Origin of the sequence: Achromobacter sp. ESBL13 (assembly GCF_036668755.1) — a bacterium.
Taxonomy (GTDB): Bacteria; Pseudomonadota; Gammaproteobacteria; order Burkholderiales; family Burkholderiaceae_B; genus Achromobacter.
Genome location: NZ_JAZEVT010000001.1, coordinates 398618 through 512487, shown reverse-complemented (window position 1 = coordinate 512487; position 113870 = coordinate 398618). Strand labels below are relative to the sequence as shown.

The window sequence follows — 113870 nt, the reverse complement described above, 5'->3', positions numbered from 1 at the left end:
GCTTGATTCTTTCGACCCTGACCGCCGCCATCCTCGGCGCCTCTGCCATCGCGTCCGCCGACAACCTGTCGATCGGTTTTGCCGACCCGCTGTCGTCCCTGGACCCGCAACTGAACAACCACGCCGGCGACCGCTCGGTGGCCCTGCACTTCTGGGACCTGCTGATCGAAAACAAGTGGAACAAGCTTCAACCCGGCCTGGCCGTTAGCTGGAAACCGCTGGACCCCACCACCTGGGAATTCAAGCTGCGTGAAGGCGTCAAGTGGCAAGACGGCACGCCCTTCACCGCCGACGACCTGATCTATTCCTACACCCGCGCGCGCGCCGTGCCGGGCAGCGTGGCAACGTACGCCGGCTACCTGCGCACCATCGACACGATGACCGCCAAGGACCCGTTGACCCTCATCGTCAAGACCAAGGCGCCCAACCCCGACCTGCCGCTGAACCTGGCATCCGTGCACGTCGTCAGCAAGCACGTCGGTGAAAAGTCCACCACCGAAGACTACAACTCGGGCAAGGCCATGGTCGGCACCGGCCCGTACAAGTTCGTGTCCTACACGCCAGGCGACCGCGTCATCATGGAACGCAACGACGGCTACTGGGGCGACAAGGCCACCTGGGACAAGGTCAACTACCGCTACATCAACAACGCCGCCTCGCGCACCGCCGCGCTGTTGGCGGGCGACGTGGACGTGATCGACAAGGTGTCGGTGTCTGACCTGGCCAAGCTGCAAAAGGCCGCCAACATCTCGGTGTACCCGTACGACGGCCTGCGCGTCATGCTGCTGCAACCCAGCTTCAACCCCGCGCCCAACCAATACATCACCGACAACAACGGCAAGCCGCTGGACAAGAACCCGCTGCTGGACCTGCGCGTGCGTCAGGCGCTGAACCTGGCCATCAACCGCAAGGCCATTTCGGACCGCATCCTGCAAGGCGCGGCCACCGAAGCCAACCAGTGGATGCCCAAGGGCACCATCGGCTACAACCCCGACGTAAAAGACATCCCCAACGATGTCGCGCAAGCCAAGAAGCTGCTGGCCGAAGCGGGCTTTCCCGACGGCTTCAAGCTGACCATGCACGTGCCGAACGACCGCTACCCGCAAGGCCCGGAAACCGCCCAAGCCGTGGCGCAGTTCTGGACCCGCGTCGGCGTGAAGACCCAAGTGGAAGTGGTGCCATGGGCCGTGTACTCGGGCCGCGCCAACAAGAACGAATTCGCCGTCAGCATGCTGGCGTGGGGCAACGGCACGGGTGAAGGCAGCTACGCGCTGGTCAACATCCTGGCCACCGTCGACCCCAAGAAGGGCCTGGGCGCCTCCAACTGGGGCCACTACTCCAACCCCAAGGTGGACGCCGCGCTGGAACAGTCCACGTCGGAATTCGATGTGGCCAAGCGTGAAGCCATCCTGCGCGACTCGGTCAAGCTGGTGTCGGACGACGTCGGCATCTTCCCGCTGTTCCACTACAAGAACATCTGGGCCACCAAGAAGGGCTTGAAGGTTACGCCGATGACCAGCGACCGCACGGCCGCCATGATGGTCACCAAAGAACCCGCCGCCGCGGCCGGTAAATAAGCCATGGCGCCGACCCTGACCATCACCCCCGCGGACGCCTTGATCGACGTGCCGCGCCAGATTCGGGTGGAAAACGTAGCCCCCGGCCAAACGGTCGAGATCAGCGCGCTAACCCGCCGCAACGGCGTGCTGTGGCAAGCCCACGCCGCCTACACGGCGGGCGAAGACGGCGTGGTCGACCTGACCCGCGACGCGCCCATCTCGGGCGACTACACCGGCTTGTCGCCCATGGGCCTGATCTGGTCGCAAGCCCCGGTGGACTCGCCCAGCCGCGAACACTTCAACCATCCGGTGACCGATGCCTTGGTTACCGACGTGGTCGCACGTGTGGCGGGTGCGCAGGCGCAGGCCACGTTCACGCAACGCTTGGCGCTGGACGGCGTCACGCGCCACGAGGTCCGCGAAGAAGGTCTGGTCGGCACGCTGTACCTGCCGGCCGGCAGCCAGCCCGGTTCGCACCCCGCCGTCATGATCCTGAACGGCTCGGGCGGCGGCATCAACGAACCGCGCGCGGCGCTGTATGCGTCCCGCGGCTACGCCGCCTTTGCGCTGGCGTACTTCAAGGCGCCGGGCCTGTCCGACTACATCTCGAACACCCCGCTGGAATACTTCCAGACCGGCCTGCGCTGGCTGCGCAAAAAGGTTCAACCCAAGCACGACTTCGTCGCCATCAGCGGCCAATCGCGCGGCGGTGAACTGGTGCTGCTGCTGGGCGCAACCTTCCCCAAGGAAGTGTCCGCCGTCGTCGCCTACGTACCCGGCGCCGTCGTCCACAGCGGCCAAAACGCCTGCGACCCCAAGATCGGCCGCGAAGGCCCGACCTGGCTGCTGGGCGGCAAGCCCATCCCCCACGTCTGGGAAAACAACCGCACCGCCACCTGGGCGCCGTTTGACGAAGGCCCATCACCGCATCGTCACGAGAAAGCCATCCTGACCGCACTGCAAGACCCCGATGCCGTCGCCCGCGCCCGCATTCGCGTGGAAGACATCGAAGGCCCGGTCATGCTGCTGTCCGGCACCGACGATGGATCATGGCCGTCCAGCCTGTATTCGAAGATGGTGCAGGACAAACTGGTCGACGTGAAACACCCCTACCCCGTCGAATGGCTCGACTACGAAAACGGCGGCCACTCGATCCTGTTCCCGTACGTGCCCACCACCCAGCTCGTTTACGCCCACCCCGTGTCGGGCAAGATCAGCACCAGCGGCGGGAATCCGAAAGACAACGCACGCGCCGACCAGGAATCGTGGGAAGGCGTGAAGAAGTTTTTGGACGCGGCGGTGAAGGCGCGGGCGGCTTCGGCTAATTCGGCTGCCGCACATTCGGCAAGCACTTCCGGCAACGCCGGCTGATCAGACACCAAGGAGAACATCCCCATGGCACAACAACCCATCGTCTATGACGCCGTCAATGATCTAGTCGACAAGCTCGTCGGCCTGACGCCCGGCAGCAAAACCTATGAGGTCCGCCACCAACGCGAAAAAGTCGCCGCCGCCACGCAAGGCAGCTACGACGCCCTGTTCGACCCGGCACTGCCCGGCTTGTCGCTGGCCGAACGCCTGCTGGTCGCGCTGTACGCCACCCGCATCAGCCCGTCGCCGCTGCTGGCGTCGCACTACCGCGCCCGCTTGGCGGAAACGGACGCAGCCCCCGCCGACATCGCCGTCGCAGAATCCGGCAAGCCGTCAGACGCCTCCACCCCGCGCCTGGCTGCCGCGTTGGAATTCACGCGCAAGCTGATTGAAAACCCCGTCGAAGGCGACGAAGCCGCGCTGAAGACCCTGCCCGCAGCAGGCGTCACCACGCCCGCAGTGGTCACCCTGTCGCAACTGATCGCGTTCCTGTCGTACCAGACCCGTCTGGTCGCGGGCTTGATCGCGATGAAAGACCTGGAAGGCCAAGCCCCCCGCGCCGCCGCCGTCCCGCCCGCGCCCTTCGAACCCAACACCGCCGCCACCGAACCCGGCGCCGTCATCAAGGCCCACGGCTTCACCAACGAAGTGCTGGAGTGGAAGGCATGGCTCGACGTCGTCAACGTCGACACCGCCACCCCGGAACAAGTCGCCGTCCTGGAAGAAAGCCACCCCAAGGCCAAGGTCTCGGACTACTACCTGTTCCTGGTCCACCAACCGGAAATCCTGCGCCAGCGCTCCACCGCCTTCAACGCCATCATGTACGCCCCAGGCGGCCTGTCGCGCGCCGAACGCGAGCTGGGCTCCACGGTCGTCTCGCGCGTGAACGGCTGCGTGTACTGCGCATCCGTCCACGCGCAGCGCTTCGAACAACTGGCCAAGCGTAATGAAGTGATCGCGCAAGTGTTCGAAGACCCCTACACCGCCGGCACCACGGCGCGTGAACTGGCGATTGCCCAGTTCTCGATCCAGATCACCGAAGCCCAGGCCGACGTCAACGCCAACAGCATCCAGGCATTGAAGGATGCAGGCTTGAGCGAAGGCGAAGTGCTGGACCTGCTGCACTCGGACGCGATCTTCGCCTGGGCAAATCGTTTGATGCTGAACCTGGGCGAACCGGTTTTTGCCACCGTAGGCTAAGACCCGCTTTACCGCCGCCCTGTGGGCGCGCCAGTTTTCGTTAAACTGACGCTTTCCGCGCCACTACGCGCCCCGCCATTAGCGGGGCGCTTTGCCTTCCCCCATGTCAGAAAAAACCCACGACATCCGCCCCGGCCAGTCCGTCGAACTGCTAAAAGCCCTGCACATCCTGACCCGCGACGGCAAGATGAACCAGGACAGCCGCCGTAAGCTCAAACAGGTCTATCACCTGTTTCAGTTCATCGAGCCGTTGCTGAAAGACGTCCAACAAGAACGCGGCGCGGTCACGCTCGCGGATCACGGGGCTGGTAAGTCGTACCTGGGGTTCATTGTGTATGACTTGTTCTTCAAGGAACAGAAGGATGCCGTCGGGAATGGGTCCCATATTTATGGGATTGAGACTCGTGAAGAGTTGGTGAAGTCGTCAGAGGAACTGGCGAAGCGGCTCGGGTTTGAGGGGATGTCGTTCTTGAATCTGTCTGTGGCGGAATCGATTACTTCGAGTCGGTTGCCGGCGACGATTGATGTGGTCACTGCGTTGCACGCTTGTAATACGGCAACGGATGACGCGATTCACTTTGCGTTGGAGAAGAAGGCTAAGTACATCGTGGTTGTGCCTTGTTGTCAGGCCGAGGTGGCTTCGGTGTTGAGGAAGAATAAGGGGAAGGCGCTGGCTGATCCGTTGGCGGAGATTTGGCGGCATCCACTGCATACGCGGGAGTTTGGAAGCCAGATTACGAATGTGCTGCGGTGTTTGCAGCTGGAAGCGCATGGGTATCAGGTTAGCGTGACGGAGCTGGTCGGGTGGGAGCATTCGATGAAGAATGAGCTGATCGTGGCGCAGTATAGGAATCTGCCGACCAGGAAGCCTGCGGAGAGGTTGACTGAGATGTTGGAGAGGATTGGGTTGCAGGAGTTGAAGGATCGGTTTTTTGTGCCGGTGGCCGGGGCGGCCGTCGCTGAATAGGTATCTGCTTGGCTGATTGGCATGAACCAGAGATAGCTTTAGCTGGTGGTGGACTGCTGATCCTTCTCTAATCAGTAGTCCGCGATTGCGCTTTCCTTAGAGAAAGCGTGATCAATTTGGCACGGAACCGCATCGCGTCCGTCGCCTAACGGGGCATACTCGCCCCGTGGTCCAAAGGATCGCCCGGGTTGACAGCCGGAAAGACAGAACAAGTGGCCGCTGCAATGGCGGCCTCCTTTCTTTCATCGCGTCAATTACACCGGAGCGCCGAAATGAGCGACCACCCTTTTACCTATGACCGATGGGCCTTGCCGGATGATCCGGAGTTTGGTGTTGTTCGGTTTGATGATTTGCGGAAGATCGAGCGGGCTTGCTTGGGGATTTGGGCTATTGCGAGGATTGTGGGGAATAGTGCGAAAAAAATGAGCCTGTGGCTACGGAACCCACGCCGCTGCATAGTTGGGTGGTATCGAATTTGATGGGCGGGTTAGAGAGCCTGTGCGATCAGATTGCTGATCTGGTGGCAAGCGCAATGGATGAACCGCCGTTAGATCCCTTATTCTCCAAGGCGAAGACTTCGACGCAATAGCGCAGTCCTGTCAGCAAGGGCAGAAACCACTGTCCGCGAGTCGGCTTACGACCCATATGGGACCTTGCGTCGTTCCTTAGGCAGCGGCTCGCCGGCGAGCTAATCTGCCCCTCGGAGGACAGCGCTCGGAAGCGACAGGTGGAAGAAATTGAAATTCACTAGCGAGGGATTGCTAGTAAAGAAATTTCTTTCCAGAGGCCATCCTCTGAAAGAGTGAGCTCAGATCGAACTCTATTCATCCTGTCTGTAAATCGCCTTACCGGCTTATAGATCCACCCATCATCACCCTTGAATCGCTCGACAACACCGTGTTTCATAAGGAGCTTCAGAATTGATTCAGCTAGTTTGGGACTGTACTTCTGCCCATATCCCCCCTTGAGTAATGCTGCTTCCTCGCGACCTGCGCCGGGTTGAAAGAAGATCTTGTGAACTATTGCCAAAAACAGCTTCTGCGCAGAGGTGAGGGGACTCTCTTTGATACGGGCGGAATTGGAGAGACGTTCGAATGTTATGACTTCTGGACTTTTTATCCAGGCGGGAAGTCCGTTTTGGGTCGATACCCCAGTAACCGAAGAAATGATACAGTCTTCAAGAATGAAATAGTCGGCGGCAGTGATAGGTGTGCGATCGAGGATCAGGACGTCAATCTCTGATTGCCGAATTGTCAAGTTGGATACCGTTCGATCATTCAGTGCCAATATCGGCAGTGTTGAAGCGCTGAGCGTCAACGATCTAAAATCGAGCGGTTCGCTGCCATGTAGGCATAGTGCCGATACGATTTCACCCAATCTCTTCGTATTTTGACTTGCCCCGAACTTATGTAGATAGGAGAAACTGAGCTGATCGAGGTCGTAACTCCGAATCATCTGCGCGGCGTGAACTGTTCCCAATAGCCTTAACGACTGAATCCATTGAATTGAGCCAGAACTTTCCGACATGGAGACAATGTCAGAAATCAACGCGTCGGCCCGCAACACATCGAGAACATTTGGATCGATGAACTGACGGTCAGGCGACTCAGGTTCAATCCGCCCGAGTGTGCACATCCGCGAGAGAAGCTGCCGGCCGCTTTGGTCCGGTACCGAGCCAACAACTGAGTGGTATGCTGAATCAATGTCAGACGGCGTAAGTCGCCCGGTGAAGGTGCTCGAATATCTCGTTTTTGCTGCCAAATATTGGAGAATGATCTGGATCGTCTGCGGAGCGATGGAGCCGCCGACACCCTTTGATTCACGACGGCAGACGGCGTAGATAAAAACTGACCAAAACTGGAACTGGCCGTACTCTCGCTGCAGAAGGGACTCGATATCCTCTTTCTCAAGTTCTACTAACATTTGAAAGACGAGAGGCTTGCGCGGCAGCCATTCAGGAAGCGCTGCCTTTATTCCCAGTGCCACCAGATACTGTCCGGCTTCAGCTTCGGAGAATGTGTCAGGCACCTGTATGCAGGCAAGATCACGTGACTGTGAAAGTCCCAGACTTTCGATCATCTCCACATTTCCATCAAAGAAATGTGAGCGTCCGGTGATCAGGACACCAGCCTGGCTCTTCTGGATCAGGTCTCTAACCCCTTGAACAGCGCGTTTTCGCAGCGCCTTTCGGTCCTCGATTCTCGTATCATGAATCTGTGTTCCTATTTCGTCGAACCCATCAAGTAGAAGGATGAGATGCCCTGAGTTGAGTAATCTCATTACGTTGTCGACGGAATTTCCTAAGCCAACATTTCCAAGGTGTCCTGCGACTATTTCTAGCGCACTAGAGCTACTCCAATGGTCTCTCAGATTTATCGCCAGTGGAAAGGCGCCAGAGACCCTGATATCCGCTCGTAACTTGTTATATACCTCTCTGACACAGCGACTCTTTCCTGTGCCGTAGTCCCCCGACAAGACGATATGCGCACCGCGTTGCAGCAGCGTGGTGATTCCGTCAATCGTGAAGGTCTTGTCTCGCTCAATATCAATATATTCGACAGGGATAAATGCTCGCGTGTCGTTGGCTCCTGTTTTTGAGTCAACGGCGCTGCCGAAAGGTAGTGCACTCCGTAACGTGTCGTAGCTCTTGAAGTCGAAGAAAGCACGCTCGAACTCTGCTGCCGAGCAGACGGTGATGTGACTATTCCGGCCGGCTTCCACCATGCTATCCGTTGGCTCCGATTCAAGAACCACAAATCCTCTGCAAATGAGGCCTTGAGTGGCGAGTCTGAGCTTGGATGGAATAATTTTGTTTAAATCATCCCTCACTTTCTGTAGTGATCTTTCCTTTGTAATCTCGATGATTATCAGTTCGTCAGCGGACACGCGGCAGACGCCGTCGAAATCGACGCCATCGATGTGTTCCGGCTTGCAAACAGCCGTCCAACGCAGATTCGCGATACCTCGAACATGATCTTCGAGCGACTTCCAAGTTTTGGTCATGAGTGGTGGTATTCCGTGGCGAAGGAGTTTGATTAGGTGTTACTCACGCGTTAAGCGGCTGCCGCAGAGGGCCGTCGATTATATTGACACTCGTGCCATCACACTTAGTCATCCGCAGCCAGTTCTCAAGAATCTAACTCTAGATGCCGGATGAACGATGTGAAGCACTTCACTTAGAAAAAAAGGTGTCAGACTCCAATACCGCAGCGGACTCAGATGAAATTGCAGCCTGGCACCTTAAATCCAGCTCCTATTTTTTCACTAGAGCTTCAAGACGGCGAATATTCTCCGGATAGTTAATTACGTAGACTCCAAACGCATGCGTCATTGAGGAACGGTGTGCCAACCACCTCTTCAAACCCCATCCCAGATCAATCAGGTCCGAAATCGCGAACACGAACTCTAGCGTATCAGTAATGAACGCGAATTCCGTAAAGTTCTCCTGATAGTCGAACGCACCCTCGGTTCCGTGTACATAGTGATTTCGACATAAAACTGCATGATGACATGGCAGAAGTAAGTTCGGAAACCTGCCGTCAGCCGCTGCGTTGACTTTATGAGCAAGGTGCATAACTTTGTCGCGAAGACTAGCTTTACCAACACGCCCTAAGGCAGAGAGAACAGATTGCTTACCAAAGCTAGCGGGTAAGTCCGTAAATATCTTACGACATTGAATCACTGCTTCCCTCAAGGGATCATCGATATCCCTAGTTCTCGGTACGTGACTTTCTGGAAGCAAGTCGAACATGTTGGCAGCGCCGACAATGCGGTCGATGCTATACCCACTGAAAAATGCGGTTGCAAACCGCTCCCTCGGATCACGCATGGTCTCCGAACTGTCGATCCAACGCATAGCGACCTGAGAAAACTCGTCGGGGCGCTGATCCGGAGCCAGAAGACTATCCCTTAGACTCGCCTTTGACTCACCATTCACGCGCTCATTGCACAAGCTCCAGTACAGCCTCGCCATCTGAGCTAAGTTGTGTTCAGTATCTTTCGGAGGGTGATCCAACTCCAATTCAATCCACTGATAGCGTTGCCGATGGCCTAGGCTCAGTTCGAACAACCCATGAAGAACTCGGAGAGCATGGAGCGCCTCATTCAACCTCTTGGGCTCTGTAAATTCTATATTTATGGTGACTTCGTTGCTGATACCGATTCCCGCTGCATCGCCACTTGTTTGGGAGGTGCGGTTCGTTAGCGCGATGTTCCCAACGCCACATTGAAACGCTATTATTTCCCACAACCCGCTGAAATAAAGTAGACGAGGGTGTTCGCCGATTTCAGGTTTGAAAGGAAATATCGACCAACCGTGCTTCTCCGCCAGCTTTTGAGAATGCCTGTGGTCCTCCTCCAGGATACGAAGCGTCTCATCTATATTGAGATCCAGCGACCGAAAAGTTTCGTATCCGCGTAATAGGCTACTGACGTTGTCGAAGTGATAGCGTACCGCTCGGATGACATGCTCATCTGAGCGAATGAAACTTTCACCCACGACAATATAGTTCGGGAAGAATGCGCTCTCGCATTGTGAATCTTCATCAAAGCGGTGCCGTGTTTTTCCTTGAATCACACAATCCAGAAGAGACGCCTTTTTTCCGTCATTTAGCGTTCCATGGATATCTGTGTATTCAACCTCGGGAGATGGCCAGAAGCTCTTTCCGATAAGCTTAACGTTGCTCTCCGCACCCGCGATCATAAGATGGCCAGCGAATTGGGGCTCAGTCGAAAGGAACACGCTATTGTATTTTTCGTGCGTCTGCATTTATATATTAAATCTTAAATACCCACTGACAAGGGCACCCCAAATCAAGCGCCATTGATTATCTAACTTTAACTATCCTTGCGCCAACGCTGAAACAGTGCCAACGGCCCAATCACACTGAAATGAAATATAGGAGTCGGACCACATTTTCAGCAGAAACTCACAGCTTGACACCTTAACCATCCAACGAGACAAAAAATCATAGCTCGGCATGCATCTGAGCCTTCATATCTTAAAGAGCGCCTCGCCGGTTAAGTGCACCCGCGAGTTAAGGTGTCAGACTGCAATTTCGCAGAATCTAGATAGCAAAATTGTGACTTGACATTAATCGTTGCGCTCATATTCTTGGGCGTGGGCGGCTTGGCTTGCTGCCTCTTTCCTCATGCTCTGCCGGCGATACAAAACGATGGAAAACATCGGCCGAGGCCCCCATTAGGTTTTGCAGAAGAAGTCTTTGGCTGTATGAAAGGTGCGCATTATTTCTTAGCACATTGACCGTCCGGATGATGTCGTCCGGCGTCAATGCTGCAAGCGTCTGCTCAGGAACTGCATAGAGCAAGACCAAAATTCCGTTGCGCAGGTCATCAACTGCAGTGACCGCTCCATGAACTCGCCCGAAGAGATCAGCAGCATTCGTTCCATGTGGACCATTCAACCAATCCAGAAGAGACTCGTGATCATTCGCACTTGGCACACGCCCCGGTAACGGCGTTGGCGTTGACCTCTTCACCAACGCTAACGTAGACCTTGCCCACGCCGGAGGCTGCGGACGCTGATGATATGGCAGAGTCTCAACCGCGTTATAGGCATACGCAAGAGGTACTCCAAGGCTCTCAAATCGCATCGCAATGTCATGCTGGCTATCATCGAATGCGGGAAAGATGCCTTGGGCAACATCAAGTTCCTTTATTTCCAGAGCGATGAGATCAGCATTGTCTAATAAGCCAAAAAGATCTCCGCAGTACTTCCGCAGATTCTCACCCTGCTGATTTGCGTAAGGTGGGAACAGCTGCAAACTTCGGTCTTGACAATAAACCTGAAGTGCACCTGCAATTGCCGATTGGATTTTGTTTTCTTTACCTTTACCCATGAGCGATCCGAATATTAGTCATGCCGCACTGTGATTAACCGAGTTTTGCATCATACGTCCTGGCAAGATTTGTCAGACTACATTCTCACCCTCGAAATTGGGGTCTGCTAAATATGGGTGTCAGACTGCAACATCGCTGATCACCAACTGCAAAATCGCGGTCTGACACCATTTTTTTCATTAATCCTCTGTGTCATCTCTATCGATTATCCGATACAGCTCAGATGCTGACATGCCCTTTAGGCGAATGGTCACCCCATTCGCTGGCTCCAAATTGACGCCGCCAGTCACCGGATCAAACAGAATAATATAATTATCCGTAGAAGCAACGTGTCGACCCTCTCCTATTAGCACTCCATCCTTCCACAAGGATAAGCATGGCGTTAATCTTGCGTCCTCAGAAGGCTTACGCCGAGACGCCACATCGCTAGCTTTTATTCTCAACCTCTCTTCGCGGCTACTTACAGGAGCGCAATACTCTGCATCCACAATCCAACCGTGAAGGTAGTCATTTGCAATGCCATACCCAATAGCAGGTATTCCGGCGAACAAAATAAGCACGAACCCCATGAAACAAATACACAACCAGGGGATTGCACTGATAATTAGCCATGGAATTAGGCACCGTTTTTCCTTAAACAGCCATCGACCAAAGCGCACCACGGCAATTGCACCGAGAATTCTTCGATTCGGTCGATAGCTTCTGTCGTCATTTTGCTTTCTTCCGTGCACAGCGACTGCCCGGTAGGGCAACCAGAGCGCGGTAATTGCGGCTCCCGCACCGCAAGCAAGTAGTGCAATCTGCGTAAAGTTCTTCGACTTCGACCAGCCGTCCAGAGACTCCAGTCCTCCCGCGATAACGTGACCACCCAAATTAAGCAGATCTAACGGCGTGTTGTAGGTCATCTCCCTTGGCACACCGAAGATGCTCTCAATGGCGAATGCGGCTCCAAATCCGAGCAAAGAGAGGATGACGGCGCCAACCAGTACAAGCACTGGCGGCACCATGATCAGGAACCTAAAAAGGACCTTTATTAATTTCATTTTCCGAGTACGCACGTCGCAACTGACGACTCCAAAGTTGGATTGGAAAGACCCGGCCTAGCTTTAGGCTGCACTAGGAAGTTCAATCAGCGTCTTCACGTCCAAAACATAATCGCCTCCTGGACTGGCGGCGACTACCGTTGCGACATCATCTTTAGCTGCTACGCCAGAAGCGTTCACAGCCGTCGTGTTCTTCAAGCTGGCCAGCTTGCTTTGCAGCCCGGCAGAGATCGCACTCGCAGGATCTTCGATGCCGTTTTCTTTGACGATGGCATTACCTTCCGACACCATGGCGGCAGCGCCAAGCATCGCGAATGCCGCCTTGCCAGCGGTAAAGGCAGTGAAGTCGGGCTGGCCATAGCGGGCGGAAACGATGGATTTTCCTTCCAGCTTGCTCAGGGAATCTTGGGAGATCGGTGCGTGCTTGACGGTCGTGCAAGCGCCGAGGGAGAGGACAACTGCTGCTGCGATAGTGATACGGAACATCAACATCTCGTTCTAAGGTTGCAGGATAGAAACTCTCTATCTCGGAAAGCGCTTGTGCGCGCGTTACTCCGAGTCCCAACCGACGATGCGGATTGTGCTGTCCCGTGCTTGGGCTGCTCTTGCGGTGTGATGCCCGCCGACCTTGCCAAAGCTGATGCACAAGCAAACCGCAAATGACGACTTGGCTTAACGAATCGATGCTGATCGCGTTGCCCTGAAGCAAGGCTTCAGGGGCCAAGGTCGGCCAAAGATTCCAAATGTTACCTTAGTTACTAACTTTGATCTACGGCAGATCTAAAGCTCCATGCAGGCGGCCATACATGAGCAGATATCGATCTGATGATTGCGCTCGTTCTTTTCTTAATGGGAATGTCCCTAAGCTAGGGCCTCAATATCCGCCGAGCTTTCCTCTCATTTCCCCTCCACCCGCCCCCATCTCCCCGCAATCCCCTCCGCCGCCGCCTTCATCCTCTCCACCACCATCCCAATTCTCTCCGCCCCCAACCTCTCCGCCATCGCCGTCACCGTAATCGCCCCCAGCGCCACCCCTCCCTCCGTCAACACCGGCACCGCCACCGCACTAGTCCCCGGCATTAACCCCATTGCCGCATGCGCAATCCCCTCCCTCCGCGCCACCTCAACCCGCGCAATCACATCCTCCACCCGCTCCCCCATCACCTCCAGCCTGGCCGCATTCCCCCGCACCAACTCCACACTCTCCTCCCTTCCCAAACTCGCCAACAACGCCACCCCCGACACGCCGACTCCCAACGGCCGTCTAACCCCCACCTCAATCGACAGCACCTGTATCGGATGCCTTCCCGTCCGCCGCCCAATACAAATCGAATCGTGCCCATGTCGAATACTCAAAAACACCGTATCCCCCACCTGATCGGCCAGCTCGCTCATATACGGGTCTGCCAGCGTCAGCAGCGGAAAGCGCCTTGTCCTTGCAAGCCCCAGCAAACTGATCTCTTGCCCGATCAAATACCGTCGCGTTTCTGAATCCTGTTCAACCGCGCCCTCTTGCACCAGCGTCTTCAGCAAGCGATGCACGGTGGGCCGATTCAAGCCGGACATGCGTTCCAGATCCACCAGCCTTACCCCGCGCTCTTGTCCGCAGGCAATCAGGCGCAGCAGCGCCAAGGCCCTGCGTACCGTCTGTGCGCCGGATGCGCTTTTGTCTTCTGATTCGCTCACGTGGCCTCCGGTTTGATAATGGATTTGGGCGTTTGCTGAATACCGCGCTTGGTGACGATGGGGCCTAGCGATGCGTAGTTCGGCCCACCGATGCGGCAGATGGGGCGTAGTAACGCGGTATCGATCTTGCCGTCTTGCAGCAGGCCATCGCGTATATGGAACATCACCACTTCGCCCACGAAGAACTCCGCGCCGGTGTCGCCAAACGGGGTGACGCTATGAAAACGGCATTCCAGGCTGATGGGCGCGGCGGCAAGTCTGGGGGTGTCGATGACGGCGCCGGGAAGCACGCTTAAACCCAGCACGTGGACTTCGCTGACTTCGGGCGGGTGTTCTTGGGCGCTGTCGTGCAGGGGATCAAGCAGGGTTTCGTCGCCGACGTTGACGACGAAGTGGCGGTTGGCCAGGATGTTATCCGCGGTGTCTTTGCGTTTGCCGGCTTTGCGGCCGATGTTGACGCCGATCATGGGCGGTTTGTTTGAGACGAAGGTGTAGCAGCTGAACGGCGCCAGGTTGACGCCGCCGTGGGCGTTGACGCTGCTGATCCAGGCGATGGGCCGTGGCACGACGATGCCGCTCATCAGGCGGTAGGTTTGTTCGGGGTTCAGGTCGCTGGCGGGAAAGTGCATGATGGGTCTGGCTCCGTAGTCCGGATATTGAACATTCAACAATGAATAAAACCGCGTGCGCAATAGGCGCCCAGGGTAATTCTGCGGCGAAACGCGATCACGCCAGAAGCCGCCCGCAAAGCAACCTGCCAAAAGAGTCCAATATCCGGAACTTTTCTTGAAATTCGGATTGTTCAGCGGCGCGGGAATTTCTAGAGTGTCGTCAAACACAAACAAACAAAACGTGATGACACGACCAGGAGACAAACCATGACTCGCAATACCCTTCGCGCCTGCGCCACGGTGGCGCTGACCGTTCTGACTTCCATGGCGCACGCCGCGTGGCCCGAGAAACCCGTAAAGATCGTGGTGCCCTATCCGCCGGGCGGCAATGTGGATGTGGCGGCGCGGCTGATTGCGCCGGGCTTGCAGGCGGCGTTTGGGCAGCCGTTTATTGTCGAGAACAAGCCGGGTGCGGGCGGCATGATTGCCGGCGAGCAGGTGGCGCGGTCAGAGCCCGATGGCTACACCTTGTTCATGGCGGCGAACGGGCCGCTGCTGTTCTCGCCGCTGATTTTTAAGCGGGATGCGTACAAGTGGGACCGGGACTTTGCGCCGATCAGTTCGGTGTCGTACACGCCGCTGGTGTTGCAGGTGAAGCCGAGCGTGCCGGCGAAAACGCTGGCTGAGTTGCTGGCGCTGGCGAAGAAGGAGCCGGGCAAGCTGAACATGGCGTCTCCGGGTGCGGGGACCACGAATCATCTGGTCAGCGAGCTGTTGCAGTCGTTGACGGGCGCGCGTTGGACGACGGCGCAGTACAAGGGCAACGCGCCGGCCACGACCGATCTGTTGGGCGGCCAGGTGGATTTCAACTTTGATCAGATTTCGGTGGCGCTCCCGTATGTGAAGGAACGCCGGTTGCGCGCGTTGGCGGTGACGACGGCCAAGCGCGTGCCGTCGATGCCAGACGTGCCGACGTTTGCGGAAGCGGGCGTGCAGGGCATGGAGGCGGCTACGTTTACCGGGCTGCTGGCGCCGAAGGGCACGCCGCCGGATGTGCTGAAACAGTTGAGCGAGGCGCTGACCAAGATCCTGGCGCAGCCGACGATTATCAAGCGATTCGATGACCTGGGTGCCGAGGCGCGCGGTAGTACGCCGGAGGAATTCACGCGCTATCTGGCAGCGGAAGACGCGCGTTGGACGCCGATCATCAAGCGTGCGGGCATCACGGCGAACTAAAGCCGGACCGCAGCCGCCGAACCACAGCCTGGCCTGAGCCGCCATCAGCCACGCCCTGACAACCGAACGCATCGCGGCCTTGCCTGGTCATGGACGCGATGCAGCCCCACCCTCTTCTTTGCAAACGGAACCCGCCATGAGCAGACGCAGCATTTACGCCGAAGGCTTCAGCCACAAGAACCCCATTCCGGCCGCGTGCCGGATTGGGCCCATGCTGTATTCGGGCAGCATCCAGGGCACCGACCCCGCTACCGGTGCATATGGCGCGACGTTGGAGCGCCAGTGCGAACTGATGTTCGACCACGTGCGGCGCATTGTGGAAGCGGGCGGCGGCACGCTGGATCACGTCGCGAAGATGACGGTGTGGATGCGCGACCGCAGCCAGCGCGCGGCGCTGAATGCGGTGTGGCTGCAAGCGTTTCCGGATGCGGATAACCGCCCGGCACGCCACACGATGCAGGCCGATCTGGATGGCGACAAGCTGATCGAATGCGATTTCGTGGCCGTGATCGGCTAAGGGAGACAGACAATGACTCAAAGCCAAATGACTCAAAGCCAAAGTTCGCAGAATCAATCCGTGCAGAATCCAGCGTCGCAGAAGCAAGCGCCGCAACATTCCCCTTCGCAGTACCAACCCTTCAATCCCCGCCCCACTGCCCCCGCTACCCGGCTGCCGCCTAAGGCCTGCGATAGCCAGTTTCACGTGTTCGGCTCGGCAGACCGATACCCGGTACGCCCCGGCGCGGCATACGAGATGCCCAGTGCCACCATCGAGACCGCGCTGGGCCTGCACCGCCTGTTGGGCATCGAACGTGGCGTGATCGTGCAGGCCACGACCTATGGCGCGGATCATCAAGTGGTGCTGGACGGCCTGGCCGCCGCCGGCCCGTCGTATCGCGGTTGCGCGAATGCGGTGGTGCTGGCCGAGCGTGACGACGCCTACATTCAGAAGCTGCACGATGCAGGCGTGCGCGGCGCGCGGTTCACGCGGCAGGGATTGGGTATCAGCATGGCGCCGGCTGTGTTTGACCGCGCCATCGCGCGCATTCGTGAACTGGGTTGGTACGCCAAGTTTCAGCCGGAGCCCGACGGCATGATGGCGCAGGCGACGCAGTTTGAACGGCTGGATATTCCCGTGCTGCTGGATCACATGGGGCGTGCCGATCCCACTGCGGGCGCGGCAGATCCGACTCGGCAGTTGTTGGAGTCGTTGCTAAGTCGCGGCAACTTCTGGGTGATGTTGTCGCTGACGGAAAAAATCTCACGCAGCGGCCCGCCTTGGGACGACGTGACGCCGCTTGCGCAAGCGCTGATCGCCGCCAACTCCGACCGCGTGGTGTGGGGCAGCGACTGGCCGCATCCCGTCTCCACCAAGCCCACGCCCGACGAGGGCCAGTTGGTGGACCAGTTGGCGCGCTATGCGGGCGACGCCGCGACGCTTAAGAAAATCCTGGTGGACAACCCCGCTCGCTTGTTTGGATTCGACGAATGAAACTGCTGACTTATACGCATGAAGGCCGCACGCACTTTGGCGCGCTGCGTGGCCAGGACCAGATCGTGGCGCTGGATGGGCATGGTTATCACAGCCTGCGCGCTGCGCTGGAAGCCGATGCCCTGCCCGCGCTGGCCAAATTGGCGGACTCGCTTCTTGCCACGCACAAGCTAAACGACGTGCGGCTGTTGCCGCCCATACCCTCGCCAGAAAAAATCATCTGCGTGGGCGTGAACTACGGCAAGCGCAACGAGGAATATAAAGACGGCAGCGCGCCGCCCGCCTACCCCAGCGTGTTCCCGCGCTTTCCCGGTTCGTTCGTGGGCCATGGTGAACCCTTGCTGCGCCCGCCGGAATCCGAACAACTGGATTACGAAGGCGAGATCGCCATCATCATCGGCAAGGCCGGACGCCGCATTGCCGCCGAGGACGCCTGGAGCCACATCGCCGGCCTGACCTGCCTGAACGAAGGCACGGTGCGCGACTGGATCAAGCACGGCAAGTTCAACGTGACGCAGGGCAAGAACTTTGACGCCAGCGGCTCGATGGGGCCGTGGATGGTGACAGCCGATGAGTTCGATCCCGCCGCGCCACTAACGGTGACCACGCGCGTGAACGGTGAACTGCGCCAGCAAGACGCCACCGACAACCTGATGTTCCCGTTCGCGGAGTTGATCCGCTACATCTCCATCTGGACCACGCTGCAACCCGGCGATGTGATCTCCACCGGCACCCCCATCGGCGCAGGCGTGCGCTTCACGCCGCCGCGCTTCTTGAAGCCGGGCGATGTGGTCGAGGTGGAAGTGGCCGGCATCGGCGTGTTGTCCAACCCCGTGGCCGACGAAGCCGCCGCGTACTGATCAGGAGCTTGCCATGCTTAACGACGACGACCGCGCCCGCGCGGCCAGCCTGCTGCTTGAAGCCGAGCGCAGCGGCGTGCCCACCACGCAGTTGGACCAGGCGTTTCCCGGCATCGAGATTGCGGATGCGTATGCCATTCAGCAACGCAATATCGACCAGAAGATTGCCGACGGCGCCAAGCTGCGCGGCCATAAGATCGGCCTGACGTCCAAGGCCATGCAGAGCACCGTCGGTATCGACGAGCCGGACTACGGCCATTTGCTGGACACGATGTTCTTTCAGGACGGGCAGACCATTCCCACCGACAAGCTGATCGTGCCGCGCGTGGAGGTCGAGCTGGCTTTCGTGCTGGGCAAGCCCTTGCGCGGCCCGGATGTGAGCCTGTTCGACGTGCTGGATGCCACGGATTATGTGGTCCCCGCGCTGGAACTGATCGACGGCCGCAGCAAATACCCGCGCCGCATCGTGGACAACATTGCCGACAACGCGGCGTGTGCCGGCATCGTGCTGGGCGGCCGGCCGGTGCGTCCGATGGATATTGATCTGCGCTGGGTCGGCGCCCTGCTGCTTAAAAATGGTGTGATCGAGGAATCCGGCGTGTCGGCGGCAGTGCTGGGGCATCCGGCGTTGGGTATTGCGTGGCTGGCGAACAAGCTTGCCCAGCACGACGCCGGGCTGGAAGCCGGGCACATCGTGCTGGCGGGGTCTTTCACACGCACCGTTGCGGTGAAGCGCGGCGACACGCTGCATGCCGACTACGGCAAGCTGGGCAGCATCTCGGTGCATTTTTCATAAGGCGGCGCGCATGGAACTTCCCATCAATACCTTTAAACGCGCGCTGCGTGAACAGCGCCATCAAACCGGGCTGTGGGTCACGCTTGGGGCTGCGAACAGTACCGAACTGGTCGCGGCCAGCGGCTTTGATTGGCTGCTGCTGGATACCGAGCACACGCCCGTGGTGCTGCCGACGGTAATGGCGCAGTTGCAGGCGGCTGGCGCGTATAAGAGCCATCCGGTGGTGCGCCCTTCTTGGAATGACAAGGTGCAGATCAAACAGTATCTGGATATCGGCGCGCAGACCTTGCTGCTGCCGTATGTGCAGAACGCGGACGAGGCGCAAAGCGCGGTGGCCGGTATGCGTTATGCGCCGCGCGGCGTGCGCGGTGTCAGCGGCACGATGCGCGCGACTCGGTATGGGCGTGTGGCGGACTATATGCGCCGGTGCGAAGAGGAATTGTGTTTGCTGGTGCAGGCCGAGACGGGCGAGGCGCTGGAGAACCTGGACGCGATGATTGCGGTGGATGGCGTCGACGGGGTGTTTATAGGCCCCGCGGATCTGGCTGCCAGCTTGGGATATCCCGGCGAGCCGCAGCATCCGAAGGTGGTGGCCGAAGTGGAACGCGCCATTCGGCGGGTACGCGCGGCAGGCAAGGCGCCGGGCGTGTTGACGGGGGATGAGGCGCTTGCGCGGCGCTATATCAAGGCTGGGAGTTTGTTTACGGCGGTGGGGGTGGACGCGGCGATCTTGGTGCGGCATTGCGATGCGTTGGCGGAGCGGTTCACGGGAATCTAAGGCCGGCGTTTATCGGCACGGCGATCCTGTCTGCCTCGTCCTGGGCGGAACAAACCCTGCTGGGCCACATTTGGCCCGATCAAGCCAAATTTGACCCGCTATAACTCATTGATAAAGCACTGCTAATTTTTTAACGGGCCATATATGGCCCGTTTTGCGTTGGAAATCCCGGCCATTCCGGGTGATTGGCGCAACGCAGCGCGGGCGGCGTCGCGCAAATAGCCCATAAGTCATTGATAGCGTTGACGGTTTTACTTTTCCCTGCCGGCATGGCACGGATATTGCATTAGTCCTCACAGCACTTCGTTTTGAAAGCGCCGGGTCGATTCATTTGCGACGCTGGGCGCTACTGAATGGCGTGACGTGCTTTACACGCCGAATGGATCGCGGAGTTGATGATGAGTTCGCATGCAAGCTCTTTCGCCCACCAGGCTCGGCTGGCGGTGTTGGAAACGATGGCGGTGCCGATGGGTACATGCCGCGCTTGCGAGCGCAGCGGAATGCCGATCCTGTTGCTGCGCGATGCGCCATTGCCGCCAAGATCCTCGCCGTCTTGGACATCTTCGTCAACGTCGTTGCCGTTCGACCCAGAACAAGACCGCGTACGTATCGATATGCAGCCGGGCAACTATCGCGTACTGCGCGAAGGGTTTGTGTATGTGCTGCTGGATCAGGAAATCTGGCATGCGTATCAAGTGACCGCCGACGGGCACATGCGCCAATATGACCCGTACCGAATGCCCGAGGGCACTCCCCGCCCGTTGTCCAAGGCTTGCACGGGTGTAGGGCACGACATGCGCGCTTCGTTCATACACGTCGACACCGCGGTCTACAAGGAAGCGTGGATCGCGTTCTCGCAAGATCGGTGGCCTGAGCCGGTGTTGGATGCCTACAAGGCGCAGACGGCGCCATCCGCGCGGTTCTTGAAAGTGGATCTGGCAACGTTGCGTGACACGCCGCAGACGGTATTGCACGGGTTGAAATTCGCCGATGGGTTTCTGACCGATCACGTGTGGGAATACCGTTACGACGGGGAAGATTTCGGCAGCCGACATGCCGTGCGTACACGTACCCCCAGGTTTGTGCCGTTGAATGATTACGTCGACGACATCGCAAAGACGCAAGGCCTGCCGCAAGGTGTGCCGGTATTGGCGTTGCCCGATCCGGTGGGCGTGGTGTTGGAATTCAATCAACAACGCCATTTGCTGATTAACGACCGGCTCGCGTGGGCGGGCAATGCCGAACGGCAGTATCTACTGTTCACATCGGCGGCGCTGGTGCAGATCAGAGAATTGGAGAAGACCTGGGCACGCACGCAAGCGGTACAGGAAGTCGAAAAAGAGATCGAATACCGCCGACAACACAATGACCATCCCGTGCTGGGCACGCGTTCCCATTTACCGCCGGTGGATGTCCCACGCGAAACGGAAATCGCGGCCAAGCGCATCACGGCCGAGTATCACGAACGCCTGGAACAACGCTACAGCGAGCCGCGTCGCAAGCAGTTTCAGGACATGCACGATAAGGAATGGCAGCGTAGGCAAGGACTGATAGATACGATGGCGGCCCGCTATGTCGCATGGCTGCAATCCCTGGCCTGGCTGCGCATCGCGCGATACGACTACTCGGCTACCGATCCGCACTCGGCAGCGGCGTACACCAAGATGGTGGCAGCCTGCCTGGACGGCGGCCCCAGCGAAGCGCCGCCGGTTGATGGCGCGGATCTTGGCCCCACGCAGCAGCTGTGGAAAGCCTTGCTCGAAAACCCCGACAGCATTCTGTATCAGGCGCTACTGGCCAAGAACGCCCGCCTGCTTGAAGGCCTGCGTCCCACTTTTACGGAAGGCTTCGAGGCGAATGATTCCGGCAAGCTGTATGCCGCAATCAAAGACGTGATGGCCTCGCAGGAAGGCGAAATGTACCTACGCAGCACCGTCAGGGACGCGGTGGGCCAACTGCAAGGCGCGATGGTCAACGCGATATTGACGATGGACGCACGGGCGCAAGAACAGCTTCTACCCGTGGCCGCCACGGTGCATCAAGCCGCCCTGCTGCTATGCGAGCGCGTCCAAATGCTGCGCGTTCAGATCGAACTGACGCTGGGCGAGTATCAGGAATTACTCACCCGGCAGATGCGCCAGGAATACGACAAGGCCGCAAAGGAAACCGGCAAGAAAGCCCGTGCGCTGATATTCAGCGGCATGCTGACCCTGCCGGGTCCGGCACAGAACCACATATTCAAAGCCACGTTCTGGGTGGCGGATAGCGCTGAAGGACTGAAAAACAAGCTAACTGCAATGTCCAACGCCACGGCGGAGACTCTGGAAGGCAGTTGGCGCAGCGTGGTGGTGGGCATTGGCGGCCTGGAACCGAAGGCACATGCGATAGCCGGGCAACTACGGACCACTGCTGCGGATGCAAAGCTACGCGCGCATACCGCCTTTGTTGGAATACGCGGGATGGCGAACTTGGATTTGGCGTTGTCCATGGGCGCGTTGTTCTTTCAGCAAGATGGGCTGGCAGGAAGCCTGCAAGACCTGGAGCGCGTGATGGGAGACAAATACCCAGAAGCCGTCGCGGGCGTGGCGGCAAGCGCAGTGGGGGTGGTGGGCGTCAGCATTGAAGCGACGGGGTTGGGAATAAGAAGCGTGGCCCGGGCGATGGAGAAAGCCTCAATCGCGGACGTACGCGCGATGAACGCGTTGGCGCTGGGCAAAGGGATGATTCGCTTTGGCGGCGTGACAAGTGCTCTGTCGGGTGTGGTTGAGGGGGTGCAGTTTGGAATTGCCGCAGTACGAGCAATGCGGTCTGGCGATGGCGAAGCACGAGACAGCTATATCTATGCTGGCATCCTGTCGGCCGCCTCCGGCTTGGCAGCAACATACGCGGCTTGGGCGAGCGCCTCCTCATTGCTAGGACCGCTTGGATGGGCTATCGCCCTGGGTATGCTGGCCTACGCAGTTTCCATTTCTGCTAAGGGAAGCGAGTCAACGGCAATCGAACAATGGGCACGCCGCTGCTACTTTGGAAACCATGACGAAACGCCTTCCATCTGGTGGAACTCGGCCAAATCGGTCCCTAGCATCCCGAGGTACGCGAGCGAAGACCTAGAAACTCAGAAAACTATCGCGGCCAATATTGACAAGGATATAGCCATTAGCGCGCTGAATGCTGCGTTGATCGGGATGCAGACAGATCTCGAATTTCGTTTTGCACGGCGATTATCTACGTTGCCAGCCATCGGCGCAGGAATGCAATGGGGAGCCACGCTCACTTATCACGTCAAGCTTCCCATGTGGGATCCGAATAAGTCGGGATACGCCATGACTTTGGCATTGAAGCGCTACTCGCCTGAGCAAATCGTAATTGCAGAGCATCACAACTCACCCAGGATTGGCGAAATATCTGACCACCCCAAGCGCCCCGGATATCGAATAGACGACCAAGCAACGCGTCGACCTACCAGAGACGCGGGTGTACTGGGCGGCTCGCTTTTGCTTGATATCGGCGAGGCTGATATCGAATTTGCAACGCTTCGAATCAAGTACTGGCCAGATATCGCTGATCCAGGAGGACACGCCGAAGTAACGGTGATCTCTACTCGGTAATGCATATTGAGCGCTGCAAAAATTGCACAAGATTCAATCTAGGAAATTAATGTCGACCAAGAATCTCCCCACGCGCAACGGACCTACGTTAGCTGCCCCACATCCAGGTTGGGTCTGCGACCTCACCTTGCCCGGAGAATCCGCACCTCGGCTAGACGGCCCGCATCCCCCGCTCCCCATCAATTCGATGAACAACATTCACTTGGAAATCAGCCGCAGAGGGCAAAAATTGCGCGGGCTGATGCTCATCCTGTCCTTGGTCGGCATTGCGTGGCTCGTATTCGCAGTGCCGAAAATCATCATAGGCAGGACAGGGTTTTCTCACTTTATAAAAGCTATACCGATTACGGTCGGAATGCTTTGGTGGACCATTTTTATGATTCGGGTCGATACCGCCATTCCCCGTGACGAACCCATCCGCTTCAATCGCTTGCGCCGCGAGGTCTACGTCTACAGCTTCCACTACATATGGTGGAACCCCTTCGCCCGCTGGTACGTCACAACCCGCGCCTACAACTGGGACGATCTTCGCGCCGAAGTCTGGCGCCAACGCGGCGCCACCGCGCAAGGCGGTTTGATCTTCACGTGGGGTGTATCCATCGCCGTCGTCAAACCCGGCACGAACCAGGTCATTGATCGCTTCCCCTTAAGCGTCGGACAAGACGAGGGTAGCTCCTGGGATTACGTCCGCGCCTACATGCAGCACGGACCCGACGCATTGCCTCCCGTGGAGACGTTCAACGATCCAGACGAAGTGCCGCCCTACAACCTTGCGCTGCGTCTTGCGCCCAAAGTCCGGTGGCCGGCGCAAATGGATGCGGAGTCGCGTAGTGCGCCTAGATAGAAAGATGGAAACCTTGATACCGGGTTCCGCGCCAGTGACCGCGCCCCAATGCGCACCTAGCTTGGCGTCCAAGTCACCTCACTTGCACAACCGCTAAAGCTGTCTGGATAACGCGGTCCGACACTTTTTTAGCTGGACATTTGTAAGCTGTCTAGCTGCCTTGTTTCCGTCGCCTCGTGCTAAAAAATACAGTCCCGTCCGGAACCTGATATCGATGACGCCACTACCGAAGCGGTATGCCGCGGTGAAACTGCCCGCCTTGTGGAGCCCGCGCCCATGAGCATCCTAGGCACCCTCGTGCCCGCCCGCAGCGCGTTGTTGGTCATGCATTATCAGACCGACATCATCAATCTGTTCCCTTCTGTCGCGCCCACCTTGCTAGCGAATACGCGCACGCTTTGCGACGCGGCACGGCGGCAAGGGATCAAGGTTTATTTCGCGCAGATTCGGTTCAGTCCGGGCTATCCCGAAGTCAGTCCGCTAAACAAGAACGGGCAAGGCATCAAGCAACTTGGCCTTTTCACGGGCGACCAGATTTCCCCTGAATTGGGCCGGCAGCCCGACGAGCCGATCATCATCGCGCATCGCGCCAGCGTGTTTTTTGGTACGGACCTTGAATTGCGGCTATCGGCACAAGGCATCGATACTTTGCTGATGGTGGGCATTGCGTCCACCGGCGTGATGCTGTCGTCGATTGCGCATGCCAGCGACGCAGACTACCGATTGTTTACCGTCAAAGACTGCTGCTACGACCCGGATTCGATTGTGCACGAGCACCTGTTTTCCACCGCGTTCGCGTCGCGCACCATCGTGCTGTCGCTGGTTGACGCGTTGGCGTTGCTGACGTAGCGCGCGGGTCCGCGAACGGCGGCACCCCATGGACGCCGCGCGACGACATTGCGGTGTAAATCACTTGGCCGGCGCAAATATCACTTTGACGGGGTTGTCCGCCTTATACGAAGCGGAACGCGGCCCGGACTTTGGATCAAATCCGGGATGCCAGGCCCGAAGCTCCGCCTCCGACAGCCATTCCAGTTGCAGTTGATCGTCGGGCGCATACGACTGGAACTGCGCCAACGCATTCACCGCAGACTGGCAGTTTTCTGATACGCCGGACTTCAGGACCGAGACCTGGGTTTGCGAAGTCGATGACATGGCGCCCGGCTCAGCGCATTTGCGAACTTCTACATGGTATTGGCCCTGTAGCGAAGGCAGATCCACAATGATTTTGTTTGGCCCGCATCCCGCCAAGAGCGCGGTCGATAAAGCGAAGAGTGCAAAACTCTTTATCATTAAGCTACCTTGAACTTTTCAATGGATTCAGACAACAAATAACACTGCGGGAAATGCTGCCTGACACCTTTATCACAAGATGGGCGATGCCACCCTGCCCGCCCTCACAAATGCCGGTGGCTGCACACCATTGCCTGCCCCGTAAGATCACCGATCAACTTTGCGATGCCTTGCGCGTCTTCTTCAGCCAGCCCTTCCATGCGTACCATCCGAAAACCCATCGCCAAGCTGTAGCGCCAGTCGAGCTCTAGAATTCGATAATCAACGCCGTTTTGTTCACAATGCCATTTCGCGCCCGGGTCCTCGTATGCTGCGCCGATAAAGTCCACGTGCGAATCAAACGGCGGCATGGCTTCCAACGGTTCGCTCGATCCGGGCAGGCAGGGTTCCGACAGGTTTTCACCGACGGCAACGCTTGGATTCGGGCCATCAAACGCCAGCAGCATCAGCGGGAAATTTCGTGGGTCCTGGTCATGGGCGGCGCGGGTGTCGGCGCTTAGGTACGAACGCGCGGCCGGGCCCAGGCAGTATTGCGGGCTGTGCCAGTCGCTGCTTTCGCAGTCTTCGAAAAGCGGATCGGGGGTAATGCCGTGTTGCGCCAGCAGGGCCAATGTTTCTTCCAAGGTGTCGTCGTACCGAATTGGCAGGTCGGCGGGCAGATGGCCTGCCTGTATGTAGCGCGCCACCAGTTCGCCGGTTGACCAAACGCCTTCCGGATTTTGATAAGAGCCTTCGTTCAAGCCGGCCAGCCCGAATCCCAGGTTGGAAATGGCGCGATACGGTATTTGCTTGCCTTGCGGTTCCAGCACATAACCGCCTTTCAGCAGTTGCGCTTGCAGCGCGTGCCAATCCGGCGGTGGCAAATGAAAGTCGCGCGGGCAAATGAATTGGTGGTGTTCAGACACTGATCGGGGCGCTTATTAGCTTGGGACTAAGGATGACGTTGCAGCGTATGCCAGGCCTCGCGGGCCACAGCCAGCCGCAAAAGTCTAAATGAAAATCCAGGATGAACGGCGCGCGTGATCGGCATAAACTTGCCACCATGCCTACATCGTCAGACCTCTTTGCCCCGCCCAAAAAGCAGCTTGCCGCGCGCCAGAATTCGCTGCTGTGGGTGCTAGAGCCTCTGGAGCGCGACGCCAATTATCAACGACGGAAGATGTTTGGCTGCGATGCCGCGTATCTGGATGGCGCGCTGTATTTGGTGGTGGCCGACCGTGATGAGCCTTGGAATGGCGTCATGGTGTGCACTTCGCGCGAGCGTCATGCGGCGCTGCGCGAAGAGATGCCTAGCCTGTTGCCGCACCCCGTGCTGGGCAAGTGGCTGTATCTGCCGCAGTCGGATGACGCGTTCGAGGCGCTGGCCTCGCATCTGGCGGCGCTGTCATTGGCGCGCGACCCGCGTTTGGGGGTGGTGCCCAAACCGCGCAAATCACGCCGGAAGTCTTGGCGGTCGGGCGAATAGGCGGCGCGGTGCGCGCACGGGCGCTGGGCCTGTCCTAAGCGGCGATGCGCGCCGGGCCAGCCTTGCCGAGCAGCGGCGCCAACCGCGTTTGGGCTTAAGCGATACCTGTCGGGCCATATTTGGCCCGATCGAGCCAATTATGGCCCGCCGTAAGTCCTTGATAAAGCGGCGCTTAGTTTTTATCGGGCCAAAACTGGCTCGGTTTTCGTTGAAAACCCGGTCAATTTCGAATCGCAGACACTGCGCCACGCTAGCCTCCACACACGATAAGTCCGTAAACCGTTGATAGCGTTGAAGGTTTCATTCCGACGCCGCGCATGGCATGGATATTGCATTAGTCCTGGCAGCACTTCTTTTTGAAAGGCGCCCTGCCCTTGTGGCCGCGCCGCGCAACCAGGACGACGCTATGCCTACGCACGCACTTTGCCGCTGTCCGGCTTCTTGCCGGATGCCGCCACGATGACATCGTTTGCGGCTTTGCTTGCCCGGTCCCGAAACGCCGACCAGGGCTTTTATCTGTTGATCGATCCCCAGGCTGATCGCGCCGACGATAGCCCCTTGCATCCCGACAAGCTGCTGGCGCGGCTTCCAGCGGAGGCTATCGCGCCCGTTTTGCGTGCGGATCTGGCACACGACACGTCCGCCTGTCCCAAGCTGATCACGTTGGCTGAAGCGGGCCAGCGGTTCGATCTGGATGCGCTGCGCCTGACGGTCAACACCGCGCTGGCCGAACCCATCGGCGGCAAACGCATGGTGTGCGGTTGGCTGAACAGCCCATCGCCTTTGGCTGTATTGGCCGAGGATCTGGCGCAGCGCTGCCTGGTGCCCGATCAGGATGCGCAGCGCGTCATACCCCTATTCGAACCGTTGCGGCTGGAGTTGTTGGCCGTTAGTTTGCGCGAGCGCATGGGCTCGTGGTTGAACCCCATCACGCAGTGGATCGTGCCGAACAGCGCGGGCCGCTTGTTGCAGCTGCGCAGCCACAACAACACGCCGACGCCGGTTTTCGACACGGCGGACATGAACGCGCAGCACCTGGCGCCGTTGGTTGGCAACGTGTTGACCGCGTGGAAGCGGCTGGCCGATCAGCCGATGCCAGCCGACGCGCGCGTGCTGGCGCCCTTGATGCAGGACAAGCCCGGCCCCGCCACGCACGCGGCTGCCAAGGTCTTGTCGCATCTGCGGCGCACCCATGTGCTGGGGCTGCGCAACGCCTCGGACCGCGTGACCTTTGCCTTGAAGCATCTGACGGTGCACCCGCATCTGGAAACGCATCCACGTATTCAGCAGTGCATTCAAGAGGCGGTGGCCGGCAAGGCTCGGCTACTGGATTCTTTTGCGGCGCTGGGTACTGCGGAATGGCGCGACGTGCTTTACACCCTGAACAGAGTGCGGAGTTAACGATGAGTTCGATTGCCGGTTGTTTCGCCCATCAGGCGCGGCTGGCGGTAGACATGGGTGGAAATTCGCGCCCGGGTTCGGGCCGTTGAATGAGTGTGTGGACGACATCGCGAAGACGCAGGCGCCGGCGCGGCACGTGCCGCTACAGCGAGCCGCGTCGCAAGCAGATTCAGGACATGCACGACAAGGAATATTTGACATCCCCCAGCACGAAAATTGCAGCAAACTCTCGGGGGAATTAATGACAAGCACAAAGCACTCCGGTCGGGGCAGACCTACTTTGGCGGCCCCATATCCGGGTTGGGTCTGCGACTTGCCCCCACCCGGGGAACCCGCCCCGCCGCTTGTCGGGCATCCCCTGCCTTGGCGCCACCACCCCAAAATAAACAAGCCCCACACGGGGGCTTGTTTCACTGTTTTCACTCAAACTCAGCAGCAGCCAATTCGCTTCTTGCCGCCGTATCGCGCGTCCTGGCGTTCGCGGAAGAAGGCTTCGTAGGTCATCGGCTTTAGGTCCGGGTGGGTGCGCCGCATGTGCTCGACATAGGTTTCGTAGTCGGGCACGCCGACCATCAACCGTAGCGTTTGGCCCAGGTAGCGGCCGGCGGCGCCGGCTGCCGAGGTCATGTTGCTGAACAGCATGCGGCGTCTCCGTTGGGGGTCAGTCGGCGCCGGCGGCGGCCGGCAGCGCTTCGTACGGCGTCTCGCGGGACGTCGGCTTGTTCTCGGCGCGGGCGCGCTGCACCGACTTCACACCGAAGACCACGATGCTGATCACCACGAACATGAAGATCGCGCACAGGCCGGCGTTGATGTAGTCGTTGACCACGACGCGCGACATTTCCTTGAGCGAATGCGCGGGCGCCAGCACTTTGCCTTCCGCGATGGCGGCGTTGTACTTGTTGGCGTGGGCCAGGAAGCTGACGCGCGGATCGGCATGGAACAGCTTCTGCCAGCCGGCGGTCAGCGTGCATGCCAGCAGCCACAGCGTGGGCAGGATCGTGACCCAGGCGTAGCGGTCGCGCTTCATCTTGAACAGCACCACGGTGCCCAGCGTCAGCGCAATGGCGGCCAGCATCTGGTTGGCGATGCCGAACAGCGGCCACAAGGTGTTGATGCCACCCAGCGGATCGACCACGCCCTGATACAGGAAGTAGCCCCAGGCCGCCACGCACAGCGCGGTGGCGATCAGGTTGGCGGGCAGCGAATCGGTGCGCTTGAGCGAAGGCGCGAAGGTGCCCAGCAGATCTTGCAGCATGAAGCGCCCGGCGCGTGTGCCGGCGTCGACGGCGGTCAGGATGAAAAGCGCTTCGAACAGGATCGCAAAGTGGTACCAAAACGCCATCATGCCGGGGCCGCCGATGGCCTGATGCAGAATGTGCGCCATGCCGACGGCCAGCGTGGGCGCGCCGCCCGCGCGCGAAATGATGGTGCTTTCGCCGACGTCCTTGGCCGTCTGGATCAGGTCTTGCGGCGTGACCACGAAGCCCCAGCTGGAGACCACTTGCGCAACCTGATCGGGCGTGGTGCCGATGACGGCGGCCGGGCTGTTCATGGCGTAGTAGATGCCGGGCTCGATCACGCAAGCCGCGACCAGCGCCATGATGGCCACGAACGATTCCATCAGCATGCCGCCGTAGCCGATGTAGCGGGCCTGCATTTCGTTTTCGATGAGCTTGGGCGTGGTGCCCGAGGCGATCAGCGCATGAAAGCCCGACACCGCGCCGCAGGCGATGGTGATGAACAGGAACGGGAACAGGTTGCCCGACCAGACCGGGCCGGTGCCGTCCACGAACTGCGTCAGCGCGGGCATCTTCAGTTCTGGCGCCACGACCACAATGCCGATCGCCAGACCAAGAATCGTGCCGATCTTCAGGAAGGTGGACAGGTAATCACGCGGGGCCAGCAGCAGCCACACCGGCAGCACGGCGGCGATGAAGCCGTAGACGATCAGGATCCAGGTCAGGCCCTTGCCGTCGAAGTCGAACATGGGGCCGATCACCGGGTGGGCAGCCACGTCCTGGCCGAAGGTGATGGCGGCCATCAGGCCGACGAAGCCGATGATGGAGACCTCGCCGATCTTGCCCGGGCGGATGTAGCGCAGGTACACCCCCATGAACAGCGCGATGGGAATGGTGGCGGCCACCGTGAACGTGCCCCACGGCGAATGCGTCAACGCCTTGACCACGATCAGCGCCAGCACGGCCAGGATGATGACCATGATCATGAACGCGCCAAACAGGGCGATGACGCCCGGGATCTTGCCGAGTTCAGACTTGACCAGGTCACCCAGCGAACGGCCGTCACGGCGGGTCGAGATGAACAGGATGGTGAAGTCCTGCACGGCGCCGGCGAACACCACGCCCGCCAGGATCCACAGCATGCCCGGCAGATAACCCATCTGCGCGGCCAACACCGGGCCCACCAAGGGGCCGGCGCCGGCGATGGCGGCAAAGTGGTGGCCGAACAGCACGTGCTTATTGGTCGGCACGTAGTCCAGGCCGTCGTTGTGTTTCCAGGCCGGCGTCATGCGCGAGGCGTCCAGCTGGAACACGTTCTTTGCGATGAAGCGGCTGTAGTAGCGGTATGCGATCAGGTAGACGCAGACGGCGGCAATTACCACCCAAAGCGCGTTGATGGTCTCTCCTCTGGCCAGCGCCACGGTGCCCAGCGCAAACGCGCCCAGTACCGCAACCGCCAGCCAGACCAGGTGCTGACCCAGTCCCTTACTGCTGGTTTGCATAAGTGCTCCTCTTGCCTCCCGCCATGCTTGTGGCGTGAAACGCTTTTTTCGTCTCGCGGAAGGCAGACTCATTGTTGTGGGGTGGCGGGTGCGCAAGCGCCCGCGCTGCGTCCTGCTGGACGCGGGCGTTAGTATTTCGTTTTGCCCCCCCGCCAACAAGCGCGGAACTACGCAATCCGGGTACGTGTTACTACGCAATGCGCCGCAACATAAAATGGCGGAATCCGGTGAATCCTCGCTTTTAATCAATACCCTCCGTCTGGCCGCCACAATGCGGCGGCGCACCAATTACCCCATAGACAGAATTCCCATGAAGCTGCGCTTGAAGATCCTGCTGCTTGCCGCGGTGCCCTTGTTGGTGGCCTTGGCCGCCATCACGGTGGCCGTCTATGTGCAGGGTTTGCAGCTGGCCCAGCGCGAAAAGCAGGTGGTGGAAAACGCCTGGCTGGCCAGCAAGGAAAGCGAACTGCGCCATTACGTCAGCCTGGCTTACAGCGCGGTGGCGCCGTTGCAAGCCACGGGCGACGACGAGGCTACCCGCCAGAAAGCGCTGGAACTGCTGGCGCAGATGGAGTTCGGCCATGACGGCTATTTCTTTGTCTACGACCTGCAAGGCAAGAACCTGATGCACCCGCGCCAGCCCGAGCTGGTCGGGCAAGACCTCTGGAACCTGCGCGACACGCGTGGGCAAGCCGTCATTCAGAACCTGCTGGCGGCCGCGCGCCAGGGCGGGCAGCAAGGCGAGGTGGTGCACTACCTGTGGGAGAAGCCGTCCACGCACCAGACCGTGGAAAAACTGGGCTATGTCGTCGTGCTGGACCGCTGGGGCTGGATGCTGGGCACCGGCATCTATCTGGACGACGTGGAGCAGGCCCTGGTGCGCATCGATGCCGCCGCGCAGGCCAACATCCGCAGCATGTTTGCCTGGGTGGCGGGCATTGCCGTGGTGTCGATCCTCTTTGTGGCGGCCTGTGGGCTGGCGCTGAACATCAGCGACCACCGGCAGTCCGACGCCAAGCTGCGCCTGATGGCCCAGCAGGTGGTGCGGTCACAGGAAGACGAGCGCGCGCGCCTGTCGCGCGAGCTGCATGACGGCATCAGCCAGGTATTGGTGTCGATCAAGCTGTCGCTGGAAGCCGCCCGGGAAAGATTGCGCCACGCGCCGCCCGCCGACCCGAAAGCCCATGCCCATATCGACAAGCCGCTGGGCGGCGCGCTGGACCGCCTGAACACGGCGGTGGGCGAAGTGCGGCGCATCTCGCACAACCTGCGCCCCACCCTGCTGGACGACCTGGGCCTGCCCGCCGCCCTGGAACACCTGGGCCGGGAGTTCGCCATCCCCAGCACGGACGGCGCGCCGCCGCTGGCCGTGCACCTGTCCACCACCGGCCAGCCCGTGAAGCTGCCGGACGCCTACGCCACCGCGCTGTTCCGCGTGACGCAGGAAGCGCTGACCAATGTGATCCGCCATGCCCACGCCACGCGCGCCGACATGACGCTGGCCTACTCCGCGAACGATCTGCGGCTGACCATCACCGACGACGGACGCGGTTTTGATTATGCGCAGGTGCAGGAAGACCCGCGACGCGGCATCGGCCTGCGCAACATGCGCGAACGCCTGAACGCACTGTCCGGCAACCTGAGTTTTCATTCCAGCCCGCACGGTACAACCTTGCAGGCCTGGCTGCCGCTGCCCCCGGCCGCCCTTCCCACTTCAACGAGCCCCGCATGAATTCCACCCCCGACGCCATCCGACTTCTGCTGGTTGACGACCACCCGCTGGTACGCGATGGCCTGCGGCTGCGGCTGGAAACCGTGCCCCGCCTTCAGGTCGTGGGCGAAGCCGGCAACGCCGCCGCCGCGCTGGCGTTCCTGGCCGCGTGCCAGGCAGAAGCGCCGCTTGGCGACACCCTGCCCCACCTGGCGCTGATGGACCTGAACATGCCGGGCGGCGGCGGGCTGGAACTGACGGCGCAGCTGCACGAACGCTATCCGCAGATTGCCGTGCTGGTGCTGACCATGCACGACAACCCGGAATACATGGTGCAGGCGGTAAAGGCCGGGGCGCGCGGCTATCTGCTCAAGGATGAGCCGGCCGAGGAAATCGTAACGGCCATCAGCGCCGTGATGGAGGGCCGCAGCTATTTCAGCGCGTCCGTCGCGGTGCGCCTGTCGCAGGCCAGTGCACCGGCCACCATGCTGACGCAGCGGGAACGCGATGTGCTTCGCCACATCGCCTCTGGCCAGGCCAACAAGCAGATCGCGCATGCGCTGGGCCTGTCGGTGCGCACGGTGGAAACGCACCGGCTGAACATCAAGCGCAAGCTGGGTATTGACGGGCAGGCCGAACTGATCAAGTACGCGGTGGAAAACCGGGGGGTATGACGGGCGTACCGAAGGCCAGGGCCGGGCGGCGCGTCAATGCGGCTTCACCCTGCCCTGACCGACGTCTGGCGCGCCTATGGCCCACCGATGACCCACCGATGACCCGCCCATGGCGTAGGGTTACCCATGATTGCAAGCGCGCGCTGCGGTAGACTTGCCAGCATTCCCGCGTCATTGACGCGGCACGTCAGCATGCCACGATGAACGTGTTGCCCCTGGAGTCCCCCATGTCATTGGAAAAGAACTACACCGCCATTCTCGAAGCGCTAGGGGAAGACCCAAGCCGCGAAGGGCTGGCCGATACGCCCGCCCGCGCGGCCAAGGCCATGCGCCACCTGTGCCGTGGCTACGCGCAGAACCTGGATGAAATCGTGAACGGCGCGCTGTTCACGTCCGATACGCGCGAAATTGTCCTGGTCAAGAACATCGAACTGTATTCGCTGTGTGAACATCACATGCTGCCCTTCATCGGCAAGGCGCACGTGGCGTATCTGCCGGCCGGCAAGGTGCTGGGGCTGTCCAAGGTGGCCCGCATCGTCGAGATGTACGCGCGCCGCTTGCAGATTCAGGAAAATCTCAGCCGCCAGGTGGCCGAAGCCGTGCAGAAGGTAACCGGCGCGGCCGGCGTGGCCGTGGTGATCGAAGCGCAGCACATGTGCATGATGATGCGCGGTGTTGAAAAGCAGAATTCGTCGATGGTCACGTCCGTGATGCTGGGCGAATTTCATGACAACCCGTCCACCCGCGCCGAATTCCTCAGCCTGATCCGCTGATCGTTCCAGCACGCAACAACGGGCGGTGCGGCCAACCTGGCCGCACCGCCCGTTTCACTTGGCTTTGAATCCGCGGAGATAGCACCCGCCGACGTCCTTGCTCGGCGGATTGCGGGGCAACGATACGCGCCCACTGCCTTGTTTTGTCCCGCCTGCGTGCGCCCGCCCGGATATCCGCCGGAATACGCGGAATCGACCGGCGTATCACCCCCAATTGAAACGCCCCAAATCCCCGCCGCAAACGTCCGTTTTCAAGCGAACGGACGGCGCCGACACGCCCTACATTGGATTCATTCGCAGCCCCCTCACAATCATTACGCTGCGAACCGCGACCTAGCAATCGGAGCCGCCACAGCGTCTGAAAGCAAACGTCGTGAGATGTCTAGTTGTTGTTTGAAGTTGCAGTCGTCGCAGCAAAAACGGTGTCGTCGCCTTCCCCCCCCCGATCTGACACACCGTTCGCAGCAGCTTTACCCCGACCGGCCTGCCGGTCGGGGCATTTTTAAGACTCTTCCAATTCACAAGCGCGTTATTAGCCGTCAGCATGACGGGTCGCCTGGCGTGCACGCTTCACCGCTGCAATCGTTGCGCCAGTCCGTTTGCACAAGACCGTCAATTTGCACGTTCGCGCCCTGGCGCGGGCCGGCAAGACAGCGGCGTCCATTCGATGCAGTAACCCATGAAAGTCCTCGTAATCGACAATGACAAGACCTCGGCGGAAGCACTGAGCCATACGCTTGCCGAGCAAGGCCAGATCGTCCACATTGCCACCGATGGAGTAAGCGGCCTACGCATCGCAAAAACGTTTCCGTATGACCTGATCCTGCTTGATGTGCAGCTGCCCGTGATGGACGGTTTTACCGTGCTGCGGGAACTGCGCAAGGAAAGCAATGTGCCGGTGCTGATCGTCTCGGCGCGTGACGAACTGCAAGCGCGCGTGCAAGGCTTGAGCGAAGGCGCGGACGACTACCTGGCCAAGCCCTACGCCACGTGCGAATTGGTCGCGCGCATGAAGGCCATCAATCGGCGATCCTCGCCCGCCGACGGTCCCAGCACGCAGCACGTCTTGCGCGTGGGGGATCTTGAACTGCAACTGTTAAGCCGCAAGGCCCTGCGCGAAGGCCAGCGCATCCGGCTGACCGCGATTGAATTCGCGCTGCTTGAACGGCTGATGCGCAAGCATGGCGAAGTGCAATCGCGCATGAACCTGGCCGCGCACGTGTGGGGTATCAACTTTGACCGTGGCACCAACGCCATCGACGTGGCCGTGCGCAGGCTGCGCATGAAGATGGACGACCCGTTCAGTTCGCGCTTGCTGCATACCGTATGGGGTCTGGGCTACGTCATGGAACAACGCGACCCGCCGTACTGATTGATGCGCGCCGCGCTGTCGCCCGGCGCGCATCGCCACACGCGATCACATCATCATCGCGCCACGCTCTTCACGGACCGTGGCGCGCGGCCGCAGGTAACGGCCCTTGCCCGGTTCGCCATGCACCCGGCTACCGTCATACACCAGTTCACCCCGGCGCCACGTGCCGAACACATGCACGGTGTAGGGCCGCCCGAACGCCTGCTCTGGCTGCGCCGCCGAACGCCCGGGCGCCAGTACGACAAAGTCCGCATCCTTGCCGATGTCGAACGAGCCCTTGCGGTCGTCCAGCAGGAAATGTTCAGCAGGCTTTTGCGACAGCAGGCGCACCACCAGCGTGGGCGACAAGCCGCGCGATTCGCAGCCGGACCACAGCGCGGGCAAGAGCAGGTCGGGCCCGTAGTCGACCGTGGGCGCCGAGTCGTCCCCGGCGTCGTCGCCGCGCGCCTGGTACCCGCTGGACACAAAGGTGCACATGTCCGTGGCCAGCCGCCGCCAAAGCGCGTCGACCTCGACGCTGGGCCGCAGCAAGGGGTAGTCGCTGGCCGAACCGCCAAATTGCTCAATGGCGTCTTCGGTGCTCATGACCAGGCTGCGCAAGCTGGTCTCGATGGTGACCCAGTGCCCCGCCTGGCGGTAGCGGGCGCACATGGCATAGCCTTCTTCGGACCACACGTCCGCCGCCTGCATGCGCACGCCGGCCGCCGCGCCAACGCGGCACAACAGGCGCGTGGTCAAGCCTTCGATCAGGGGCAGGTTGGCGCGGGCCAGCACTTCCCTGCCCGGCCGGCCGGCATCCAGCAAGCGCCGCGCGTTACGGCTGGCCGTCAGCCGCGCATGGTTGTGCATGCTGCACGCCAGGCCAAAGCGCGCAATGCCCTGGAACGCCTGCAATAAATCGCTTTCGTGATGGGCAAAGCGGTGGCGCTCGTTCTCGAACGTGGGAATGGAAAAGGCGCACACGCCGCCTCTGGCCAGCGCGTCGGCGGCATCCAGGCCGTGCTGGGTGTTGACGGTGCCGGCCACCGCCACGTCCACGTGTGCTTCACGCCCGATGCGCGAGACCATCGCATCCAGCTGCGCACGGCTGGCCACCACTTCGGCGTGTTCGTAAGGCATGTCCACCAGCGTGGTCACCCCGCCCGCGGCCGCCGCCCGCGAGGCGCGGCGGATGCCGCAACCATCGGCCCAGCCGCCGATATACGTGCGGCTGTCGACGGCGCCCGGTAGCACCCACAAGCCACGCGCGTCCACCTGATCCCGCGCGGCAGGCGGGCTGTGGCTGCCCATTGCCGCAATCTTGCCGTCCATGACCCCCAACCAACCGTCCTCCAGAATGCTATCGGCGTTGACCAGCGAACCGCGTATCACCATGTCGAAATCGCTCATTGTTTTCTTCTTGTCGTGAGGGCACGCGGCCGACCGGCTGCCCGGCTTTGCGCACGTGCGTAGCGTTGATCGACCGCTGGCCTATCCCCACGGAACCGGCCAGCGGATACTACCGGGCGGGCGCCAGATCCTCCTTCCGGCGCCGCTTCGTCAGAACACCTGCCAATCGTCTTGCACGGCCGCGCCCAGCCCCGCGGGCGCTGTCGCCGGCGCCGGCCGCTGCAATGCCACGCGGTTGCGCGGGGCAGCAGCCCGGGCCGGGGCCGTTTGCGTGGCCGTGGATGCATTCGAGACACGCGCGCCGGGCATGTCGATGACGACGCGCGGCGATACGGTGAAGACGGCGACGGTTTGCGCCAGGCCGTCGGCCTGATCGCGCAGCGCCCGCGCGGACGCGGCGGCCTGTTCAACCAGCGCCGCGTTCTGCTGCGTGGCCTCGTCCATGCTGGACACCGCCAGGTTCACCTGGTCGATGCCCTGGGCCTGCTCGCTGGATGCGGCGGCGATTTCGCCCATGATGTCGGTCACGCGGTGCACGGCGCTTTCGATTTCGCGCATGGTTTCGCCGGCCAGCGCCACCTGCTGCGCGCCCGCCTGCACCCGGCCGGCCGAATCGGCGATCAGCTGCTTGATCTCGCGTGCGGCCAGCGCGCTGCGTTGGGCCAGGGCGCGCACTTCTCCGGCCACCACGGCAAACCCCTTGCCCTGGTCCCCCGCGCGGGCCGCCTCCACGGCGGCGTTCAGCGCCAGGATGTTGGTTTGAAACGCAATGCCGTCGATGACGGACACAATGTGCGTGATCTTGGCCGAACTGGCGCTGATGTCCTGCATGGTGCCCACCACGTCGGCCACCACCGCGGCCCCCCGCCCCGCCACCTGCGAGGCGCCTTCCGCCAGCTGGTTGGCGCGCAGCGCGTTGTCGGCGTTTTCCTTGACGGTTACCGCCAGCCGGCCCATCGACAGCGCCGTTTCTTCCAGGGTAGCGGCCTGCTGTTCGGTACGCGACGACAGCAGCACATTGCCCTCGGCGATGTCGCGGGTGCCCTGGCTGATCTGGTGCACGCTTTGACGGACGGCGGCGACCGTCTTGGCCAGGCTTGCCTGCATGCGTTGCAGGCCAAGAAAAAGTTGACCCATTTCATTGTGCGATTTGATCTCGATCGGGTTGGTCAGATTGCCGTCGGCGATGCTTTGAAAATGCGCGCCGGCGCGCAGCAAGGGGCGTAACACCGAGCGGCTGACGAACAGCGCCGCGCCGATACTGAGCAGCACCGCCACGGCAAGCAAGGCGGCGATCAGCGTGTTGGCGCGCACGTGCCGGGTGGCGGCGGCTTCGACAAAGCCGTTGGTCTGGGCGTCCACATAGCGCAGGTAGCCGGCCAATTCGTGGTCGAACGCCAGGTGGGCGCCCTGCACCGCATCCATCTGCAAGGCGAACGCGCGGGCGTCCTGGCCGCGCATGGATTCGAACTGTTCGGCGGCCAGCCCGTCGTAAAGCTTGAACGCAGCGGCCACGGGCGCGGCCTTTTCCTGCAACGCGGGCGCGCGGACCTCGCTGGCGAACGCATCAAAACGCTCGCGCGAGCGTCGCCACAGGTCTTCGGCACGCGCCGCATCGGCATCGCTTTCCGTAATGCGGCCGACCTGCCGGTTGATCATCGCGGCGTCCATCGCCAGCCGCGCGCGCAGCATCAGGGTGTAGGCCTCGTAGGCGGGCACGACGCGCATCGAATAGGCTTCGTTGACCTGGCCCAGCTTGGCGTTGCTGGAGCGTGTGTCCAGCCAGGCCGCGCCGTTGGCCACCAGCATGCCGGTGAAAAACAGCGCCAGCAAAATGCCCAGACAGCTGCGGACTTTCAAGTGAGTGAACATACGACCTCGAAGGAATTCATGACCCCGGGGCAGCGAACGCGCGCCAGCGGGGACTGAAGGCCTGGACGGGGTCCACCGCGCCCGCTGGGTCGGACGAAACGAATGTATCCCAGCGCCTCGGACAAATCGTTAACAAATGAATGACATTTCCGTCACCGTGAAATCGGTGTTTTGGTGCTAACGACCAGCGCCGGCGCGGGCCTCGGGCATTTGGCCGATAGCCGGTGGACGATGCCGGGAACCACCATGGGTACACCCCGCCCGCGCGCGCCCCGGGTCGCCGCTTTGGCACCTACTGAACCGCCCATCTGGACCTAGCGTTCTGGCCCTATCCGGGCAAACTGGCACCAGGCCGCACCGGCACAAAGCCGGTCGCGTCGGGGCGCGGCCCACTCTCTTTCGGAGATCACCATGAACGCGATTTACCGCCTCATCCGCCGCTGCACCCTGGCCGGCCTTACCGCTGCGCTGGTGGCCGCGCCGGCTTACGCCCAGACCAAGCTGGTGGTGGGCTATCAACAGATCGTCGGCCCGTTTTTGTCGTCCATTGCCGATGGCAGCTTCGATGCTGCATTAAAAGCAGCCGGCTACCAGGTCGACTGGCGCCAGTTCACCTCCGGCGGGGATATTTCCACGGCGCTGGCCTCGGGCAATGTGCCGGTGGGGGTGCTGGGGTCCACCGGCATCACGTCGGCCGCCACGCGCGGCGTGGACCTGCAACTGTTCTGGATCCTGGACAACATCGGCAAGTCCGAAGCGCTAGTCGCGCGCAATGGGTCGGGCATCAACAGCACGGCTGACCTGAAGGGCAAGCGCGTGGCCACGCCGTTTGTGTCGACGTCGCACTTTCACCTATTGGTGGGCCTGGACCAGGTCTGGAAGATCAATCCGCGCGACGTGCGCATTCTGAACATGCAGCCGCCACAGATCGTGGCCGCCTGGCAGCGCGGTGACATCGACGCCGCCTACGTGTGGCCGCCCGCCCTGACCGAAATTGAAAAGACCGGCAAGGTGATTGCCGATTCCGAAGCCATCGGCCGCGCCAGCGTGCCCACGTTCGACGGCATCGTCGTAGACCGCGCCTGGGCCGCGAAGAACCCGAAGTTCATGGCCGCCTTCACCGGCGTGCTGGCCAAGTCCTACGCCGACTATCACGCAAACGGCGCCAAGTGGACGGCCGATTCGCCCCAGGTTAAAGGCATCGTGCGGCTGATCGGCGGCAAGCCGGACGACATCATCACCGCACTCAAGCTGCTGGTGTTCCCGACCGCGCAAGAGCAGGCGTCGGCGACCTGGCTGGGTGGCGGCAAGGAATCCGGCGCCGTGCGCGCGCTGGACGCCAGCGCCAAGTTCCTGAAGGACCAGAAGCAGATCGACCGGGCGCTGACCGACTACAGCCCGCACGTGACCGACCAGTACGCGAAGGCGGCGGCCAAGTAACGCCGGCGTCTTCGGGAAGGACGCCCGCCTTGACGCGGGCGTCCCGTTACAAGGGGAATCCGCATGAACCACCCGACCCTGCCCGCCGCCCAGGCGCTGCGCGCGGACCATGTCAGCGTCACCTACCCCGGGCTGCACGACAGCGGGCCCGTCATCGCGCTGCAAGACGTCAACCTGACCATCGAGCCCGGCGAGTTCGTCGTGGCGCTGGGCGCATCGGGCTGCGGCAAGACCACCTTGCTTAGCCTGCTTGCCGGCTTTCTATCGCCCACCGAAGGGCAGATCACGCTGGGCGGTCGGCCGATTGTCGGCCCGGGCGCCGACCGGGGCGTGGTGTTCCAGAAGCACGCGCTGCTGCCCTGGCTGAACGTACTGGAGAACACGGAATTCGGCCTGAAGCTGCAAGGCGTGGACAAGGAAACGCGGCGTGCCCGCGCGCGCCGCAACCTGGAACTGGTGGGCTTGCAGGACTTTCACCGCCACATGATCTACCAGCTGTCCGGCGGCATGCAGCAGCGCGTGGGCATCGCGCGCGCGCTGACGTGCGACCCCGCCATGCTGCTGATGGACGAACCCATGGCGGCGCTGGACGCGCTGACGCGTGAAACCATCCAGGAACTGCTGCTGGATATCTGGCGCCAGACCAACAAGATGTTCTTCTTCATTACCCATAGCGTGGAAGAGGCGCTGTTCCTGGGATCGCGGCTGATCGTCATGTCGCCGCGCCCGGGGCGCATCACGCACACCTTCACGCCGGACTTCAACCGGCGCTACCTGGAGACCCGCGATGGCCGCCGCATCAAATCCAGCCCCGACTTCATCGCCATGCGCGAGCAAGTCCTTGGCATCATCTACGGCGACGAGCTTGCCGCCCACGAGTCCGCCCGCGAGCCGGCCCATGCGTGAGGCCCGGGGGGGCCGCAAGCCGGCCACCCCCGGCAAGGTCTATGGCGCACCCGGCGCCGGCTACAGCGGGCACATCAGCCTGATCACCAGCATTGCGCTGGTGGCGCTGTGGTTCCTGGTGACCAGCACCGGCTGGGTCAAGCCGCTGTTCCTGCCATCGCCCTTTGCCGTGTACGACAAGTTCGTATCGGCCATGACCGACGGCGTGGCCAACTCCACCTTGGCCGAACACGCCATGGCCAGCCTGACACGCGTGTTCTCGGCATTTTTCCTGGCCTGCATCACCGCCGTGCCCGTCGGCATCCTGATGGGCGTCAACCGCTACGCGCGCGGCATTTTCGACCCGCCCATCGAGTTCTACCGCCCCTTGCCCCCGTTGGCGTACCTGCCGCTGATCATCATCTGGTTCGGCATCGGTGAATTTCCCAAGATTCTGCTGATTTACCTGGCCATCTTCGCGCCCATGGCGATCGCGGCGCGCGCCGGGGTGCGGTCGGTATCCATCGAACAGATCCATGCCGCCTACGCCATGGGCGGCACGCCGATGCAGATCGTCTGGCACGTGATCCTGAAGGCGGCCATGCCCGAGATTTTCACGGGCCTGCGCATCGGCATCGGCGTGGGCTGGACCACGCTGGTGGCGGCCGAAATGGTGGCCGCCGACCGGGGGCTGGGCTTCATGGTGTTGAACGCCGCGCAGTTCCTGGCCAGCGACATCGTCATCATGGGCATCATCGTGATCGGTGTATTCGCCTTCGCCTTCGATCTGCTGGTGCGCTATGTAGAGAAATTTGCCATCCCATGGAAGGGACGCATCTAGCCGCCTGGGCCAATGGCGCGCCCCTGTTTGCCCTGCCCGCCGGATGCACGCGGCCGGCAGGGCAATCCCCCATTCCGCCCCCGATGGGCGTCCTCTATCCTGACTACCGGATCGCGCGGCGGCCCTTGCCTTCAGGCCCCGCGCCGCCATCACAAGGAGCCGTCATGTCCAGCCAGGCCGCGATGCAAAAGCCTGTGATGTGGGAACGCCTGTTCGAACGGGAAAGCGCGCCCAACCTCAGCCTGCAAGGCCGCGTGCGCCAGATGCTGGTGTCGGCAATTCTTAGCGGGCACTTGCCGCCCGGCATGCCGGTGCCGTCCAGCCGCCAGTTGGCCGACCAGCTTTGCATCGCGCGCAACACGGTGGTCTTTGCGTACCAGCAGCTGGTCAGCGAAGGGTATCTGGTGTCGCGCGAGCGCAGCGGGCATTTCGTTTGCGATACGGTGATGCAGGGGCATTCGGGCTCGGCGCCCGATCCGACGGCCGCCACGCTGGAGGTTGACCCGCCGCAGCGCGTGCGCTGGGACGAACGGCTGCGGTTTCGGCCATCGCAACAACGCAATATCACCAAGCCGCAAGACTGGCAGAAGCAGCCCTACCCGTTTGTGTACGGCCAGTTCGACGCCGACCTGTTTCCCACCGCCGAATGGCGCGAATGCTGCATCAAGGCGCTATCCGTGCTGGACATCCGCAGCTGGGCGCCCGACCTGATCACGCACGACGACCCCGCCTTGATCGAACAGATCCGCACGCAGGTGTTGCCGCGTCGGGGCGTGTGGGCGGATGCCGAAGAAATCGTCATTACCGTGGGTGCGCAGCACGCGCTGTATCTGCTGGCGGACCTGCTGGTCAACGAAGACACCGTGGTCGGCATGGAAGACCCCGGCTACCCCGACGCCCGCAACATCTTTGCCAGCCATACGCGCCACTTGTTGCCGATGCCGGTGGACGAAGGCGGCCTGTGCACGGGCACGCACCTGCTGGGCTGCGACTATGTGTTTGTGACGCCGGGGCATCAATGCCCCACCACGGTCACGCTGTCGATGGAACGCCGCGAGACGCTGCTGGCGCTGGCGCGCCAGGCCGACAGCATGATTATCGAAGACGACTTCGAAAGCGAAAGCCGCTGGGGCGAAGGCGCGATTCCGGCGTTGAAAAGCCAGGACCGCGACGGGCGGGTGATCTATGTCGGCAGCCTGGCGAAGTCATTTGCGCCGGGCCTGCGCATCGGCTATATCGTTGCCCCGCGCGAGCTGACCCGCGAACTGCGCGCGTTGCGCCGCTTGATGCTGCGGCACCCGTCCGCCTACATCCAGCGCGCGTTTTCGTTGTTCATTTCGCTGGGTCATCACCATTCGCTGCTGCGCAAGCAGTCGCAGGCATATCAACGGCGCGGCGCGGAACTGGCGCACGCGCTGGCCCGCCACCTGCCCGACTTCACGCCCACGCCCATCACGGGGTCGTCGTCGTGCTGGCTGCAAGGCCCGCCCTGGCTGAACGCCGCCGAACTATCCGACGCGGCGTTGGCCGCGGGCGTGGTAGTGGAACCGGGCGACGTCTTCTTCATGAATGGTGCCGACGCGCCCCGCAATTTCCTGCGCGTGGGCTTCACGTCGATTCGGCCGGAATTGATCGAACCGGGCATCGAGAAATTGGCGCAGGTGGTGCGCCGGTATCGGCTGAGGGCGGCGGCGTAGGCGCGGGCCGCATCGGCACGCGGTTCAGGTTGCACGCTACGGGGGCCTGCCACCGATGCACGACACCCGTGCATGCTACAGATGCTCGTCCCGCAGGTGATACCAGCGATACAGCAGCCCCTGCCCCAACCGCCTGAACGGGGCGAACAGGTGCCCGGGCAGCGGGGAATCGTAGATCGGCAGGTTCCACGGCGCGCCGTCCTGGCCCATCATCCGCTGGGCCAGCCGCTTGCCGGCCTGGGCCGAGAACGCCACGCCGTTGCCGCCGTAGCCAAAGGCGTAGTACACGGGCTGGGACGGGTCGGGCTGCGTTACGCGCGGCATCATGTCGTGGCTGACGTCGACCCAGCCCCACCACGAATACGCCACCTCGACATCACGCAGCGACGGAAACTTGCGCGCCAGCCCTTCGCGCAGCAAGGCCAGGTGGCGCGGGTGCTGGGCGTCGGCGCCGCGCAAGGCGCTGCGGCTGCCGATCTGCATGCGGCCGTCGGGCAGCAGGCGATAGTAGAACCGCAAGGTGCGGGTGTCGGTGATGAACACGGTGCTTTTCAGGCCGGCAGCCGCGCGTTCGGCGTCGGTCAGCACCCGCGTGACCATGGAATTGGACAGCACCGGCATGATGCGGTTGTCCAGCAGCGGGTTGATGCCCTGCGCCGTGTAGCCGCCGGTGGCAAACGCCACGCGGCGCGCGCGCACCACGCCCGCCGGGGTTTGCAGCGCGATGGCGCCGTTGTCGCGGCGCCAGCCCAGCACCGGGCTGGACGGGTGCACGCGCACGCCCAGCGCGCGCGCCTGGCGCAAATAGCCATAGGCCAGCTTCAAGGGATGCACGCCCACGCCGTCGGGTTCGTGCATGGCGCCGACGGCCTCGTGATCGTGCACATAGCGTTCACGCAGTTCGCCCTGGCTGAGCATGCGGGCGTCGTAGCCGAACGCTTCGCGCATGACGCGCGCCTCGTTTGCCAGAAACGCCATTTTCTTTTGCCGATGCGCGGTGTACAGATGCCCGCCGGGCTGCGCGTCGCAATCGACCTGGGCCACCAGGCTTTTCCAATACTCGAAGCCTTCGCGGATTTCGGCGTCCAGGCGCTTGGCGGTATCCAAGCCCCAGCGCGCAATCCATTGCGACCGGTACAGGCGCCCCGAGGCATTCTGCCCCTGCCCGCCATTGCGGCTGGTGCAGCCCCACACGGCGCGGTTCGCATCCAGCACCAGCGCGCGCACGCCGAAATCGCGCGCCAGCGTCAGCGCGGCGGACAGGCCGGTAAAGCCCGAGCCCACGATCACCACATCGGCATCCACGTCGCCCTGGATGGGGCCGTCGTCTTCGGGCGGCGCGCCCGCGGTGGCGACCCAGTAGGTGGGCGCGTAGTCCTGCCCCTGGCCGGGTGGCGACACCAGCGGATCGTACGTGGGGTTGTAGGCGTTCACGCGTGGGGCGGCAGCCGTGGCCGCGCGCGTGGTGTCGAAGGACATTTGGGTATCCATGCGCGTCTCACGCCCTGGCGGGCAAGGCGGGCCGCTGCTTGCGGAATGCGTTCTTCACGCGGATCTTGCCGTCCTGAAAGGTGAAGATATCGACCATGTCGGCCTCGACGCGCGAGCCGTCGGCCGCCGTCCCCGTGAACGTGCATTCCGATACGCCACGATCGCCCGCCACCCAATGCCGGCCGTTGTTCCATTGCGCATCCGGAAAGTTCTTCCAGGCCGCCGCGAAAGCCGTGCGGACAGCTTCCGACCCCGTGTGCCGGCTGCCGCAGGCATCCGGCCCGCCGACGGTGTCGAACACGCAGTCCTGCGTCATGAAGCGCATCAGCGCATCGATATCGTGGCGGTTCCAGGCGGCCGCGAATTCGGCCAGCATGTCGGCGGTGACGGTGTTTGGCATTGCCTGCTCCCTGTGTCGAAATGCCCGTGGCCAAGCGCGCGCGGGCGTCTGGACTCAAGGTACGTGGCGGGGGTGGCAGGGTCTAGAACCAGACGGGGAAAATCGCTTGCACCAGAATTTTCCGGCTAAGCGTCGCGCGCTGCCAGCAAGGCGCGGGCGTGCAGCACCGCGATGGCGCAGCTGTTGACGCGTGCCTGTACGGAATCGGACCGGCTGGTCAGCAGCACGGGCACGCGCGTGCCCAGCACCAGCCCGGCGGTGTCCGCGCCGGCCAGCCAGGTCAGTTCCTTGTAGAGCATGTTGCCCGCTTCGATGTCGGGCGCCAGCAGGATGTCGGCGTCGCCCGCCACGCGCGACACAATGCCCTTTTCCTGCGCCGCCTGTCGCGAGATGGCGTTGTCGAACGCCAGCGGGCCATCGATGTCGCCGCCCCGTATCTGCTGGCGGTCGGCCATCTTGGACAAAGCCGCGGCGTCCAGCGTGGCCGGCATGGCGGGGTTGACGGATTCCGTGGCGCACAACACCGCCACCTTGGGCCGCCCGATGCCCAGCGCCTGTGCCAGGTCGATGGCGTTTTGCGCGATGTCCGCCTTTTCCATCAGCGTGGGCGCGATGTTGACCGCCGCGTCCGTCAGGATGAATAGCTTGGCGTAGGCGGCCACGCCCATCACGAAGGCATGGCTGACGCGCCGGTTCGTGCGCAAGCCGGATTCGCGCGACACCACGGCCGCCATGAAATGATCGGTGTGCAGGCTGCCCTTCATCAGCATCTGCACGGCGCCATCGCGCGCCAGTCCGGCCGCCGTCTGCGCGGCCAGGCATTCGTCGTCGGGCGTGTCGACGATGTCGAAGTCCCCCGGCCGCAAGCCCGCCTGCGCCAAGCGATCAAGCAGCTTGCGCGCCGGCCCCACCAGCACCGGTTCGATGTGGCCCGCGCGCTGCGCCTGCACGGCGGCCTCAAGGCTGGAGGCCGACATGGGGTATGCCACCGCCGTGCGCAGACGGCCCGCCGACAGCGCGGCATCGCGCAGCGGCGCGAACAATTGATCGCTAGCCATACGGCGGGCTCCTGGTGTCTGGCGGGGGTGGCCTCAACGCCCCACCGGGTCGATTGGCAAAGGCACCTCACCCGCCTGGAACGGTTGATTGACGTAGCGCTTGTACTTGTCCAGAAAGCGCACCGGCTGCTTCAGCGCGTCGCGCCGGAACGGATCGCCCAGCTCTTGGCTGACCATCATTTCCAGCACCGTGGTCTTGCCTTCGGACTGCGCCCGGCACGCCGCCTGCAACGCCGCGCCCACCTGGTCCGCGTGTTCAACCCGGATGCCCTCTGCCCCCATGGCGCGCGCCAGCTCGGAAAAATTCGGGTTCAGCAGGTTGCTGCCCACGAAGCGGCGGCCGTAGAAGTCCACCTGGTTTTTCTTTTCCGCGCCCCACTGGCCGTTATGGAACACCACGGCGGTGACCGGGATCTTTTCGCGTACGCAGGTCAGCAATTCCTGGAAGCTCATGCACCACGCGCCGTCGCCCACATAGGCCACGGCCGGGCGGTCCGGGCGGCCCAGCTTGGCGCCGATCAACGCCGGCAGCGCGTAGCCGCAGTTGCCGAAGCTCATGGCGGCCAGCATGGAATTGGGCTCGTCAAAGCGCAGATAGCTGTTGGACACCGAGCAGATGTTGCCGATGTCGGTGGACACCATGACATGCTTGGGCATGGCGCGTTCCAGTTCGCGCAGCATGCGCCGTGGGTGCATGCGGCCGCCGCCTTGTTCGATGATGTCCAGGCTCCAGTCGTCGCGTTCGTGCGACCAGCCATCCAGCTCGGCTTCCCAGGCGGCCTTTTGTGAAGCGATGTCGTCGCCGCGCGCGGCCTTGGTGCGCACGCAGGCGACGTCACGCGACTTCAGCTTGTCGGTCAGCGCAGCGGCGGCGGGCTTGGCGTCGCCGCAGATGCCGACCGACACGGGCCGCACCAGCCCCAGCATGCGGTGGTCGGCATCCACCTGGATGATGCGCGCGCCCAGCGGCCAGTAGTCCAGCCCGTGCTGCGGCAAGGTGCCAAACGGCCCCAGCCGCGTGCCCAGCGCCAGCACCACGTCGGCCTGCGACAGCAGCTTCATGCCGGCCTTGGCCCCTTGATAGCCCAGCGGGCCGCACCACAGCGGGTGACTGGCGGGAAAGGCGTCGTTGTGCAGATAGCTGGTGACGACGGGCGCCCCCAGCAGTTCCGCCAAGGCCACGCATTCCGCCTGGCCCTCGGAAAACAGCACGCCGCCGCCGGCCACGATCACCGGGAACTTGGCCTCGGCCAGCAGCCGGGCCGCCGCTTCCAGGTCTTCTTCGGCGCCTGGCCCACGGCGCACGCGGCGCGGCTCGGGGATGGCAACGTCGATCTCGCCGTAGAAGTAATCGCGCGGGATGTTCAGCTGCGTCGGGCCGCGTTCGGCCATCGCGTTGTCAAACGCCTTGGCGGTGAATTCCGCCATGCGATCCGGCCGGTTCACGTGCGCCTGGTACTTGGTGATGCGCGAAAAAATGGGCAGCTGCTCGGTTTCCTGAAAGCCGCCCAGGCCCATGCCGGCCGTGCCGGTTTCGGGCGTGATCGCCACGACGGGGCTGTGCGCCCAGTAGGCGGCGGCCACGCCGGTGACGAAGTTGGTGATGCCCGGCCCGTTCTGGGCGATGCACACGCCGTGGCGGCCGGTCACGCGCGAATAGCCGTCGGCCATGTGGGCGGCGCCCTGCTCGTGCACGGTGGGCACGAAGCGGATGCCGGCGGCGGGAAACAAGTCCAGCGCGTCCATGAAGGCTGAACCAACGATGCCGAATACGTCCTTGACGCCCTGCGCGACCAACGTTTCAACGAACGCTTCACTGGGGGTCATGTGTTGCTTGCTGCTCATGGTCTCTCTCCTGGCAGGCCGGCGCTGTGGGAGGTGGCACGCGGGGCGGTTGCCTGCATCGTGCTTGCATCATGGCCGGGGTGAATCGATACTGCCGGAGAAATCCCGCGTTTCCCATCCCACTGCGTTCCATTTTCTGCAAAATCCGTACGCCGAGGGCGCCCTGGCAGCTGAATCTGCAAATATTGGAAGATGAAAGACGAATCCTCCGCCGCGCTGCGCGCGCTGACCCTGTTGGAACAGGTGGCCCGGTCCGACGCGCCGGTGTCGCTGGCCGCCCTGACCGACGCCACGGGCCTGCCCAAGCCATCGGTGCTGCGCATCCTGACGCGGCTGGTCGAAGCCGGGATGCTGCTACGCGAACCGGCGGGCAAGAGCTATGTCAGCGGCCCTCGGCTTAGCGCCCTGGCGCGAGACACGTTGCTTAATTCCCCCTTGCGCGGTGAACGCCATCGCATCCTGGACAGCCTGGTCGACGAAATTGGCGAAACCTGTAACTGCACCATGCTGGACGGCGACGAAGTCATCTACCTGGATCGCGTGGAAACCGCCTGGCCGCTGCGGGTGAACCTGCAAACGGGCTCGCGCGTGCCGCTGCACTGTTCGGCCAGCGGCAAGCTGTTTCTGGCGCACATGCGGCGCGAGGCGCGCGCGCGCCTGTTGGCCGCCGCGCCCTTGCCGCGTTACACGCCCAACACGCTGTGCGAGGTGGGCGCGCTGGAGGACGAGCTGCGCGCCATCAAGAAGGAAGGCGCCAGCTTTGACCGCGAGGAATTCCTGCTGGGCATCGTCTGCATGGCCGTGCCCATCCTGCGTGGCTCGCGCGTGATCGCCGCCGTGGCGCTGCACGCGCCGGTGGCCCGCTTGTCCATCGACGGGGCGCGCGGCTGGCTGCCCCGCATGCAGGAGGCCGCCCGCGCGCTGGCCGGCACCTACGACGCTGAAGCGTAGCGGCTGGGCTGGCGGCACAGCTAGCGGCAAGGCTGGGGCTACGGGCTGCGGGCTGCCCTTGGGGCTGGGCTTGGCTGGCTGGGCTGGCCCTTGGGCTGGGGCTTGGCTGGCTGGGCTGGCCCTTGGGCTGGGCTTGGCTGGCTGGGCTGGGCTGGGGCTGGGGCTGGGGCTGGGGCTGGGGCTGGGGCTGGGCTGGGCTGGGCTGGGCTGGGCTGGGCTGGGCTGGGCTGGGCTGGGCTGGGCTGGCGCTAGGGTCCGCCCATTCCAGGGCTTACACTGTCGGTCGACTCCGTTTTTTCGCGGTTTTTGCGAACCGCCCTATTGTGACCAACACGCCCTTTTCCACCCTTCCCCTTCTGCCCGCCCTGCTTGATAACCTGCAAAGCCTGGGGTTCGAGCAGATGACGCCTATCCAGGCGCAAAGCCTGCCGCTGATTTTGGAAGGCCGCGACATCATCGCGCAAGCCAAGACCGGCAGCGGCAAGACCGCGGCATTTGGCCTAGGCGTGCTGCAAAAGCTGGACCCCACGCGCCTGGCGCCGCAAGCGTTGCTGGTGTGCCCCACCCGCGAATTGGCCGACCAGGTAGCGCAGGAACTGCGCCGCCTGGCGCGCCTGATTCCCAACGTGAAGATTTTGACGCTGTGCGGCGGCGCCCCTGCCCGCCCGCAAGCCGAATCGCTGGCGCGCGGCGCGCACCTGGTGGTGGGCACGCCCGGACGTATCCAAGACCATCTGGAACGCGGCAGCCTGGACCTGGCCGGCCTGACCACGCTGGTGCTGGACGAAGCCGACCGCATGGTCGACATGGGTTTCTACGACGACATCGTGGCCATTGCCTCGCACTGCCCCACCAAGCGCCAGACGCTGCTGTTCTCGGCCACCTACCCCGACAACATCCGCAAGCTTAGCGCGCGGTTTCTGCGCAACCCCGCCGAGGTCAAGGTCGAGGCGCAGCACGACGCCAGCCGCATCGAACAGATCTTCTTTGAAATCGACGAAAAAGACCGCCTGGACGCCGTGGCGCGCCTGTTGGCGCATTACCGCCCCGTGTCCACGCTGGCGTTCTGCAATACCAAGGTCCGCAGCCACGACCTGGTGGAACGCCTGCAAGCCGACGGCATCAGCGCGCAAGCGCTTAACGGGGACCTGGAACAGCGCGAACGCGACGAAATCCTGATCCAGTTCGCCAACCAAAGCTGCGCCGTGTTGGTGGCGACCGACGTGGCGGCCCGTGGCCTGGACATCCAGAACCTGGGCGCCGTCATCAATGTGGACGTCACCAAGGACACCGAAGTGCACGTGCACCGCATCGGCCGCAGTGGCCGGGGCGACCAGAAGGGCTTGGCGCTAAGCCTGTGTTCGCCCGACGAAATGCGCTGGGCCAATCTGGTTGAGCAATACCAGGGCTCGCCCTTGAAGTGGGGCGACATCAAATCCCTGAAACCCAAGGCCGACCGTCCCTTGCGCGCGCCCATGGTCACGCTGTGCATCCAGGGCGGCAAGAAAGACAAGCTGCGCCCGGGCGACCTGCTGGGCGCCCTGACCGGTGACGGCGGGCTGACGTTTGAACAGGTGGGCAAGATCAATATCACGGAATTCAACGCCTACGTGGCGCTGGACCGCCAGATTGCCAAACAGGCGTTTTCGCGCGTGTCCAACAGCAACATCAAAGGCCGGCGCTTCCGTATGCGCTTTCTTGAGGAATTCTGATTATTGGCAGGGTTCGATATACCCCGCGGTAATTTATCGGCAGAAGTCCCGCATGGCATTACCGCTGGCAATTACCGCCGGTACGTGACGAAAGCTTGATGATTTTGCAGGGCATTTGCCATAATGGCGCCGCTTGACGCAGCCGCCCCGTCGGATGCGCGGCGGTGTGGGCTTGGAACCAATGGTTCGCGGTGGGTTCCAACGAAGCCTTGTCCCCCTTTAACCATCACAAGAGAAACTCACCATGATCAAGTCCGACGATACCGGCAAGCTGATCCTGCGCCTGGCTTTGGGCATCCTGATTCTGCTGCACGGCTTGTCCAAACTGATGGGCAATGGCGTTACCGGCATCAGCGGCATGCTGTCTTCGCACGGCCTGCCGGGCTTTCTGGCCTATGGCGTTTACGTGGGCGAGATCATCGCGCCCGTTCTGCTCATCGTTGGCGTCTACACGCGCCTGGGTGGCCTGATCATCGCCATCAATATGGTGGTTGCCATCTTGCTGGCGCACACCGGGCAGCTCAGCAGCATGACGAACAATGGCGGCTGGGCCCTGGAACTGCAAGGCATGTTCCTGTTCGCCGCGCTGGCGCTGGCCTTCATGGGCGCCGGCCGTTTCAGCCTGGCCGGTAACGGCGGACGCTGGAACTGATCGCCGCCAACGCCGCCATCGCCGTTACGCGGCGTGACGTGGCGTGACGCAAAACGGGGTCGCCATGGCGGCCCCGTTCTTATTTCCGCAACGTTTGATACCAACGACATGCGCCGTCACGCAGGCGCAAACATCGGTCACGCGAAAGCTGTTTCGGATCGATTACAAGAGGCGAACGACTGCCATCCGGTATGGCCTAATCCTTACCAGCGCAGCAAGGGCGTATGACACGCCTGGCGCAGGTAGGGAGTCAAGAACATGAAGAAGAGCCTTTTGTTGATGATGGTGATGGCCAGCATGCTGAGCGGATGCGTCGTGGTGCCGGCCCGCCCGGCTTACTATCGCCAGGCGCCGGTGTATTACACACCGCACTATTACTACCCGGCGTATCCCGCGCCGCATTACTACCGCGGTTATTGACCGTCGCCGTCGACGCGTCCTGAAGGAACTGCCATGACGCCCCTGACCCGGATTTCCCGCCTGCGGCCTGCCGCCGCCCACATCGCTCTTGCCGTGTCCTTGCTGGCGACGGGCAGCGCCGCCGTGGCGCAAACCTACGACGCCCCGCCGCCCCCGCCGGGAGCGCCCGGCGCCCCCGACTACGATGGCGGCGACCCCGCATCCGCGAATCTTGCGCTGGTGGACCGCAGCCCCGAACCCCCGCCGCCCTTGCCCCAGTATGTGCAGCCGCCTGCCCCGGCCGACGGTTATCTGTGGGTGCCTGGCTACTGGAGCCGCAACCGCTACGGCTTTTTCTGGGTGCCCGGCGCCTGGGTGCTGGCGCCCTATAACGGCGCGTTGTGGACGCCCGGATACTGGGGGTTCTCCAATGGGCTGTACGTATGGAGCCCCGGTTACTGGGGCCCCCACGTGGGGTTCTATGGCGGCATCAACTATGGCTTCGGCTATGTCGGCCTGGGCTATGTGGGCGGTTACTGGAAGCGTGACCGCTTCTACTACAACCGTTCGGTGACGAACGTAAACGTCACGCGGGTCACCAACGTCTATAACCACACCGTGGTCGTCAACAACATCGACAACCGCCGCGTCAGCTATCACGGCGGGCCGAACGGCATCCGGCGCGCGGCGGACCCGCGCGAGCTGGCCGCCCGCAACGACCGCCATGCGCCGCCGACCGACATACAGCGCAACTACGTGCGTGAAGCGGGCAATAACCGCGCGCAGTTCTACGACCACAACAAGGGCCGCCCGCCGCAGGCGTTTGTGGATCACCCCGATAACGGTCGCGGGCCACAAGGTGGCCGACCGGGTGGTGACAACAACCGCCCCGACCCGAATCGCGGGAACCCGAATAGGCCGGACCAAGGCCGAGGCCCGGGCCAGACCGTGATCGGGACGCAGGCGCAACGGGATGTGCAGCAGCGGGATGTAGAGCGGGTCCAGCAGCAGATTCAACAGCGAAATCCGCAGCGGGATCAGCAGCAGCGGGATCAGCAGCAGCGTGATCGCCAGCAAAGAGACGTGCAGCAGCGGGACGTGGAGCGGGTCCAGCAGCAGATTCAACAGCGGGACCAACAGCGGGACCAACAGCAGCGAAGTCAGCAGCAACGCGATCAACAGCAGCGCGCGCAGCAACAGCGTGATCAACAACAAGCGCAACAACAAGCGCAACAGCAATCCCGTCAGCAACAGGCGCGGGATCAGCAGGCGCGCCAGCAGCAGCAAGATCGCGAACAACAGCAAGTGCGTCAGCAACAGGCGCGCGAACAGCAGCAGCAACAGCAACAACAGGCCCGTCAGCAACAGGCCCGCGATCAACAGCAACAGCAGGTGCGCCAGCAACAGGCCCGTGAACAGCAGCAAGGCCGTCAGCAGCAGGCGCGTGAACAACAGGCGCGTGAGCAGCAACAGCAACAAGCCCGCCAGCAACAAGGCCGCGAACAGCAACAGGCGCGGCAACAGCAGGCGCGCGAGCAGCCGCAGCGGCAACCGGGCGGTAGCGGCGATGGCGGTGGCAGAGGCGGTGGCCCCAACCGTGACTGAACTGGACCCTGCGCCGCACGCGGACTACAGTAGGCCACTTGCCGCCACCCGCCGCGCGCCCAACGATTGATTATTGGAGACTTCCATGAAGCGCCTTGTTTCTAGCCTGATGCTCTGCGGCCTGCTGGCCGCCGCATCCGCCCACGCCGCCTTGAACGTGGGCGCGCCCGCGCCCGATTTCAGCACAGACGCCTCGCTGGGCGGCAAGGTCTTCACGTTCAAGTTGAACGACGCGCTAAAGCAAGGCCCGGTCGTCCTGTATTTCTTTCCCGCCGCCTTCACGCAGGGCTGCACCATCGAGGCCCACAACTTTGCCGAAGCCACGGACGAATACAAGTCGCTGGGGGCCACCGTCATTGGCGTATCTACCGACAACATCGACACGCTGAACAAGTTCTCGGTCAGTGAATGCCGTGGCAAGTTTGCGGTGGCCGCGGATGCCGATGGCAAGATCATGAAGTCGTATGACGCCGTGCACGACAAGCGCCCGGAATACGCGCAGCGGATTTCCTACGTGATTTCACCGCAAGGCAAGATCCTGTATGAATTCACCGATATGAACCCCGAGTCGCATGTGACGAACACCATGCGCGCGCTGCGCGACTGGAAGACCAAGCAGGAAAAGGCCAAGTAAGAAGCGACTTCAGCAAGCAAGAAAAAAGGCGCCGCACGGCGCCTTCGTTTTTTCCGGCCATAAGCGCGGGACGTCCTACGTGTTAAACGGCCACACCGTCGGATGCGTGCCCGGCGGGCTGGACGGGCGAGTCCAACGAGCCGGCGTTTCGGAAAAGCGCGCGCCATGGCGCACCGCCACCAATTCGCCAAAACCCGACGCTTCCGTTTCCAGCAAGCCGTCAAAGTCCGGCATGCGGCAGTCCAGCCCGCCTTCCACCCTGCCCATCCCGCGCAACCAATGCGCCGTCTGCGCCAGCGACACCCGCACGTGCCAGCTGCCACCTTCTGTTGCTTGCCGCGCCAACGCCACCTGCGCGCCAAACGCCATCAGGTAGCCCGAGGCATGGTCAAGAATCTGCATCGGCAAGGGCTTGGGCGTTTCCTGGCCGGCTGCCTGCGCTTCGGCGTGGTTAAAGCCGGTGGCGGTCTGCACCAGCGAGTCGAAACCCCGGCGGTTGGCCCACGGGCCCACGTTGCCATAGGCCGATAGCGACACATACACGATGCCCGGGCGGATGCGCGCGGCGTCTTCCGGCCCGAAGCCCAGCGCCGCCATCCCGCCCGGCCGATAGCCCTGCACAAACACATGGGCGCTGCGCAGCAGGTTGCCCAGCGCGATACGGCCGTCGGCCGTGTCCAGGTCAGCCAGCACCGAGAGCTTGCCCCGGCTGGTGTCGATGATGTTGTCGATGTTGGGCAACTGCGGTGAGTTCACCAGCATCACGTCGGCGCCGTAAGCGGCCAGCGCGCGGCCACACACGGGGCCGGCGATGATGCGCGTCAAGTCCAGCACGCGGATGTCTTTCAGCGGCCGGGCGTCGTGCCCATACTTGGGCAAGGGACGCGGGTCGGCGTCGCCGATACGCTCGATGGTCATCAGGGGTTGCGCGGCAACGGCCTGGCCTTGCGGATGGCGATCCCATTCGTCAAAGCTGCGCATGGCGGCCACCACCAGGCCCGCGTCAGCGGCCACCTGTTCGAAGTCCAGCGCTTTCCAGCGGCTTAACGCCGCTTGCACCACGTCGCGCGTGGTGCCCTCGCCAACGGGACAGCCCAACAACGCCAGCGCGCCGTCTCGATGGTGGGCAAAGTTGGCATGGATGCGCACCCAGCCCCCGTCGCCACACTGGTACACCCCGCTGATGGGGTCCCAGATATTGGGCGTGACGCCATTGATGGTGAAGTGGCTGCGGCATTCCTGCGCCGCGTGCAGCATGTCTACGCTGACCTGCTGGCGCGCGCCGCCGCGCAGGTGCCAGAGTTCGGCTGCGGCCAGCGCCGCCGCGGCCATGCTGGTCTGCGCCGCCGTCCCCACCGCGAACGAAGACGGCAGCACCGGTTCGGCGCCTGTCAGCATCACGTGTTCAAGGGACTCGTCGGGTAAATCGAAAGAACGCCACAACCTTTGCAGAACGTCGCGCGATGTCGTGGCGGCGGATGTGCGTCCCCGTAGAAAGGACGGGCGAAGGTCCATCAGATTTCCCATAGCGTTCAACTTTTTTTCAGTCGTTGAATCGATTACATGGCGGCGGCCCGGGCGCGTCAATACAAACCTCGCGCCAGCGTGTTTCATGGTTTGACCGCTACGCGCCTGCCGAACCGTCTTGGCGCCCTTGCCGGAATGCCGTCCGGCCTCCCCCGCTGCCCGGGCGGACGGCGCATCCCGCGTGCCGCGCGCAATGCCGCTTGGACCCCGCGCATTCCGCCCCGTCGCGCCGTCACATCTACTCGTAGTTTTTACATCGTCTTCCATGCGGCTTCCGTGCCGCGGGCCAATATAGAATGCCAGCCTCGCCGCGGGTAACGCCCGCCCGCCCACTTTTGCCTGGGATTGCCTTCCATGAATACGCTGCTCTGGCTGCGCACCGACCTGCGCATGCACGACAACCCCGCGCTGGCGGCCGCCCGTGAAAATGGCACGGTGACCGCGTTGTTTCTGGCCGCGCCCAAGCAGTGGCGCCTGCATGGCGACGCGCCGGCCAAGGTGGATTTCTGGTTGCGCAACCTGCGTGAACTGTCGCGCGACCTGGGCGAACGCGGCATTCCGCTGAAACTGCTGACCGTGTCGGACTGGAGCCAGGCGCCCCAGGCCATTGCCGATTTCTGCCAGGCGCACGGCATTTCGCAGGTGCACGCCAACACCGAATGGGCGATCAACGAACGCCGCCGCGACGCCGCGGTTGCCGCCGCGCTGGACGGCATCGGCGTGGACTGGACACTGCATCACGGCGCGACCCTGCTGCGCCCGGGCACCGTGACCACCGGCAAGGGCGACTGCTATCGCGTGTACACGCCCTATGCGCGCACCTGCCGCGACCGGCTACGCACGGCGCCGATCATGGCGTTGCCTGCCCCCCGCCCACAAACCCCGCCAGACTGGGCCGCCGACCCGTTGCCCGACGCCTTCGACGGCTTTGCCGCCCCCAGCGACGCCGTGCGCGCGCTATGGCCCGCCGGCGAAACCGCCGCCGGAGACCGGCTGGACGCCTTCACCGACGGCATCATCGACGCCTATAAGGAAGAACGCGATTTTCCCTCCCTGCCCGCGACCAGTTGCCTGTCGCCCTACCTGGCGGCCGGCGTGCTGTCGCCCGGCCAGGCGCTGCGCGCGGCGCTGGCGTCCAACCATGGCGAGATCGATAGTGGCAAGGCGGGCGCGGCCACGTGGATCAACGAACTGCTGTGGCGCGAGTTCTATCTGCACCTGCTGGCCGCCTACCCTTCGCTGGCCATGCATCAGCCGATGAGGCCGGAAACCGCCGCCGTTCCGTGGCGCGATGCACCGGATGACCTGCAAGCTTGGCAGCAAGGCCGGACCGGTATTCCGATCGTGGACGCGGCCATGCGCCAGTTGCTGGCGCTGGGCTGGATGCACAACCGGCTGCGCATGGTCACCGCCATGTTCTTGTCCAAAAACCTGTTGATCGATTGGCGGCTGGGCGAAGCGTGGTTCATGGCGCAGCTGGTGGACGGCGACCTGGCGGCCAACAACGGCGGCTGGCAATGGAGCGCGTCCACGGGCGCCGACGCCGTGCCGTACTTCCGCGTCTTCAACCCGCTATCGCAATCACGCCGCTTCGATCCGCGCGGCGTGTTCCTGCGCGAATGGTTGCCTGAACTGGCCGACCTGGACGATAAGGCCATCCACGACCCCAGCCCGATGGAGCGTGCGGCGGCGAGCTACCCGATGCCTATCGTGGACCTGGCACAAAGCCGCTTGCGCGCGTTGGAAGCGTTTGGGAATTTGCCGGCGGTGGCTTGACTGAATCCAGGACGGCGCATGGCCGATCACGAACCCGGCGCCGCCTGCTTGTCCAGGCGCTTGATAAACACCTGCAATTCCTTTTCGACCTGCTTGTCGCCGCGCGCCTGGGCGGCCGCCACACCGCGTTCCCACGCCGCGCGGGCCTCGTTCGTATCGCCCCGCCCCAGGCAGGCTTTGCCCAGCCATTTCCACGCAACGGAATACGCGGGGTCGAATTCCAATGCCGCGCGCAAATGGGTTTCGGCTTTTTCAAAGCTGTCTTGTTCGGCATAGGCCTTGCCTAGCGAAAACCGCAGCAACATATTGTCGGTGCCCTTGGCCAACATCGCCTCCAGGCGTTCGATCATTCCTTCCATCGGCGCGCTCCTGCTTTTGGGTTGTGCATCGTCTTGTGCATCGTCTTGTGCATCGATTTGACGGCAAACGGCCATGATAGGACGCGGCGCGGCCAAGCGTGCCAATGGCCCCAGCGCGTGCCGGGTTGGCGGCCAACTGAAAATTGCGGTTTCCCCGCGTTTCAAGATGCCCGACGCGGGAATGTTCCGAGGATTATCCTGTCACACCGCTTATTGCCCATTAAGGGTTTTGCCTCATGATGCGATTACGAATGCGGCTGACCAAACTCGTGCCGATGCTGTGCCTGGCGCTGGCGAGCGTGGCAGCGGCCGCTGCTTTCCCTGCCGCGGCCACTGCGCCGCAAGAAGACACGCGCGGTCATGAAGCCGCCTTGGTCAACCGCATCACCTGGGGCGCCACGCCCGCCGAGCTTGCCCGCATTCACCAGATGGGCGTGCAGCCCTACCTGCAAGCCCAATTGCACCCGGACCCGCGCGCGCGCCTGCCCGCGGCCGTGCAGTCCGCCATTGACGCGCTGTCCATCAACCAGGAATCGGAACAGGACGCCCAGGCGCGGCAGCGCAAGTTGCGCCAGGATGCACGCGACCTGGATCCGCAAGCCAAGCTGCAAGCGCAGCGCGAAGCGCGCGCGATATCGCAACAGCGCGCCCAGGACGCCGCCAGCCGCGCCGTGTGGCGCGCGCTGTATTCGCCCACCCCCTTGCAGGAGCAGATGACGTGGTTCTGGATGAACCACTTCAATGTGTTCGCGGGCAAAGGCGACGTAGGCACGTATCTGCCGCAATACGAAGAACGCGCCATTCGCCCGCACGCGCTGGGCAAATTCCGCGACATGCTGCGCGCCACCGTCAGGTCGCCCGCCATGCTGGTGTACCTGGACAACACGCGCAATGTGGCGGGGCACATCAACGAAAACTACGCGCGCGAAATCATGGAGCTGCACACGCTGGGCGTGGGCGGCGGCTACACGCAGAAAGATGTGCAGGAACTGGCGCGCATCCTGACCGGCCTGGGCGTGCATAACAGCGACAAGCCGCCCAAGGTAAAACCCGGCCTTCGCGGCGAACTGGTTCAAGACGGGCTGTTCCTGTTCAACCCCGCCCGCCATGATGGCGGCGACAAGGTGTTCCTGGGCCACACCATTCGCGGCGGCGGCTGGGACGAAGTCGATCAGGCCATCGACCTGCTGGCGCGCCATCCGGCGACGGCGCGCTTTATCAGCACAAAACTGGCCGCCTACTTCGTGGGGGAATCGCCGCCGCCCGCGTTGGTGGTGCGCATGGCTAAAACCTTCCTGGCGCAAGATGGCGATATCGCGGCCACGCTGCAAACGCTGCTCGCCTCGCCGGAATTCGCCAAGTCCTTGAAGGCCGGCGTGTTCAAGGACCCGGTGCATTACGTGTTTTCTGCTTTGCGATTGACCTATGCAGACATGCCGCCCATCCGCAATCCCAAGGCGGTGTTGTCGATGCTGCAACAGATGGGCCAGGGCATGTACCGACGCCCCACGCCTGACGGCTATCCCCTGTCGCAGTCTGACTGGGCGGGCTCGGGGCAGATGACGCAACGGTTTGAAATTGCCCGCGCCATCGCCGCCGCACCGCAGCCGTTTTATCGCACGGCGGACGCGCCCGAGCCGGTGGCGCTGCCCAAGGCGACGCCCTTGCTGGACACCAACCCGGACCTGGCAACAACGCTGTCGCCCGCCACGCGAGACGCCATCGGGCGCGCCGGAAAACCCGTGGACGCCAATACCTACCTGCTGGCCTCGCCAGAATTCATGCGCCGCTAGGAGATCGCGATGGACCGCCGCCGCTTGCTTCAAATGATGGCCACCGCCCCGCTGCTGCTGGGCGGCAGCCGCTTGTATGCGGCGCCCGCCGCGTCGGGCAACCGTTTGCTGCTTGTTTTCATGCGCGGCGCATACGATGCCGCCAGCCTGCTGGTGCCCACGTCCAGCGACTTCTACTACGAGTCGCGCCCCAGCATTGCCATCGCCAGGCCCGGGTCTGGTGATGGCGCCGCCCTGCCGCTGGCCGACGGCTGGGGACTGCACCCGGCGCTGGCCGATAGCCTGCTGCCGTTCTACCGCAACAAGCAGCTGGCCTTTGTGCCGTTTGCCGGCACCGAGGACCTGACCCGCAGCCACTTCGAAACGCAGAACAGCATCGAGCTGGGCCAAGGCGCCCGCAAGGATGGCAATTACCGATCGGGGTTTTTGAACCGGTTGACATTGGCGCTGGGCGCCAAGGGTTCGCACCCGGCCGCCTTCACCGCGGACGTGCCGCAAATTTTGCGTGGCGATGCCCGCGTGCCCAATGTGGACCTGGGCGGCGCGAATCGAAAATCGCGCTTGAGCGACGCCGACCACCGCGCCATTGCCGCGATGTACCGCGACACGGATCTACACGCGGCCGTGGACGAAGGCCAGCGCGTCATGGGCGCCACCCGGCAGGAACTGGACGCCGAAATGCAGGCCGCCAACGGCAACGCGGTGTCCACCGACAAACTGGAAAAGGAAATACGCCGCATCGCCCGCTTCATGACCGACCGCTACAACGTCGGGTTTGTGGACGTGGGCGGCTGGGACACGCACGTCGGCCAAGGCGCCGCCACGGGCGCTTTGGCCGGCCGGCTGGCCCAGTTGGGCCGCGCGCTGGCCGCCTATGCCGACGCGATGGGCTCGGCCTGGGGCCAGACCACCGTCGTGGTCATCAGCGAATTTGGCCGCACGTTTCGCGAAAACGGCAACAAGGGCACGGACCACGGCCACGGCACCGTGTACTGGGTGATGGGCGGAAACGTGCGCGGTGGCCGGATTGCCGGACGCCAGGTGCCGGTCCGGCACGACACGCTGTTCCAGGACCGCGACTACCCCGTGCTGAACGAATACCGCGCCGTGTTCGCCGGCCTGTTCTCGCGCTTGTACGGGCTGGACAAGGCCCGCCTGGCGCAGGTGTTCCCCGGCGTGGCGCCCGTGGATCTCGGATTGGTCTGATACCCGGCATGCGCACGCGGCGCTACACTCCACGAGCCAATTGGCGCACCGACGCGCCCGCGTCGCAACGCCTGACACAGGAGCCCGCATGAGCACGATTTTCGATTTCACCGCCCGCGACATACATGGGGTGGATCAATCCCTGGACACGTATCGCGGCCGTGTGCTGCTGGTGGTCAACGTGGCATCCAAATGCGGCTTCACGCCGCAATACTCGGGGCTGGAAGAGCTGTACCGCTCACTGCGCGACGACGGCTTCACGGTGCTGGGCTTTCCGTGCGACCAATTCGGCCATCAGGAACCGGGCGACGAAGCCGAAATCCGCAATTTCTGCGCCACGCAGTACGACATCAGCTTTCCGCTCTTTGCCAAGATCGACGTCAACGGGGCCGACGCGCATCCGCTGTACCGCTGGCTAAAGGGCGAAAAGCCCGGCGTCTTCGGCACCGAAGGCATCAAGTGGAACTTCACCAAATTCCTGGTGGGCCGGGATGGGCAGGTCATCAAGCGCTACGCGCCCACCGACACGCCGGCGGGTTTGAAGGACGACGTGGCGCGGGCGTTGTCGGCGCCGGTGTAAGACCGAGGCTCGGCGTAAGGGCGAGGCTTGGCACGTCCCCTTAGCGCAACGGCGGCAGGCGGCGGCGCACCGTATGCGCCTTGACGATGGCGGTGTTGGTTTCGGCGAACTCGGTCACGCGTTCCAGGATGCCGTCCAGATGCGAGATCGACCGCAGCACCACGCGGGCGATAAAGCAGTCATCGCCCGTGACCTTGTCGCACTCGACGAATTCCGGAATTTCCTCGATCAGCCCTTCCACGTGACGCAATTGCCCCGGCAAGGGCCGAATGCGCACAACGGCTTGCAGCGTGTAGCCCAGCGCCACCGGGTCCACATCCAGCGTGTAGGCGCGGATGACGCCGGATTCCTCCAGGCGCCGCAGCCGGTCCGCCACGCTGGGCGCCGACATGCCCACCTGGCGAGCCAGGTCGGCTGTGGTGGTCCGCGCGTTGGCCGCCAGGGTCTGCACCAGGCGGCGATCGATACCATCCAGAACCGGATTTTCGTTTTTTAGGTCACCTTGCATAAATTTCACCTAAATGAAGGTTGGCGCCTGAAAGCGCCACGCAATCATCATATAACCGACATGATGCGCCTGGGATAATTTCTCCATCAAGAACGTGGCCGGACGGCCGATGGAGACCCTCATGACCCCCGCATCAGAACGCCTTGGCCTGGCGCAAATGGCCGCCGCGATGACCTTATCCGGCACCCTGGGCGTGTTTGTCCTGGAATCCGGTCAAAGCGCCTGGAACGTCGTTTTCTTTCGCTGCCTGTTCGGGGCCATGGCGCTGTATATCTATTGCTGGTCGCGCGGTTTGCTCAAGCCCGGCCTGTTCACCCGGAAGACGCTGGCCTTGGCGCTGGTGGCCGGCGCCGCGCTGGTCATGAACTGGGTCTTGCTATTTTCGGCCTACCGGCTGGCGTCCATTTCGCTGGCCACCGCCGTCTACAACGTGCAGCCCTTCTTTTTGATCGGGCTGGGCGTGCTGTTCCTGGGCGAACGCCCGTCGCGCGGCAAGCTGGCCTGGTCCGTGGTGGCGTTTGCCGGCCTGCTGCTGGTGCTGCGGCTGACCGACACGCACACGGGCGGGCAGGCCTATCTGTCGGGCCTGCTGCTGGGCCTGGGCGCGGCCGCGCTGTATGGCGTGACGGCGGTCATCGTCAAGCGCTTGAAGGGCGTGCCGCCGCAAGTGCTGGCGCTGGTTCAGGTGACGCTGGGCGCCGTGATGCTGCTGCCGATGGCGGACTTCAGCGCCGTGCCGACCGCGCCGCTGCAATGGGGCTATCTGGTGGCGCTGGGGCTGGTGCATACGTGCTTGATGTATATCCTGATGTATTCGGCCATCCAGAAGCTGCCGACCACATCCACCGCCGCGCTCAGCTTCATCTACCCCGCCGTGGCGATCCTGCTGGACCTGGTCGTCTACGGCCAGCGCATGGACCCCATGCAGGTGGTGGGCGTGGCGATGATCTTCGTGGCCGCCGCCGGCGTCAGCCTGAACTGGACGTGGCGGCTGCCGGGCGGGTCGCACCGGGTGGTGTAAGGCGCGGATCTGGGCCCGCCAAGAAACCCGCCCCCGGCCCCGGTTATTCGGGGTCGGCCACAATGCCTGCCGCTATCATGGCCTTCCACCCGCCGGCACGGCCGGCGGCGCCTTGATTCCCAGGACGCATTCCATGATCGATCTCTATTACTGGACCACCCCCAACGGCCACAAGATCACGCTGTTCCTTGAAGAAACCGGCCTGCCCTACAAGATCCACCCGGTGAACATCAGCCGCGGCGATCAGTTCAAACCCGAATTCCTGGCCATCGCGCCCAACAACCGCATCCCCGCCATCGTCGACCAGCAACCGGCCGACGGCGGCGCGCCCCTGTCGCTGTTCGAGTCGGGCGCCATCCTGTTGTATCTGGCCGAAAAGACCGGCCAGTTCCTGCCCGCCGACTTGCGCGGCCGCTCGGAAGTGTCGCAGTGGCTGTTCTGGCAAATGGGCGGCCTGGGCCCCATGGCCGGCCAGAATCATCATTTCTCGGGCTACGCCCAAGAGCGCATCCCCTACGCCATCGACCGTTACGTCAAGGAAACCAACCGCTTGTACGGCGTGCTGAACAAGCGTCTGGCCGACCGCGAATTCGTAGCGGGTGACTATTCCATTGCCGATATGGCGGCCTACCCGTGGATCGTGCCGCATGCCAAGCAAGGGCAGGACCTGAACGACTTTCCGCACCTGCAACGCTGGTTCAATGCCATCGCGCAACGCCCGGCCACGCAGCGCGCGTACGCGTTGGCCGACAGCGTCAACACCGCGCCTTCCATCAGCGATGAGGAATCGCGCCGCATCCTGTTCGGCCAGACCGCGCAGAACGTTGCCCGCTAGCCAGGAGCCCTGCGATGTCCGATCCGCAATTGGTCTTTCGCCGCGCGCGCCAGGAAGACTTGCCGCACATCGTGGCCCTGTTGGCCGACGATGAACTGGGCGCCCGGCGCGAAGACGCGTCGGTGCCGCTGAACCCGCGTTACACGGCTGCCTTTGCTGCGATTGCGCAAGATTCCAACCAGTTCCTTGCCGTGGTTGAGCAAGGCCCACACCTGGTCGGCTGTTTGCAGTTATCGTTCATACCCGGCTTGTCGCGGCTGGGCCTGTGGCGCGGCCAGATCGAAAGCGTGCGCATCGCCTCGTCGGCGCGCGGCCAGGGTCTGGGGCGCGCCATGTTCGAATGGGCCATCGACCAGTGCCGCGCCCAAGGCTGCGGCCTGGTCCAGCTGACGACGGACCGCGCGCGCCCCGATGCGCGCCGGTTCTACGAAAGCCTGGGCTTCACGGCCAGCCACGACGGCATGAAGCTGAACCTGTAGTTTTTGTTCATTGATTTCGCAAGGAGCGCCCATGCATGGCGAATACAAAGTCCCCGGCGGCAAATTGGTTGTCGCGGATCTGGAAGTGCGCGACGGCCGCCTGGCCAACGTACGCATCAGCGGCGACTTCTTTCTAGAGCCGCCCGAAGCGCTGGAAGCCATCAACAGCGGCTTGAACGGCATGCCCGCCGATGCCGGCGAACTGGAATTGGCGGTGGCGGTGCAATCCGCCCTGCCCGCCGACGCCGAGCTGTTCGGCTTTTCGGCCGAAGCCGTGGCCGTGGTGCTGCGGAGGGCGCTTGCATGACGCGCACCGACTGGAACGATTACGACTGGCAACTGATACACGAAGGCCCGCAGGCGCCGTCGCTGCACATGGCGCTGGATGCCGTCATTACCGACGAAGTGGGCGCCGGCCAGCGCCCGCCCACGCTGCGCATCTGGGAATGGGCCGCGCCCGCCGTCGTCATCGGCCGTTTTCAATCCCTGAAAAACGAAGTGGACCCGGAGGGCGCCCAGCGCCACGGCATTGAAGTCGTGCGCCGCGTCAGCGGTGGCGGCGCGATGTTCATCGAACCGGGCAACTCCATCACCTATTCGCTCAGCGCGCCGCAAGCCTTGGTGCACGGGATGAGCTTCCAGGAATCCTATGCGTTCCTGGACGCCTGGGTATTGACGGCGTTGCAAGGTCTGGGCATCAAGGCCTGGTATCAACCGCTGAACGACATTGCATCCGACATCGGCAAGATCGGCGGCGCGGCGCAAGCCCGCCGCGCGGGCGCGGTGCTGCACCACGTGACCATGTCGTATGACATCGACGCCGATAAAATGGTCGAAGTCTTGCGCATTGGCCGCGAGAAACTGTCCGACAAAGGCACCACCAGCGCGAAAAAGCGCGTTGACCCGCTGCGTACGCAGACGGGTCTGGCGCGCGAGGTCATCATCGACCGCATGCTGGAAACTTTTGCCGGCCTGCATCGTCTGACTCCGGGGCAAATCGGCAGCGACACCCTGGCGCGCGCCCAGCAGCAAGCCGATGAAAAGTTCTCGACGCCGGAATGGACGGGCGTGGTGCCTTGACGGCAAGGTCTTGAATTTGTGGAGGTAGTTCAATGCGTCGCACATTCACGCCGCAAGGCGGGATAAGCGGTCTGGTCCTGGGCGCCGCCCTGTTGGTGCTGGCGGGTTGCGGCAGTACGCCGCCGGCCAACATCACCTTGGCCGAGCCGGCTTCGACCACGTCCGAAAAGGTGGGCGACCTGTCCACCGAGCGCATCAAATGGGCGTCGAACAAACCGGGCTGCGAAGGCGACTGCCCACGCATTGAAATCGACAGCGTGGCGTTTCCCGGCATTCCCAAATTAAGCGCGCTGGTGGACCATGTGCTGGCCTACATGACGGGCACCGACGCCAATCGGCGTGGCCCGTACAACACGCTGTCGGAATACACGCAGTACTTCTGGTCGACGGCGCGCGCACGCGACGCCACGTATTTCAAGGCGTCGGTGAAAGACACGGTGGGCGACATCGTGGCGATCGAATTGCACACCGAGCAATTCCTGACGGGCGCCGCGCACGGCATTCCGGCCACGCAGTATCTGAACTGGGAACGGTCGCGCGGCCGTGTCATGAGTCTGGATGAAGCGTTGATCCCAGGCAGGCGCGCGGAATACGTTGCGGCCTTGCAGCGCGCGCATGCCAAATGGCTGACAGGCAACCCCGATGCCAAGCGCGATCCCGCCGCCTACAACAAGATGTGGCCTTTCCAGGAAAGCGACAACTTTGCGTTGACGCGTGACGGCATCGTCGTCAAATACGACGCCTATTCGATTGCGCCCTACTCGCACGGCGAACCGGAACTAAGCATCCCGTATGCCGACCTGCGCGGCATCCTTAAGCCGGAACTGTTGCCCCGGTCGTAGGCCAACGCCAAGACCGGCAACGGGCGCACCGCCCAATGCCGGTCAAGACTGCGTGCTCAGCGCGGCGCAAGGCCTGATGCAGGCCGAGGTTCGGGTGAGCGGACTGAGAGTGGAGCTAGGGAGGTGGCCGCTTTTTTCGCGTCTGTGGCCGGGTAAGACGCCCAGTCCGCTCAATACAACCGCGGCAAGAACGGGCCGGCGGCGCGCGCCGCGCGCGAGTCGCCGGCCTGCCGCGATGGCTTAGAAGCGGTGGCGCACGCCCACGATGCCGACGGTGCTCTTGACGCCGTCAACAAACGCGAAGTCGGTGGCGTACGAACCCAGCGCGTACAGGTTGGTGCGCTTGGACAGGTTGTACGTGTAGCCGATGCTGTAGACGTTCATCGTCGAATCGTTGCCGGCGGTCAGCGGGTTGCCGTTCGGGTCGGCACGCTGCCACGACGCCAGGATGCTGCTGGCGCCCAACGGCACGGTCAGGCCGACCAGGTACGAATTGGCCTTGAAGCCCGACACGGCAACGTTGGTGCCGAAGCTGCTGGCCGTGGGGCTGCCGCTGCCGAACGAATTGATGCTCTGCCCGGTGAACCAGCCGTCGCGCGTCTGGCCAAAGCCCAACGCCAGCTTGACGACTTCGAAGTCGTAGGCGGCGGCGACGGACCACGACTTGGGCGTGGCGTCCGTGCCCAACTGGTTGGCCGGGTTCAGTTGGTCGTACGTGGCGGCCACGTTCAGCGGGCCGTTGACGTAGCGCAGGCCGGTCGTGATGGCGCGGGTGTTGTCAGCCGTCTTGAAGCCGGTTTGCGCGGCAGTCGTGTCGGACGCGTTGAACGAGTAGCCCACGCCAAACTGGAAGCCGCTGAACGACGGGGTCGAATACTGGACCATGTTGTCGTAGCGGACGGTGTTGGCGGCGCTGAAGGCCACGCCCACGTTGGCTTGGCCGTAGCTGCCGCCAAACGGGTCGATCGAGGCCAGGTACTTGGACGCGATGTTGGTCTGACGGCCGAATTCCAGCAGGCCCCACGAATCGGCCTTCAGGCCGACGGTGGCTTGGCGACCGAACAAACGTCCGCTTTGGCCAGATTGGCCGTTACCCGAATTGAAGCCGCTTTCCAGGGTGAACACGGCAGACAGGCCATCGCCCAGGTCTTCCGCGCCACGCAGGCCCCAACGCGAGCCGCTGGACACGCCGTTTGCCATGCCGACCTTGGATTCGTGATAGCCGTCGCCCTTGATGCGCTGGTAGCCGATACCGGTGTCGATCAGGCCATACAGCGTTACCGAGGTTTCCGCTTGGGCCACGCCGGTGACGGCGGCCAGGAGCGCGGTTGCGAGCAGAGTCTTTTTCATTACATATTCCCTTTGATTGAACATACCCGGGCCGCGTGCCGGCTTGCTGGGCAAGCGGCGCATGGCGCATGGCAGGAACGAATTCTAGGGACGCTATGTGTCAGAAAATGATGCGGTACGGCTAGTGGCCCCGATTCGCGAAAAAAAAGCCCCACTGTGGTCAGCGCTCCACAACCGGGCAGGATGCCGGTGCGGCCACGAGCACGTCACGAAAGCATGTTATGAAGGCGCGACTTGCAATGCAATCACGGCATCGGCAAGTGTGGCTCGGGGCTTGTTCAAGTGTTGTTTCGGCGCAGCCCTGGTCTGAGTCCGTGCGTGGGCGCCAAGCGTCGCGTGGCCGCTTAACGGGGGCCCTTCAACGGCAACAGGCGCCGGTAGCCCGCCGGCAGCGGCTCGGCAGCGTGATCGCTTACGGCACGGGCCAGGCGCTGTTCCAACTCGGGCGGAAAAGGCGTGGCGCGACGCGTGTTCAGGTCCACATGCAGGGACAGCTGCTCCATGGTGGCGGCCAGGTAGCCGTCGCGGGTCTGGGTCAGCTCCATCAGGCAAAGCACCCGCTTGTTATCCGATTCCAGCAAGCGCACGCGCAGCATCAGCGGGTCGCCGGCCAGCACTTCGCGCAGATAAGCCACGTGCACGTTCATGGTGTAGATGCCGCAGCGCGTGGCCTCGGTGTAGTCCAGCCCCACGCCCACCTGCCCCAGCAGTTCAAAGCCCACCCGGTCGAAAATGCCGACATAGTGTGCGGCGTTCAGATGGCCATACGCGTCGATCCAGGCAGGATCCACGGTCAGCGTCGTGGACGGCAGGGCTTGAGTCATGAATGTCTCCGAGGGGGGTAAAAGGTGGACTGGCGTGGGCAGGTCCGGACGGCCGTGGCCTGGTCGGGCTCGGGCTCGGGTCCGGCACCGGGCACATTCTATTCACATTGCGCCGGCCATGCGCCAATGGAAATCGCCCCTTGCGGGGCGATTTCTGTTTTTGTCTACCTCGGCCTCCTCGGCGCCGCGTCAGAGACGCCACGCCGATTCAGTCATCACGGATACAGGCCGCGCACTTGGCGCGCTTGCAGGATGCGCGTGCAAGCCACGATGAACGCGGCGGTGCGCAGCGTGACCTTGTGTTCCTTGGCCACCTGCGACACCGCGCTGTAGGCTTCACGCATGATGCGTTCCAGGCGCTGGTTGATCTCTTCTTCGCTCCAGAAGAAGCTGGAGAAGTCCTGCACCCATTCGAAGTACGACACCGTTACGCCGCCGGCGTTGGCCAGCACGTCCGGCACCACATACACGCCGTGTTCGAACAGGATGTCGTCCGCTTCCGGGGTGGTGGGGCCGTTGGCGCCTTCCACCACGACCTTGGCGCGCACCTTGGCGGCGTTGTCGGCGGTGATCTGGCTTTCCAGCGCGGCCGGGATCAGGAATTCAGTTTCCAGCGTCCAGAATTCGTCCTTGTCCAGCGCCTGACCGCCCGAGAAACCGCCCACGCCGCCGTGTTGCGACACGTGCGACAGCAGCTTGTGGACGTCCAGGCCGGCGGGGTTATGCACCGTGCCGGTATGATCCTGCGCGGCAATGACCTTGGCGCCGGCTTCATGGAACAGGCGGGCAGCGGTGCCGCCCACGTTGCCGAAGCCCTGCACCACCACACGCGCCTTGGACACGTCGATGTTCAGGTCGCGGGCCGCTTCGCACGCCACGACGAACACGCCACGGCCCGTGGCTTCAACCCGGCCCAGGCTGCCGCCCAACGCGATCGGCTTGCCGGTGACCACGCCCGTGGCGGTGGCGCCTTCGTTCATGGAATAGGTGTCCATCATCCAGGCCATGGCCTGGGCGTTGGTGCCGACGTCGGGGGCGGGAATGTCTTTGGACGGCCCGATGATGACGCCGATTTCGCTGGTGTAGCGGCGCGTCATGCGTTCGAGTTCGGAATGCGACAGCGTGCGCGGGTCAACGCGGATGCCGCCCTTGGCGCCGCCATAAGGCAGGTTCACGGCGGCGTTCTTGACCGACATCCACGCGGCCAATGCCATCACTTCGGAGAGCGTCACGTCTTGGTGGAAACGCACACCGCCCTTGCCCGGGCCGCGCGACACGTTGTGCTGCACGCGATAGCCTTCGAAGTGCGCGATGGTGCCGTTATCGAGCTCGATCGGCACATCGACGATCAGGGCGCGCTTGGGACGCTTCAGCGTCTCGACCCACCGACCCAAGGTGCCGAGGTACGGGGTGACCCGGTCGACTTGTTGCAGGTAATTACCCCAGGGGCCGAGATCATCGGCATTCAGATAAGACGGCAAGGCATGGGTGGGAGTGTGAGACATGAGCATGATCTCCTGACAAAGTTGCGCCATTTTATCCACTAAAACTATAGCGTCCCTATTTAAAACCTAAATATTTTTAATAGGGACGCATAGATGTGGCGGATACCGTACGGGTCATGAGCCCGGCTCGAAAACTGACCTATCCTAAGCCGCCAATGCGCACGCGTCCAGCCTCGGTCAACCGCAAGCCGCAAGGCCCCGCGCCACGTTCACGGCGCCATCAACTGCCAGGCCAACCGCGCCGCCGCGCGCGCGCCATGGCCGTCCACGTCAAAGCGCGGGCTGTATTCGGCCATGTCGGCCACGCGCAGCTTGCCGCTGGCCTTCACGCGCAGCACGATTTCCTCAACCACGGCCATCGGCACCCCATAGGGGGCGGGCGCCGACACGCCCGGCATCACCGCCGCCGGCAACACATCCAGGTCGATGGTCAGGTACACGTGGCGGGCGCGGGCCAGCAACGCGTCCACATTGGCAAGACGTGCTTCCAGGTGGCGTTCCTGCATGTCGCGGTCTTCCACCCACACGGCGCCCACCTCGGCCGCGCGCGCGTACAGCGCGGGGGTGTTCGCCAGCCGCGAGACTCCCAGGCAGGCATATTGCAACGCCCGCCCCTCTGCTTCGCAGTAGCGCGCGATCTGGTCAAACGGCGTGCCCGAACTTCCCGGGCGGCCGGTACGCAGGTCGAAGTGCGCGTCCAGGTTCAGGACCAGCACCGGCTCGGTGTCGCCCCGGGCTTGCAGCCAGCGCGCCAAGCCCTGGAACGTGCCCCAGGCAATTTCATGGCCGCCGCCCAACACCAAGGGGCGGGCGCCCTGCCCCAGCAGTTCTGCGACACGCAGACCCAGGCGTTCTTGCGCGTCTTCCAGTTGATCGTCCTGGCACACCACGTCGCCGCCATCCAGCAGCCGGGCCAGCCCATGCGCCGGCAAGCCGGCCAGGAACTTGCGGATGCCCGTCGGCCCTTCGGCCGCGCCGACACGCCCCTGGTTGCGCGCCACGCCCGCGTCGCAGGCAAAGCCCAGCAAGACGGGCTCGCCCTTGTTTGCCTGGCCGGCCTCGGCCTGAACGATATGCGCCAGGCGGCGCGTGTCGCCCTGTTCGGCGCTGTCGTCGCGCGCCTTCCATACGTGCTGACCCCGCTGTGCCGCGCTCATGCCGCCGCCCCCTGACTCAACACCGCTTGCAGGAATTCGCGGGTGCGAGCCTCGCGCGGTTCAGTAAAGATCACTTCGGGCGGGCCGGATTCCAGGATCACCCCGCCATCCATCACCGCCACCACGTCGGCCACATCCCGCGCAAAACCCATTTCGTGCGTGACGACCATCATGGTCATGCCTTCACGCGCCAGCAGCTTCATCACCTGCAACACCTCGCCCACCAGTTCGGGGTCCAGCGCCGAGGTCGGCTCGTCAAACAACATGACCTTGGGCTGCATGGCCAGTGCGCGCGCAATCGCCACGCGCTGCTTCTGCCCGCCCGACAGGCTGGCGGGCATGGCCGCCATTTTCTGCACCAGCCCCACCTTTTTCAGCAGGTCCTCGGCCAGCGCATTGGCCTGGTCGCGCCCCATGCCCCGCAGCGTGCGCGGGCCCACGGTGACGTTATCCAGCACGGACAGATGCGGAAACAGGTTGAAGCCCTGGAACACCATGCCCACCTGCATGCGCAGCTGGTTCAGCGCGGCCTCGGGCAGCAGCGTGCCGTGGTCCAGCAAGGTCTGGCCGCAGATGTCCACGGTGCCCGCCTCGGCCACTTCCAGGCCGTTGCAGCAGCGCAGCAACGTGCTCTTGCCCGAACCGCTGGGGCCGATCACCACGACTACCTGCGATGGCAGCACGTCAAAGTCGATACCCTTGAGCACGGCATGATCGCCGTAGGATTTTTCCAGGCCGCGGATGCGGATCATTTCCTGCGGATTGCCTAGCGGGTTCATTGCACCATCCCTCCGGCGCGCAGGTGCTTTTCAACCCTGCGCAAAATCAACATGGCGGCGGTGGTCAGCACCAGGTAGATCAAGGCCACCACCAGATACGTCTCCAGCGACCGATACGACACGCTGATGATCTTCTGCCCTTCGTGCATCAGGTCGTGAATGGTCAGCAGCGACACCAGCGCCGAATTCTTGATCAGCGCGATGAACTCATTGCCCAGCGGCGGAATCATGCGCACTACCGCCTGCGGCAGGATGATGATGCGCATGGCCTGGCCGGACGACATGCCCAGCGAACGCGCCGCTTCGGTCTGGCCACGGTCCACCGACTGAATGGCGCCGCGCACGATTTCGGACACGTAGGCGCCCGAATACATGCCCAGGCCCAGCACGCCGCAGGCGAACGCGGGCAAGGTCACGCCAAACTGCGGCAGGCCGAAGAACCAGATGAACAACTGCACCAGCAACGGCGTACCGCGAAAGAACAGCAGATAAACGCTGCACAGGTTGTAGATGACGTAGCGCTTGGGGTTGAGCCGGCCGACGCCGACCAACAGGCCCATGACACAGCCCAGCAGCAAGGCGCCGGCGGTTACCTCCACGGTAACCACCGCGCCCCGCATCAGGCTGTCGAAGTCGGCGAAGACGGGGGCGAATTCCAGGTTCATTTCTTGGGCGCCTCGAACCACTTGTTCACGATGGCCTGGTAGCTGCCGTCCGCCTTCAGCTTTTTCAGCGCGGCGTTCAAATCACGGGTCAGCTCGGGCTTGCTCTTGGGCACGGCAATACCGTAGTCCTCGGTCGTCACCTGCTCGTCCAGCACGGTCAGGCCCGTGGTGCTTTGCGCGAACAGCTTGGCGGCGGGCTTGCCCGTCACGGCGGCGTCGGCGCGGCCGATCTGCACCAGGTTGAACATTTCCTGGTTTTTCTCGACTTCCACGCGCTGCACGGCCGGCAGGTGTTCTTTCAGGTAGTTGACCGACTTCGTACCCACCTGCACCGACACCTTGCGGCCGTCCAGGTCCTTGAGCGTTTTGATGGGGCTGTCGGTCTTGGTCAGCACGACCAGGCCACCGGCGTAGTAGGGATCGGTGAAGTCCACCACCTTGCTGCGTTCGGGCGTGATGTAGATGGCGGACACGGCGATGTCGGCGCGGCCGGCTTGCAAGGCGGGGATCAGGCCTTTGAAGTCGATGTCGATCCATTCGACCTTCTTGCCCATGGCGCCGGCCAGCGCTTCGACCAGCTCGATGTCAAAGCCGGTGCGCTTGCCGTCCTTGACGAACTCCATCGGCGGGAAGGTGGCGTCGGTAACGGCGCGGATGGTGTCCTGGGCATGCGCCGCGCCGGCGCTCCAGGCAAGGCCCAGCGTCAGGGCGGCGGTCAACAATGTGCGGCGAGTGGTCATGGTGAGTCCTATGCGAGTGGGTACGGCGATGGGTACGGCTAGGGGGATGCGTCTGAACAATGCGGCTGAACAAGGCGGCCTGGAGATGCGGCGGAACAGGCGGCCAGGGGATACCTTCAATGGACCTTCAGGCGGTCGGAAATGCGGCGCGCCGCTGCCACGGTCATGGCGATCAGCGCGTCGGGCCGTTGGGCCGCGCGCGTGGACGGCGCCATCAAGGTGATCGAGGCCACGGCCTGATTGGGCCGCTGGAATATCGGGACGCTGACGCCCCACACGCCGGCATCCACTTCGCTATCGGTGACGGCGTAGCCCTGCCCACGTATGCGTTCCAGCTCGTCTTCCAGGCGCGAGGGGGCGACCCCTGCTTCGTCGGCCAGATAGGCCAGGGCGGCTTGCAGGCGGCCCAGCGGCATGAAGGCCAACAATGACTTGGCGGATGCGCCCCGCGCCAACGGCAGGCCGCGCCCCTTGGTGAACGAACACCGCAGCGGGTGCTGACTTTCGATCATGTCCAGGCACACGGCCTGGTCCTTGACGGCGACCAGCAAGCCGATGGTCTCGCCGGATGCGGCGGCCAGCGACGCCATGTCGGGCTGCGCTTCGTGTATCAAAAAGGAAGACTGGTCAAAGCCCCACGCCAGCTGAACGCAGAGCGGGCCCGGGCCGTATTCGCCTTCGTGTTCGGCGACGAAACCCCAGCGCTTTAGCAAGGCAACCTGGCGATACAGCGTGCTTTGGGCCAGCCCGGTTTTTTCGGCCAGGGCGGCGATCGTCAACGGGCCATCGTGCCGGGCCAGCGTGGCCAACACGTACAGGACACGATCCGCGCCCGCTCCCACCGAGGGTTCCGACATCAACTCTGCTCCCAGCAATAAGGAGGCGAGATTATCAATTCATGGTGGTTCTTCGCCGGATTTTTCCCGAAGGATGAGAATAAGCAGGGAAAACCCCAGATAAGTACGAAAAAAAAGACCGCAATGCGGTCTTTTTAATGTGTCCCTTTCTCGGGGCCGGCAGCGGAGCATTGCAGCGGCTGGACGCCGCTGCGTCCTGCCCGTTTACGGTGCGGCAGGCGTGTCGTAGTTGTTCAGCTTGACGCCGGATACACCGCCCACGTTGGGCGCGGCGGCAGGAGCCGAGGCACCGCCGGCGGGCGCCGGCGCAGCGGCCGCCGGCGTGGCGCCCGGCGCAACACCCATCGACGCGCCAGAAGTTTCCCCTGCCGGCTGTGCGGCGCCTTGCGCGCTGCCCTGCGCGGCGGGGTCCGCACCCGTCGCGGCATCGGCCTCAACCGGCGCGGGGCTGGCCGCGCGGCGCGCCCGCTTGGCCTCGTCCGCCTGGGCCACCTTGGTGGTCAGGTACGTCGCCACCGCCGCCGATTTGCCGTTGCGCGCCCAGTCAGCAGCGCTTTGATTCTTCAGGTCGCGCGTGGTGACGTCCGCCCCCGCCTTGATCAGAAGATCGACCATTTCGCGGTTGCCGCCCAGCGCCGCCATCATCAGGGGCGTTTCGCCGCCCGGGGCGGGCGCGTTCACCATGGCTTTCTTACCCAGCAGCATGCGCGCCATTTCCATCTGCCCCTTGGACGCGGCGTAGTGCAGCGGCGTCCAGCCCAGACGGTTGATCTGGGCGCCCCTCGCAATCAGCTTTTTGGCGCGCTCGGTCTGGCCGGCAATGGCCAGGTACATCAGCGGGGTTTCGCCGGCCGGGTTCTCGGCGTTCACGTCCGTGCGCTTGTCGGCCGCGATCACGTCAAACACCTTCCAGGCGCCATCGACCACCGCGCGCATCAGGGCGGGCTGCCCGTTCTGGTAGCGCACGTTGGGGTCGGCCCCTTGCGCCAGCAGGTCCTTGACGTCGTCCGGGTAATCGTTGGCCACGTACACCCACCAGTCGCCCGGATTAGCGGCCTGGGCCAGCGGCGCGGCGCAAGCGCCGAAGGCAATGGCCAGCGCCAACAGCGCGCCTCGGCATTGCGACAAGACAGGGCGGAAAGTCGGTGTGTGGGCGGTCATGGCTATCCTGGATGGGAAGGAACGAGGGTTATGTGGGCGTCGGCCTGAAGGCGGGTTTCTGGCCTGGCCGATGGTGTTTATTCAAACCCTACGTCTTTGAAGGGTATGTCTTTACGCGCTGCTTGCTCTTACTTCTTGATCTTGCTGAACAGCTTGAAGAAGTTTTCCGTGGACGCGCGCGCCACCTCGGCTACCGGGATGCCTCGCAGGTCCGCGATCTTTTCGGCCACGTGAATCACCTTCGACGGGTCATTCAGCTTGCCGCGATACGGCACCGGCGCCAGGTACGGGGAATCGGTTTCGATCAGCAGGCGGTCCAGCGGCACTTTGCTGGCCACTTCGTGCACGATCTGCGCGTTCTTGAACGTGACGATGCCCGACAACGAGATATAGAAATTCTGATCCAGCGCCGCCTGGGCCACTTCCCAGGTTTCGGTGAAACAGTGCATCACGCCGCCCACCTCGGCCGCCTTTTCTTCCTTGAGCATGCGCACCGTGTCTTCGGCGGACGAACGCGTGTGCACGATCAGCGGCAGGCCGGTGTCGCGCGCGGCGCGGATATGCCGGCGAAAGCGTTCGCGCTGCCAATCCAGCGGTTCGGACAAACGGTAGTAATCCAGCCCGGTTTCGCCGATGGCCACCACCTTGGGGTGCTGCGACAAGCGCGCCAGCTCTTCGGGCGACGGATCGGGCGTGTCTTCGTAATCGGGGTGCACGCCCACCGAGGCCCACAGGTTGGGCTGGGGTTCCACCAGCGACATCAGGCCGGGCCAATCGGGCATGTTGACGCTGACGACCAGTGCGTGGCTGACCTGGTTGGCGGCCATGCGCTCAAGAATGGCCGGCAGATCGGCGGCCAGCTCAGGAAAATTCAAATGACAGTGCGAATCGACGTACATGATGTGACTACATAAAGTGATCGCGGCGCGGCCTGTGCGAAAGAAACATCGCGACAGGCAAAGCGCCGCTGAATCAGGGACTTACGCCTGGCAGGATAGCACCACGCGTTGCAGGGTGGCGTGCGCGAAAAGCTTGGCGTTCAGGGGGTGGGTGGCCAGCGCGCGCTGCCGCGTCAGCCAGCGCGCCGCCTCGGCCACGCGGGCCGTGTTCATGCGCGCGGCCACCTGGGCCACGCCCGCCCCCAACGCCGGAAAGTACCGCACGGGCGCGCCGGCGCTGGCCAGCATCAAGTCCGTATACAGGCGTTGCAGGGCGTCGATCCATTCAGTGGCCGGCACCTTTTCCAGCGTTTCGGCCATCGTGCCGACATCGGGCGCCTGCCCCTGCGCCAAGGGGTTGATCAGTTGCGACAGCCAGGGCGGACAAGGCGTATCGCCCGCCTGCGCCAGTCGCAACGCCGCCAGGGGCGCGCCGCCCGCGGCGGCCAGCCATTCCCGCGCGGGCTCGACGTTTTGCGCCCGTAGCCATTGCAGCGCGGTATCGGGGTCAGGCGCCGGCAAGGGCAGGCGCCGGCAGCGCGATACCAAGGTCGGCAGCAGGCGGTCGGGGGCGTCGGCAACCAGCAGGAAAACGGTGTGCGGCGGGGGTTCTTCCAGCACCTTGAGCAAGGCGTTGGACGACACCACGTTCAGGGCGTGCGCGGGGTACAACAGCGCCACGCGCCATCCGCCCCGGTGCGTGGCGGTATTGAACCAGGACTCCAGCGACCGGATCTGGTCGATGCGAATTTCCTTGGACGGAGCACGCTTGGCCGCGCCCGAGGTCGGTTCGGCGTCTTCGGCGGGTTCGGCGGCGTCCGCGCCCTCTTCGACTGCCACGGCTTCGGGCCGGATGCGGCGCAGGTCGGGGTGGTTGCCGCTGGCAAACCAGGCACAGGCCGCGCAATGGCCGCAGGCCAGACCGTTTTCGGGCGTTTCACACAGCAGGCTGGCGGCGGCGGCAATCGCGAAATCCAGCTTGCCGATGCCGGCCAGGCCGTGCACCAGCCACGCGTGCGCAAAGCGGTCGCGGTTGCCCAGCCAGGCGCGCGCCGTTTCCATCTGCCACGGCAGGAACTGGGGCGCGCTCATGTTGTCACGGCCAGCAGCGCCCGCAGCCCGGCTTCCAGTTCCGTACGGATCTGGGCGATGGACCGGGTGGAATCAATGATGTGAATGCGGTGGGGGTTGGCCTGGGCGCGGGCGTGATACGCCTGCCGGGTGCGCTCGAAGAAGGCGGCGCCTTCGCGTTCGAAGCGGTCGGGCTCGCGCGCATCGGCAAGGCGGGCGCGCGCCACTTCCAGGGGGACGTCAAACAGCCAGGTGCGGTCGGGTTGGCCCGCGTGCATCCATTGTTCCAGCACGGCGACCCGTTCCGCGCCCAGCTCGCGGCCACCGCCCTGGTAGGCGTAGGTGGCGTCGGTATAGCGGTCGCACACCACCCAGGCGCCACGCGCCAGCGCCGGCTCGATGACTTGGCGGACATGTTCGCAGCGGGCCGCGAACATCAGCAGGGTTTCGGTATCCAGGCCCATCTGATCGGTCAGCACCAGCGCGCGCAGCTTTTCGCCCAGGGGCGTGCCGCCCGGCTCGCGCGTGGAAACCACGTCCAGCCCCTGACCGCGCAGAAAGTCCGCGATCCAGTCGGTGTGCGTGCTTTTACCGGCGCCGTCCACGCCCTCCAGCGTAATGAAGCGTCCGCGAGAGGTCATTGGTCTTGTCCTTCAGGTGTGTCGGTTTCGGAGTCCGCCGCCGTGCCAGGGCCCTCAGGCACGGTGACGGGCGCGGTGGCCGGCGCAGTCGCGGGCGTCAACGCGGGGGTGGGCGTCGGGGTTGGGGTTGGGCGTGCGCCCTGGCCCAGGATGTAGCGCGACACGTTGCGATTGTGGCCGGACAGGTTCTCGGCGAATTCGCTGGTGCCATTGCCGCGCGACACAAAGAACAGGTACTTGTGCTGCTCGGGCTGCACCGCCGCCAGCAGCGCCGCCCTGCCCGCCGCCGCGATGGGGGTGGGCGGCAGCCCGGGTCGCGTGTAGGTGTTCCACGGCGTGTCGGTCTGCAAATCTCGCTTGCGGATCCGGCCCTGGTAAGCGTCGCCCATGCCGTAGATCACGGTGGGGTCGGTTTGCAAGAGCATGCCGATCTTCAGGCGGTTGGTGAACACGCCGGACACGCGGCGCCGGTCAGGCCCGTGCCCCGTTTCCTTTTCGATAATGGACGCCAGCACCAGGGCCTCGTAAGGCGTGGCCACGGGCAGGTCCGCCTGCCGCTTGGCCCAGGTGTCCTGCAAGATGCGCTGGCCTTCCTGATAGGAACGGCGCAGCAGGTCGTAGTCGGTGCTGCCGGGGGTAAAGATGTAGGTGTCGGGAAAGAACAGCCCCTCGGGATGCTTGATGTCGGACCCCAGGCGCGCCATCAGCTCTTCGTCGCTGACTTCGCCCAGCGTCTGCTTGACGTCGGGGTGCTCGCGCAGCGCCTGGCGGATCTGGCGGAACGTCCAGCCCTCAAGAAAGGTGATCTGGCGCTGGGTCATGTCGCCACGCGCCATGCGCTCCAGCAGTTGCCAGGGCGAGTCGCCGTTGATGGCCTGATAGCCGCCCGCCTTCAGCAGCTTGTCCTGTTCGGACAGGCGCGCCATCCAGACAAAGCCGGGCTCCCAGATGGGTACGCCCACGGCGTTCAGCGCGCGCGCGACCGTGCGCGGGCTACTGCCCGGGTCCACCACAAAGTCGATTCTGTCGGCGGGTAGATGCATGGGTCGATGCATCCAGCTCCAGGCGGCGCCAACCGCGGCGGCGGCGGCGATCACGATCAGCAGGAATGACCACAAGACGTAAAAACGGAGTCGCTTCTTCATAAGTCCCAGAAGTTTAATGGATCGCGCGGGCCTGTCGTGGCAAAACCGGGGCCGGACGTTACGGCACGGCCCTTTGCGCGGCGTGGGCAAGGGCCAATGACGCGGTGAAGGCGGCTATCATCTGCACTTTGATGACGTGATCTCAACCGCCGCCATGCACGCTTTCTATTCTTCGATCCCTGCCAGCGCCGAAGGTTGCGCGCCGGGTGCGCCGTGCGCGCCGCTGGATGATTTTCTGGTCTTCAGCGCGTCCGGCGCCGACGCGCTGCCTTTCCTGCACGGCCAACTGACGCAAGACGTTACCGGCCTGCCGCTGGACACCGCCCGCCTGGCGGGCTACTGCACGGCCAAGGGCCGCCTGCTGGCCACCCTGGTCATGTGGCGCGCCGCCCCTGGCGCCGACGACGCACCGCAACTGTATGGGCTGGTGCGCCGCGACCTTTCTGAAGCGCTGCTCAAGCGCCTGTCCATGTTCGTGCTGCGCGCCAAGGTCAAGCTGGCCGCCACCGCCTTGAACGTGGCCGGCGTGCAGGCCACCACCGAACAGGCGGCCGCCCTGGAAGCCGTGACGGGCGCCCTGCCCCGCGCACCGTGGCAACGCGTGGACCTGCCGTCGGGCACCTGGATTGCCGCGCCCTCGGCCAATACCCGCCTGCGCTGGTGGTGGATCGCGTCCGATGAACAGCTGGCCCAGTCTTCGGCTTTGGCGGGCGCGCTTAGCCTGGTTCCCGCTACGCATTGGCAGGTGGCCGATCTTGCCGCGGGCATTCCGTGGATTGCCTCGGCAACACAGGACGTATTCATCCCGCAGACTGTGAACCTGGAACTGGTTCAGGGCGTGAGCTTCACCAAGGGCTGTTACCCCGGCCAGGAAGTGGTGGCGCGCAGCCATTACCGAGGCACGGTGAAGCGGCGCATGGCGTACGGCACCATCGATCAGGCGGGCGGGCAAAGCGCGGCGCTGGCCGGCGTGGACGTGTTCGACGCCACCCAGCCGGGCGAACCCATCGGCCGGGTCGTGGATGCCGCCAGCGAAGCCGGCGTGGCTTCAGTGCTGTTCGAAACGACGCTTGCCGCGCTGCCCCAGGGGGACCTGCGCCTGGGCGCCGAAGACGGCCCGCGCATCACGGTTGGGCCGCTGCCGTATTCCATTACGCCGTGAGTTGAGGCGGACGCGGACGCCGGCCCGGGCGCGGCCGGCGGCGCGTTATTGCATTACGCCGCAGCAACCGGACGCGGGCGTGCCGTGCGCCGCCGCGCGTCCCACATCACGTCAGACCGCCACCCCAAACAGCGCGCCGACGCCGGCCGTTGCCGCCATCGCAAAAGCGCCCAACAGCGTCACGCGCAGCGCGGCCGGCCCTTTCGGGGCCCCGCCCGCCTGCGCGGCCAGCGTGCCCAGCGCGGCCAGGCACAGCACCGATGCGCCGATCACCCAGCCGATCAATTGCGGCACCGGCGCCGTCACGGCCACGACCAAGGGCAGCGCCGCACCGGCCGCGAACGACGCGGCTGACGCCACGGCGGCCTGCACGGGCCGCGCGCGGTTATGCACGGAGATGCCCAGTTCGTCGCGCGCATGCGCGTCCAGCGCGTCATGGCGGGTCAGTTGCCGCGCCACCTGCGTCGCCAGTTGCCGGGTCAGGCCCCGCTCTACATAGATATCAATCAGTTCGGCAAGCTCTTCTTCCGAATTGCCCTTCAGTGAGCGCTGTTCCATCCGCAGGTCCGCCGCCTCGGTGTCGGCCTGCGAGCGGACGGACACGTATTCACCGACCGCCATGGACAAGGCGCCGGCCACCAGCCCCGCCAGCCCCGACGTCAGAATTGCGCCATGCGAGGCCTGCGCGGCAGCCACCCCGGTGATCAGGCTGGCGGTGGACACGATGCCGTCGTTGGCGCCCAGCACGGCGGCGCGCAGCCAGTTGCTGCGGAAAATTCGGTGGTGTTCTTTGGCAGGCATTACCCGGTACCCATGCAACGCGTGACAAGCGCGTCACGCATCTGCCCCGGGAACGGGCCAGACGCGTGGCGCGCCGGAGTCATCGCGGCGTCACGCGCACCGCGGTCAGCAAGCCTATCACGCAAAGCGTGGCTTGCTCACCTTCGTAGGCGTGCACTTCGACCTGGCAGATCGACAGACGCTTGCCCGGCTTGACCACGCGGCCGCTGGCCACGTAGCGGTCACCCTTGGCCGGCGCCAGGAAGTTCATCTTGAACTCCGATGTCAGTACATCTTCGCCCGGGCCAAACAGCGTGTAGGCGGCGTAACCGCCCGCGCTGTCGGCGATTGTGGTGGAGATGCCGGCGTGCAGAAAACCGTTTTGCTGGCAAAGGTCGGCCCGGTAAGGCAGGCCGATATCCACCCTGCCCGGCTCCACCACATCCAGCTGCGCGCCCAGCAGCCGCATGACGGTCTGCTGGTCGAAGCTGGCCTTGACCCGCGCGGCGGGATCAGCCGACGCTTGTGGCGCGGCCATGTCAGTCTTGCTCGCGCTTGACCAGGTTGACGATGCTGGAGAAATCCAGCCTGCCCGAGCCGCCCGCGCTATGCAGCGAATACAGGTTGCGGGCCAGCTCGCCCAGCGGGATTGAGGCGCGCGTGGACAGCGCGGCCTCGGCGGCCAGACCCAGGTCCTTAAGCATCAGGTCCACGCCGAAACCGCCGGCGTAACCCTTGGACGCGGGCGCATGGTCCATCACGCCCGGCCAGGGGTTGTAGAGCTCGGTCGCCCAGTTGCGGCCCGAGCTCTTGGCGATGATGTCCGACAGGACCTTCGGATCCAGCCCGTTGGCCACGCCCAGCGCCAGGGCCTCGGACGTACCGGCCATCAGGATGCCCAGCAGCATGTTGTTGCAGATCTTGGCCACCTGACCGGCACCGCCGGGGCCGGCATGGAAGATGTTCTTGCCCATTTTCTCCAGCACGGGCCGGGCGCGTTCCAGCGCGGCCGCGGGGCCGCCCACAATGAACGTCAGCGTGCCCGCCGCCGCGCCCGCCGTGCCGCCGGACACCGGCGCATCGATCATGGCGATGCCGCGCACGTCGGCGGCCTGCGCCACCTTGCGGGCCGTGTCCGGGGCAATGGTGCTGCAATCGATCACCAACGCGCTGGACGAAATCTTGCCCAGCAGGTCCTGATCCAGGTACAGCCCTTCGACGTGCTTGCTGGCGGGCAGCATGGTCACGACGACGTCCGCGCCCTTGACCGCTTCGGCCGCCGACTCCGCGGCGCTGGCGCCGGCATCGGTCAGCAGCTTCACCGCTGCCGGCACCAGGTCAAAGACCTTGAGGCTATGTCCGGCCTTGATCAGATTCAATGCCATGGGCGCGCCCATGTTGCCCAAACCGATAAACGCGATACTGCTCATGATGTTTTGTCTCCTGGTGCTATGGCTATGGCTATGGCTATGGCTGTTGCTATTGCTTTAGGTATGGATTCAATGTGACCCGGATGACGGGCTTGGCTTGCCTATCGGAGCACGCGGAGCAAGCGGAGCAAGCGGAGCACGCGGAGCACGCGGGGCACGCAGCGATACGCGCCGGGGATCGCCGACCCGCGCGTGCGGGCCGGCCCCGGCTATCAGCGCCCTTCCTGCCCCAGGTCGGCCAAGGGATGCGGCTCGCCCTCGCGCCAGGGTTCCTCGAAAAACTTCTGGACCCAGGCGTCGGTTGCCACGTCGATCACCGCCGGGCTCCAGCGCGGCTTCTTGTCCTTGTCGATCAGCAAGGCGCGAATGCCCTCGGCAAAATCTCCATGGGCCGTGCACGCCAGGGCCGCGATGTACTCGGCGCGGAACACGTCGTCCAGCGACCGCAGGCGCATGCGTTGCTGCAAGGCGAAGGCCAATCGCACCGACCCAGGCGAACCGGCCAGCATGGTCGTCGCCGCGCGCGCCAGCCAGGGGTCGTCATGGTCTTTCAGCTGCGCCAGTTCTTCGTAGATCTCGTCCAGGCGGTTGCCCGTGCACAGGTTGTTGATCAGGAACGAATGCTGGCGCAGGTGCCCGGGTTCCAGCGGAGTCTGGGGCTCCAGCGCGGTGAGCGCGCGGCGCAGCAAGCCATCGTTGATGGAGCGCGGCGCCATGGCCTCGTCCGAGGCGCCGGCCGGCTTGCCCGCCCACGGCTGTTCTTCCAGCGACGCCAGCAGGCGCGGCCAGTCGGCATGGTTCAGGCGGAAGTCCGCCAGGCCCGCGAAGAACGCGTCGGCCGTATTCATCTGCGCGCCGGTCAGCGCCAGGAACAGGCCGATGCGGCCCGGCATGCGGTTCAGCAGCCAGCTGCCGCCCACGTCCGGAAACAGGCCGATCGAGACTTCCGGCATCGCCAGGCGCGAGCTTTCGCTGACAACGCGGTGGCTGGCGCCCATCATCAAGCCGATGCCGCCGCCCATGACGATGCCATGGCCCCAGCACAGCACGGGCTTCGGATACGTGTGAATGCGGTAATCCAGCCGGTATTCGTGCTCGAAAAAGCGGCGCGCGTAGGCGTTGCTCCAGCCGCTTTTACCCGCGTTTTCGCTCATGCTGCGGTAAAGGCCATGCAGGTCACCGCCTGCGCAGAAGGCCTTGTCGCCCGCGCCTTGCAAGACCACCAGGGCCACGCCCGGATCGCGCGCCCATTGGTCCAGGCGCTCGGCCAGCAAGTCCACCATTTCCAGCGACAGGCCGTTCAGGGTTTGCGGCGCGTTCAGCGTCGCTATCCCGAACCGCATGCCGTTCGCCGCGCTTCTTTCTTCGAACAACACCGGTGCATTCATCTTATGTCGGCTCCTTTTTCCAACAATTGGCGGGCAATGATCACGCGCATGATCTCGTTGGTGCCCTCCAGAATCTGATGAACGCGAGTATCGCGCACCAGACGCTCCAAGGGATAGTCCTTCAAGTATCCATAACCGCCGTGAATCTGTTGCGCGTCCAGGCAGATCTGGAAGCCCATGTCGGTGGCAAAGCGCTTGGCCATGGCGCAATAGGTGGCCGCGTCCGGCGCGCCGCCGTCCAGCTTGCAGGCGGCCAGGCGCACCATCTGGCGCGCCGCCACCAGGTGGGTGGCCATGTCCGCCAGCTTGAATTGCAGCGCCTGGAATTCCGCCAGACGGCGGTTGAACTGCCGACGTTCGTCCATGTAGCGGCGGGCGGCGTCCAGCGCGCCTTGGGCGGCGCCCACCGAGCAGGTGCCGATATTGATGCGGCCGCCGTCCAGGCCCTTCATGGCGATCTTGAAGCCTTCGCCCTCCTGGCCCAGCAGGTTTGCGGCCGGCACGCGGACGTTTTCAAAGGTGATGGGACGAGTGGACTGGCTGTTCCAGCCCATTTTTTCTTCCTTGCGGCCGTAGCTGATGCCCGGGCTGTCGGCCGGCACGGCAAACGCGCTGATACCGCCCGCGCCCTCGCCGCCCGTGCGCGCCATGACGACCAGCAGGTCCGTATCGCCCCCGCCTGAAATGAACGCCTTGGCGCCGTTCAACACGTAGTCGTCACCCTGGCGCTGCGCGCGCGTGGACAGGGACGCGGCATCCGATCCGGCGCCTGGTTCGGTCAGGCAGTAAGAAGCCAGTTTCTGGCCGCTGGCCAAGAGCGGGCCCCAGGCCTCGCGCAAGCCGGGCTGGCCCCATTGGCCGACCATCCAGGTGGCCATGTTGTGTATCGTCAGGAAAGCGGTGGTGGACGGGTCCACGGCGGCCATTTCCTCGAATACCAGCGTGGCGTCCAAGCGCGGCAGGCCCAGGCCGCCGATCTCTTCGCTGGCGTAGATGGCGCAAAAGCCCATTTCGCCGGCCCGGGCGAATGCCTCGCGCGGAAAGATGCCTTCAGCGTCCCAGCGCGCGGCGTGAGGGGCCAATTCGCCCTCGGCGTAGTCGCGGGCGGCCTGCGCAAACGCGCGCTGCTCGTCGGTCAGTTCCAAGTCCACAGCCTGTCTCCTGTTGGTGTCGGTATTGTCTGTTGGCGTTGCGGGTCGTCTCGTGAACGCCCGCCCATCGCCGTGGCAAGATGGATTCTGGCATGACGTTAACGTAAACGTAAATATGAAACCGCGTTTATGTTACGCCGGATGCTTGGGAGGTATTTGTCTTGTTGGTGACAATGTCCGGCGGCGCCGACCTGCCGTGGCGGCGCTTACGGAAGGCGGGTGGCAGAAGGCGGGCAGCAGAAGGCGGGTTGCAGACCGCGGGTGGCAGATGGCGGGTGGCAGACGGCGGCTTAACAAGGCGGCCCACACGAACCTGCCTACAGCAAGCCCGCGGGGCGCACCCGGCCGTTCTTGGCCGTCTTGGCGCGTCGGTGTTCGGCGCGGCGGCGGCGTGATTCCTGCGGGTCGAAGCTCAGGCCCCGGTAGATTTCGACGCGATCGCCGTCAAACAGCCGCGACTGCGGCTCGGCGGCGCGGCCAAACACGCCCACCCCGCGTTCCCAGGGTTGCACCACCGGAAACGCCTGACCAAAGCCGCTGGCCGCCAGCGCGTCCGCCACCGTGGCCCCCTCAGGCAGGCGCAGTTCGCGCAGCCACACGTGACCGGGCAAGGCATAGCAGACGCTGACGTTCAGCAACACCGCGTCAGATGGCTCATTCGCCATATTTGGCCTGTGCCCGCTTGGTGAAGGAATCGATGAAGCTGGTGGCGATGCGGTTGAACACCGGCCCCACCACCATTTCCAGCGCGCGGTTCGAAAACGCGTATTCCATGGTGAACAGGACTTTGCAGGCATCTTCCGCCAGCGCCTGGAATTCCCAGTGGCCGACCAGGCTGGAGAATGGGCCATCCACCAGTTCCAGGTCGATCCGGTCGGGATAGACATGGGTATTGCGCGTGGTGAAGCGCTGCTTCATGCCCGCGAAACTGATCAGGATGGAGGCCTGCATGCCATGTTCATCGCGGCTTTGCACCTCGGCCCCGCCGCACCACGGCATGAACTCGGGGTACTTCTCCACGTCGGCAACCAGGTCGAACATCTGGGCGGCGCTGTAAGGCACCAGGACGGATCGTTGTACTTTGTGCATCGACTATCGCAAATGGCTAGAATGGCAAGATTTTACCGGCACCGCGCAACATGAGCCTAATGTGGCGCTTTGCAGCCCGCAAATTGCCGTTATGAGCAAAAAAGGCGTTATGCGCAAAAAGGCGTTATGAGCATTATCGACAACCGCAAGGCCACGCACGACTATTTCATCGAAGACCGCTACGAAGCCGGCCTTGTCCTGCAAGGCTGGGAAGTCAAAGCGATTCGCGACGGCCGCGTGCAGCTCAAGGAAAGCTACGTCATCGTACGCGATGGCGAACTGTACCTGCTGGGCATGCACGTCAGCCCACTGCCCACGGCGTCCACCCACATCCACCCCGATGCCATGCGCACGCGCAAGCTGCTGCTCAAGGCCGAGGAAATCAGCAAGCTGATCGGCAAGGTCGAGCAGCGCGGCTACACGCTGGTGCCGCTGAACCTGCACTACAAGAATGGCCGCATCAAGCTGGACTTCGCGCTGGGCCGGGGCAAGAAGCTGTTCGACAAGCGCGACACCGCGCGCGAAAAAGATTGGCAGCGCGAGAAAGAACGCATCATGAAGCACGACACGCGCGCGCCCCGCAAAGACAAAGACGATTGATTCAGGCCGCGGCCGGCATGGCCAGGCGCTCTGCCTGCTCGGCCGGCCCCACGATGCGGTTGCGCCCCGCCGCCTTGGCGGCATAGAGCTTGCGGTCGGCGCGTTCGAAGAACGCTTGCAGGTTTTCGCCGGGCACCCATTCGGCCACGCCCGCGCTGAACGTGTACGAAATGGTGCTGCCGCCATGCGCGCAAGGCGTGCGCCGCACGGAATCCAGCAAGCGCGCCGCCACATCCAGCACGGCGTCGCCGCGCATATCCGGAAATAGCACGCCGAATTCCTCGCCGCCGACGCGCCCGACATGGTCGCCGGTGCGCAAGGTGGCCGTGGCCAGCAGGCCAAAATGGCGCAGCACGGCATCGCCCGCCACATGGCCGTGCGTGTCGTTGATGCGCTTGAAATGGTCGATATCCAATAGCAGCAGGGTCAGCGGACGCCGCGTGCGCAGTGCCTGGGCGCAATAGCGTTCGGCCTGCAACCACCACGCCTTGCGCGACATCAGGCCGGTCAGGAAATCGGTGTTGGCCTCTTGCTCGCGGTCGGCCAGCATGCGGTCGTGGATGATCATGATGGTGCCCAGCGTCAGGCACGGCATGATCAGCACGCCCAGCGTCAGGAAGGCGATGTTCCAGACGTTGGGCTCCATCAAGGATTCGGGCAGCGCCAGGTCCAGCGCGTAGATCGCGGCCCGCAACGCACAGACCGCGGCCGAGATCAGCGCCACGGTCCACACGAAGCGATAGCTGTAGCGCGAACGATGCACCGGCATATTGCGCTGGACGGTGACGGCCACCGCAACCAGGAAGCCCATTTGCAGCAGCGACATCGCCACGATGCGCGGGCCGATGCGCCAGTCCACATACGTATAGGCCAGCAACACCACCAGCGCCACCAGGCATGCCAGCGTCATCAGGTGCTTGGGCACGCTAAGCCCCAGCAAGCGCCGCACGCCCGAGTAGTACGAAAACAGCGCCAGGCCCACGGCCGCGTTGGGCACCACGACCGACACCAGCCAGGGCGCCGACGTGTTCTGAAGCGCAAACGTAAAAAACGCCAACAGCGTAAGCAAGTTGGCGCGTATGGTTTCGCGGATGCCGGCCATGCCGCTGCGAGCCAGCGACCCCAGCACGCAGAGCGATAGCACCCCCGCCAGTGCTGCTATCAGAAGCAAATTAACGGGAGCGATCATGGGCGGCGCGCCGCTAAGCGCGGTATCAGGTGTTGCGCGTGGACTTCACGATGGTCATGGCCGAGGCGATCATGCCGCCGACGTCGGACATGTTGGCCGGCAGGATCAGCGTATTGCCTTCCTTGGCCACGTTGGCGAACGCCTCGACGTAGCGCTCGGCCACCTTCAGGTTCACCGCTTCCATGCCGCCCGGCTGGCGCACGGCATCGGCCACTTGGGTAATGGCCTTGGCGGTGGCTTCGGCAATGGCCAGCACCGCGGCGGCCTCGCCCTGCGCCTGGTTGATCTGTGCCTGCTTCTCGCCTTCGGAGCGGGCAATGGCGGCTTCACGTTCGCCGGTGGCGATGTTGATCTGTTCCTGGCGGCGGCCTTCCGAGGCTGCGATCAGCGCACGCTTTTCACGTTCGGCGGTGATCTGCGCCTGCATCGAACGCAGGATTTCGTTGGGCGGCGTCAAATCCTTGATTTCGTAGCGCAGCACTTTCACGCCCCAGTTCAGCGCGGCCTCGTCCAGCGACGACACGATGTTGCTGTTGATGGAATCGCGTTCTTCGAACGTGCGGTCCAGTTCCATCTTGCCGATGACCGAGCGCAGGGTGGTCTGTGCCAGCTGCGTGATGGCCGAAATGTAGTTCGACGAACCATACGACGCGCGCATCGGATCGGTCACCTGGAAATACAGCACGCCGTCCACTTGCAGCTGCGTGTTGTCACGCGTGATGCAGACCTGGCTGGGCACGTCCAGCGGGATTTCCTTCAGCGAGTGCTTATAGGAAACGCGTTCGATAAAGGGGATGACAAAACCGGCACCCGGCGACAAGACACGGTCGAACTTGCCCAGGCGCTCGACCACCCAGGCGTGCTGTTGGGGCACGATGGCGATCGACTTGATGACGATCAGGATCGCCAGCGCGACGACGACGAGCAGGACGATAGTGGATGTATCGATCATGATTGAAACCTCTTCTGAGTTAATGCAATGGCGTCGGACACCAAGCCCCGGACGCCTGCTGCGGGCCGCGCGAGGCGCGAGCCGGTCTTACCGGGTTGAACCCGGCGCGCCCATGGGCTTGAGCACCAGGGTCGAGCCGCGCAGTTCGGTAATGGTGTGTTCTCCGGCGTGGGGCGCATGCCCCGGGGCCAGTTCGGCCTGCCAGTGCGCGCCGCGATACCAGACACGCGCCGTGCGCTGTTCGGACCACGATTCCACGGAAACCGTCTGGCCGATGTCCAGGTTCACGTCCGCGTTGCGCGCGGAGTTGACCTCGCGCTTTTTCAGCACGCGCGTCTTGCGCAGCGCCAACAGGCCCAGCATCAAGACCACGCCACACGCCACCAATTGCCATTCAAGCCCCGTGCCGAGCCACGCGGCAGCGCCGGCCGCCGCCAGCCCCAAGGCCACCAGCAGCAAATAGAAAGTACCCGTCGCCAATTCCCCGATTAGGGCCAGCGCGGCCAATCCCAGCCAGATCCACATAGTCTTAACGTCGCCTGAAAGGATGATTCGTGAGCGGATTGTACGTATTTCCGGGACGTAACGGGAAAGCCCGTTGGCCTCGGTCCGGGCGGCGCTGGATTATGATGTGCGCCTGACGCGCCGATCCCACCCGGATGGCCCGCGTCCGCCTTTTCAAGCACATCGATCCATGACCGCTGCAACACCTTCCGCCCTACCCGTCCTGATCCTGCATACCGGCGATCCGGACGACACGCTTAAAAGCCAGTTCGGCGGCTATGCCGAACAACTGACCCAGGCCGCCGGCCTGGCGGCCGACGCGGTTGAAATCGTTGCCGTGCACGAAGGTCAACGCCCGCAATCGCCCGCGCACTATCGCGCGGCACTCATCACCGGATCGCCCGCCATGGTCACCGATAAGGAGCCCTGGAGCGAAGACACCGCCGCCTGGCTGCGCGAGGCCGCCGCCGCCGAGCTGCCCATGTTCGGCGTGTGCTACGGCCACCAGCTACTGGCCTATGCGCTGGGCGGCAAGGTGGGCTACAACCCGGCCGGCCGCGAAGTCGGCACGCAAACCGTCGAACTGCTGCCGCCGGCCTCGGGCGACAAGTTGCTGGCCGGCCTGCCCGGCACCTTTCCCGCGCAGATGCTGCACGCCCAGACCGTGTTGCAGCCTCCGCCCGGCGCCGCCGTGCTGGCGCGCTCTGACCTGGACGAACACCAGATGATCCGCATCGGCCGCAATGTGTTCTCGACCCAATTTCACCCCGAGTTCGGACCCGATTTCATTCGCGCCCACCTGGATCGCTATGGCCGTCGTTATGCGGCGGAAAACCTGGACCTGCCGGACCTGACCGCGAACGTGCGCGCCACGCCCGTGGCGGGCGGGCTGCTGCGCCGCTTCCTGGACGCTTACGCGCCGGCCTGAACGGCGGCGCGCAACATCCGGAGTGCGGGGCTAGTCGGCGACTGAGACCATGAACCTAAAGCGCAATCCATTACGCGCATGTCAGGAGTCTTCGATGAGCCCTACCGCCGCCGCCGCAAGCAAACCGCCATCCGCCGCAGCCGTTTTAAGCAAACAGCTTTTAAGCAAACAGCATGCCGCCGCCGTCGAGCGCGCCTGCCGCGCCCTTGAGGCCGAGCAGCCGCCCGACCTGTCCACGCTGGCCGAACAGGCCGGCATGAGCCGCTTTCACTTTCACCGCGTGTTCAAGGCGGCGACCGGCATCACGCCCAAGGCCTACGCCAACGCGCTGCGAGCGGCCCGCGCGCGCCAGCAGCTGGAAAGCAGTGCCAGCGTCACCGACGCCATGTACGACGCCGGCTTCAATTCCAGCGGCCGGTTCTACGAAGCCGCTCCCGCCATCCTGGGCATGACGCCCACGGCCTTTCGCAGGAACGGCGAAGGCATCGATATCCGCTTCGCGGTGGCGCAGTGTTCGCTGGGCGCCTTGCTGGTGGCGGCCACCGGCACGGGCATCTGCGACATTTCGCTGGACGCCGACCCGGAACACCTGGTGCGCAACCTGCAAGACCGCTTCAAGGCCGCGCGCCTGATCGGCGCGGATGCCGAGTTTGAAACCTGGGTGGCCGCCGTGGTCAGCTTCGTCGAAGACCCGTCGCGCGGGCTGGACCTGCCGCTGGACGTGCGCGGCACCGCCTTTCAGCGCCGGGTATGGGAGGCGTTGCGCGACATTCCGGTGGGCACCACGGTCACCTACACGCAGGTGGCCGAACGCATCGGGGCACCTCGCGCCGTGCGGGCCGTGGCACGCGCCTGCGCCACCAACTCCATCGCGCTGGCCATCCCGTGCCACCGCGTGGTGCGCACGGACGGGTCGATGGCGGGTTACCGCTGGGGTATCGACCGCAAGCGGGAGCTGATCGCGCGGGAATTGAAAGCGGCGTAGTGGCTGGCCCGCGCATCGTTCGCTAAAGAAAAAAACCCCGCGTCCTGATCGGACGCGGGGTTTTTTATTGGAACGGCCAGGCGCTTATTGCTTGGCCAGACGCTGCCAAGTGTCGACAACCGTATCCGGGTTGAGCGACATCGACAGGATGCCTTCGTCCTTGAGCCATTGCGCGAAGTCGGGGTGGTCGCTGGGGCCTTGGCCGCAGATACCCACGTACTTGTTGGCGGCCAGGCAAGCCTTGATCGCGCGGCGCAGCATGAACTTCACGGCTTCGTCGCGTTCGTCGAAGTCGGCGGCCAGGAGCTCCATGCCGGAATCGCGGTCCAGGCCCAGCGTGAGCTGGGTCATGTCGTTGGAACCGATCGAGAAACCGTCGAAGAATTGCAGGAATTCGTCGGCCAGGATGGCGTTGGACGGCACTTCGCACATCATGATCAGCTTCAGGCCGTTTTCACCACGAGCCAGCCCGTGCTTGGCCAGCAGGTTCACGACCTTTTCGGCCTGACCCAGCGTGCGCACGAACGGCACCATGATTTCAACGTTGGTCAGGCCCATGTCGTCGCGAACCTTCTTGAGCGCTTCGCATTCCATGCGGAAGCACTCGGCGAAGTCCTCGGCGATGTAGCGCGATGCGCCACGGAAGCCCAGCATGGGGTTCTCTTCCTCGGGCTCGTAGCGCGAACCGCCCACCAGCTTGCGGTATTCGTTGGACTTGAAGTCCGACATGCGCACGATGACCGGCTTGGGATAGAACGCGGCGGCAATCGTCGCCACGCCTTCCGCCATCTTCTCAACGAAGAACGCGCGCGGGCTGGCGTGCCCACGGGCAGCCGATTCCACGGCCTTCTTCAGTTCGCCGTCCACGTTCGGGTAGTCCAGGACTGCCTTCGGGTGGATGCCGATGTTGTTGTTGATGATGAATTCCAGACGTGCAAGACCGACGCCGCCGTTCGGAATCTGCGCAAAGTCGAACGCCAGCTGGGGGTTACCCACGTTCATCATGATCTTCAGATCGATGGCCGGCATTTCGCCACGGCGCACTTCTTCGACTTCGGTTTCGATCAGGCCGTCATAGATGCGGCCTTCGTCGCCTTCGGCGCAAGACACGGTCACGGACTGGCCTTCCTTGAGCAGGTCGGTGGCGTTGCCGCAACCCACCACTGCCGGAATGCCGAGTTCGCGCGCGATGATCGCGGCGTGGCAGGTACGGCCGCCACGGTTCGTGACGATGGCCGAGGCGCGCTTCATCACGGGTTCCCAGTTGGGATCGGTCATGTCGGTGACCAGCACGTCGCCCGGCTGGACCTTGTCCATGTCGGAGATGTCGCCCACCACGCGCACGGGACCGGCGCCGATCTTCTGGCCGATTGCGCGACCGGTGATCAGGACCTGGCCGGTGGCCTTCAGGCGATAACGCTGCTGGACGTCGTTGGCGCCCTGCTGCGACTTCACCGTTTCCGGTCGCGCTTGCAGGATGTAGATCTTGCCGTCGACACCGTCACGGCCCCATTCGATGTCCATCGGGCGCTTGTAGTGCTGCTCGATGATGACGGCGTAGCGGGCCAGTTCGTTAACTTCGTCGTCGGTCAGCGAGTAGCGGTTGCGCTCAGACACCGGCACGTCAACGGTACGGACCGCGCGGCCTTCCGGACGCTCGGGGTCGAATTCCATCTTGATCAGCTTGGAGCCGATGCGGCGGCCGACGATGGGGAACTTGCCTTGCGCCAGCGTGGGCTTGAAGACGTAGAACTCGTCGGGGTTGACCGCGCCTTGCACGACGGTTTCGCCCAGGCCGTAGGACGACGTGATGAACACGACGTCTTCAAAGCCCGATTCGGTGTCGATGGTGAACATGACGCCGGCGCTGCCCTTGTCGGAACGCACCATGCGCTGGATGCCGGCCGACAGGGCCACATCGGCGTGGGCGTAGCCCTTGTGCACGCGATAGGAAATGGCGCGGTCGTTGTACAGCGAGGCGAACACGTGGCGGATCTTGTCCAGCACGTCGTCGATGCCCACAACGTTCAGGAAGGTTTCCTGCTGGCCGGCGAACGAGGCGTCGGGCAGGTCTTCCGCCGTGGCTGACGAGCGCACGGCAAACGAGCCCTTGCCGTCAGCGTCGAGCTTGGCAAAGGCCGTGCGGATTTGTGCTTCGAATTCGGCCGAGAACGGCGCTTCGACGATCCATTGGCGGATCTGCGCGCCGGCGGTGGCCAGCTCGCGCACGTCTTCGGGGTTCAGCGTGGTCAGGCGTTCTGCGATGCGCTTGTCCAGGCCCGAGGCCTTCAGAAAATCACGGAACGCGTCGGCGGTCGTGGCAAAGCCGCCCGGCACGCGGACACCCGCGCCAGACAGCTGGCTGATCATTTCGCCTAGTGATGCGTTCTTGCCTCCTACCGAGTCCACGTCCGTCATGCGGAGCTGCTCGAACAAAACAACATACGACATTGAAGTCACCTTTTACAATGGAATGAAAGCGAGTTAGGTCAAAGCACGAAGCAAGCACAAAAACTGCTTTTTTCAGACGCTGACCAAACTGGCCTTGGACCGCCCTTGGGGTGACTTATAGGGGCCTGATTGTACTCGGTGGAGTACCCTGGGCTATCTGACTGGTTGGAATTTTTTACACATGACATCTACCCCGATCGCACGCACGGTATACATCGTTTCCGACAGCACCGGCATCACTGCCGAGACCTTCAGCCAGTCGGTGCTGTCCCAGTTCGAAGAGGTGGAATTCAAGCCGATTCGGCTGCCGTTCGTCGACACCCTGGAGAAGGCGGCCGAGGTCGCCATGCGGATTGACCGCAGCGCCCTGGAAGCCGGGGTGCCCCCGATTGTGTTCAGCACCTTGGTCAACCCCGAGATCCTGGCGCGTGTTCGCCAGGCGAACGGCATCTTCATGGACCTGTTCGGCACCTTCGTCAGCCATATCGAACAGGCGCTGGGCCTGAAGTCCAGCCATTCGATCGGCCGGTCGCACATGCAGGCCAATTCCGAAAAGTACCGCAACCGTATCGACGCCATCAACTTCAGCCTGGCCCACGACGACGGCCAGTTCGTCAACCAGCTGGACCAGGCCGACGTCATTCTGGTGGGCGTGTCGCGCTGCGGCAAGACCCCCACCAGCCTGTACCTGGCAATGCAATATGCCATCAAGGCCGCCAACTTCCCGCTGACGCCGGACGACTTCGAGCGCGGCACCCTGCCCTCGACCATTGCGCCGCACCGCGCCAAGCTGTTCGGCCTGTCGATCCAGCCCGAGCGCCTGGCGGAAGTTCGCAACGAACGCCGTCCCAACAGCCGCTATTCCCAGCTGGAACAATGCCGCTACGAAGTGGCGGAAGCTGAACGCATGATGCGCCGTGAAGGCATTTCATGGCTGTCCAGCACCACCAAGTCCATTGAAGAAATCGCAACGACGGTGTTGCAGGAAGTGGGCCTGGATCGGGGCTGAAAAAAACTTGGGCGCACCGATGGTGCGCCCAGGTTTGACCTATTCAAAACTGTAGGTTTTGGTCAGAAGCCCGGCATCCGCTCGGGACTTGCCGCGCCCCAATAGCGCAGGCCGCGCATCTCGTTTTCGGCAAGTTCTGGCGGGTCGACCAGCTGCATCGACAACTTGCCCACCGCGCCGGTGGCGCCGTACACCTCGGCCATGACGCGTACATAACGCGTCTGCCCAGCGTCCAGCATGAAGCTCACGCCGTCGCCGGTCCAATGCAGGTTGGTGACCACATAGCTGCCGGCGGGGCGATCAACGAAGAAAAAGCTGCCCGGCTTGTTGCGGCCTACCACGACATCGTTGACGCGCAGTTTCTGCTGCGCCGCCGCCAGGTTGGTGGGCTGCGGCTGATAAAAATAAATCCGCCCATTGCCTTCGGCAATCGGCGGCAAGCGGCCATGCAGTGCATCAAACTTCGGGCCCGCGCATCCCGCCAGCAACACGGCGACGGCAATCGCCGCTACACCCTTGATCCACGCTTTCATTGACGCATCTCCACAGGCAAAGTGACGGGACGAGACAGCGCCATGTACGCGCTTTCGCCCGGCAGGTAAAAACCCAGCAGCTTGCCGGATGACGCCACCAGATAAGCTTCACCCTGCCGTCGGGTCTGAATGGTGAATAAGCCGCCCATCGAACGGTAGACGTCGCCCTGCGGCAACGCTCCGACGCGGCGCCACTGCGACGCCGCGGGCAAGGTCACGTTGCTGTCGTTCGGCAAGGCTGCGATAACGACGCGCGACAGCTGAATGGTGTGGACCGGATCGGCAGAGGCCACGGGCGTCATGCCGACTTTCTGCGTGCTGACCGACATGCACGCGGTCAGTGCAAGCGCGCAGGTGGAAGCCAACAGCAGCGCCCGGCCGGTGTGTGCCACACCGGACACATGCGCCTGCGCCATCCACGCCTTCATTTTCGGAACCGGCGACGCCGTCATAGCCATCTCGCAGAAATTTAAAGCGTGAAGTATATGAGTGCGACTGGATTTTACAAAACGTGCCTTAATAACGGACGGCCTGCCGGTCGTGCCGGCCCGCGCCCCAGTAGCGCAAGCTAACCCTGTCTGGTCGTTCGCGTGATCGCCCGCGCGTCGTATTCGCGCCGTATTCGCGCCGTATTTGCACCGTATTTGCGTCGCAATTGAGCCTTAAGCAGGCGCGAGTATAAGCGGGGCCAGATCGTTGGACCGGCTCAAAAAAGGGAAAAAACGACGGATTATTCAGTATTCAGCGCGAGAGAGCGCCTGTCGCCGCTGCTCGAACAAACAGATCGCAGCGGCCGCACCGACGTTCAAGGACTCGACGGCGGCCATGTCGTGCGGGATGCAGACCTTGAGCCGGGCGGCGGCAAGCAAAGCGGGATCCACGCCCTGGCCCTCGTGCCCGAAGACCCAGGCGCACCGGGCCGGCAACGCGCCTTCGTAAAGGTTCTGTGCGCCGTCCAGCGCGGTTGCCACCAGCGGCACGCGCAGGCTGGGCAACAAGCCAGCCAGGTCAACGTGTTCATGGATGTCCAGGGCGAAGTGTGCGCCTTGGCCGCTGCGCAAGACCTTGGGCGACCACGCGGCGGCGGTACCGGTTGCCAGGAACACGCGTTTCACGCCCGCCGCCGCGCAGGTGCGCAGCAGCGTGCCGACGTTGCCGGGGTCTTGGATACGATCGAACAGAACGCAGTTTTCGTCGATATCGGCCGGCATTTCCAACGGCTCGGGGGTGACCAGAAAGGCCACGCCCTGCCCGCTTTCCACGCTGGCCAACGATTGCATCAGGCGCGCGTCCAGCGCCAGGCAGCGGGCGTCGGGAACGGCGGCTGCCAACGCGGCAATATCGGGTTGCGCCAGGCGGTCCACATCGAAGATGGCCCGGTCCGGCGCGCCGTGGTGGTGCAACCAGGCTTGGCACAGGTGCACGCCGTCCAGCAACACGGGCGCGCCGCGCTTGCCGGCCGTGCCGGCCAGTTTGGCCAGGGCCTTGACTGCGGGGTTCTCGCGGGAACTGATGTGCTTCATGACGCCAGGCCAAACGCCTTGATCGGGGCGAAGCTGCGGCGGTGTTCGGCGCAGGGGCCGTGTTCGCGCAGCATTTGCAGGTGCAGCGCGGTGCCGTAGCCCTTGTGCTGGTCAAAAGCGTATTGCGGATACAGGCTGTGCAGGCGCACCAGATCGGCATCGCGCGCGGTCTTGGCCAGGATGGAGGCGGCGGAAATTGCCGGCACCAGCGCATCGCCCTTGATGACCGTCTGCACGGTGCAACCGAGCTTGGGCGCCTGGTTGCCGTCCACCAAGGCAAGCTGGGCGGGCAAGGACAAGCCCTGCACCGCCCGCTGCATGGCCAGCATCGTGGCCCGCAGGATATTCAGGGTATCGATTTCCTGCACGCTGGCACTGGCAACGCACCAGGCCAGGGCGTATTCCTGGATCTCAAGCGCCAGCGCCTCGCGGGTGGCGGCTTTAAGCACTTTGGAATCGGCCAGCCCATCGATGGGCCGGGCCGGGTTCAGGATCACGGCCGCCGCGTAGACCGCGCCGGCAAGCGGCCCACGGCCCGCCTCGTCCACGCCCGCCGTCACCATGGCGGGCTGCACGGGGGCCGCGAACAGTTCAGGCTGCTCCACCCGCCACCTCCAGAATCGCCTGGGCCGCCAGGGCCGGCGTGTCGCGCAGCAATTCCTGGTGCATGGCGGTAAAGCGGGCTTCGACCCGGGCGATCAGCGCGTCGTCGGTCAACGATGCCCACGTGGCCTCGGCCAGCTTTTCGGGCGTGGCGTCGTCTTGCAGCAATTCAGGCACCGCGAAATCGCGCAGCAGCACGTTGGGCAGGCCCACCCACGGTAGATACGGCCGCTGCTGCCCCGACTTCCACGTCATGATGCGGCGCATCCAGGGCGACAACACGTACGAGATCACCATGGGGCGCTTGTACAGCGCCGTTTCCAACGTGGCCGTGCCGCTGGCCACCAACACCGCGTTAGCCGCTTCCATCACGGACCAGGCAACGGGCGCCTTGCGATCGCCGCCGGCGCCATGCAGGTCGTCCGCGGTAATGCAGCGCAGGCCGGGCACCGGATGCTCGGCCAGAATCGCCTGGAATTCGGCGCGGCGCTGGTCGTTGACCATGGGCACGACGCATTGCAGGGCGGGATCTTTCTTCATCAACAGCTGGGCGGCTTGCAGGAAGCGCGGGGCCAGCAGGCGGATTTCGGAGGAGCGGCTACCGGGCAAAATCGCCAGCACGCGCGCGTTCGGGCCGATACCCAGGCTTGCGCGCGCCGCAGCGCGATCCGGCTGCATCGGGATGGCACCCGCCAAGGGGTGACCCACGTAGGTGACCGGAATATTCTCTTTGCGGTAGATCTCTTCCTCGAACGGGAAAAGCACCAGCATGTGAGACACGGATTCACGGATCTTGTGGATGCGTTCGTAGCGCCACGCCCAGATGGACGGGCCAACGAAATGCACCGTGGGGGTACCGGCCAGGCGCAATTGGTGTTCCAGCCGCAGGTTGAAATCGGGGGCATCAATGCCCACGAAGACCTTGGGCGGCTCGGCCAGCCAGCGGCGCTTGACGTCGCGATAGGTGCTCAGCAGGCTGGGCAGGCGCTTGAGCGCGTCGACGTAGCCAAACACGGTCAGCGCATGCATGGGATGCCAGACGTCAAATTCGCGGGCCTGCATTTGCGGGCCGCCGATGCCTTCGCACCGCACGCCGGCATCGCGCGCTTGCAGACCGGCAATGATCCGACCGGCCAGCAAGTCGCCCGAAGGCTCGCCGGCCACCATGCCGATCCGCGTATTCATGGACGGATGATGCCGCGCGAGGCGACGTCCAGAAAATCGAGCATCGTTTGCAGATGCTCGGCCGCTTCGGGACTTTCTTGTTGGCGTTTGTACAGTTCAGCGCGCGCGGCGTCCAGCGGCAAACCACGGCGATAGATGATCTTGTAGGCTTCGCGCAGTGCCGAAATCATCACGGGGGTAAAACCGCGACGCTTCAGGCCTTCGACGTTGATGCCCACGGGCCGGCACGGGTTGCCCGCCGCCAGCACGAACGGAGGCGAATCCTGCATCAGCGAACTGTTGCCGCCCGTCATCGTGTGGGCGCCCACGCGTGCAAACTGGTGCACGCCGGTCAGGCCGCCGATGATGGCCCAGTCGCCCACATGTACGTGCCCACCCAGTTGCACCGAGTTGGCCAGAATGGTGTGGCTGCCGACGTGGCAATCATGCGCCACGTGCACGTACGCCATGATCCAGTTGTCACTGCCCAGCGTCGTCTCACCGCCATCCTGCACGGTGCCCGTGTTCAGCGTGACAAATTCGCGCACGGTATTGCGGTCGCCGATCGTCAGACGCGTCTTTTCACCGGCGTACTTCTTGTCTTGCGGCATGCCGCCGATCGAGCAGTAGCGGTAAAAACGGTTGTCGCGGCCGATAGTCGTGACGCCGTCAACCATGCAGTACGGGCCGATTTCGGTCCCCGCGCCGATGGTGACGTCTGGTCCCACCATTGCGAACGGGCCGATGATGGCGCTCGGGTCGATTTTTGCCGCTGGATCAACGACTGCGGTGGGATGGATGTTTCCTGCCATTTACTCTTCCAGGCTGCGAATCGCGCACATCAGCTTGGCGGACGCCACTTCTTGCCCGTCAACCGTGGCGCGCGCGGCGTACTTACAGATGCTGCGGCTCAGGCGTTCGGCTTCGACTTCGATGCGCAGTTGATCACCCGGCACAACGGGGCGGCGAAAGCGCGCGCCGTCGACGCCGACCAGGTAGTAAGCCGTCTTCGAGCTATCGCACTTGAGGCCGCCGTTTTCGTCCGTGAACGAGAACAGCGCCGAGGCTTGCGCCATGGCTTCCACGATAAGCACGCCCGGCATCACCGGATGGTGGGGGAAGTGGCCGTTGAAAAACGGTTCATTGATCGAGACATTCTTGATGGCGACAATGGATTTGCCGGGCACCATTTCGACGACGCGATCAATCAGCAGCATCGGATAACGATGCGGCAGCCTCTCCATGATCCCCTTGATGTCGAGTTCCATTTTTCTATGCTTTCCTGCGAGATGAAATGATTTTGGCGCGTGCACGCCCAGGCGGCAATTGCGCGCTCTAGTCTTTTTCCAGCGTGCGCACGCGACGGCGCAGTTGCGCCAACTGTTGTATCACGGCGGCGTTGCGCTGCCAGTCGCCATGCTCGGCATACGGGAACACCCCGGTATAGCGGCCTGGCTTGGTGATGCTGGAGGTGACCGCCGTGCCACCCGAGATGTGCACGTCGTCGCCCAAGGTCAAATGGCCCGACAGCATCGCGGCGCCGCCGATGGTGCAGCGTTCGCCGATGGTGGTGGAGCCGGCGATGCCCACGCACGCCGCCACGGCGGTATGCGCGCCGATGCGCACGTTGTGCGCCACCATGATCTGGTTGTCCAGCTTGACGCCGTCCGACACCACGGTGTCGTCCAACGCGCCCCGGTCGACGGTGGTGTTGGCACCGATTTCGACATCGTTGCCCACGGACACGCCGCCCAGCTGGGGAATCTTGCCCCAGGCGCCCTGCCCCAGCGTCGGGTCCGGCGCAAAGCCGAAACCGTCGGCGCCCAACACGGCGCCGCTGTGGATGATGGCCCGCTCGCCCACTTTCACGCCTTCGTAAAGGGTGACGTGTGCGTGCAGGCGGCTGCCCGCGCCGATGGACGAGCCTTCTCCGACCACGCAGCCCGGTCCCAGGACCGTGTCGCGACCGATGCGAGCGCCCGCCTCGATCACGCAATTGGGGCCGATACGCACGCCCTCTTCAAGGACGGCATCGGGCGCAACCACGGCGGACGGATGCGTGGAACCCGGCAACGCCGGCCGACGCGCAGCGTCAAACCATTGCGCCACACGGGCATACAGCAGATAGGGGTGTTTGCAGACGACCAGCGCAAAGGGCGGCCGATCGGCGCCCTGTGCTTCCAGCGCCTCGGCCACGTCGGCCGAGACAATGACCGCCCCGGCTTGCGTGGTGGTCAGTTGGCTCTGGTAGCGGGGGTTGGCCAGGAAAGTGATTTCCCGGCTACCCGCCGAAGACAGCGTCCCGATACCGCAGACCTTGAAAGGTTCTGCGCCCTGGGGCGCGCTGATGCGCCAGTCCATACCCTGGGTATTGGCGGCGCTCAACAGTGCTTCAAGAGTCGGCGCGCGAGCAAGATCCAGTAAAACCGGCATGGTGTGACGGGTGCTGCTTACTTGCCCAGGCTCTGAATCACCTTGTCGGTGATGTCGATGCGCGGGTTGACCGTCACGGCGTCCTGGATGATCAGGTCGTAGCTTTCTTGCTCGGCGATGCGCTTGATGGCCTCGTTGGCCTTCGTGACGATGCCCGAGAACTCTTCATTGCGGCGGCGATTGAAGTCTTCCTGGAATTCACGACGCTTGCGTTGCAGGTCGGTATCCAGGTTGGACAGTTCGCGCTGGCGCTTGACGCGGTCGGATTCCGACAGAACCGGAGCGTCCTTGTCGAACTTCTCGGCTTGCGAACGCAAGCTGTTGTTCAGGCGCTGGAGCTCGTCGTCGCGCTTCTTGAATTCGGCTTCGATCTTGCTTTGCGCCGTCTTGGCCGGGCCCGATTCACGCAGGATTCGCTCGGTATTGACGAAGCCGATCTTGGTGTTTTGAGCCTGTGCAGGAATCGCAGCAGCCGAACCGAGAATGAGAGCACCCACCAGGGCAATGGAGCCGCCCAGCTTGCCACGGCGCTTGGCGCGCGGCGTATTCGATGATTTAAGTGCGAAATCAGACATCATGAAAATCTCACCTTCCAGTAAGGCAAAGCCAAAGTGTGTATTGTGCCACTAAACAGCAAGGGAGCCGGGCCCGGGGGCCCCTCCCTTGTTTTCAAGCGTAACGGCGCGCTTAGAAACCGGTACCGATCTGGAACTGGAAGCTTTGCTTGTCGTCACCCTGCTTGGAGTTAAGCGGACGGGCGTAAGACAGCTGCAACGGTCCCATCGGCGACTGCCACGACAGGCCGACACCCGCCGAGAAACGCCAGCCGCAAGGATCCTCGACTTCGGTGTTGTCGCGGCCGCGGGTGCAACTAAGACCACTGCCGGCTGCGACCTGGCCCGCATCGCTGAAGATGAACCAACGCAGCGTGCGGTCCTTGGTGGCGCCCGGGAACGGCAGATACAACTGCGCGTTGGCCACGATACGGCGCGTACCGCCCAGGTAGTCGCCGGTAAGCGTATCGCGCGGACCCAGCGACGAGCCCTCATACCCGCGAACGGTGCCAATACCGCCGGCATACACGTTCTTGATGACCGGGTAATCCTTGCTGCCGTAACTGCGGCCCCAGTCCACCATGCCGTTCAAGGCCAGGGTGTACGACCCCCCCAGCGGCACGAAGTACTGCTGTTGGCCCGTCAACATCGTGTATTGCAGGTCGACGGTGGACACGTCGGCCTTCAGGCGGGTGTACGACCCCTTGGTCGGCGCCAGCGCGCTGTCACGCGTGTCCTTGGACCAGCCGGTGCTGAAGATGACCGAGTTGGTCGAATCGCCATACTGACCCACAAAGTCCCTGTACGCCTGCGGCGAATTCGTGAACAGGTCGATCTGGTTGTGTTCGTAGTTGGCGCCCAGGAAGATCCGGTCGTATTCCGAAATCGGAATACCGAAGTTCATGCCCAGGCCGATGGCCTTGACGCGGTAGTCGCCGTCGTTGTTGTTCCAGGGCTCGGTCACGCGGTAGTACGCGGACGTGGTGCGGCTGATGCCTTCCTTGGTCCAGTACGGGTCGGTGTGCGACAGCACGACCGCGCGGTTCGTCTTGCTGGTGTTCAATTGCAGCGTCAGGTTGGTGCCGCTGCCGAAAACGTTGTCTTCGCTGATACCGGCCGACAGAATCGCCTTTTCGGACGAGCCGTAGCCCACGCCCAGGTTGATCATGCCGGTGGGCTTTTCTTTCACGTCGACGTTCACATCGACCTGGTCGGGCGAACCCGGAACCGGATCGGTCTTGACGTTGACGTCGCTGAAGTAACCCAGGCGGTCAACGCGGTCGCGGGACGTCTTGATGTCTTTGGCGTCGTACCAGGCGGCTTCCTGCTGGCGCATTTCGCGGCGCACAACTTCGTCGCGCGTGCGGGTGTTGCCACCGATCTGGATGCGGCGCACATACACACGGCGGCTCGGGTCGACGTAGAACGTCAGGTCGGCTTCGTGCTTGGCGCGGTCCAGTTGCGGGTTCGGGTTGACGTTGGCGAACGCGTAGCCCAATTCGCCCAGGTAGTCGGTAATGGCCTTGGCCGAGTCGTTGGCCTTGGCGGCCGAGAACGTCTCGTTGGGCTTGGTCTGCACCAGCGCGTTGATTTCCTTGTCCAGGCCCAGCAGGTTGCCGGCCAGTTTCACGCTGCGCACCTTGTAGGGTTCGCCTTCGTGAACGGTAATCGTGATGCGGATGTCCTTGCGGTCGGGCGAGATGGTGACCTGCGGGGGTTCGACCGTGAATTCCAGGTACCCCTGGTCCAGGTAGAACGAACGCAGGCGTTCCAGGTCGCCTTCCAGCTTTTCGCGGGAATACTTGTCGGTATCGGTGTACCAGGTCAGCCAGCCCGGCGTCGTCAGCTTGAACTCGTCAAGCAGGTCGCTTTCCGAGAACGCCTTGTTGCCGACGAAGCGGATTTCCTGGATGCGGGCAACGTCGCCTTCGAACACGTCGAAGCTCACGCCCACGCGATTACGCGGCAGCGGGGTCACGGTGGAGGTGACTTCGACGCCGTACTTGCCCTTGGACAGGTATTGCTGCTTCAGTTCGTATTCCGCGCGCTCGAGCATCGAGCGGTCGAATATGCGGCCTTCGGCAAAACCGACCTGCCCCAGCGACGTGGTGATCGCCTTGGAGTCGAATTCGCGCATGCCGTTGAAGTTGACGGAGGCGATCGTCGGGCGTTCTTGCACGACGACCACAACAACGTTGTTATCCGTCTGGATCTGCACGTCGGTGAAAAAGCCCGTGCCGTACAGGCGGCGAATGGCCTCGGTAGCCTCTTCTTCGGTGAATTTCTCGCCCACCTTGACGGGGAGATAACCGAAGACGGTGCCGGCGTCAGTCCGTTGAATACCCTCTACGCGGATATCCCGCACGACAAAAGGGTCGAAGGCTTGGGCCATGGCCGGCAGCATTAATGCGGCGATGAGACCCGGCAGTACACCCTTTTTGTGATGAAACATCCGGCGAAAAGACATCCTTGAGTATCCTCGGTCGTGCAAATGGCGGGGGATTTTATGCTAAATCGCGTTTACGTGAATAAACGCGTGAAATCGTTGAACAGCGCAAGGCCCATCAGGCCTGCCAATAAACCTATGCCGGCGCGCTGTCCGATATCGATCCACCTCGCTGGCGGCGGGCTACCCCGCACAATTTCGACGAGATAGTACAGCAGATGGCCGCCATCCAGCATAGGAATGGGCAGCAAATTTAGTACGCCCAGGCTGATACTGATCAAGGCAATATAGGCGATATACGCAACAATGCCGATTCGGGCGGTCTGGCCGGCATAGTCGGCAATGGTGACCGGGCCGCTGACGTTGCGCCACGAGACATCGCCCGTGACCATGCGGCCCATCATGCGCAGCGAGAACCAGGCGGTATCCCAGGTGCGAACCGCGCCGCGCCATACGCTTTCGAACAGGCCATAGCGGACCGTGACCATCGGCACGTCGCCGCCCAACTGCACGCCCAGCCGGCCGATTTCCTGGCCATTGACTGTTTCGGCGCGCGGCGTCACGTTCAGCGAAATATTGGCGCCATCGCGCAGCAGGGTCAGCGTTAGCGTCTGGCCGGCACTTTGCTGGATTTGCTTGATGACCGATCCCGTTTCCGGCGTGGGTTGGCCATTGATGGCCACAATCAGGTCACCGGTACGCATACCCGCCGCCTGCCCTTCCCCGCCGTCGTTCACGGCGCGCACGCCGGGCTTGGGTTGAGCCAGGCGGATGCCGGCCGCAGCCAGGGGATCCCCCGAGGACGGGTCCATGGCGTTGGGCGGTAGATTGAGTTCGCGTTGCTGGACGGCGCCGGATGGCGTGCTGACTTCGATCAGCGCGCGGCCGCCGGTGGACATGACGTCCATCAGGCGCCAGCGGGCGTCAGACCACGAAGCAATTTCCTGGCCGTCCACGGCCAGGATGCGGTCACCCGCAAGCAGGCCGGCATTCGCGGCGGGCGTCTCGGCAGCGGGTTGGGCGATGATGGCCTGCGGTTCGTCCGTACCGGCCATGTTCAGGCCGGCGTACAGGAAAACCGCCAGGATCAGGTTGAAGATGGGGCCGGCGGCAACGATGGCGATGCGCTTGCCCACGGATTTGTTGTTGAACGCGCTGGCGGCCTCGGCCGGGCTGGCCCCGGCGGGCGCGTCGTCCTGCATTTTGACGTAGCCGCCCAGCGGCAAGGCAGAAACGGCCCATTCGGTACCGTTTTTATCCGTGCGACGCAAGATGACCTTGCCAAAGCCCAGCGAAAACCGCAGCACCTTGACGCCGCAAAGCCGAGCCACCCAATAGTGCCCCAGCTCATGGAAGGTGATCAGGGAGCCAAGCGCTACCGCAAAGGCCAGCAGGGTGAAAAGCATCGGGATCGGGATCTAGGGAATCAGAAGCAAGCGGGGCCAGCCATCAGGCCAGCCCAAGGTTACCGGCGAAGATGCGCGCGTCGGCATCCAGCGCCAGCACTTCGTCAAGACTGTTGAGCGTAACAGATGCCCGGGCGGCTTGCCACTCCAGGGTGGCTTCGATGACGCGCGCGATCCAGGTGTAGGGCAGGCGGCCATCCAGGAAGGCCGCCACGGCGACTTCATTGGCGGCGTTCAGCGCCACGCAGGCGCCCTGCCCGGCCCGCAGCGCGGCGAAAGACAGCGCCAGGCAGGGAAACCGGGCCAGATCAGGCTTTTCGAAATCCAGCCGGCCCAGACGCGTGAGGTCCAGCGGGCCAACGCCGCTTGCCAGGCGATCCGGAAAGCCCAGCCCGTAGGCGATGGGCGTGCGCATGTCGGGCTGCCCCAGCTGCGCCAGCACCGAACCGTCGTCGTATTCGACCATCGAATGCACGACGCTTTGCGGGTGCACCACGACTTCGATGCGATCGGGCGGCATGGCGAACAGCCAATGCGCCTCGATCACTTCCAGACCTTTGTTCAGCATGGTGGCCGAGTCCACCGAGATCTTGCGGCCCATGCTCCAGTTCGGATGGGCGCACGCCTGGGCGGGCGTCACATCGTGCAGGTCTTCAAGGTCGCGCCCCCGGAAGGGGCCGCCAGAGGCCGTCAGGAGCAGACGGCGCACGCCCGGCGCGGGTGCATCGGGCGCCTGCGCGCGCCCGCCGTGGGGCAGGCATTGAAAAATGGCATTGTGTTCGCTGTCGATGGGCAGCAGCTCGGCGCCGTGGTCGCGAATGGCCTGCATGAACAATGACCCGGCAGCGACCAGGGCTTCCTTGTTGGCCAACAACACGCGCTTGCCGCTGCGGGCCGCCGCCAGCGCCGCGGGCAAACCGGCAGCGCCGACGATGGCGGCCATGACGGAATCGCATTCAGGGTCAGCCGCGGTGTCCGCCAGCGCCTGGGCGCCGACGCGGATTTCGGGCATCGCCCGCTTGCTTTTCCAGGCGGCGGTGAATTGCTTGCGGGCCGCGTCATCCGGCACCACCACAACGGCGGCGTGGCTGGCCTGCGCCTGTTCCGCCAGGCGTTCCATCCGGCTGTACGCGGACAGCGCGTAAACCGCCAACCGATCGGGGTGGCGGGCAATCACATCCAGCGTGCTTTCACCGATCGACCCGGTCGACCCCAGCACGACGACGCGTTGAAAAGCCGTCAAAACAACACTCCAGACAAAAGTAGCGCAAACGGCGCAACCGGAAGAATCGCATCGATGCGGTCATAAACCCCACCATGGCCCGGCAGCAGCGTGCTGGAATCCTTGCGGCCGGCGCGGCGCTTGAGCAGCGATTCGAACAGGTCGCCAACGATGGACACCACGCCCAGCAACGCAGCGATGGGCAACGCCAGCCCGAAGCTCCAGCGTTCAACCAGCGCATGGCCGAACGAGCCGTCCCACAAGCTGGACAAGCCGATCCAGATCACGGCGCCCAACACGCCCGCAATGGCGCCCTCAATGGTCTTGCCCGGGCTGACCCGAGGGGCCAGTTTACGCTTGCCGAACGCCCGGCCGGCGAAATAAGCGGCAATGTCGGCCACCCAAACCAGCGCCAACAGCGACACCACGAACCCCGCGCCGCGCGCGATGAACATCTGCGCCAGCACGGCCCAGGCCGCAAACGCGGCGGGGACCGAAAAGACGGACCAGCCCAGGCTGGCAGGCGAAGCGTCGGAACGGCCCTGGATTACGGCCGTGAAGCCGCCCAACAACCAGACGGCCGCCACGGCCGGCACCACATAGCGCAACACCCACGCAGGATCGCGCCAGCCCACGCCGTTGCCCGCCAGCCAGGCCGACGCCAACGCCAGCATGCCGCAAAACAACAGCACGGCGACGCCGATGGCAATCAGGGGGGACGGGGGCTGGGGCAGCGTCAAGCGCAGCCATTCCCAGTTGGCGCACGCGGCGGCCAGGGCCAGCAAGGCAACAAACCACCAGGGATTCGCGCTGATCATCGCGGCGGCCAGAATGGCCAACAGGATGACGGCGGTAACGATACGCTGGCCCAACATATGACGGTCTCCTCGTGTGCTGCTCTGGAAAGACGCGCTTGTCGCGGTCTGCTTACTGCGCGCCGGTTTCGCTGACTTGCGCGCTGGTGCGGCCGAAGCGGCGTTCGCGGGTGCGATACCAGTCAAACGCCGCCTGCAACTCGGCGGCGCCGAAGTCCGGCCAATAGCGATCCGTGAAGTAGAACTCCGCGTAGGCCATCTGCCAGATCAGGAAATTGGAAATGCGCTGCTCACCGCCGGTGCGGATGAACAGGTCGGGCTCGGGCGCCCAGGACATCGACAAGTGGCGGGCCAGCCGCTCTTCGTCGACCCGCTCGGGGTGGGCGGCCAGATCAGGTTCGGCCGCGAGCATCGCGCGCGTGGCTTGAAGAATGTCCCAGCGGCCCCCGTAGTTGGCCGCCACGGTCAGGTGCAGGCGGTCGTTGTGGGCGGTGCGCGCCTGCGCGGCCAGGATCAGCTCTTGCAAGCGGGGCTCGAACGCGCTCAGGTCACCGATGACGTGCAAGCGCACGCCCTGCTCTTCGAGCTTGCCGATTTCGCGTTCAAGCGCCTGCACGAACAGGCGCATCAGCAGCGAAACTTCTTCGGCGGGCCGGCGCCAGTTTTCGGAACTGAACGCAAACAGCGTCAGATAGCGCACGCCCGCGCGGCCGCAGGCTTCAACCACCCGGCGCACCGCCTGCACGCCCTTGGCGTGGCCGGCCGTGCGAGGCAGCAGCCGTCGCGTAGCCCATCGCCCGTTGCCGTCCATGATGATGGCCACGTGTTCTGGGATGTCGCGAGTATCGGGAACCGCCTGGGTCGAACTGGTTGCCATGGATGTGGGACTTAAGCGCGGAAAGCCGGCCAATATCGAAACTACGGGAGAAAAACCTGCGCCGTCGTTCCATTGCTGCGTAAGGGTGCTGCGAAGCAATGGTAAGGACGGCGCATGGGCAAGAAAATCCTGACGCCGGAGCGATACGGCCAAGCCGCCCGCCCCGAAGCAATCACGGATTATACGGTCATGATTTCCGCTTCTTTCTGGACGACCATCTTGTCGATGTCGGCCACGGCGCGATCGGTCAGCTTCTGGACATCGTCCTGCGCACGACGTTCGTCGTCCTCGGAGATTTCCTTGTCCTTGACCAGCTTCTTCAGGGCTTCGTTCGCTTCACGGCGCAGGTTGCGCACGGCGATCTTGGCGTCTTCGCCTTCGCTGCGCACAACCTTGGTCAGGTCGCGGCGGCGCTCTTCGGTCAGGGCGGGCATCGGCACGCGGATGGTGTCGCCCATCGAGATCGGGTTCAGGCCCAGATCCGATTCACGGATGGCCTTTTCGATCGGGCCGGCCATGTGCTTTTCGTAGGGCTGCACGCTGATGGTGCGGGCGTCCACGAGGTTCACGTTGGCGACCTGGCCAACTGGCACCGGCGAGCCGTAGTACTCGACCTGCACGTGGTCCAGGATGCCGGTGTGGGCGCGGCCCGTCCGGATCTTGCCCAGGTTGATCTTGAGCGTATCAAGCGACTTGGCCATCCTGGCTTCGGCGGATTTGCGAATTTCTGCTGCGCTCATGGAATTTCCTTTTCTTTAAACGTGTACCAACGTGCCTTCGTCTTCGCCGCTGACCACTCGCTTGAGCGCGCCGGACTTATTGATCGAAAACACTTTGATCGGCAGTTTCTGGTCACGGCACAGTGCGAAGGCCGTGGCGTCCATGACTTCCAGACGGCGCACGATCGCTTCATCGAAGCTGATCCGCGCATAGCGCGTCGCGGTGGGATCCTTGTTGGGATCCGCACTGTAGATGCCGTCCACTTTGGTGGCTTTCAACACGATCTCCGCGCCGATTTCGGCGCCACGCAAGGCGGCGGCGGTGTCGGTCGTGAAGAAGGGGTTGCCCGTGCCCGCGGCGAAGATGACGACCTTGCCCTCTTCGAGGTAGCGCAAAGCCTTCGGGCGGATGTAGGGTTCGACGACCTGATCGATGTTCAGGGCGGATTGTACGCGGGTGTCGATGCCCTTGTGCTTCAGCGCGTCTTGCAGGGCAAGCGCGTTCATGATGGTGGCCATCATGCCCATGTAGTCGGCGGTGGCGCGGTCCATGCCCTGCGCACCCGGGGCGACGCCACGGAAAATGTTACCTCCGCCAATGACGATGGCCAGTTCGACGCCCGTGGCGGCGACTTCGGCGATCTCATCGGTCATGCGGACGATGGTGGAACGGTTGATGCCAAAAGCATCCTCGCCCATCAGCGCCTCGCCGGAGAGTTTGAGAAGAACCCGTTTGTATGCTCTGCTGCTCATAGGTGATATCCCGAAGAACAATCCGACGAAAGTGTAAGACAAGAATGAGGGTGACCCTCAATGCCCCAGGGCTGACTATCTGCCGGGCGCTGCTGCACCCGGACCGGCCCCTCGGCGTAAAAAGGCCGGACTAGAATTTAATCTAGTGCCGGCCTTTAAGCACTACCCCTGACGGTTAGGCTGCGCCGGCGGCGGCAGCGGCAACCTCAGCGGCAAAGTCGCTGGTCTTCTTCTCGATACCTTCGCCGACAACAAACAGCACGAACTTGCTGATCGAAGCGCCATTGGCCTTCAGGTGCTGCTCAACCGTGTGCTTGTCGTTCTTGACGAAAGGTTGCGACAGCAGGGTCACTTCCTTCAAGAACTTGGCGACCGAACCTTCAACCATCTTGGCGACGATGTCAGCCGGCTTGCCGGATTCGGCGGCTTTCTGCTCGGCAACCGAACGCTCGGCGGCGATGTCGGCCGGGTTCACGCCGTCGGCGTTCAGGGCCTTGGGCTTCGTGGCGGCGATGTGCATCGCCAGGTCCTTGCCCACTTCTTCGGCGCCGGAGTATTCCACCAGCACGCCGATCTTGCCGCCGTGCACGTAGCTTGCCAGCGCATTCGGCGTTTCGATGCGCTCGAAGCGGCGAATCGAGATGTTTTCGCCGATCTTGCCGATCAAGGCGGTACGGGTCGTTTCAACGGTGCCTTCACCGAACGGCAGGGCCGACAGAGCGGCGACGTCGGCCGGGTTCTGCGTGGCAACCAGTTCAGCCAGCTTGTTCACGAAGCCGACGAAGTCGTCGTTCTTGGCAACGAAGTCGGTTTCGCAGTTGATTTCGACCACGGCGCCTTTCTTGGCGTCGGCGGAGATGAACAGACCGATCAGGCCCTCGGCGGTGACGCGGGCAGCGGCCTTGCTGGCCTTGTTGCCCAGCTTGACGCGCAGGATTTCCTCGGCACGAGCCAGGTCGCCTTCGGCTTCCGTCAAGGCCTTCTTGCACTCCATCATGGGCGCGTCGGTCTTCTCGCGCAGTTCCTTGACCAGGGCAGCGGTAATTTCAGCCATGTTTGCTCCAATTTTTGCTAAGACACGCCCCGGCTCGCCGGGGCAGTGATTTGATTCGATGGGACGCCCGCCAGTGGCGGGCCAGGAAGATGGGAGCCCACCTTCGCAGTGCCGGCGAGGCGGGAGCGGTTCTGTTTCAAAAGCCGCCCCCGAACACTAATCGCCGGACATGACAGCAGGCTTAGGCCTGGTTGTCCTGCACTTCAACGAACTCTTCCTGACCTTCGCCTTGCTCTTCGACCAGACCATTGATGTTCTGTTCGCGGCCTTCCAGCACGGCGTCGGCGATGCCCTTGGCGTACAGCGCGATGGCCTTGGCCGAGTCATCGTTACCGGGGATGACATAGTCGATGCCGTCCGGCGAGTGGTTGGTGTCAACCACGGCGACGACGGGGATACCCAGCGTCTTGGCTTCGGCGATGGCGATCTTGTGGTAGCCGACGTCGATGACGAACATGGCGTCAGGCAGACCGTTCATGTCCTTGATACCGCCGATCGACTTGTTCAGCTTGTCCAGTTCGCGTTGGAACAGCAGGCCTTCCTTCTTGATCATGCGCTCGGCGCCGCCTTCAGCGACGACGACTTCCATGTCCTTCAGGCGCTTGACCGAGGTCTTGACCGTCTTGAAGTTGGTCAGCATGCCGCCGAGCCAGCGAGCGTCGACGAAGGGCATGCCGCAACGAGCGGCTTCAGAGGCGACCAGCTCGCGAGCAGCGCGCTTGGTGCCGACAAACAGGATGTTGCCGCCGCGAGCAGCCAGCTGCTTCACGAACTTGGTGGCTTCCTGGTACTTATCAACCGTCTTTTCCAGGTTGATGATGTGAATCTTGTTGCGGTGACCGAAGATGTACGGAGCCATCTTGGGGTTCCAGTAACGGGTCTGGTGACCAAAGTGGACACCCGCTTCCAGCATTTCGCGCATCAAAGACATGTAATTCTCCAAGGGTTGGTTTCTTGCGCCGCACCTGCATCAGCATCTGGCTGACACCCTGGGTGGTGAGACGCGCGATTTCCCGCAACACGCGGGATGGACAAAATTTTAACCGGGCCGACCGATCACTGCCGCAATAAAACTACTGCTTCCGCGATAAACCCAGACGACCGACACAACAGGAACCCTGCACCGCACACTTGCCCATGCTTGTTCTACACAAGCAGGCGCTGAGCCAGACACTCCAGGAGATTCCTGGAAGTTTCCGGGGTTCAGCGCACCCGGACTTGTTTTGTTGGCAGCGAAATCCAGCTCTTCACATTCAGGCTTGACGCCCTCTTGCGCATCAGGCCGCCAGGGCATTTCTTCAAAAAACCCGAAGGTTTTCAAGAACTTAATCTGGCGCCCATACCGAACCTGCATCGCCGCTCAAAAACATGACCGGGCTTACAAGCACGCCGTGCCCCAACTTGAGTAAGATTCCAGCCGCCCCACTTGGCTTAAGGCCACAACAGCCCACCCGCCCCGCCTCAGAACCTGACTGCCTGCCCGATTTCGCTCCACAACCTTCGCTTGCGGTGAAACTTCAGGACATGCCGCCGATCTCATGAAACAGATCGTTTGGGCCATTGAATGGCCTTGAGAAGTGAACCCAGCTTTGAGCCCTACCTTCGTCGGGATCGGCTCTTGCCGTAACCCGATTGCTCCCCAAAATTTTAGGGAAGCCTATAATTCTACTATTCTTTCAAGCAGACATTCAAGCGAGAGATCGTCAAGTTACTCCATGGGCACAATTACCAATCCGGCCGACCTGGCCAAGATGCGCGCCGCCTGCCAGGACGCCGCCAAAGTCCTCGATTTCATCACCCCCTACGTCAAGCCGGGGGTCACAACCGGCGAGCTGGACCGCCTTTGCCTGGAATACCTGACTGATGAATTGAAGGTCAAGTCCGCCACGGTGGGCTACGCCCCGCCCGGCTACCCGCCCTTCACCGGCGCCATCTGTACGTCCGTGAACCACCAGGTGTGCCACGGCATCCCGGGCGACAAGGTCCTGAAAAATGGGGACTCTCTCAATATTGACGTCACCATCATCAAAGACGGCTGGTTCGGCGACACCAGCCGCATGTACGCCGTGGGCGAACAGTCCATCTTGTCGCGCCGCCTGACTGAAATCACCTTCGAATGCATGTGGAAGGGAATCCAGCAGGTCAAGAACGGCGCCACCCTGGGCGACGTGGGCAACGCCATTCAGAAGCACGCGGAAGCCAACGGCTTTTCGGTGGTGCGTGAATTCTGCGGCCACGGCATCGGCCAGCGCTTCCATGAAGATCCCCAAGTGCTGCATTATGGCAAGCCGGGCACCGGCGTGAAACTGGAAACGGGCATGTTGTTCACCATTGAACCCATGATCAACGCCGGCCGCCGCGAAATCCGCCAGCTTGCCGATGGCTGGACGGTGGTCACGCGCGACCACAGCCTGTCCGCCCAATGGGAACACGCCGTCTGCGTCACGGAAACCGGCTATGAAGTGCTGACGCTGTCGCCCGGCATGCCGCCCCCGCCGGCCTTCATCACCGAGCCCATCGTCATCCCCGCCGTGTAAGGCTCCGCCGCCCGCCCATGACCGCCGAATTCCTAAGCTCCCTGCGCGAGCGCATCCAGCAGTCCCGGCGCGCCGCGGTGGCGCAGTTTCGCGAGCACGAACGCCCGGACACCTTGCTGTCCGAATTGCGGCGCATCGTGGACGCCGCCCTGCGCGACCTGGTCAAGCACTACCCGCTGCCGATGGGCGCCACGCTGGCGGCGGTGGGCGGTTATGGCCGCGGCGAACTGTATCCGCATTCCGATGTTGACCTGCTGATCCTGTTGCCGCACGCCCCCACGCGCGAAGAAGAAACCGCGATTGAACGACTGGTGGCCTCGCTGTGGGACCTGGGCCTGGAGCCCGGCCACAGCGTGCGCACCATTGAAGATTGCGAACGCGAGGCCGACGCCGACATCACCGTGGAAACGGCGTTGCTGGAATCGCGCTGGCTGGCGGGCAGCCGCATCCTGATGCGCAAGTTCGACGCGGCCACCAAGTCGCGGCTGGATCCGCGCGCCTTCTTCCGCGCCAAGCGGGTCGAGATGCAGCAGCGCCACGCGCGCTACCACGACACCCCCT

General features: G+C 63.4%; 108 protein-coding genes (2 of these 108 running past the window's edge). 46 read left to right on the top strand and 62 right to left on the bottom strand.

Going from position 1 to position 113870, the window contains the following annotated elements:
- The 4 genes from V6F88_RS02360 to V6F88_RS02345 form a co-directional block, all read left to right on the top strand.
- Positions 1–1577 carry the 3' portion of an ABC transporter substrate-binding protein gene (locus V6F88_RS02360; RefSeq protein ID WP_332607740.1) on the top strand. The gene continues 7 nt to the left of window position 1, outside the view, so the window shows 1577 of its 1584 coding nt (coding positions 8–1584); its start codon lies beyond the left edge, outside the window; the stop codon is at positions 1575–1577.
- Between the two features lie 3 nt (positions 1578–1580).
- On the top strand, positions 1581–2930 hold the full coding sequence (locus tag V6F88_RS02355) for an acyl-CoA thioester hydrolase/BAAT C-terminal domain-containing protein (RefSeq protein WP_332607739.1): 1350 nt from the start codon (positions 1581–1583) through the stop codon (positions 2928–2930).
- Between the two features lie 24 nt (positions 2931–2954).
- Complete coding sequence (locus tag V6F88_RS02350) at positions 2955–4130, top strand: CMD domain protein (RefSeq protein ID WP_332607738.1); 1176 nt, start codon at positions 2955–2957, stop codon at positions 4128–4130.
- 103 nt (positions 4131–4233) lie between these two features.
- Positions 4234–5097, top strand: coding sequence for a class I SAM-dependent methyltransferase (locus V6F88_RS02345; protein WP_332607737.1), 864 nt, complete (start codon positions 4234–4236; stop codon positions 5095–5097).
- Between the two features lie 747 nt (positions 5098–5844).
- Here V6F88_RS02345 and V6F88_RS02340 read toward each other — a convergent pair.
- The 7 genes from V6F88_RS02340 to V6F88_RS02310 all read right to left on the bottom strand — a co-directional run bounded on the left by V6F88_RS02340 (position 5845) and on the right by V6F88_RS02310 (position 14314).
- The gene (locus tag V6F88_RS02340) at positions 5845–8100 is read right to left on the bottom strand and encodes a hypothetical protein (protein WP_332607736.1); all 2256 of its coding nucleotides are present in this window, start codon (positions 8098–8100) and stop codon (positions 5845–5847) included.
- A gap of 250 nt (positions 8101–8350) precedes the next feature.
- Positions 8351–9865, bottom strand: a complete 1515-nt coding sequence (locus V6F88_RS02335; RefSeq protein WP_332607735.1) for a HEPN domain-containing protein — start codon at positions 9863–9865, stop codon at positions 8351–8353.
- Positions 9866–10202: 337 nt separating this feature from the next.
- The gene (locus tag V6F88_RS02330) at positions 10203–10955 is read right to left on the bottom strand and encodes a hypothetical protein (protein WP_332607734.1); all 753 of its coding nucleotides are present in this window, start codon (positions 10953–10955) and stop codon (positions 10203–10205) included.
- A gap of 180 nt (positions 10956–11135) precedes the next feature.
- Positions 11136–11999: a hypothetical protein gene (locus tag V6F88_RS02325; protein WP_332607732.1), complete on the bottom strand. Its 864-nt coding sequence runs from the start codon at positions 11997–11999 to the stop codon at positions 11136–11138.
- Between the two features lie 63 nt (positions 12000–12062).
- Complete coding sequence (locus V6F88_RS02320) at positions 12063–12485, bottom strand: hypothetical protein (protein ID WP_332607731.1); 423 nt, start codon at positions 12483–12485, stop codon at positions 12063–12065.
- 411 nt (positions 12486–12896) lie between these two features.
- Positions 12897–13685 (bottom strand): IclR family transcriptional regulator, encoded by a 789-nt coding sequence (locus V6F88_RS02315; protein WP_332607730.1) that lies wholly within the window; start codon positions 13683–13685, stop codon positions 12897–12899.
- Positions 13682–14314, bottom strand: coding sequence for a flavin reductase family protein (locus V6F88_RS02310; protein WP_332607729.1), 633 nt, complete (start codon positions 14312–14314; stop codon positions 13682–13684). The genes V6F88_RS02315 and V6F88_RS02310 overlap by 4 nt, the downstream gene beginning before the upstream one ends.
- 249 nt (positions 14315–14563) lie before the next feature.
- Here V6F88_RS02310 and V6F88_RS02305 point away from each other — a divergent pair, with 249 nt between their 5' ends.
- The 9 genes from V6F88_RS02305 (at position 14564) to V6F88_RS02265 (ending at position 24759) form a co-directional block, all read left to right on the top strand.
- On the top strand, positions 14564–15532 hold the full coding sequence (locus V6F88_RS02305; RefSeq protein ID WP_332607728.1) for a Bug family tripartite tricarboxylate transporter substrate binding protein: 969 nt from the start codon (positions 14564–14566) through the stop codon (positions 15530–15532).
- 136 nt (positions 15533–15668) lie between these two features.
- Positions 15669–16049 (top strand): RidA family protein, encoded by a 381-nt coding sequence (locus tag V6F88_RS02300; RefSeq protein WP_279994066.1) that lies wholly within the window; start codon positions 15669–15671, stop codon positions 16047–16049.
- Positions 16050–16076: 27 nt separating this feature from the next.
- Complete coding sequence (locus V6F88_RS02295; protein ID WP_332608922.1) at positions 16077–17024, top strand: amidohydrolase family protein; 948 nt, start codon at positions 16077–16079, stop codon at positions 17022–17024.
- Complete coding sequence (locus V6F88_RS02290) at positions 17021–17884, top strand: fumarylacetoacetate hydrolase family protein (protein WP_332607727.1); 864 nt, start codon at positions 17021–17023, stop codon at positions 17882–17884. Before V6F88_RS02295 ends, V6F88_RS02290 begins: the two co-directional genes overlap by 4 nt.
- A gap of 13 nt (positions 17885–17897) precedes the next feature.
- Positions 17898–18680 carry a 2-oxo-hept-4-ene-1,7-dioate hydratase gene (gene hpaH / locus V6F88_RS02285; RefSeq protein WP_332607725.1) on the top strand — a complete coding sequence of 261 codons (783 nt, stop codon included), beginning with the start codon at positions 17898–17900 and terminating at the stop codon, positions 18678–18680.
- Between the two features lie 10 nt (positions 18681–18690).
- Positions 18691–19458: an aldolase/citrate lyase family protein gene (locus tag V6F88_RS02280; protein ID WP_332607724.1), complete on the top strand. Its 768-nt coding sequence runs from the start codon at positions 18691–18693 to the stop codon at positions 19456–19458.
- 398 nt (positions 19459–19856) lie between these two features.
- The gene (locus tag V6F88_RS02275; protein WP_332607723.1) at positions 19857–23066 is read left to right on the top strand and encodes a T6SS effector BTH_I2691 family protein; all 3210 of its coding nucleotides are present in this window, start codon (positions 19857–19859) and stop codon (positions 23064–23066) included.
- A 187-nt stretch (positions 23067–23253) separates the two neighbouring features.
- Entirely contained in the window at positions 23254–23910 is a 657-nt protein-coding gene (locus V6F88_RS02270) for a DUF6708 domain-containing protein (protein ID WP_332607722.1), read from the top strand.
- Positions 23911–24186: 276 nt separating this feature from the next.
- Positions 24187–24759 (top strand): isochorismatase family cysteine hydrolase, encoded by a 573-nt coding sequence (locus tag V6F88_RS02265; protein ID WP_332607721.1) that lies wholly within the window; start codon positions 24187–24189, stop codon positions 24757–24759.
- A 60-nt stretch (positions 24760–24819) separates the two neighbouring features.
- Here the strand turns inward: V6F88_RS02265 and V6F88_RS02260 are convergent, their stop codons facing one another.
- Positions 24820–25065, bottom strand: a complete 246-nt coding sequence (locus tag V6F88_RS02260; RefSeq protein ID WP_223265025.1) for a hypothetical protein — start codon at positions 25063–25065, stop codon at positions 24820–24822.
- A 242-nt stretch (positions 25066–25307) separates the two neighbouring features.
- On the bottom strand, positions 25308–25943 hold the full coding sequence (locus V6F88_RS02255; protein ID WP_332607720.1) for a hypothetical protein: 636 nt from the start codon (positions 25941–25943) through the stop codon (positions 25308–25310).
- Between the two features lie 302 nt (positions 25944–26245).
- Between V6F88_RS02255 and V6F88_RS02250 the strand changes: the two genes are divergently transcribed.
- On the top strand, positions 26246–26668 hold the full coding sequence (locus V6F88_RS02250) for a hypothetical protein (RefSeq protein WP_332608921.1): 423 nt from the start codon (positions 26246–26248) through the stop codon (positions 26666–26668).
- A 459-nt stretch (positions 26669–27127) separates the two neighbouring features.
- The gene (locus V6F88_RS02245) at positions 27128–28069 is read left to right on the top strand and encodes a hypothetical protein (RefSeq protein ID WP_332607719.1); all 942 of its coding nucleotides are present in this window, start codon (positions 27128–27130) and stop codon (positions 28067–28069) included.
- 429 nt (positions 28070–28498) lie between these two features.
- Here V6F88_RS02245 and V6F88_RS02240 read toward each other — a convergent pair whose 3' ends face one another.
- Positions 28499–28711 (bottom strand): YbdD/YjiX family protein, encoded by a 213-nt coding sequence (locus tag V6F88_RS02240; protein WP_442880131.1) that lies wholly within the window; start codon positions 28709–28711, stop codon positions 28499–28501.
- A gap of 19 nt (positions 28712–28730) precedes the next feature.
- Positions 28731–30812, bottom strand: coding sequence for a carbon starvation CstA family protein (locus tag V6F88_RS02235; RefSeq protein WP_332607718.1), 2082 nt, complete (start codon positions 30810–30812; stop codon positions 28731–28733).
- A gap of 310 nt (positions 30813–31122) precedes the next feature.
- On the opposite strand from V6F88_RS02235, the gene V6F88_RS02230 reads away from it, so the two are divergent.
- The 4 genes from V6F88_RS02230 to V6F88_RS02215 all read left to right on the top strand — a co-directional run bounded on the left by V6F88_RS02230 (position 31123) and on the right by V6F88_RS02215 (position 35342).
- Positions 31123–32544, top strand: coding sequence for a cache domain-containing protein (locus tag V6F88_RS02230; RefSeq protein ID WP_332607717.1), 1422 nt, complete (start codon positions 31123–31125; stop codon positions 32542–32544).
- The gene (locus V6F88_RS02225) at positions 32541–33197 is read left to right on the top strand and encodes a response regulator transcription factor (RefSeq protein WP_332607716.1); all 657 of its coding nucleotides are present in this window, start codon (positions 32541–32543) and stop codon (positions 33195–33197) included. Before V6F88_RS02230 ends, V6F88_RS02225 begins: the two co-directional genes overlap by 4 nt.
- 227 nt (positions 33198–33424) lie before the next feature.
- Entirely contained in the window at positions 33425–33970 is a 546-nt protein-coding gene (gene folE / locus V6F88_RS02220; protein WP_006219193.1) for a GTP cyclohydrolase I FolE, read from the top strand.
- Positions 33971–34649: 679 nt separating this feature from the next.
- Complete coding sequence (locus V6F88_RS02215) at positions 34650–35342, top strand: response regulator transcription factor (protein ID WP_332607715.1); 693 nt, start codon at positions 34650–34652, stop codon at positions 35340–35342.
- Positions 35343–35387: 45 nt separating this feature from the next.
- Here the strand turns inward: V6F88_RS02215 and V6F88_RS02210 are convergent, their stop codons facing one another.
- Both V6F88_RS02210 and V6F88_RS02205 read right to left on the bottom strand, forming a co-directional pair.
- Positions 35388–36731 carry an amidohydrolase family protein gene (locus tag V6F88_RS02210; RefSeq protein WP_332607714.1) on the bottom strand — a complete coding sequence of 448 codons (1344 nt, stop codon included), beginning with the start codon at positions 36729–36731 and terminating at the stop codon, positions 35388–35390.
- Between the two features lie 150 nt (positions 36732–36881).
- On the bottom strand, positions 36882–38603 hold the full coding sequence (locus V6F88_RS02205) for a methyl-accepting chemotaxis protein (RefSeq protein ID WP_332607713.1): 1722 nt from the start codon (positions 38601–38603) through the stop codon (positions 36882–36884).
- A gap of 411 nt (positions 38604–39014) precedes the next feature.
- On the opposite strand from V6F88_RS02205, the gene tauA reads away from it, so the two are divergent.
- The 4 genes from tauA (at position 39015) to pdxR (ending at position 43466) form a co-directional block, all read left to right on the top strand.
- On the top strand, positions 39015–40043 hold the full coding sequence (gene tauA, locus V6F88_RS02200; RefSeq protein WP_332607712.1) for a taurine ABC transporter substrate-binding protein: 1029 nt from the start codon (positions 39015–39017) through the stop codon (positions 40041–40043).
- Positions 40044–40106: 63 nt separating this feature from the next.
- A complete protein-coding gene (locus V6F88_RS02195; protein WP_332607711.1) occupies positions 40107–40949 on the top strand; it encodes a taurine ABC transporter ATP-binding protein in 843 nt (280 codons plus the stop codon).
- On the top strand, positions 40942–41769 hold the full coding sequence (locus V6F88_RS02190; protein WP_332607710.1) for an ABC transporter permease subunit: 828 nt from the start codon (positions 40942–40944) through the stop codon (positions 41767–41769). The genes V6F88_RS02195 and V6F88_RS02190 overlap by 8 nt, the downstream gene beginning before the upstream one ends.
- 164 nt (positions 41770–41933) lie before the next feature.
- A complete protein-coding gene (pdxR, locus tag V6F88_RS02185; RefSeq protein WP_332607709.1) occupies positions 41934–43466 on the top strand; it encodes a MocR-like pyridoxine biosynthesis transcription factor PdxR in 1533 nt (510 codons plus the stop codon).
- A gap of 75 nt (positions 43467–43541) precedes the next feature.
- Here the strand turns inward: pdxR and V6F88_RS02180 are convergent, their stop codons facing one another.
- The 4 genes from V6F88_RS02180 to xsc all read right to left on the bottom strand — a co-directional run bounded on the left by V6F88_RS02180 (position 43542) and on the right by xsc (position 48260).
- Entirely contained in the window at positions 43542–44957 is a 1416-nt protein-coding gene (locus V6F88_RS02180; protein WP_442880129.1) for an NAD(P)/FAD-dependent oxidoreductase, read from the bottom strand.
- A 7-nt stretch (positions 44958–44964) separates the two neighbouring features.
- The gene (locus V6F88_RS02175; protein WP_332607707.1) at positions 44965–45357 is read right to left on the bottom strand and encodes a nuclear transport factor 2 family protein; all 393 of its coding nucleotides are present in this window, start codon (positions 45355–45357) and stop codon (positions 44965–44967) included.
- 125 nt (positions 45358–45482) lie between these two features.
- Positions 45483–46415 (bottom strand): bifunctional enoyl-CoA hydratase/phosphate acetyltransferase, encoded by a 933-nt coding sequence (locus V6F88_RS02170; RefSeq protein WP_332607706.1) that lies wholly within the window; start codon positions 46413–46415, stop codon positions 45483–45485.
- A gap of 33 nt (positions 46416–46448) precedes the next feature.
- On the bottom strand, positions 46449–48260 hold the full coding sequence (gene xsc, locus V6F88_RS02165) for a sulfoacetaldehyde acetyltransferase (RefSeq protein ID WP_332607705.1): 1812 nt from the start codon (positions 48258–48260) through the stop codon (positions 46449–46451).
- A 192-nt stretch (positions 48261–48452) separates the two neighbouring features.
- Here xsc and V6F88_RS02160 point away from each other — a divergent pair, with 192 nt between their 5' ends.
- The 6 genes from V6F88_RS02160 (at position 48453) to V6F88_RS02135 (ending at position 54213) form a co-directional block, all read left to right on the top strand.
- Positions 48453–49211 (top strand): IclR family transcriptional regulator, encoded by a 759-nt coding sequence (locus tag V6F88_RS02160; RefSeq protein WP_332607704.1) that lies wholly within the window; start codon positions 48453–48455, stop codon positions 49209–49211.
- Between the two features lie 323 nt (positions 49212–49534).
- Positions 49535–50923, top strand: coding sequence for an ATP-dependent RNA helicase DbpA (gene dbpA, locus V6F88_RS02155; RefSeq protein ID WP_046806836.1), 1389 nt, complete (start codon positions 49535–49537; stop codon positions 50921–50923).
- A 244-nt stretch (positions 50924–51167) separates the two neighbouring features.
- Positions 51168–51575 carry a DoxX family protein gene (locus tag V6F88_RS02150; protein WP_332607703.1) on the top strand — a complete coding sequence of 136 codons (408 nt, stop codon included), beginning with the start codon at positions 51168–51170 and terminating at the stop codon, positions 51573–51575.
- Between the two features lie 258 nt (positions 51576–51833).
- Entirely contained in the window at positions 51834–51995 is a 162-nt protein-coding gene (locus V6F88_RS02145; protein WP_332608970.1) for a hypothetical protein, read from the top strand.
- A 33-nt stretch (positions 51996–52028) separates the two neighbouring features.
- Positions 52029–53579, top strand: a complete 1551-nt coding sequence (locus tag V6F88_RS02140) for an adenylate cyclase (RefSeq protein ID WP_332607702.1) — start codon at positions 52029–52031, stop codon at positions 53577–53579.
- Positions 53580–53664: 85 nt separating this feature from the next.
- Positions 53665–54213, top strand: coding sequence for a peroxiredoxin (locus V6F88_RS02135; RefSeq protein ID WP_332607701.1), 549 nt, complete (start codon positions 53665–53667; stop codon positions 54211–54213).
- 75 nt (positions 54214–54288) lie between these two features.
- Here V6F88_RS02135 and V6F88_RS02130 read toward each other — a convergent pair whose 3' ends face one another.
- Positions 54289–55740 (bottom strand): CoA transferase, encoded by a 1452-nt coding sequence (locus V6F88_RS02130; protein ID WP_332607700.1) that lies wholly within the window; start codon positions 55738–55740, stop codon positions 54289–54291.
- A 354-nt stretch (positions 55741–56094) separates the two neighbouring features.
- On the opposite strand from V6F88_RS02130, the gene phrB reads away from it, so the two are divergent.
- Positions 56095–57516, top strand: coding sequence for a deoxyribodipyrimidine photo-lyase (phrB, locus tag V6F88_RS02125; protein WP_332607699.1), 1422 nt, complete (start codon positions 56095–56097; stop codon positions 57514–57516).
- Positions 57517–57542: 26 nt separating this feature from the next.
- On the opposite strand, the gene V6F88_RS02120 is transcribed toward phrB, so the two are convergent.
- Positions 57543–57875: a tetratricopeptide repeat protein gene (locus tag V6F88_RS02120; RefSeq protein ID WP_332607698.1), complete on the bottom strand. Its 333-nt coding sequence runs from the start codon at positions 57873–57875 to the stop codon at positions 57543–57545.
- Between the two features lie 236 nt (positions 57876–58111).
- Here V6F88_RS02120 and V6F88_RS02115 point away from each other — a divergent pair, with 236 nt between their 5' ends.
- The 3 genes from V6F88_RS02115 to V6F88_RS02105 all read left to right on the top strand — a co-directional run bounded on the left by V6F88_RS02115 (position 58112) and on the right by V6F88_RS02105 (position 61454).
- Positions 58112–59668 carry a DUF1800 domain-containing protein gene (locus V6F88_RS02115; RefSeq protein WP_332607697.1) on the top strand — a complete coding sequence of 519 codons (1557 nt, stop codon included), beginning with the start codon at positions 58112–58114 and terminating at the stop codon, positions 59666–59668.
- A gap of 9 nt (positions 59669–59677) precedes the next feature.
- On the top strand, positions 59678–60874 hold the full coding sequence (locus V6F88_RS02110; RefSeq protein ID WP_332607696.1) for a DUF1501 domain-containing protein: 1197 nt from the start codon (positions 59678–59680) through the stop codon (positions 60872–60874).
- 88 nt (positions 60875–60962) lie between these two features.
- A complete protein-coding gene (locus tag V6F88_RS02105; protein ID WP_332607695.1) occupies positions 60963–61454 on the top strand; it encodes a glutathione peroxidase in 492 nt (163 codons plus the stop codon).
- A gap of 40 nt (positions 61455–61494) precedes the next feature.
- Here the strand turns inward: V6F88_RS02105 and V6F88_RS02100 are convergent, their stop codons facing one another.
- Positions 61495–61962 carry an Lrp/AsnC family transcriptional regulator gene (locus tag V6F88_RS02100; RefSeq protein ID WP_332607694.1) on the bottom strand — a complete coding sequence of 156 codons (468 nt, stop codon included), beginning with the start codon at positions 61960–61962 and terminating at the stop codon, positions 61495–61497.
- 121 nt (positions 61963–62083) lie between these two features.
- Between V6F88_RS02100 and V6F88_RS02095 the strand changes: the two genes are divergently transcribed.
- The 6 genes from V6F88_RS02095 (at position 62084) to V6F88_RS02070 (ending at position 66219) form a co-directional block, all read left to right on the top strand.
- Positions 62084–62983 (top strand): DMT family transporter, encoded by a 900-nt coding sequence (locus V6F88_RS02095; RefSeq protein ID WP_332607693.1) that lies wholly within the window; start codon positions 62084–62086, stop codon positions 62981–62983.
- Positions 62984–63116: 133 nt separating this feature from the next.
- The gene (locus V6F88_RS02090; protein WP_332607692.1) at positions 63117–63818 is read left to right on the top strand and encodes a glutathione S-transferase N-terminal domain-containing protein; all 702 of its coding nucleotides are present in this window, start codon (positions 63117–63119) and stop codon (positions 63816–63818) included.
- A 14-nt stretch (positions 63819–63832) separates the two neighbouring features.
- Positions 63833–64297, top strand: coding sequence for a GNAT family N-acetyltransferase (locus V6F88_RS02085; protein WP_332607691.1), 465 nt, complete (start codon positions 63833–63835; stop codon positions 64295–64297).
- Positions 64298–64328: 31 nt separating this feature from the next.
- A complete protein-coding gene (locus V6F88_RS02080; RefSeq protein WP_046806825.1) occupies positions 64329–64604 on the top strand; it encodes a lipoate protein ligase C-terminal domain-containing protein in 276 nt (91 codons plus the stop codon).
- Entirely contained in the window at positions 64601–65377 is a 777-nt protein-coding gene (locus V6F88_RS02075; protein WP_332607690.1) for a lipoate--protein ligase family protein, read from the top strand. Before V6F88_RS02080 ends, V6F88_RS02075 begins: the two co-directional genes overlap by 4 nt.
- A gap of 32 nt (positions 65378–65409) precedes the next feature.
- Positions 65410–66219, top strand: coding sequence for an RsiV family protein (locus V6F88_RS02070; protein ID WP_332607689.1), 810 nt, complete (start codon positions 65410–65412; stop codon positions 66217–66219).
- Between the two features lie 240 nt (positions 66220–66459).
- Here V6F88_RS02070 and V6F88_RS02065 read toward each other — a convergent pair whose 3' ends face one another.
- The 13 genes from V6F88_RS02065 to mltG form a co-directional block, all read right to left on the bottom strand.
- Complete coding sequence (locus tag V6F88_RS02065; RefSeq protein WP_332607688.1) at positions 66460–67569, bottom strand: porin; 1110 nt, start codon at positions 67567–67569, stop codon at positions 66460–66462.
- Between the two features lie 344 nt (positions 67570–67913).
- Positions 67914–68393: a thioesterase family protein gene (locus V6F88_RS02060; protein WP_332607687.1), complete on the bottom strand. Its 480-nt coding sequence runs from the start codon at positions 68391–68393 to the stop codon at positions 67914–67916.
- 215 nt (positions 68394–68608) lie between these two features.
- Positions 68609–69898 carry a Glu/Leu/Phe/Val family dehydrogenase gene (locus V6F88_RS02055; RefSeq protein ID WP_332607686.1) on the bottom strand — a complete coding sequence of 430 codons (1290 nt, stop codon included), beginning with the start codon at positions 69896–69898 and terminating at the stop codon, positions 68609–68611.
- A 209-nt stretch (positions 69899–70107) separates the two neighbouring features.
- On the bottom strand, positions 70108–71055 hold the full coding sequence (hutG, locus tag V6F88_RS02050) for a formimidoylglutamase (protein ID WP_332607685.1): 948 nt from the start codon (positions 71053–71055) through the stop codon (positions 70108–70110).
- Positions 71052–71834 (bottom strand): amino acid ABC transporter ATP-binding protein, encoded by a 783-nt coding sequence (locus V6F88_RS02045; RefSeq protein ID WP_332607684.1) that lies wholly within the window; start codon positions 71832–71834, stop codon positions 71052–71054. The genes hutG and V6F88_RS02045 overlap by 4 nt, the downstream gene beginning before the upstream one ends.
- On the bottom strand, positions 71831–72499 hold the full coding sequence (locus V6F88_RS02040) for an amino acid ABC transporter permease (protein ID WP_046806818.1): 669 nt from the start codon (positions 72497–72499) through the stop codon (positions 71831–71833). Before V6F88_RS02040 ends, V6F88_RS02045 begins: the two co-directional genes overlap by 4 nt.
- The gene (locus V6F88_RS02035; RefSeq protein WP_332607683.1) at positions 72496–73239 is read right to left on the bottom strand and encodes a transporter substrate-binding domain-containing protein; all 744 of its coding nucleotides are present in this window, start codon (positions 73237–73239) and stop codon (positions 72496–72498) included. The genes V6F88_RS02040 and V6F88_RS02035 overlap by 4 nt, the downstream gene beginning before the upstream one ends.
- A gap of 116 nt (positions 73240–73355) precedes the next feature.
- On the bottom strand, positions 73356–74096 hold the full coding sequence (locus V6F88_RS02030; protein ID WP_332607682.1) for an IclR family transcriptional regulator: 741 nt from the start codon (positions 74094–74096) through the stop codon (positions 73356–73358).
- Between the two features lie 204 nt (positions 74097–74300).
- The gene (locus tag V6F88_RS02025) at positions 74301–75257 is read right to left on the bottom strand and encodes an ankyrin repeat domain-containing protein (RefSeq protein WP_332607681.1); all 957 of its coding nucleotides are present in this window, start codon (positions 75255–75257) and stop codon (positions 74301–74303) included.
- Positions 75258–75385: 128 nt separating this feature from the next.
- On the bottom strand, positions 75386–76156 hold the full coding sequence (locus V6F88_RS02020) for a TatD family hydrolase (protein ID WP_332607680.1): 771 nt from the start codon (positions 76154–76156) through the stop codon (positions 75386–75388).
- An 81-nt stretch (positions 76157–76237) separates the two neighbouring features.
- Entirely contained in the window at positions 76238–77287 is a 1050-nt protein-coding gene (gene holB, locus V6F88_RS02015; protein ID WP_332607679.1) for a DNA polymerase III subunit delta', read from the bottom strand.
- Positions 77284–77907 (bottom strand): dTMP kinase, encoded by a 624-nt coding sequence (tmk, locus tag V6F88_RS02010; protein ID WP_332607678.1) that lies wholly within the window; start codon positions 77905–77907, stop codon positions 77284–77286. Before tmk ends, holB begins: the two co-directional genes overlap by 4 nt.
- A complete protein-coding gene (gene mltG, locus V6F88_RS02005) occupies positions 77904–79052 on the bottom strand; it encodes an endolytic transglycosylase MltG (RefSeq protein WP_332607677.1) in 1149 nt (382 codons plus the stop codon). Before mltG ends, tmk begins: the two co-directional genes overlap by 4 nt.
- A 154-nt stretch (positions 79053–79206) precedes the next feature.
- Between mltG and ygfZ the strand changes: the two genes are divergently transcribed.
- The gene (gene ygfZ, locus V6F88_RS02000; RefSeq protein WP_332608919.1) at positions 79207–80214 is read left to right on the top strand and encodes a CAF17-like 4Fe-4S cluster assembly/insertion protein YgfZ; all 1008 of its coding nucleotides are present in this window, start codon (positions 79207–79209) and stop codon (positions 80212–80214) included.
- A 111-nt stretch (positions 80215–80325) separates the two neighbouring features.
- On the opposite strand, the gene V6F88_RS01995 is transcribed toward ygfZ, so the two are convergent.
- From V6F88_RS01995 to V6F88_RS01965, 7 genes are all read right to left on the bottom strand, one after another.
- The gene (locus tag V6F88_RS01995; RefSeq protein WP_332607676.1) at positions 80326–81015 is read right to left on the bottom strand and encodes a VIT1/CCC1 transporter family protein; all 690 of its coding nucleotides are present in this window, start codon (positions 81013–81015) and stop codon (positions 80326–80328) included.
- A gap of 79 nt (positions 81016–81094) precedes the next feature.
- Positions 81095–81532: a PaaI family thioesterase gene (locus tag V6F88_RS01990; RefSeq protein WP_332607675.1), complete on the bottom strand. Its 438-nt coding sequence runs from the start codon at positions 81530–81532 to the stop codon at positions 81095–81097.
- Between the two features lies 1 nt (position 81533).
- Positions 81534–82424: a 3-hydroxyisobutyrate dehydrogenase gene (mmsB, locus tag V6F88_RS01985; RefSeq protein ID WP_332607674.1), complete on the bottom strand. Its 891-nt coding sequence runs from the start codon at positions 82422–82424 to the stop codon at positions 81534–81536.
- 212 nt (positions 82425–82636) lie between these two features.
- On the bottom strand, positions 82637–83812 hold the full coding sequence (locus V6F88_RS01980; protein ID WP_332607673.1) for an enoyl-CoA hydratase/isomerase family protein: 1176 nt from the start codon (positions 83810–83812) through the stop codon (positions 82637–82639).
- Positions 83809–84963, bottom strand: coding sequence for an acyl-CoA dehydrogenase family protein (locus V6F88_RS01975; RefSeq protein ID WP_332607672.1), 1155 nt, complete (start codon positions 84961–84963; stop codon positions 83809–83811). Before V6F88_RS01975 ends, V6F88_RS01980 begins: the two co-directional genes overlap by 4 nt.
- A gap of 317 nt (positions 84964–85280) precedes the next feature.
- The gene (locus V6F88_RS01970) at positions 85281–85628 is read right to left on the bottom strand and encodes an RnfH family protein (RefSeq protein ID WP_332607671.1); all 348 of its coding nucleotides are present in this window, start codon (positions 85626–85628) and stop codon (positions 85281–85283) included.
- Positions 85618–86052, bottom strand: a complete 435-nt coding sequence (locus V6F88_RS01965; protein ID WP_046807167.1) for a type II toxin-antitoxin system RatA family toxin — start codon at positions 86050–86052, stop codon at positions 85618–85620. The genes V6F88_RS01970 and V6F88_RS01965 overlap by 11 nt, the downstream gene beginning before the upstream one ends.
- Positions 86053–86121: 69 nt before the next feature.
- Between V6F88_RS01965 and smpB the strand changes: the two genes are divergently transcribed.
- Positions 86122–86652, top strand: a complete 531-nt coding sequence (smpB, locus tag V6F88_RS01960) for an SsrA-binding protein SmpB (protein WP_255444759.1) — start codon at positions 86122–86124, stop codon at positions 86650–86652.
- Between the two features lies 1 nt (position 86653).
- Here smpB and V6F88_RS01955 read toward each other — a convergent pair whose 3' ends face one another.
- The 3 genes from V6F88_RS01955 to V6F88_RS01945 form a co-directional block, all read right to left on the bottom strand.
- Complete coding sequence (locus V6F88_RS01955; protein ID WP_332607670.1) at positions 86654–87841, bottom strand: GGDEF domain-containing protein; 1188 nt, start codon at positions 87839–87841, stop codon at positions 86654–86656.
- A gap of 25 nt (positions 87842–87866) precedes the next feature.
- A complete protein-coding gene (locus V6F88_RS01950; protein ID WP_046807169.1) occupies positions 87867–88793 on the bottom strand; it encodes an SPFH domain-containing protein in 927 nt (308 codons plus the stop codon).
- A gap of 87 nt (positions 88794–88880) precedes the next feature.
- Positions 88881–89318: an NfeD family protein gene (locus tag V6F88_RS01945; protein WP_332607669.1), complete on the bottom strand. Its 438-nt coding sequence runs from the start codon at positions 89316–89318 to the stop codon at positions 88881–88883.
- 169 nt (positions 89319–89487) lie between these two features.
- Between V6F88_RS01945 and V6F88_RS01940 the strand changes: the two genes are divergently transcribed.
- Positions 89488–90225 carry a glutamine amidotransferase gene (locus V6F88_RS01940; RefSeq protein ID WP_332607668.1) on the top strand — a complete coding sequence of 246 codons (738 nt, stop codon included), beginning with the start codon at positions 89488–89490 and terminating at the stop codon, positions 90223–90225.
- A 94-nt stretch (positions 90226–90319) separates the two neighbouring features.
- The gene (locus V6F88_RS01935) at positions 90320–91210 is read left to right on the top strand and encodes a bifunctional transcriptional activator/DNA repair enzyme AdaA (RefSeq protein WP_332607667.1); all 891 of its coding nucleotides are present in this window, start codon (positions 90320–90322) and stop codon (positions 91208–91210) included.
- A gap of 84 nt (positions 91211–91294) precedes the next feature.
- Here the strand turns inward: V6F88_RS01935 and ppsA are convergent, their stop codons facing one another.
- Positions 91295–93661: a phosphoenolpyruvate synthase gene (ppsA, locus tag V6F88_RS01930; RefSeq protein WP_332607666.1), complete on the bottom strand. Its 2367-nt coding sequence runs from the start codon at positions 93659–93661 to the stop codon at positions 91295–91297.
- Positions 93662–93842: 181 nt separating this feature from the next.
- Between ppsA and ppsR the strand changes: the two genes are divergently transcribed.
- Positions 93843–94670, top strand: a complete 828-nt coding sequence (gene ppsR, locus V6F88_RS01925; RefSeq protein WP_046807173.1) for a posphoenolpyruvate synthetase regulatory kinase/phosphorylase PpsR — start codon at positions 93843–93845, stop codon at positions 94668–94670.
- A 62-nt stretch (positions 94671–94732) separates the two neighbouring features.
- Here ppsR and V6F88_RS01920 read toward each other — a convergent pair whose 3' ends face one another.
- The 18 genes from V6F88_RS01920 to rpsB form a co-directional block, all read right to left on the bottom strand.
- Positions 94733–95203 (bottom strand): DUF2846 domain-containing protein, encoded by a 471-nt coding sequence (locus tag V6F88_RS01920; protein WP_332607665.1) that lies wholly within the window; start codon positions 95201–95203, stop codon positions 94733–94735.
- Positions 95200–95655: a hypothetical protein gene (locus V6F88_RS01915; protein ID WP_332607664.1), complete on the bottom strand. Its 456-nt coding sequence runs from the start codon at positions 95653–95655 to the stop codon at positions 95200–95202. The genes V6F88_RS01920 and V6F88_RS01915 overlap by 4 nt, the downstream gene beginning before the upstream one ends.
- A gap of 282 nt (positions 95656–95937) precedes the next feature.
- On the bottom strand, positions 95938–96726 hold the full coding sequence (locus tag V6F88_RS01910; RefSeq protein WP_332607663.1) for a TrmH family RNA methyltransferase: 789 nt from the start codon (positions 96724–96726) through the stop codon (positions 95938–95940).
- Complete coding sequence (gene rnhB, locus V6F88_RS01905) at positions 96723–97331, bottom strand: ribonuclease HII (protein ID WP_046807176.1); 609 nt, start codon at positions 97329–97331, stop codon at positions 96723–96725. The genes V6F88_RS01910 and rnhB overlap by 4 nt, the downstream gene beginning before the upstream one ends.
- A complete protein-coding gene (lpxB, locus tag V6F88_RS01900; RefSeq protein ID WP_332607662.1) occupies positions 97318–98514 on the bottom strand; it encodes a lipid-A-disaccharide synthase in 1197 nt (398 codons plus the stop codon). Before lpxB ends, rnhB begins: the two co-directional genes overlap by 14 nt.
- Positions 98511–99305 (bottom strand): acyl-ACP--UDP-N-acetylglucosamine O-acyltransferase, encoded by a 795-nt coding sequence (gene lpxA / locus V6F88_RS01895; protein WP_332607661.1) that lies wholly within the window; start codon positions 99303–99305, stop codon positions 98511–98513. The genes lpxB and lpxA overlap by 4 nt, the downstream gene beginning before the upstream one ends.
- A complete protein-coding gene (gene fabZ / locus V6F88_RS01890) occupies positions 99306–99761 on the bottom strand; it encodes a 3-hydroxyacyl-ACP dehydratase FabZ (RefSeq protein WP_006219108.1) in 456 nt (151 codons plus the stop codon).
- 67 nt (positions 99762–99828) lie between these two features.
- Complete coding sequence (lpxD, locus tag V6F88_RS01885; protein ID WP_332607660.1) at positions 99829–100926, bottom strand: UDP-3-O-(3-hydroxymyristoyl)glucosamine N-acyltransferase; 1098 nt, start codon at positions 100924–100926, stop codon at positions 99829–99831.
- 17 nt (positions 100927–100943) lie between these two features.
- Positions 100944–101504 (bottom strand): OmpH family outer membrane protein, encoded by a 561-nt coding sequence (locus tag V6F88_RS01880; protein ID WP_046807180.1) that lies wholly within the window; start codon positions 101502–101504, stop codon positions 100944–100946.
- 109 nt (positions 101505–101613) lie between these two features.
- The gene (gene bamA, locus V6F88_RS01875) at positions 101614–103947 is read right to left on the bottom strand and encodes an outer membrane protein assembly factor BamA (RefSeq protein WP_332607659.1); all 2334 of its coding nucleotides are present in this window, start codon (positions 103945–103947) and stop codon (positions 101614–101616) included.
- 53 nt (positions 103948–104000) lie between these two features.
- Complete coding sequence (rseP, locus tag V6F88_RS01870; protein WP_046807182.1) at positions 104001–105332, bottom strand: RIP metalloprotease RseP; 1332 nt, start codon at positions 105330–105332, stop codon at positions 104001–104003.
- Between the two features lie 43 nt (positions 105333–105375).
- Complete coding sequence (locus V6F88_RS01865; RefSeq protein WP_332607658.1) at positions 105376–106575, bottom strand: 1-deoxy-D-xylulose-5-phosphate reductoisomerase; 1200 nt, start codon at positions 106573–106575, stop codon at positions 105376–105378.
- The gene (locus tag V6F88_RS01860; protein WP_332607656.1) at positions 106572–107429 is read right to left on the bottom strand and encodes a phosphatidate cytidylyltransferase; all 858 of its coding nucleotides are present in this window, start codon (positions 107427–107429) and stop codon (positions 106572–106574) included. The genes V6F88_RS01865 and V6F88_RS01860 overlap by 4 nt, the downstream gene beginning before the upstream one ends.
- 52 nt (positions 107430–107481) lie before the next feature.
- Positions 107482–108246 carry a polyprenyl diphosphate synthase gene (gene uppS / locus V6F88_RS01855; protein WP_332607655.1) on the bottom strand — a complete coding sequence of 255 codons (765 nt, stop codon included), beginning with the start codon at positions 108244–108246 and terminating at the stop codon, positions 107482–107484.
- A 179-nt stretch (positions 108247–108425) separates the two neighbouring features.
- On the bottom strand, positions 108426–108986 hold the full coding sequence (gene frr, locus V6F88_RS01850) for a ribosome recycling factor (protein WP_046807186.1): 561 nt from the start codon (positions 108984–108986) through the stop codon (positions 108426–108428).
- Between the two features lie 15 nt (positions 108987–109001).
- Positions 109002–109718: a UMP kinase gene (gene pyrH, locus V6F88_RS01845; protein ID WP_006219097.1), complete on the bottom strand. Its 717-nt coding sequence runs from the start codon at positions 109716–109718 to the stop codon at positions 109002–109004.
- Positions 109719–109893: 175 nt separating this feature from the next.
- A complete protein-coding gene (gene tsf / locus V6F88_RS01840; protein WP_332607653.1) occupies positions 109894–110772 on the bottom strand; it encodes a translation elongation factor Ts in 879 nt (292 codons plus the stop codon).
- A 181-nt stretch (positions 110773–110953) separates the two neighbouring features.
- Positions 110954–111703: a 30S ribosomal protein S2 gene (gene rpsB / locus V6F88_RS01835; RefSeq protein ID WP_332607652.1), complete on the bottom strand. Its 750-nt coding sequence runs from the start codon at positions 111701–111703 to the stop codon at positions 110954–110956.
- A gap of 784 nt (positions 111704–112487) precedes the next feature.
- On the opposite strand from rpsB, the gene map reads away from it, so the two are divergent.
- A complete protein-coding gene (gene map, locus V6F88_RS01830) occupies positions 112488–113309 on the top strand; it encodes a type I methionyl aminopeptidase (RefSeq protein WP_332607651.1) in 822 nt (273 codons plus the stop codon).
- Between the two features lie 17 nt (positions 113310–113326).
- Positions 113327–113870 carry the 5' end (the start) of a [protein-PII] uridylyltransferase gene (locus V6F88_RS01825; RefSeq protein ID WP_332607650.1) on the top strand. 2063 nt of this gene lie beyond the right edge of the window, so only the first 544 of its 2607 coding nucleotides appear in the window; the start codon lies at positions 113327–113329; its stop codon lies off the right edge, out of view.

Coding starts and splice junctions, on each gene's coding strand:
- V6F88_RS02145 (WP_332608970.1), top strand. CDS start 51,834: ATGAAGAAGAGCCTTTTGTTGATGATGGTGATGGCCAGCATGCTGAGC.
- mltG (WP_332607677.1), bottom strand. CDS start 79,052: ATGAAGAAGCGACTCCGTTTTTACGTCTTGTGGTCATTCCTGCTGATC.
- lpxD (WP_332607660.1), bottom strand. CDS start 100,926: ATGCCGGTTTTACTGGATCTTGCTCGCGCGCCGACTCTTGAAGCACTG.
- V6F88_RS02175 (WP_332607707.1), bottom strand. CDS start 45,357: ATGCCAAACACCGTCACCGCCGACATGCTGGCCGAATTCGCGGCCGCC.
- V6F88_RS01950 (WP_046807169.1), bottom strand. CDS start 88,793: ATGATCGATACATCCACTATCGTCCTGCTCGTCGTCGTCGCGCTGGCG.
- V6F88_RS02310 (WP_332607729.1), bottom strand. CDS start 14,314: ATGCACTTTCCCGCCAGCGACCTGAACCCCGAACAAACCTACCGCCTG.
- V6F88_RS02035 (WP_332607683.1), bottom strand. CDS start 73,239: ATGACCACTCGCCGCACATTGTTGACCGCCGCCCTGACGCTGGGCCTT.
- V6F88_RS01935 (WP_332607667.1), top strand. CDS start 90,320: ATGAGCCCTACCGCCGCCGCCGCAAGCAAACCGCCATCCGCCGCAGCC.
- rseP (WP_046807182.1), bottom strand. CDS start 105,332: ATGCTTTTCACCCTGCTGGCCTTTGCGGTAGCGCTTGGCTCCCTGATC.
- V6F88_RS02055 (WP_332607686.1), bottom strand. CDS start 69,898: ATGTCTCACACTCCCACCCATGCCTTGCCGTCTTATCTGAATGCCGAT.
- V6F88_RS02170 (WP_332607706.1), bottom strand. CDS start 46,415: ATGGCTAGCGATCAATTGTTCGCGCCGCTGCGCGATGCCGCGCTGTCG.
- V6F88_RS02250 (WP_332608921.1), top strand. CDS start 26,246: ATGCCTACATCGTCAGACCTCTTTGCCCCGCCCAAAAAGCAGCTTGCC.
- rpsB (WP_332607652.1), bottom strand. CDS start 111,703: ATGTCTTTGATGCGCGAAATGCTGGAAGCGGGTGTCCACTTTGGTCAC.
- V6F88_RS02265 (WP_332607721.1), top strand. CDS start 24,187: ATGAGCATCCTAGGCACCCTCGTGCCCGCCCGCAGCGCGTTGTTGGTC.
- V6F88_RS02135 (WP_332607701.1), top strand. CDS start 53,665: ATGAAGCGCCTTGTTTCTAGCCTGATGCTCTGCGGCCTGCTGGCCGCC.
- V6F88_RS01880 (WP_046807180.1), bottom strand. CDS start 101,504: ATGATGTCTGATTTCGCACTTAAATCATCGAATACGCCGCGCGCCAAG.
- V6F88_RS02340 (WP_332607736.1), bottom strand. CDS start 8,100: ATGACCAAAACTTGGAAGTCGCTCGAAGATCATGTTCGAGGTATCGCG.
- V6F88_RS02290 (WP_332607727.1), top strand. CDS start 17,021: ATGAAACTGCTGACTTATACGCATGAAGGCCGCACGCACTTTGGCGCG.
- pyrH (WP_006219097.1), bottom strand. CDS start 109,718: ATGAGCAGCAGAGCATACAAACGGGTTCTTCTCAAACTCTCCGGCGAG.
- V6F88_RS02320 (WP_332607731.1), bottom strand. CDS start 12,485: ATGTTCCGTATCACTATCGCAGCAGCAGTTGTCCTCTCCCTCGGCGCT.
- V6F88_RS01920 (WP_332607665.1), bottom strand. CDS start 95,203: ATGAAAGCGTGGATCAAGGGTGTAGCGGCGATTGCCGTCGCCGTGTTG.
- V6F88_RS02210 (WP_332607714.1), bottom strand. CDS start 36,731: ATGAGCGATTTCGACATGGTGATACGCGGTTCGCTGGTCAACGCCGAT.
- V6F88_RS01955 (WP_332607670.1), bottom strand. CDS start 87,841: ATGATCGCTCCCGTTAATTTGCTTCTGATAGCAGCACTGGCGGGGGTG.
- V6F88_RS02235 (WP_332607718.1), bottom strand. CDS start 30,812: ATGCAAACCAGCAGTAAGGGACTGGGTCAGCACCTGGTCTGGCTGGCG.
- V6F88_RS02270 (WP_332607722.1), top strand. CDS start 23,254: ATGAACAACATTCACTTGGAAATCAGCCGCAGAGGGCAAAAATTGCGC.
- V6F88_RS02100 (WP_332607694.1), bottom strand. CDS start 61,962: ATGCAAGGTGACCTAAAAAACGAAAATCCGGTTCTGGATGGTATCGAT.
- V6F88_RS02150 (WP_332607703.1), top strand. CDS start 51,168: ATGATCAAGTCCGACGATACCGGCAAGCTGATCCTGCGCCTGGCTTTG.
- ppsA (WP_332607666.1), bottom strand. CDS start 93,661: ATGTCGTATGTTGTTTTGTTCGAGCAGCTCCGCATGACGGACGTGGAC.
- lpxA (WP_332607661.1), bottom strand. CDS start 99,305: ATGGCAGGAAACATCCATCCCACCGCAGTCGTTGATCCAGCGGCAAAA.
- xsc (WP_332607705.1), bottom strand. CDS start 48,260: ATGAGCAGCAAGCAACACATGACCCCCAGTGAAGCGTTCGTTGAAACG.
- V6F88_RS02245 (WP_332607719.1), top strand. CDS start 27,128: ATGACATCGTTTGCGGCTTTGCTTGCCCGGTCCCGAAACGCCGACCAG.
- map (WP_332607651.1), top strand. CDS start 112,488: ATGGGCACAATTACCAATCCGGCCGACCTGGCCAAGATGCGCGCCGCC.
- tmk (WP_332607678.1), bottom strand. CDS start 77,907: ATGACCTCTCGCGGACGCTTCATTACGCTGGAGGGCGTGGACGGCGCC.
- V6F88_RS02075 (WP_332607690.1), top strand. CDS start 64,601: ATGACGCGCACCGACTGGAACGATTACGACTGGCAACTGATACACGAA.
- V6F88_RS02065 (WP_332607688.1), bottom strand. CDS start 67,569: ATGAAAAAGACTCTGCTCGCAACCGCGCTCCTGGCCGCCGTCACCGGC.
- lpxB (WP_332607662.1), bottom strand. CDS start 98,514: ATGAATACGCGGATCGGCATGGTGGCCGGCGAGCCTTCGGGCGACTTG.
- V6F88_RS02355 (WP_332607739.1), top strand. CDS start 1,581: ATGGCGCCGACCCTGACCATCACCCCCGCGGACGCCTTGATCGACGTG.
- frr (WP_046807186.1), bottom strand. CDS start 108,986: ATGAGCGCAGCAGAAATTCGCAAATCCGCCGAAGCCAGGATGGCCAAG.
- V6F88_RS02045 (WP_332607684.1), bottom strand. CDS start 71,834: ATGAACCCGCTAGGCAATCCGCAGGAAATGATCCGCATCCGCGGCCTG.
- ygfZ (WP_332608919.1), top strand. CDS start 79,207: ATGCACGCTTTCTATTCTTCGATCCCTGCCAGCGCCGAAGGTTGCGCG.
- phrB (WP_332607699.1), top strand. CDS start 56,095: ATGAATACGCTGCTCTGGCTGCGCACCGACCTGCGCATGCACGACAAC.
- V6F88_RS02215 (WP_332607715.1), top strand. CDS start 34,650: ATGAAAGTCCTCGTAATCGACAATGACAAGACCTCGGCGGAAGCACTG.
- V6F88_RS01965 (WP_046807167.1), bottom strand. CDS start 86,052: ATGCACAAAGTACAACGATCCGTCCTGGTGCCTTACAGCGCCGCCCAG.
- V6F88_RS02110 (WP_332607696.1), top strand. CDS start 59,678: ATGGACCGCCGCCGCTTGCTTCAAATGATGGCCACCGCCCCGCTGCTG.
- V6F88_RS01980 (WP_332607673.1), bottom strand. CDS start 83,812: ATGAATGCACCGGTGTTGTTCGAAGAAAGAAGCGCGGCGAACGGCATG.
- fabZ (WP_006219108.1), bottom strand. CDS start 99,761: ATGGAACTCGACATCAAGGGGATCATGGAGAGGCTGCCGCATCGTTAT.
- V6F88_RS02030 (WP_332607682.1), bottom strand. CDS start 74,096: ATGTCGGAACCCTCGGTGGGAGCGGGCGCGGATCGTGTCCTGTACGTG.
- V6F88_RS02305 (WP_332607728.1), top strand. CDS start 14,564: ATGACTCGCAATACCCTTCGCGCCTGCGCCACGGTGGCGCTGACCGTT.
- V6F88_RS02130 (WP_332607700.1), bottom strand. CDS start 55,740: ATGGGAAATCTGATGGACCTTCGCCCGTCCTTTCTACGGGGACGCACA.
- V6F88_RS02230 (WP_332607717.1), top strand. CDS start 31,123: ATGAAGCTGCGCTTGAAGATCCTGCTGCTTGCCGCGGTGCCCTTGTTG.
- V6F88_RS02085 (WP_332607691.1), top strand. CDS start 63,833: ATGTCCGATCCGCAATTGGTCTTTCGCCGCGCGCGCCAGGAAGACTTG.
- V6F88_RS02280 (WP_332607724.1), top strand. CDS start 18,691: ATGGAACTTCCCATCAATACCTTTAAACGCGCGCTGCGTGAACAGCGC.
- V6F88_RS02070 (WP_332607689.1), top strand. CDS start 65,410: ATGCGTCGCACATTCACGCCGCAAGGCGGGATAAGCGGTCTGGTCCTG.
- V6F88_RS02095 (WP_332607693.1), top strand. CDS start 62,084: ATGACCCCCGCATCAGAACGCCTTGGCCTGGCGCAAATGGCCGCCGCG.
- V6F88_RS02180 (WP_442880129.1), bottom strand. CDS start 44,957: ATGGATACCCAAATGTCCTTCGACACCACGCGCGCGGCCACGGCTGCC.
- V6F88_RS02300 (WP_279994066.1), top strand. CDS start 15,669: ATGAGCAGACGCAGCATTTACGCCGAAGGCTTCAGCCACAAGAACCCC.
- V6F88_RS02115 (WP_332607697.1), top strand. CDS start 58,112: ATGATGCGATTACGAATGCGGCTGACCAAACTCGTGCCGATGCTGTGC.
- V6F88_RS02090 (WP_332607692.1), top strand. CDS start 63,117: ATGATCGATCTCTATTACTGGACCACCCCCAACGGCCACAAGATCACG.
- V6F88_RS02350 (WP_332607738.1), top strand. CDS start 2,955: ATGGCACAACAACCCATCGTCTATGACGCCGTCAATGATCTAGTCGAC.
- tauA (WP_332607712.1), top strand. CDS start 39,015: ATGAACGCGATTTACCGCCTCATCCGCCGCTGCACCCTGGCCGGCCTT.
- folE (WP_006219193.1), top strand. CDS start 33,425: ATGTCATTGGAAAAGAACTACACCGCCATTCTCGAAGCGCTAGGGGAA.
- V6F88_RS02040 (WP_046806818.1), bottom strand. CDS start 72,499: ATGAACCTGGAATTCGCCCCCGTCTTCGCCGACTTCGACAGCCTGATG.
- tsf (WP_332607653.1), bottom strand. CDS start 110,772: ATGGCTGAAATTACCGCTGCCCTGGTCAAGGAACTGCGCGAGAAGACC.
- V6F88_RS01995 (WP_332607676.1), bottom strand. CDS start 81,015: ATGCCTGCCAAAGAACACCACCGAATTTTCCGCAGCAACTGGCTGCGC.
- V6F88_RS02275 (WP_332607723.1), top strand. CDS start 19,857: ATGAGTTCGCATGCAAGCTCTTTCGCCCACCAGGCTCGGCTGGCGGTG.
- V6F88_RS02335 (WP_332607735.1), bottom strand. CDS start 9,865: ATGCAGACGCACGAAAAATACAATAGCGTGTTCCTTTCGACTGAGCCC.
- V6F88_RS02080 (WP_046806825.1), top strand. CDS start 64,329: ATGCATGGCGAATACAAAGTCCCCGGCGGCAAATTGGTTGTCGCGGAT.
- V6F88_RS02330 (WP_332607734.1), bottom strand. CDS start 10,955: ATGGGTAAAGGTAAAGAAAACAAAATCCAATCGGCAATTGCAGGTGCA.
- V6F88_RS01910 (WP_332607663.1), bottom strand. CDS start 96,726: ATGAAGCACATCAGTTCCCGCGAGAACCCCGCAGTCAAGGCCCTGGCC.
- V6F88_RS02105 (WP_332607695.1), top strand. CDS start 60,963: ATGAGCACGATTTTCGATTTCACCGCCCGCGACATACATGGGGTGGAT.
- V6F88_RS02345 (WP_332607737.1), top strand. CDS start 4,234: ATGTCAGAAAAAACCCACGACATCCGCCCCGGCCAGTCCGTCGAACTG.
- hutG (WP_332607685.1), bottom strand. CDS start 71,055: ATGAGCGCGGCACAGCGGGGTCAGCACGTATGGAAGGCGCGCGACGAC.
- uppS (WP_332607655.1), bottom strand. CDS start 108,246: ATGGCAACCAGTTCGACCCAGGCGGTTCCCGATACTCGCGACATCCCA.
- pdxR (WP_332607709.1), top strand. CDS start 41,934: ATGTCCAGCCAGGCCGCGATGCAAAAGCCTGTGATGTGGGAACGCCTG.
- V6F88_RS02325 (WP_332607732.1), bottom strand. CDS start 11,999: ATGAAATTAATAAAGGTCCTTTTTAGGTTCCTGATCATGGTGCCGCCA.
- V6F88_RS02120 (WP_332607698.1), bottom strand. CDS start 57,875: ATGGAAGGAATGATCGAACGCCTGGAGGCGATGTTGGCCAAGGGCACC.
- V6F88_RS02240 (WP_442880131.1), bottom strand. CDS start 28,711: ATGCTGTTCAGCAACATGACCTCGGCAGCCGGCGCCGCCGGCCGCTAC.
- V6F88_RS02060 (WP_332607687.1), bottom strand. CDS start 68,393: ATGACTCAAGCCCTGCCGTCCACGACGCTGACCGTGGATCCTGCCTGG.
- V6F88_RS02190 (WP_332607710.1), top strand. CDS start 40,942: ATGCGTGAGGCCCGGGGGGGCCGCAAGCCGGCCACCCCCGGCAAGGTC.
- V6F88_RS01945 (WP_332607669.1), bottom strand. CDS start 89,318: ATGTGGATCTGGCTGGGATTGGCCGCGCTGGCCCTAATCGGGGAATTG.
- V6F88_RS02020 (WP_332607680.1), bottom strand. CDS start 76,156: ATGTACGTCGATTCGCACTGTCATTTGAATTTTCCTGAGCTGGCCGCC.
- V6F88_RS02195 (WP_332607711.1), top strand. CDS start 40,107: ATGAACCACCCGACCCTGCCCGCCGCCCAGGCGCTGCGCGCGGACCAT.
- V6F88_RS01970 (WP_332607671.1), bottom strand. CDS start 85,628: ATGGCGAATGAGCCATCTGACGCGGTGTTGCTGAACGTCAGCGTCTGC.
- hpaH (WP_332607725.1), top strand. CDS start 17,898: ATGCTTAACGACGACGACCGCGCCCGCGCGGCCAGCCTGCTGCTTGAA.
- V6F88_RS02025 (WP_332607681.1), bottom strand. CDS start 75,257: ATGACCGCCCACACACCGACTTTCCGCCCTGTCTTGTCGCAATGCCGA.
- holB (WP_332607679.1), bottom strand. CDS start 77,287: ATGAGCGCGCCCCAGTTCCTGCCGTGGCAGATGGAAACGGCGCGCGCC.
- V6F88_RS01915 (WP_332607664.1), bottom strand. CDS start 95,655: ATGACGGCGTCGCCGGTTCCGAAAATGAAGGCGTGGATGGCGCAGGCG.
- bamA (WP_332607659.1), bottom strand. CDS start 103,947: ATGTCTTTTCGCCGGATGTTTCATCACAAAAAGGGTGTACTGCCGGGT.
- mmsB (WP_332607674.1), bottom strand. CDS start 82,424: ATGAGCAGTATCGCGTTTATCGGTTTGGGCAACATGGGCGCGCCCATG.
- V6F88_RS02295 (WP_332608922.1), top strand. CDS start 16,077: ATGACTCAAAGCCAAAGTTCGCAGAATCAATCCGTGCAGAATCCAGCG.
- V6F88_RS01990 (WP_332607675.1), bottom strand. CDS start 81,532: ATGGCCGCGCCACAAGCGTCGGCTGATCCCGCCGCGCGGGTCAAGGCC.
- V6F88_RS02205 (WP_332607713.1), bottom strand. CDS start 38,603: ATGTTCACTCACTTGAAAGTCCGCAGCTGTCTGGGCATTTTGCTGGCG.
- V6F88_RS02160 (WP_332607704.1), top strand. CDS start 48,453: ATGAAAGACGAATCCTCCGCCGCGCTGCGCGCGCTGACCCTGTTGGAA.
- V6F88_RS02140 (WP_332607702.1), top strand. CDS start 52,029: ATGACGCCCCTGACCCGGATTTCCCGCCTGCGGCCTGCCGCCGCCCAC.
- ppsR (WP_046807173.1), top strand. CDS start 93,843: ATGACATCTACCCCGATCGCACGCACGGTATACATCGTTTCCGACAGC.
- V6F88_RS01940 (WP_332607668.1), top strand. CDS start 89,488: ATGACCGCTGCAACACCTTCCGCCCTACCCGTCCTGATCCTGCATACC.
- V6F88_RS01860 (WP_332607656.1), bottom strand. CDS start 107,429: ATGTTGGGCCAGCGTATCGTTACCGCCGTCATCCTGTTGGCCATTCTG.
- V6F88_RS02225 (WP_332607716.1), top strand. CDS start 32,541: ATGAATTCCACCCCCGACGCCATCCGACTTCTGCTGGTTGACGACCAC.
- V6F88_RS02260 (WP_223265025.1), bottom strand. CDS start 25,065: ATGTCATCGACTTCGCAAACCCAGGTCTCGGTCCTGAAGTCCGGCGTA.